Here is a 106,912-nt window from a genome sequence, read left to right as displayed (position 1 = left end):
TGCAGTCTTCTTGAGCTTTACAATGAACATCACCCCCAAAGGGGATAATCTTGGAGGAGCCGGATGCGATGACCCGCACGTCCGGATCTGTGAGAGGCCCATGCAATTGTGCATGGGCCTACTCGATATTTTTTTTTATTTGAGCCGCTATGCATAGTTGGTGTACGATCCGGGCAAACTTCTATAGTTAGTTCCTAATTCAACCAACCGAGGAGGATTACCGATGAACAACCATAAGGCGAACAATGCTGAGAATGAAATCGAGAACGAGCAACTGGAAATAGCCCGAAACGAGGACGTCGAATTCTCCGAATCGCTTGCCGACGCTGCCGATCTGGAAGCGGCCGAGCGCGCTCAAGCGGCGGAAGAACGCCAGGAGAACGCCTAATCCGCAACCTATGCGTATGCGGCAGGCCGTGAGCGGAGGTAACGACGAATGGCTGAGAAAAGCGTGCTGGCTTATTTCAAAAGCCGGGAAGATGCCGAAGGAGCGGCTGCCAAGCTGAAGTCGCTTCGCATCGAAGACATGCGGATCGACGAGGTCGGCCGGTTTGCGGGCGAAGGAGTGGACCATGTCGAAAATCCGATCAACGGCGACATACCGGGACTTGGATATTTGACGCTCGGCGGTGACTTCGACCGGAATGCGGGAATACTTGCCGCGGCCGACGTCAGTGCAAGCGGGATGAGCTCAGGCGGCGAGGACGACACGATGGGCCGCAACTATTTGCTCACAGCCGTTATGAACGAAGACGTTCACCATCAGGCGCTGAGCGTCGTCCGGGAGTCGGGCGGCCTGGCGTAATCCGATAGATGGATCGGACATACAAAAAAGAAAGGAGGCGGTCCGAGAGGGCCGTTTCCTTTCTTTTTTTGCATGGTCTCCGAACTCGTTGCGCGCAAGTCTTTCATTGATTTTGAATGAGGAGTGTGGCGTGGCGTGCGGGGATATCGCAATCGCAGTCTTAGGAGCGATTTGCACCTCTTATTTGGAGCGAAACAGGGTTTTGGGCGAAAATAAGAGCGGTTCGCAGCTGCTAATCTCCCAGAAACGGCGGGTTTGGCGGCAGAGCGGCCGAAATAAGGGTCGCAAACCGCCTCTATTTCTCCGAAAAAGCAAGAAGGCAGCTTCATAAGGGGTACAAACATCTCTTAGTGGTCATCCCCGCAGGCTCTCCTCTCCCTATCGCATCAACCGATTCAAAGCGACTGCTCCAACGAGCCTGCTTCACGGAGGATCGCCTCGCGTCTCAGGACGGAAGCCGGCATGAACGCTAGCCATCAGGCCGGCCAATGAGCCGGCCGAACAAGCGACGGCGGCAGCTTGGTGCGGGCATCTCCTCTGGCTGCGTTGAGCTGGGCTTGGGTGAGGAAAATGCTGCCGGTGAGATTGGCTCCGCTAAGATCGGCGTCCCGGAAATCGGCCCCGATCAGGTCGGCCTCTCTCAGATCCGCGCCTTTCAGGTTGGCCGCGATCAGATAAGCGCCTCTTAAATTGGCGGCGCGGAGATCGGCTCCCTTCAGGTTGGCCCCGATGAGGTCGGCACCTCTGCCTATTGCTTTTTGACGTCCATGCGCCGGTTTCCGCTTCTCGCTGCGGCGCGCTTCTTCCCGCACGAACTCGCTAGTCCGGAGCAAAAGCTCGTTTACTTTCGCCCGGTGAGCCGCCACGTCCAGCTCCAGAAGCGATTCGGGACGAAGGCGGGTGAGCCGCAGCGTCTCGTCGAGTAAGGCGCGAAGAGCTCCGTGAATCGACTGTGCAGGTTGCAGCGTCAGCGATTCCGTCAAATACCAGAGCAGCTCGTACAGCTGCTTCATAACCGGGAACACCTCGAACATCGTCTTCGCAGTGGCAGGGGCTTGCCGCCAGTCGATCCCTCCATAGGTAACCTGGGATACCATCTGCCCGGCGCCGAAGCAGTCATAAACCGTGCAGCCTTTAAACCCCAGCTTCCTTAAATCGGTATGAACGCCGCAGCGAAAATCGTCTTGCAAATTCGAGCAGGGCCGTCCAGCGTCTTTATTTACGGCAAAGTCTGCGGAAGCTGCAAAGGGAAGTGCCACACAGCACAAGCCGAAGCATTTCTCGCAATCCCCCTGCAGCTTGTCGCGACTTATGCCGGGAAGTTGTCCTGAACGTTCGTGTATCTCAGACAACGGTTATCCTCCTCTGCATCATTCAATTCTTCTATAGTAGTACCGAATGATTTCTTCGTCAATTGGGCTCTCAGTAGATAGGGTGGTGCGGGATCAGTACAGACGGCGGGGGTAGGGGGAGGTTGGCTCGGTAGAGGAGTAAATGCTCCGTCCAATCACGGAGAGCAGCTTCGAGCAAGTAGTGTTAAGCTGCATGACGGCGTTAAGTCAACCATAAAAATGATTTATTGATGGACCATTATATGGAATTATTTGATAGAATAAGGAGTCGGTGCAATCTATCGATCCTCATTTTTATTATTGACTTCAATTTGAACGTTTCAGCATGGACCAGAATGGAAATGTTACCGGTAAAGCGGGATGTGTAATGGGGGAGCCTTCTTTTGCGGATAAGCTTGTGAGGAAAGTGCGTTCACTCATTCCTTAATCGTTACGACTCCTGTTCGATCCTTACATATAGACATCTATATGCTTAATATCAGAACGCTGGGAGCCAGAAAAAAATACGAGTTGTTAGGTTAATAGAACAGCTTCCTTGTCAACTGCTGTTTTTACAATCAGATATCGCTTGTCACATTTGGATTTTGATTTATAGCAGGTGTTATTCCTTTGTACGACCACAGGCAAGCAAAATTAGACTATTCCGAACCGCCCGCCTTCCCTTATAATGGACGAGATTGGGTATCTTCATCATTCGGAGGGGAAAAACACATGCTTGTTCAACCAAACAGCAGACTGGTCATGATCGGGGACTCTATCACGGACTGCGGCCGCGCGAGACCGGTCGGGGAAGGCCGGGGCACCGAATATGGAAACGGTTACGTATCGGTCGTCAACGCGCTGCTTAGCGCCGTATATGCGGGCCGTCATATCCGGGTGATCAACGTCGGGTCGAGCGGCAACACGGTTCGCGATCTGAAGGCGCGCTGGCAGACGGACGTATTGGACTTGAAGCCGGACTGGCTGTCGATTATGATCGGGATCAACGACGTATGGCGGCAGTTCGATATGCCGAACTTCAACGAGAAGCACGTTGGGATCGAGGAGTACGAGCAGACGCTTCGCGATCTGATCGCTTCCGTTCAGCCGTCCTTGAAAGGGCTCATACTGATGACTCCGTTCTACATCGAGCCGAATCCGGAAGATGCGATGCGTGCGGCGATGGACCGGTACGGGGCGGTGGTCGCGAAGCTTGCCGCCGAGACCGGGGCTGTGTTCGTGGATACGCAGAAGGCGTTCGATGCGGTGCTGAATCACTATTATCCGGGCGCGCTTGCCTGGGACCGCGTACATCCGAATTTGACCGGACATACGGTGCTCGCTCATGCTTTCCTGAATGCGATCGGCTTTCAATGGAACGGAGACAACGCCTGAAGAGGCTGAGAACCGACGTTATAGCCTTAGCCCGCGGATACGACCCGCACTGCTTTATCTCGCGACATCACGGAACAGAAGACAAACGTTAGATCGGGGAGAGATTGAGCCATGGACAAGCGGAAGCTGACATTTCGGGAAGACGGAACGTTTACGATTGCACAATTTACGGATATTCATTGGGTCGACGGCAGTGAGGCCGATCAACGCACCAGAAGCTTGATGGAGCTCGTCATCCGGGAAGAAGCGCCCGATCTCGTCGTATTTACGGGCGATGTGATTTATTCGGGCGGCAAAGGCTGCACCGATCCGTTCCAGGCGCTGCGGGATGCAGTCGCTACGGCCGAGAACGCAAAGATTCCGTGGGCGCTCGTATTCGGCAATCACGATACGGAAGGGAACATCACACGCGAGCAGCTGGCCCCGGCTGTTGAGACATACGAGCATGCCGTCTCGGACTCGGGACCGGCAAATTTGTCGGGCTTCGGCAATTTCGTACTGGAAGTGGAAGGGCGCAGCGGACAGACGGCAGCGGCGCTGTACGGCCTGGACTCCGGGGAGTATTCACCGCTTTCCCATATCAAAGGCTATAACTGGTTCCGGCGCGATCAGATTTCCTGGTTTTTGCAGCAATCGGCCCGTCTGACGGAACAGAACAAGGGAGAGCCGCTTCCGGCGCTCGCGTTTTTCCACATCCCGCTACCCGAGTATAATCAGGTATGGGAGACGCAGACGTGTTACGGCCACAAGCAGGAGAACGTGTGCTGCCCGCCGCTGAACAGCGGGATGTTCGCGGCGTTCGTCGAAGCGGGCGACGTGATGGGGACGTTTTGCGGACATGACCATGTGAACGACTATTGGGGAGAACTGCACGGGGTCCGCTTAAGCTACGGCCGGGCGACGGGCTATAATACCTACGGACGCGAAGGGTTTCCTCGCGGGTCGCGGCTGATCCGGCTGCGCGAAGGCGAGCGGAGCTTCGAAACGTGGCTGCGGCTCGATGACGGCAGCGTCGTTCTGGAGCAGCCGGAACATGTTCCGGGAGTTGGAAAAGCAAAAATTGTGGAATAATCGGTCCATTCCGCAAAAAATGAACAGAAACAAGACGGAATTTGCGCTAAGATGGGGCTAGACGCCGGTATGCCGGCGATCGCATACAAGGAGGTTCTCCCATGCAAGCGTTACTTTCCGTTATTGACACGTTGCAAGCTGCAGGATCCGTAGTAAAAACGTACGAGCGGTCGCTCGCCGAGTATGAGGGCGTATCGCTCGTTATGATTAAACGGGACGGCCGCAAATTGTTGCTCGCTCAAGGAGCCGGAGCATTGGCCGACGCACTGGAAGGTGAAGCGGTAGCAGGGGGGGCCGATTCGGCGAAGCTGTGCCCGCTCACGCATGCCAACCGGCTGACACTGAACCGGTTTTTCCCCTACACCGCTCCTCGCGCCTTCGGCACGCAAATCTCGACGATCGGGCTCGGCGACCGGCTTGGCATCGCTTCCCCGGGACATATCGAGACGGTGCGCGGCCACGATATCCGTCCGATTCTGGCGCAGCAGAGCATCCGCGAGCTGAACTTGACCGGCCGCGATTACAAGGAAGTGCTGGACGCCGCCTGTTATGCCGCTTTCCAGGAAGGCTACAAGGACGGCTTCGGCGCCGACGGCGACCACCTGAAGGTAGAGGCCGACATAGAGCTGGCGCTCGGGCTCGGCTTCACGATGCTGACGCTGGACTGCTCGGAGCATATCGACAATACGGTGGAAGGGCAATCCGATGCCGACATTTTGGCGAGCTACGCGAAAGTTCCGGCTGACGTCCGCTCCCGTTACGAGGACGGCTATTTGAACCGCAATTTCGAGGCGGCGGGCACCGGTTTTGTCTTTAACGAGCTGACGCTTGCCAAAAATGTGCTTATCTATGCCAAAGCGATCGATTATATGGAGCATGTGTTCACCAAATACATTCAAACGGCCGGCCGGGACATCGACTTCGAAGTGTCGATCGATGAGACGCTGACGCCGACCGACCCGGGTTCGCATTTCCTGATCGCAGAGGAGCTGTACCGCCGCGGTGTGAAGCTGTTCAGCATGGCGCCCCGCTTCTGCGGAGAGTTCCAGAAAGGGATCGATTACATCGGCGACGTCGCCCGGTTCGAGGAAGAGCTGAAGATCCACGCGGCCATTGCCGACCATTTCGGCTACAAGCTGAGCATTCATTCCGGCAGCGACAAATTTACGGTATTCCCGATGATCGGCGTCCATACGAAAGGCCGGTTCCATCTGAAGACGGCCGGAACGAATTGGCTGGAAGCGATGAGGGTGATCGCCAAGACGAACCCGGGTCTGTACCGCCGCATGCATGCTTACGCATACGATCATTTCGGAGAGGCGACCGCGTATTACCACGTGAAGGCGGATTTAAACGCGATCAAGCCGCTGGACGGCGTAGCCGACGCCGACTTGCCGGATTACTTGAACGACGACGACGCTCGTCAGATGCTTCATATCACCTACGGCATATTGCTGCAGGCCAAGGACGAGAGCGGCAAGTCTCTGTTTAAAGACGAGTTTTACCGGACGATGGACGACAACGAGCCTAGCTACACGGACGCTTTGATAACGCATATCGGCAAACATGTAAAGCTGCTTGGCAAATAAGCCGAATCCGTGTACAATGAAAGCGTACGCATCATGCACACGTTAACAATGACTCGTTCATCTCATCCGTTTTTTCGGGGAAAGGAACTGCGGCATGGCTATTCAAACAAAACAAGAGCTTCGCTCGTTCGTCAAGGAAACAATTCGCACTACCCCGATTTCCGATATCCACACGCATCTGTTTACGGAAGATTTCGGCGATCTGCTGCTGTGGGGAATCGATGAGCTGCTCACGTATCATTATCTCGTGGCGGAGACGCTGCGCTTCCATCCGGATCTTCCGTACGAATCGTTCTGGGCGATGTCGAAGCGGGAGCAGGCCGATCTCGTCTGGCAGACGCTGTTTCTGGACCATTCGCCTTACAGCGAGGCGTGCCGCGGCGTTTTGACCGTGCTGAACCGTCTTGGACTCGACGTTGCGTCCAGAGATTTGGAATCGTATCGCGCCTTCTTCGCATCGAAAACGACCGGCGAATATATCGACCTGATCTTCAAACTGTCCAACGTGGCGAACGTCTGCATGACGAACGATCCGTTCGTCGATTCGGAGCGAAACGCCTGGGAGACGATCCAGGAGGTCGACCCGCGGTTCAACACGGCGCTCCGGATCGATCCGCTGCTGATGCAATGGGAAGAGAGCACGTGGGAGAAGCTGAAGGGATGGGGCTACGACGTCGAGCAGGAAGTTACGGACAAAACGGTCGAAGGCATCTGCGAGTTTCTGCGTACGTGGATCCGCAAAATGAATCCGCTGTACATGGCGGTTTCCTTGCCTCCGTCGTTCCGTTATCCGGAGCAGTCGGCCCGCGGCGATATTATCGCCAAATGCATTCTTCCGGTAGCGAAGGAGTTCGATATTCCGTTCGCAATGATGATCGGGGTCAACAAGCGGGTTAATCCGGCGCTGGGCGATGCGGGAGACAGCGTAGGCTTAAGCGATGTACGGACCGTGGAGCAGATCTGCTCGCTGCACCCGGACAACAAATTCCTGTGCACGATGCTCGCCCGCGAGAACCAGCACGGGCTGGCCGTAGCGGCCCGCAAGTTCCGCAACCTGCACGTGTTCGGCTGCTGGTGGTTCCTGAACAATCCGAGCCTGATCGAAGAGATGACGCGCATGCGCTTTGAGCTGCTCGGGACGAGCGTAACGCCGCAGCATTCCGACTGCCGGGTACTTGATCAGCTGCTGTATAAGTGGGACCATTCCCGGGAGATTATCGCGAATGTGCTCACGGACAAATACGCCGATTTGCTCGAAACCGGCTGGAAAGTGAAGAAAAAAGAAATTCGCCGTGACGTATCCGATCTGTTCGGCGGAGCGTTCTGGCGCTTCCTGGGCAAAGAAAATCCGGTGAAATGAGCCGGTACGGCGGGCGCGACGGAAGGGAGAGGTTGGCGATCCCATCCGTCTCCGCTCCGCCCGTAACGCCTAACGTCAAGCAAGCCCCTAGTCGATCATGACAGGGGGCTTGCTTTTTGCGGCTTAAAGGCAAACAGAGCGATTAAACCTGATCCGTATGCTGCTTGCGCTTCCGGATATGGTAGACGCATTTTTTGCCGCCTTTGGCCAAACATTCCGTACGGACGACATCGGCTCCAAGCAGCGATTCGAACAACCCTAGTTCGCATTTGCAAGCGTGATTGTACTTGTTCGCAATTTGCGAGATCGGACAATTGTGTTCTTTCAGAATATACTCGTCGTCACTGTGCTGTTCCCATTCGGCCATGTAGCCGTTCTCGTTCTGAATGGTAGCGAGAGCAGCGACTTTCTCGGACAACGCTTTGTTCTCCATGGCGTTCGCGTATTTCTGGAACAACGTTTCTTTCCGGCGCTCGAATAACCGTTCGACCATCCCTTCGCCGGCCTCGCTGGCGAGCTCGCCGAGCAGATCGAGCGCTACGGCATGATATTTCTTCGGGAAATAATGCTCGGCCTGAGCGGTAAGGCTGTACACGGCGGTCGGCCGGCCCATCGGCTGGCGCACGGTTCTCGGCTCGATCAAACCGTCGCGCTCGAGCGCATCGATATGACGGCGTACCGCCATGCCGGTGATTCCCAAATGTTCGGTTAAGTCTCTGGCGCTAAGCTCGCCGTTCGTTTTCAGGAGCTGAATAATAAGCTCACGGGTCGAAAGACCGTTATCCTGTTTCAATGTGACACCACCCGTTTTATTAGCCGTAGTTGATCGTCGCCGTCGAATGTTCCTCGCAATCGGAGGAGCAGTAGCCGTCATACCGTTCTTCGCATTCGTCGCAGACGATATGCTGCAGATGGCAGCTGTCGTTCGCGCAGTTGATATAGCGGTCGGCCGGCTTCTTGCAGTGATGACACGCTCCTACGACGATATCCTCATCGGTCTGGTTGATCGGCACCGAGATGCGCTCGTCGAATACGTAACATTTCCCGTCGAACAGACGACCTTGAACATCCGGATCTTTGCCGTACGTGACGATTCCGCCGTCGAGCTGGTAGACGTCTTCGAACCCTTCCTGAATGAGAAAGCCGGTCAGCTTCTCGCAGCGGATGCCGCCTGTGCAATAGGTCAGTACCGGCTTCTTCTTGAGTTCGCCCATATTCTCCCGAATCCAGTCCGGAAACTCCCGGAACGATTCGACGTCGGGACGGATCGCGTTGCGGAAATGTCCGATATCGAACTCGTAGCCGTTTCGTCCATCCAGCACGATCACGTCCTCCTGCTGCAGCTTCTCGTAAAACTGCTTCGGGGAAAGACGCTTGCCGCCGATAACGTTCGGGTCGAGAGGCTGGTCGTAGCGGAACGTGACCAGTTCCTTTTTGTAACGGACGAAAATTTTGGAGAAGGCGTGCCGGTCAGCCGGGTCGATCTTGAATACCATATCGTGGAACAACGGATTTTGGCGCATATGCTGCATATATTGCTCGGTCTGGGCGATCGTGCCGGACAACGTGCCGTTAATGCCTTCGTCGGCGATCAGGATGCGCCCTTTAATCCCGAGTGCTCGGCAGAAGTCCAGGTGCTCCTTGGCGAAAGCTTCCGCTTCCGGGATTGGCACGAATTTATAATACAACAATATTGCATATTCATGGTTGGACATGAACGTTCTCACCTTTTCTATGAAATCTGCTATGAAAGCGACTGCCAACAAGCAGTCTTCTAAATTGTATGAATTAGTTTACATAAAGTCAACATAGCCTTATACAAAGTATTTATTTCCCTTCGCTTCTTATTGACAAAAAGCGAGGAACGGATCATAATTATTATACATAATATTATAAAAATATAAATAAGACGAAAACAGGTTCACGTCGGATGATTCTATGGAAGAGGGAGCTTCGAAGGAGCTTTTGTTGCGGGCGGAGCGTATCCGGTTTCGCTAAGAACTTATACTTTGAGGCTTCACTCCTAACTAAATAAAACAGGATAACGGAGGAGGAACGACGATGATTCAAATCAGCGATCAAGCTACCGCCAAAATAGCGGAACTGATTGAGAATTCGGAAGTAAGCGGCGCATTCTTGCGGTTCGGCGTCAACGATGGAGGCTGCAGCGGATTATCGTACCAGATCCGGATCGACGACGAGATGCAGGAAGACGATCAAGTGTTGGAATGGTCTTCGTTTAAAGTGGTTGTCGACTCCGCGAGCCAGCCTTTCGTGGATGGCGTTCAAATCGGATATAAAGAAGCCGGGATGACCGGCGGTTTTACGATCGACAATCCGAATGCCAAAGCGACCTGCGGCTGCGGAGCGAGTTTCCGGACGGCCGCGTACCGGGGCCAGGCTAAGAAGTGCTAAGACCGGAGAAGAGGCCGCCTTGGGCCGATCGCAGCGGTAACTGACAAGCGGACCGATCCGCTTGCGTATGTCCAACTACGATTCGAACAGGAATGGTGAAGATGAAGCTGCTAGGTATTTCAGGGACGATAGTAGGGTCCAAAACCGCGATTGCGGTTCATCAAGTGTTGGAGGCGGTACGCCGCGACAATCCGGATATTGAAACGCAACTGCTCGATCTGAAACAGTACGACGTCCAATTTTGCGACGGTAGAGATCCTGCCGCTTATACGGGCGATACGCACAAAGTCATCGACATCGTTGCCGAGGCGGACTTTTATATTATCGGCACGCCGATCTTCCAGTCTTCCCTGACCGGCGTTCTGAAAAATCTGTTCGACCTGGTGCCGGTGAACGCTCTATACAATAAAGTGATGGGGTTTGTCGCGACAGGCGGCACGTACCAGCACTATCTCGTCGTGGAAAATCAGCTCAAGCCGATTGCCGGTTACTTCCGGGCGTTTGTCGCACCAAGCTACGTTTACTTGCATGACGACCACTTTAAACCGGACAAACAAATCGCCGACGAGGATGTGCTCAGGCGAATCGACAGGTTGGCCGAGGAAGTCGTATTCATGCAGCGCAAGCTTAAATCGTAAGCGGGTCACCAAGCTGAACTGCCGCTCCGATTAAGCGAAGCCTTCGTTGCATTCGTAAACAATCCGCAAAAACCGCCTGTAAAGGCGGTTTTTGCGGATTTATACCGGCTTGCGCTAAAAAGCCGCGAATGAATCGCGGATCGGGTCACGGACCCGGGGACTGGACGGAAAACACGATATCCTGCCCTTGGCAGTCGATCGTCAGATCGCGATTGTCCAAATACCAGATGTCGGTTTCCTCCATAAATAAAGTGATCCCGGCATTGCCCGGAGAAACCGAGATCGCCGGATAACGGGGCTCGCTCTTGGTGACGCCGAGCGAATAAGCGTCGTCACCGCCGCCGCTGTACCGGACGAATACGCGAAGCTGATCGCCTTCGCGGACGCCCCATTCCTCCTTAAAGCAATTGACGGCTGCAGAAGTTACATTCAGGCTGGTCATTATTCAACACCTCGCAAATGGATGTAGGGGATCTTGCTGTTCGGCACAAGGAGCATCGGCTGCCTTATATAGCAACAGCGGTAAAAAAGAGTCGCCTCCTTCCTACCGCCGTTCGAGGTTACTGCTTGAGGGGGACGCGAGGTCCCCATCGATTTCAAGTATAAAGGATAACGCCAACAAAGTAAACATACATATATAATTTGTATGATTTCCAAAGGCGCGGCAGTAAGCTGTTACTTGATCTTCACCCGGAACGGCTGATGGATTTTGTTATAGTGATAGTCGTAGATCCGGAACACGAACGGCTCGGGCAAATATTCGCCCATTAATTCCGAACCTGTCATCACGCAGTTCAGCTTTTGGACCGTCTCCTCGGAAGAGCTGTACCCTCCGCAACGGAGCCCATACCCGTTTGAAGGGTCGAGCCATCTTTGCTCCATGGTGTTCAGCGAATGTATGTCAATCATGTGGGGAGAGAACTTGTTATCAACGTCCTTCTGAAGCTCGAACGAAAACTCCCAGCGGTTCGGATATTTGTTCACATCGACAAGTTTGATCCGCTCGTCCGGCACTTTAAGCAGTTTTTTCTCGCGGGTATCCACGATAATCTCGCGTTTGCTCTTATCCAGCGCACGGATGGTACTGCCTACAAGGTCGAGCGATTGCGGATTGGCGAGCAAGCTTCCTTCGAAATAGATCGTATGCAATGTTTTGGGCCGGGTAACCGGATAGACGAAATATTGCCGTTCGAAGCCGCGGAGCGGCTTCAGCTCCAGGCCGTCTTGATCGACGAGTCTCAAATCCTCGATGGAGAACAGTTGCTTGCTGTTGTTCGGATCGATCGAGAGATCGAGACGAATGGCGGTAGGAAGCAAGGTCGCCCGCGTAAACGTGACGTTTTGTCCGTCCAAAGAAACCGTCTCGTTCAGCTCGAATACTTGTTTGGCGACAATTTGATCTTTGCGGATCGAGAAGCTAAGGTTCCATTCCTTATCCAGCTGCACGGTTTTCTGGTACCCGGGCTTCATCGGCACATGCATCGTTACACGTAACCGAAGTTTGTCCGGAATCGGCGCGTCTTCCTTCCAGCGAATCTCCATCGCGCCGTTCTCCCAAGGTCCGCTGAACGTGCCGCTGCTGCTGAAGATGTCGCTGCCGCTGCTCATCATAGGCTGGCCTACGGTGTACTCCTCTCCGGTAGCCGTATCCTCCGACGTGGCCTGGATGCGTACGCTGTCGTAGCCGTTCTTATCTTTAATCGAATAGTACATAACCATACGCAATTCGTCGACGATTAAATCTTCGATCCGTAATTCGATCCCGTCGTGCTCGACCGATTTGCCGATACGCTGCATATATCCCTGCTCGGCGGCGATATGGAGGCCGTCCTTCGAATCCAGCAGCTGCGTCGTCAGTTTCCCGACGAACGATGCGAAAGCGGGGGAGAAGCCAAGCGCGGCGGACAGGGCGAGAACGAGGAGCACAGCTACGGCTGCGCCGGTCGCCCGTTTTTTTCGTTTTTTGCGGGCAAGCTCCCGTTTGGCCCGGCGGATTCCTTCGCGGATGTAAGCGTCCGTATCGGGAGGGGGAGAGGCCCGCTTATAAGCGTCCTTCAAAGACAGGATGGCCGGGGCCGGTGCAAGCTCCGGATGCGCTTCCGCTTCCGCTTCTGTTTCCCCGGGGGAGTCCGCTTCAGGGTGAGCGACGCGGGCCCTTTTGCGCCGATAACTGCCAAGACCGATTATGTACTCCCAAAAACGCCGTTTAGACTTGTCCCTCAATCCGGTTCCCCGTCCTTCCGCATATAGTCTTTTAACTTGCGAAGCGCTTTGTACAGCCACGTTTTGATCGTGCCGTCGGGATATTGCATCGCTGCGGCGATCTCGTGTATCGTCAGATCCTCGAAATATTTCAGGATCACGATCTGCTTCTGCCGCGGTTCCAACACGTCCAGGGCTGATTCCAGGCTGTCCCGGACCGCCCGGATCTCGGTCCCGTCGGCGCGTTCGTCCGGTATGCCGCCGGAGCGGTATTCCGCTTGACGGCTTCGCCGCCGCCGCTCACTGGGGAATCCAGGAAAAAGTTTTAAGAGACAACACAAAGGGCCGTCCGTTTTCACGGACGACCCTGTTTTTCCCGTAGGCCGGGACTTATGGTTTACGCATTGAAGGAGATATTATGGGTCGGGACCCTACACAGCAAATGCAAATTACCGGCGACCCGCAAGAGTTTGCTCCGCGATTTGCACAAGCTGCTTCGTGATTTGTCCTCCGACCGAACCGTTTTGGCGGGACGAAGTTTCCGCACCCAAAGTTACGCCCAGCGTGCTTGCCGCTTCATACTTCATTTGGTCAATTGCGCTAGCGCTTTGAGGTACAACATAAGTATTGTTGTTTGGCATGTGTGTTCACCTCCTCTGTAGTTGGTTTTCATATTATTATAGGAAACGGCGGATGCCATACATCGCGGGAAGTGGTAATTTTATCCGGCTACATCACGCCGCGTGAAGAAGTACCAGGCCGCAGCGTGGAACATCGCGAAGTAGGCGGTCAGCATCACGATCGAGAAGCCCAGCGTCATCCCGGGAAGCGGGGCGCCGCCGTTCAGATAGGGAGTGAGATTGGTATTGGCGAACAATATATATTTGGCCCAGGCTTTCTCCCCGAACAAGAAAGTAACGGTCGTCCCCGTAAACAGCAGCACGCAGGACAGAAGCACCGACATGGAGCTGCTGCGCGCAACGGCGGAGATCATAAAGGCGAACGTGACGATCATAAGGAGATTAACCGATTTGAGCCCATACGTTTGCAGTGTATGAAGGATCATCGATTTTTCTTGGACCGCGCCGTCTATGAGGGTCAGATGCGGCAGGGCGACATGCCCGAAGCCATGATCGATCAGCCCTTGCACGAAACCGGCGGCAGCGAGTATCCCGATCAGCATCAAGGCGAATCCGACGACCGACACGTATTTGGCCATCAACAGCTTCGTTCTTCCGACGGGCCGGGTCAGCAGCATCTTGATCGTTCCCCAGGAAAACTCGCTTGCTATGCTGTCAGCCGCTACGATGACGGAGAGCAGCGTAATGATGCTGGTCAGCATCGACAGCGATTGCACCGTTCCCCAGACGGATTGTTCTTCCGGTGGCATGTCATGGTCAAGCCGGTATTGGTTCAGCGCAGCGGCGTCCAGCTTGTGCTGCCGTTCGCTACCTGTCAGCTGTCCCTCAACGAGCGTCTTCTCGATTTTGCTATTTTCCTCGCGCAGTTCGGTCCGCCAGTCGTGCTCCGAAGGAGGGAACAGCTGAGTGACATAAGTCGGGGCGAAAGCGAGCACCAGCAGCACCCCGATCAGCACCCAGTTTCGCCGTCTGGCGAAAATTTTCAAAAACTCCGCCTGCAAGATCCGGAGAAAGGTAGTCATGTTACGGCCTCCCCGTCATTTCCATAAATTTGTCTTCCAGCGACTTCGCCTGGATCGATATGCCGGATACGCGAACTCCGCCGGCGACCAGCTTGGCGTTAATATCGGCGATGCAGCCGGCGCTTGTCGTCACGAGAATGCCGAGCGGATCGCTGTCTACGACCAGCCCGTCAAACGCGAGGGCGATCACCTTCCTGGCGGCCTCCTGGCTGTCGACCTGAAACAGGATCGGGACGGCATGCTCCGGCGTGTTCTCCTCCGTCACCTGCTGGATGCCGATAAGCACTCCTTGTTGAATGACGCCTACCCGGTCACACATCAGCTCCATCTCCGACAGCAGATGGCTGGAGACGATGACGGCGATCCCTTCCTCGCGGGCGAGCGTCTTCAACTGGTCGCGGAGCTCGCGAATGCCGGCGGGATCGAGTCCGTTCGTCGGTTCGTCGAGAATGAGCACCTTCGGCTTGTGCATGAGCGCTTGCGCCACTCCGAGCCGCTGGCGCATGCCGAGCGAGTACGTTTTGACCTTGTCGTGAATCCGGTTGTCGAGTCCGACCATCGAGACGACGTCCAGGATGCGGTAGCGGTCTATGCCATTGCCGGGAACGAGCTTGGCGAAGTGAAGCAGGTTTTTGTAGCCGGACATGAACTTGTACATCTCCGGATTTTCGACGATCGCTCCGATGCTGCGGAGCGCCTTGTCCGGAGTGCGCCGCACGTCGTGCCCGTCTACCTTCATCGAGCCGTCCGAGATCGACATCAGTCCGACGAGCATCCGGATCAGCGTCGTTTTGCCGGCGCCGTTCGGGCCGAGCAGGCCGAATATTTCGCCGGGGTAGACGTCGAAGGAAACGTTGCGGACGATCGTTTTTTTGCCGATATGCTTGTATACGTTGCGAATCTCGATAACAGGCGATTGCCCGGCTGCGCCGGAATGTTCCCGTATTTGTTGCAAGGCGGTCATAGCAGCTCTCTCCAGTCTGGTATAAAGGATGACACTAGCTTACCGCGTCACTCTTTCACCCGCCTTAACCGAATGTGAAGAGAAGCTTAAGCTCGCCTTAATAGTAAAAAACCGCCGGGGCTTACGCCAAGCCCGGCGGAATAAAGCTAATTGGTATTCGGTTGAACCGGCTCGGCGGGCAGTAGGATCGTAAATACGGTCCAGCTGGGCGCTTGATGGGAAAGCGCCAACGTCCCTTGATGCTTCTCGACGATTTTTTTGGCGATGGCAAGTCCCAGTCCGGTGCCGCCCAGACTGTTGCGCGCTTCGTCGCCGCGCACGAACGGCTCGAACAGCGTCGGTTGAAGCCGCTGCGGGATACCGACGCCGTTATCCGCCACCTCGATGGCGAGGAGCGAACCTTGCCTGCGAAGAGTCAGCCGCAGCTCCGTCCCCGGCGGATTGTATTTCATCGCATTGGAGATCAGGTTGGAGAGAACGCGGGCCATCTGACGGGGGTCGATACCGGCCATCCATAGGCCGTGCGGAATGTCCACTTCCAGCTTGAACAGCTTCTCCTCCAGCTCTTCGTAAAACTCGGCGGCGATCTCGCGGAGAAATTCGGCCAGATCGGTTCGGACGAGAGTCAGCTTGAAGCCGGGCGTATCCATCGTCAGCAGCTCGAAGATCGCATCGATCAAGTTCGTCAGCCGCACCGATTTGTCGTGGATCAGCTTCAAGTATCGCTCCTTGCGTTCTTCGTCCGGCACCATCCCTTCCTGGAGCGCACGGGCGTAACCCTGGATGCTCGTAAGCGGAGTTTTCAGGTCGTGGGACAAATCGAGCAGCATATGATTTTTGCTTTGCTCCAACACCGCCTTTTCCTTCTCGGCGTCCGACAGCTTCCCGGCCAAATAATGATAAGCGTCGCGGAGCTGAGCGATTTCCGAGTGCGCTTTGGCCGCGATCTGAATCCGCGTGTCGTATTGCCCTTCGGTCAGCTGCTGCAGTCCTTCGGCAACCGCGTGCAGCGGCCGGCTGATTTTCCGGGACGTACGCCTTGCGTACAGCAAAACGAGGCCGATTTGCAGCAACAGAAAAATCGCCAGAAACAAAAGCAGATGGCGGCCGATTAACCAGTCGGTCTGCTCGGCGTTTTTGCGCAGCTCCACCGTGCCGCTTACTTCGCCCATCGGAATTTTCAGCAGCACGAGGTACGGCTTGCCGTCTTTGCCGGCGACCGGCATGGCGGTCGTATAATAGGGCAGCTCGCGCTTATTCCCGAGCAGCAGGTACAGCTCCGTATCCGTATAAACCGGGCTCCGGCCGTTGTCCGGGCCGATCGTATGCACCACACGGCCGGCTTCGTCCAATACTTCGACGGAAGCTCCGGCGGATTCCAGCTCGCCCAGAGCGATCGAGCGGTAATCGGGCTTCGCAATATCCTGAGCCGTCTGAAGCGGTACGGCGCCTTTCTCCAGCTTCATGCCGAGTGAGACGATCGTGACGCATAGCACGATAACGAAGAGCAGGGCGGTTAGCAGCACGAACTGCAAATAATTGCGCATCATCGCCGAGTAGATCCGGTTACGTTTCATGACGGGCGATCCTTTTCTCGAATTTATAGCCGATGCCTCGCACGGTGATGATATAAGCCGGATTTCGCGGATCGTCCTCCAGCTTCTCGCGGATTTTGCTGATATGGACCATAATCGTATTGTCATCGCCGAAATAAAAATCGTCCCAGATCGATTCGAACAGCTGCTTTTTCGTAAATACTTTGCCGGGATGACGCATCATCAGCTCGACCATTTTGTACTCAAGGGAAGTCAGGGGCAGGAGGGCGCCATGTTTGCTGACCGTACAGCTGGACGGATCAAGCTGCAAATCTCCGGCGGTCAGGACGGAAGGTTCGCTTTGCTCCGGAGCTTGTCCGAGCTTATAATACCGGCGCAGCTGCGCCTGGATGCGGGCCGTTACTTCCAACGGATTAAACGGCTTGGCGATGTAATCGTCCGCTCCGAGGCCGAGGCCGAGTATTTTATCGTTATCGTGGCTTTTCGCCGACAGCAGGATGACCGGGATGTTATGAGTTTTGCGTATTTCTTTCAGCGTCCGCAAGCCGTCCATATTCGGCATCATAATATCGAGCAGCAGCAAGGCAACCTCGTGTTCTCCGAGCATCCGGACCGCTTCGGCTCCATCCGAGGCTTCCAATACCCGCAGTCCGTCGGCTTCCAGATATAAAGACAACAGCTCGCGGATTTCCGCTTCGTCGTCGGCGATCAGTATGGTGCGGGACATGAATGGATCGGCTCTCCTTTGCGCTAACAGTAATCGATGATCATTATATAACATTGGCCGTCAAATGAGTAACAGAGACGGAATTCCCATCAAAAATTGAACAATTCGAGTTAAAATGATTTTTTCAATCAAAAAAATGATTGTTGTAATCATTCATATGATTTATAATTTCATTAGGATGATAAGGGAGGGTAACGAACTATGAGTTTAACTTACAGTGAAATTAAGCAGCAGTACGCTGCGCTTCAGCAAACTTATGATTATATGATGTCGAAACGTTCCGATATTGTCGCCTTCGTACGGGGGCTGCAGACGAAGTCCGTCACGTTCGTAGGCTGCGGTTCCAGCTACTGCTTGAGCGAATCCGCCGCGTTCTCCGTACGCCTTCGCGCCGGCATTCCGGCAAGCGCACTGGCGGGCGGCGACCTGATGCTGAATCCGCAGCGCTACCGCCCGTTGATGGAAGAGACGCTGATCATCGCGCCGTCCCGTTCGGGGAGCACGAGCGAAGTGGTCGAAGCTGTCAAGCTGATCCGCGAGTATAAGCATGTTCCCGTATTGGCACTGTCCTGCGTAGCCGGTTCGCCGCTGTCGCAGAAGGCGGACTTTACGCTTGAGCTGCCGTGGGCGTTCGACAATAGCGTATGCCAGACGCGGACGGTATCCAATCTGTACACCGCCAACCTGATGATTGCCGCTTTCCTCGGCGAGGACGAGAAGCTGCTGAACGACTTGGCGGTTGTAATCCGGCAGGGCGAAGCTTACATGGAGCGCGTCGAGAATGCGATCCGCCAGGCGGCCGATTTCGAATGGTCCAATGCGGTGCTGCTGGCCGACGGGGAGCTGCAAGGAATCGCTGCGGAAGGCGCGATTGCGCTGACGGAGATCGCCAAAGTGCAAGCCCATTCGTTCCACCTGCTTGACGTCAGGCACGGCCCGATGGTGACGGTAGGAGCGGACACGCTCGTCATCGCCTTGCTGACGGCTGACGGAACGGCGCATCAGGGCAAATTAATCCAGGATATTAAAGGCCGCGGCGCGACCGTGATCGCTTATGCCGATCGGGCCGGCGTGATCGATCCGGCTGCGGCGGATCTGGCTGTTGAATCCGGCGCCGAGCTGGATATCGCGGTGCAAGGCATTCCATTTATCTTTATCCCGCAAATCGTAGCGCTGGTCAAAGCAGAACGGCTGGGCATCAACCCGGACAGCCCGGATGGCCTTACCGCATGGGTTAAGCTGTAAGGAACCTGAATCCAAATAAGCAATTGCTCGCTGAACCGTCCGGATGGTTATCCAGACGGTTTTTCGCACAGGTAAAAATTACACGATTATGAGCAGGACGGTAAAGCAAAGAATACAGTCAAACCCTTTTACACTATGATATGGGAAACCACTCAGGAGGAACTTAGGGAAGATGCGAAAGCTGGTTAACCTCGTATGTATCGCCGCCGTTCTCGCTTATGGTTTAGCCGCGGATATTGCGTCCGCTGAAGCTTCCGGCAGTCAGCCGTACCATTTCGGATTCAAGAAAAGCCGGAACGGAGCGCCCGCCTCCATCGACGAGGAAGGCTTCAAACCGGTGCTCGAAACGTACGATGCCATATTCCGGAGGGACGGCACCGGCAAGACGCTGTATTTAACGTTCGATAACGGGTATGAGAACGGCCATACGCCGAAAATACTCGATGTGCTGAAGGAGAAAAAGGTGCCGGCGTTATTTTTCGTAACCGGACAATTCATCCGGGAACAGCCGCATTTGCTGAAACGAATGAGCGAAGAGGGGCATCGGATCGGAAACCATTCGTGGAGCCATCCCGATCTGACCCAAATATCGGACGAGCGGCTCGCCTCCGAGCTGAAGCAGGTGAAGGACAGCGTCGCCGAGCTCACCGGGCAGCAAGAGATGCCGTTCCTGCGGCCGCCGCGCGGCATATTCAGCGAGCGTACGCTGGCGGTCAGCCGGAAGCTCGGTTATATTAACGTGTTCTGGTCGATCGCTTATGTGGACTGGGATACGAACAAGCAGCAGGGCTGGCGGCACGCCTTCGATAAGGTGACGGGGCAGCTGCACCCGGGAGCCGTTATCTTGCTCCATTCCGTATCGAGCGATAACGCCGAGGCGATGGGGAGCATTATCGATTACGCACGCGAGCAGGGGTACGAGTTCAAGCATTTGGAAGTGATTCCGGGCGGAGTTTAAAAGCAGGGCGGGAACCAGTCGGATGACGCGGACTGGTTCCTTTTGGCGTGAATCTTCTTGTTCAAATCTTCGAACCGACGAAATAGCCTATCGAAATGAATAAGGTGCACCAGATCAACGCGCCTGCGCCTGCGAATATGAAATATTTGCCTGGCTTCATGGCGCTTACCCCGGACAAATAACAGGTCAGATGCCGGATACCGGGGATAAAATAGCCGAAGCCGACCGTCCACGGCCCGTACCGGTTAAACCACGTCTCGGCCTTCTCCAGCCTCGACGGCGTGAGCCGCAGCCACTTGCCGTACCTCCACAGCAGCGGCTTGCCGAACTTCCTTCCCAGCGTATAGCTGATCATCATCCCGCTCATCGCCCCGAGGAAGCTGACGGCGACAGACCCCGGCATACTCATAAACCCGATCGAGGCCAAATAGCCGACAAAGGTCATCAGCAGCTCGTCCGGAATCGGCAAGCCGACAATGCCAAGGGCGAGACACAGAAATAAAGCGATATATCCGTATTGCATAATCATATCTTGAACGAAGGTCATGAACAGCCACGCTCCGATTGGTTATAGACGATCAGACTTCCCGCGGTTCCGGTTCAGGAACTGCCTGGGCAGCCGGTTTTCCCATACGTGTAACTTCCAGTATATCGAGCAAAAAGACGAAGGTCGGAATGCCCACCATCAGCCCCCAGATGCCGAAGAAATGCTCCGAGAACAGCAGCACGACAAACGTGTAAAAGACGGGCAGGTGGGTTTTGGACGCCATCAGTCTCGGGTTGAGTACATAAGCCTCAATCGCATGAATGATCGTGATCGTCACGATCAGATAGATGACGTAGATAAAGCCGCCGATGCTGAAGGCGATCGCGCCGAGCGGGACGAGCGAGATAAAAACGCCCGCGACCGGTATCAGTCCCAGCACGAAGATGAGCAGGGCGAGTCCGATCAAGTTCGGGAAGCCCATAATCCATAAAGCGATAGTCGTCAACATACAGTTGATCAGCGCGATCAACAATTGAGTCTCGATCACTTTCCCGAACGTCTGCACGAATTTGCGGCCGAAAAACTCAATTTCCTTGACGAACCAGCCCAGCTTGCTCGTCCGGAATTGCGCGGTGAAGCGGATGACGTTTCCTTTGCCGAGCAGCAGAAACAAGCTTAAAATTAACGCCAGAAACAAATGAAATCCCCAATTGCCGATTTTCATCATAAAATCGAGCCCGGGCTTCAGCATGCTGGGGATGTCGAGTCCTCCGAGCAGCGAGAGCAAATAAGCGACCATCTCATTCTGCGGATTGTCGTACACTTGCTTGACCAGCTCGAACAGCTGGGTCGCCTGATGGACAAGCGCGGGAAACAGCCTTACCATAACAGTAACGAGCAATGTCACGAGCAGACTGTACAGCAGGGCGAGCACAACGGTGGCGTTGATCGGGACGACTTTGTCGATCCACCGTTTCACGTACAGGTGAAGCCGGTTCATCAGATAAGTCATCAGAAACGTAAGCAGGATCAGATTCAGCATGCTGTGGAGCCAGAACAGCAGCAGGCAGAACAGCGCCAGAACTCCGAAGCGGCGCGTATCTTTATGATTCAATATAGCCCAAATGTTCATCAGAGGCATCCTCTCGAGCGGGAATAGTCTATGGCCGTGGAAGCCATTATAGCGGACTGGTGTGTATTTCATGTGTAGGAAGTCCTAGTTTTTCTTGCTTTTCTTCCATCCATCGACACACTAAGTACACACCGATTCGGTACAGTATAGTGAGACAACTAATGCAAGAGGAGCGAGCGTAAGCATGGGGAGAAAAGTATTGCTGGTCGAGGATGAAAGTCTGATCCGCGAAATCGTCGGCGACTACTTCGAGCGGGAGCAGTGGACGGTCTATGAAGCCGAGAACGGCGTACAAGCGCTCGAAATGCTGGAGAAGCTCAGCGTCGACCTTGTCATTCTCGACCTGTTAATGCCGGAGATGGATGGCTGGACGGTGTGCAGGCAGCTGCGCGCCCGCTCGGCCGTGCCGATTATTATCGTAACCGCTAAATCCGAGGAAGACGATAAAATGCTAGGCTTCGAGCTTGGAGCCGACGACTATGTAACGAAGCCGTTTAGTCCGAAGGTGCTGGTCGCCCGCGCCAAAAGCCTGATGAAGCGGATCGAGGGTACCGTGGGCAAGGAAGATCATCTGATCAGCTTCGGCCGGATCATCATTAACAGACGCGCCCGCCGGGTCGACATGAACGGGCAGGAGATTGAGCTGTCCCCCAAGGAATACGATCTGCTGCTGTACCTGATCAAAAACGAAGGCATCGTGCTGGCCCGGGAGACGATCCTGGACCACGTATGGGGCTTCGATTACTTCGGTGATATGAGAGTCGTCGATACGCATATCAAAAAACTGCGCGGCAAGCTCGGCAGCGAAGCCCGCCATATCCGGACCGTGATTCGCTCCGGCTACAAGTTTGAGGAGGACCGATGAACAGGCGCGGGGTGGCGTTTAAGCTGTTTGCGATTACCGCACTGTTTTTTTTCCTTTTTTACGCGGTCGTGCTGATCGGACAGCTGTTCTTCTTCGACAAGTTTTACCAGTATCAGAAAACGGCCGCCCTGGAAAAAAAGCTGCAGGCGTTCGGGCAAAAATACGCGCAGGGCCGCTGGGACGACGACCGAATCTCCCGGGAGATGGCGTTGTTCATCAGCCAGAACAAAGCCCAGCTCGCGATATTAAACCCGGAGGGCAAAATCAAATACGACAATTCGTTTCGCGTCGTCATACAGGACGACAGCGGGCGGGCGGTGCGGATCTCCTTGTCGTTTCTGATCAATTCGGGTCTGAAGGAGCTGCTGCAGGCAAATCTGAGCATCGGGGACCGGATCGAGGTGCTGGGCGTCTACGATAATCCGGACACGAAAGATTTCTTCTTCCCCGCGGTGATCCAAAAAGCGGGGGCGAAGGAAATCGGCAGCATTACAAGCAGCGGGATCGCGGAACCGTTGGAACGGCTGGGCGGCGTAATTACCGATGCGCTGCTGCCGCACCCCAACCAGTGGAATTTGCGCCAGGGGCTGCTGTTCCTTGCGCTGGACGAATGGTTCCCGCTCTCTCCCGCGAAGGAAGCGGAGCTGCAGAGCGGAAAGCGGATTACCGAGGAATGGACGGAGACGATCAGCGGGACGCGCGGACTCGTCTCGATTCAGCCGGTCGTGGCCGGGGGGAAGGTCAGCGAGCTGGTCTTCGTCGTGGCGTCGCTGCAGCAGATTAGCGAAGCTTACGATGCGCTGAGACTGTTCTACCTCTATCTCGCGGTCGGCGGCATCGCCCTGATCGTCCTGCTCTCGCTGCTGTTCTCGAAGCTTGTCACGAAGCCGCTGCTGTCGCTGAACAAAATCGCGCTGCGCATGGCCAAGCTGGATTTCTCCGTGAAGTCGCAGGTGAAGGGCAGCGATGAGATCGGCAGTTTGTCGGACAGCTTGAACAGCTTGTCCGAGACGCTGGACAATACGCTCCGCGAGCTGTATGAAGCGAATGAGCGGCTGAAAACCGATATGGAACACAAGCTGCGGATGGAGCAGATGCAGAAGGAGTTTATTTCCAACGCATCCCATGAGCTGAAGACGCCGCTCAGCATCGTAAGAGGGTTTGTGGAAGGCGTCAAGGACGGCGTAAGCGAAGGCAAGCGGGAGCGGTATCTTGAAGTCATTCTGGACGAGACGGAGAAGATGGAAAATCTGGTGAAGGATATGCTGGAGCTCACCAAGCTGGAGTCGCAAAAAACGAAGCCGAAAAAGCTCCGCTATTCGCTCAGCGAACAGATGGAAGACATCGCCGACAAGCTGTCCCACCATCTGAGCGAGAAAGAGCTCCAGGTCGTAACCGTAACGTCGGATGAGCAGCCGGTCCACGCCGACCCGGTCAAGATCGAGCAGGTGCTGTTTAACCTGCTTATGAACGCGATCCGCCATGCGTCCGCAGGTACCGAAATTACCGTAAGGATCGAGAAAGACGGGGAGCGAATCCGCCTGTCCATCGAGAACGAAGGGGAGAAGCTGCCCGAGGATCAGCTGGACCGCGTCTGGGAACGGTTCTACCGGGTGGAGCGTTCGAGGAACCGGAAAACCGGAGGAACGGGGCTCGGGCTGGCCATCGTTAAGTATATCCTCGATATGCACGACAGCCGGTACGGGGTGATGAACACGGAACGGGGCGTCAGCTTTTATTTTGATTTGGAGTTGTAAGCGGCACGGGTCAGCAACTGTCGAAAGCCGCTTTTCATGGCCGTTCGGCTTTCTGCTCTGCTTCGAGCGGGGATGAAACCGTGGATGAACCGATTAAGAGCGGTTTGGACCCTTTATTCGGTGCGAATCCGCATGGATGGAGGCGTTAAGAGCGGTTTGATGCTGTTATTATCGGTGAAACGGCCACATCCCCCATCAGTGGGTTGAAATAAGGGGTGCAAACCGCCTTTATTCGTTTCGTTTTTTGGGAAAGGCCGAATTTAGAGGGTACCAAAGACTCTTATAGGTTGAGAAACCGTGCGCGTGCGCATACGTTTTGGTGTAGACGAACACAACTGCACGTAAGCAAAATGTTTTCAGGCCGCACCTAGTGTCGGGTGGATCTCTTTAAACCTCGTCAACGAGCGGCGGAGCCCGTACCCATTCCCTTCCACGCACCAACGTATGGGTTTGCACGTCAAAGGACCGTCCGGATGTTTTCCGGACGGTTTTCTTATTGCTGACGACGTCGCAGCCTTAAAAACGATCCGGCTTCTCCGGTACCGGTACTGATTCCGCGTGACGGCGATACAATGATACAAAGGACATTCCGGTGTTCGGTCTCGGAAGGAATCGGGAGGAAGGGGCAACCTGCGATGAATCGTCTGTTCAGCGGCCGGATCGCTTTGTTTTGGCAATTGTTCGCCAGCTATTTCGTATTGTTTCTCGTCCCCGTCTTCGTTGCGAGCACGGTTACATATGTCTTCGTCGTCCGTCTGATCGAGAGCGATGCGGAAGCCCGGAGCGACATGCTGATGCGGCATTATTCCGATCAGACCGACTCGGCCTTCACACTGCTGCAGACAAGCATGATCCATATGCTAAGCGCGGCCGATCTGAAAGGATTTCTGAAAGTCGCGGCCGATCCGCCGGACAACCAGCAGCGCAACGAATGGGTTCATTCGCTGATGGAGCAGCTAAACAAGCTCCGCTCCGAAGATCTCGTGACGAACGCCTACTTGTATTTCGCCGGCCACGACCTGGTCATCGATTCGAGGATGCATACTGATAAAACCTATTATTTTCAGTACCATTACAAAATAAGCCAAGCGGACAAAGCGGCGCTGTTCCCCCATCTGACAGGGAAAAAAATGATGGTTTTCACGAAGCCGTACGCGGTGATGCAAAATCCGCTTAACGACGTCGACTCGTTTCCCGGCTCCGTTATCTCCGCCGTGATGAGTTACCCGTTCAATTCCGCTAATCCGGATCTGTACCTGGTCGTTGACGTGAACCGGGATAAGCTTCGCGAGAAGATTGGAATCGGGGAGCCGTGGGTGCTGGGAACCGCGATGGTCGACCGGAGCGGGGAAGCGATCGTCCAGGCCGGCTCGATGGAGCCCGGAGCCAGAGCGAACAAGCTGTCCTCGATTCCGTCGCGGTTTACGGATGCGTGGAGTTATGTCAGCGTCATCGATCTGCAGACACTGCTGGCGCCCGCCCGGCTGATCAGCAAGCTGTGCGTGGCGTTTTTCGGTTTTTTCCTGCTGCTTGGAAGCGCGGTCTCTTACTTGTTAAGCCGGAAGCTGTATGCTCCCATCCATGAGATCAAAACCGGGCTTGTCTCGTTCCGCGATCCGCTCCATGGGTATGATTTCCGCCGGCGGGGCAACGATTTCGATGTCATCAAGCGCTACTCCGATCAGTTGATGACTGAGAACGACCAGTTGTCCCGTCTCGTAACGGGCATGGTTCCGATGGTTCAGGAGCATCTGCTGACGAGGCTGCTGCTCGGCGAATACCGGGACGGGCCGCTTGCAGCAAGCGGGACGGAGGTGCAACGGACGGTGCTGTGTATCGAGCTGCAGGCGTACTCCCGGAAGCCGGAACACGGTATGGAGGAGGAGCCGGAGCCGCCCGGCGCGTCATGGATCGGAGCGATTGCGGAGCGAATCCGCAAGTCATACCCGGGACCGGTGTGGCTGTGTCAGACGAAGCCGGATATCCTGGCGTTCGTCGTCCACCATGAGGCGGCGGAGCAGGGCAGTCCGGACGAGGCGGCGCAGAGGCTAAAGGTGATCGTGCTGCCGTACGCGAAGGTACGCCGAATTACGATCGGCATCGGCAGTACGGCCGATTCTTGGGAGCAGCTCCACCGGTCATACGGACATGCGATGGGGATGCTGGAGTACAAAGGGCTCGGTCCGGAAGTCGAGCTGTGCGGAGAGGAGCGGATGGCGCAGTGCAGGACGGGCTGGGATAGTTTGTTGTCGGCTCAAGATGTGAACCGGTTCGTCAATATGTACAAAAGCCGGGATTACGGCGGATTGCTGAAAAGCGTGTTCGACTTGCTGGATGCGGGGAAGCTCGCCCGGGCGGCCGAGGTCAAGATGTTTTGCTCGGACGTGCTGAATACATGGATTCGTTCGGCGGAGACGGACCGCGGCGATTTTCATATCGCCTTTTACTCCGGCCTGTTCGACAAGCTGAACCGTTGCGTCACCTGGGAAGAAATCCGGCTCTGTCTCCGCGACATTCACGCCGAGCTGTTCCGGCCGGCCGAGCCTTATGCGCGGTGCCGCCAGTTTGCCGAAATCGCGGCGTACATCCGGGAGCACTACAACGAAGAGTTGTCGATCGAACGGTTCGCCCGTCAGCTTAACATGTCGGCCGGCCACTTCAGCCGCACGTTCAAGGAGGAGGTCGGGGACAAATACGTGGAGTACATCGCCAAAGTCCGGCTGGAGAAAGCCAAGCAATATTTGCTGGAGACGGATATGAACATCGACGAAATCGCCGAGAAGGTCGGCTACTGGGGACGGAATTCGCTGATCCCGGTTTTTCGCAAATACGAAGGAACGACGCCTGCGAAGTACCGGGCGATCCACCAGAGATGAGACTTCCTTTTTGCGGACGTCTCTTTTTTTTCCGGCGGAGGCTGATGGCAAGCGGCTTCCCGCGCGATGCAAGAAAGGCGACAGCGGACAAATATACGCGCTTTACGGCCAGCCGGCTCCGGACCTATAGTGGGGCAAGAAAAGGAACACGGCAGGCGAATGAATTGGAACCGTTTACAGAAAGGGCGTGACGCCTGGTGACCTCGATGTCCCGCTTCTGGTTCGTGCTGAAAAAACATAAAGCGTTATATTTGTTAATGCTGCCGGGCATTTTGTATTATTTGATCTTTAAATATTTGCCGATGTACGGGGTCGTCATCGCGTTTCAGAACTTCTCGATCGGTCGGGGGGTGCTCGGCAGCAAGTTCGTGGGGATGAAGCATTTCGTCGAGTTTTTCGTAAACACGCCGGATTCCTGGAAGCTGATCCGCAATACCGTCATGCTGAACGTGTACGATCTGCTGTTCCATTTCCCGGCTCCGGTGCTGCTGGCGCTGCTGTTCCATGAACTGCGCATCCGTTGGTTCAAACGATTCGTGCAGACGATCAGCTACATGCCGCATTTTTTGTCCACCGTCGTTATTGCAGGCATACTCGTGACGTTTCTGTCGCCGTCGACGGGTGTCGTCAATCATATTCTCGTGAAATGGTTCGGCATCGAGCCGATCCTGTTTCTCGGCCTGCCGGAATGGTTTCGGACGATTTATGTAGGCTCGGAGATTTGGCAGCGGGTGGGCTGGGGCACGATTCTGTATTTGGCGGCGATTGCCGGGATCGATCCGACCTTGTACGAGGCGGCCAAAATCGACGGAGCCAACCGGTTCCAGCAAATCCGGCACATTACGTTTGTCGGGATGGTTCCCGTCATGATCATCCTGTTCGTGCTTAACCTCGGCAACTTTATGGAGACGGGATTTCAGAAAATATTGCTGCTGTATAACTCGATGACCTACGAGACGGCGGACGTGATCAATACGTTCGTCTATCGCCGGGGCATCCTGGACGCCGATTTCAGCTTCGCTACGGCGGTCGGTCTGTTCCAGTCGGCGACGGGCTTCGTTCTCGTCGTGCTGGCGAACCGGATCGCGCGGAAATACTCGGAGACGAGTCTTTGGTGAGGGGGAACCTTGCGAGTTGAACTAGACATCATCCACGAATAAGCCAAATGAAATGTAGAAAGAAATTAGCTTGAAAGCGAGTTTTGGCTAAGAGTTTTCGTCAGAAAGCTGCTTCGGAAGGATACGCTTTGAGTGTCAACAATCCGAAGGCCAATATAATCCAAGGACACTCAAAACAAGATGTCTGAAGCTTCAAGCAATTTTTTCGGAGTGAAATGACATAAAAACTAGTTCAACTTGCAAGCATTGTCGTAAGTAAAGCTTGAGGAGGAGGGTTATGAAGATCAGGGAAAGCTGGATGTCCAGACTGTTTGATATCGTGAATGTGACGGGCATGATCGTGCTTATTATCGTGATGGTGTATCCGATGGTGTACGTGTTCTCGGCTTCGATCAGCAACCATGCGATGGTCGCGAGCGGCCAGGTGCTGTTATGGCCGAAAGCGGTGACGCTGGCCGCTTACGAGCGGCTTGTATTTAACCCGGATTTGTGGATCAGCTACTGGAATACGATCCGGTACACGGTCGTCCATACGGCGCTTACGCTGGTCGCAACCTCGGCGATGGCGTACCCGCTCGGGAAAAAGTGGCTGCCCGGCCGCCGGGCGATCTTGCTGATGGCGGCGTTTACGATGCTGTTCAGCGGCGGACTCATCCCGACCTTCCTCGTCGTCCAGAAGCTGGGGCTGCTCAATTCGATCTGGGCGATCGTCCTGCCGACGCTGATCAGTACGTGGCATCTGTTCATTATGCGGACGTTTTTCGAAGCGCTGCCGGAGGAGCTGGAGGATGCGGGTACGATCGACGGCTGCGGCTCGTTCCAGGTGCTGCTGCGGATCGTGCTTCCGTTGTCGCTGCCGGTGATGGCTACGATCGGGCTGTTTACAGCGGTCGGACAATGGAACGCGTTCTTCGACGCGCTTATCTACTTGAATGACCGCAGCATGTACCCGCTTCAGATTATGCTTCGCAACATTTTGATCGCCGGCACGAACGTGCAGGGGGAAGGAGATCTCAGCCATCTGGAGACGCTCAAATACGCGATGATTATGATTGCCACGCTGCCGATTTTGTGCGTATATCCGTTTATCCAGAAATATTTCGTACAAGGCACGATGATCGGCGGCATCAAAGGGTAGGTACGGATTCCCCGAATCCGCATCTATAGATCCATTTCTACGATACGAAAGGGAGGCGGCCCCATTGAGGAGAAAAACGATCGCAGCGGCGATGGCGACAGTGATGCTGGGCGGATTGGCGTCGGCGTGCAGCGGCAAGGACGAACCCGGACCGGACGGCAAAACGCCGGAAGCCGGTACGAAGAAACCGGTTACGTTTTCTTGGCTCGTGTACGACCGGACGGAAGGCAAAGTGCGGACGGACTGGGAAATTTTCAAAGAAATCGAGGCGAAAACCGGTGTGAAGGTCGACTTTCAGGTCGTCAGCCAGGAAGGGCTGACCGAGAAGCGGCAAATTATGATCGCGACGAACTCCGTGACCGATTTCATCCAGGTAACGACCCAGGAAGGGCGCGAGAACGGGCCGGAGAAAGTGTTCTTGAACCTGAAGGATTACTTGAACATCGCGCCGAATCTGAAAAAGTTTTACGATACGTACCCCGAGGCGAAGGCGCTCGCGACCGGCGCGGACGGCGGATTGTACACGGTGCCGGTGCTCGAAGGCGATGCGGCGGGCAAAGGGTTCAACTTCATCTGGTACGCCCGCAAAGATTTGATGACCAAAAACAATCTGAAGGAACCGACAACGCTGGAGGAATTTTATCAGTTTCTGAAGGCGCTGAAGGAGAAATACCCGGATACGTATCCGCTCGTCTCCAACTCACCGATCGGCGACACCGGTCTGTACACCGTATTCGGCAGGGCGTTTACAGGCATTCAAGGCTTCTTCAACCTGAATCCGGCCAACGACCAATACGCGTTCGCCCCGTATCACAGCGGATTCAAGGATGCGATCGTGTACATGAACCGCCTGTACGCCGAGAAGCTGCTCGATCCCGAATATTCGCTGCTGACGCAAGCGCAGTGGGAGGAGCGCATTCTGAAAGGGAAGTCGCTCGTCACCTATTTCTGGAAAGCGGATCTGGAACCGCTCACCGAGAAAGCGAAAAAAGCCGGCGCTCCCGCCGACTACGAGTTTGACGCGATCCCGCAGTTCGCCGCCTCCGGCATCAAAAACTACCAGTACTCACGTTCGCTGGTCGGCGCCAGCGGCAGGGCGATCTCGGCCAAGGTGAAAGACAAGGAGAGAGCGGTCCAATTCCTCGATTACCTCGTCGGCGAAGAAGGCTCGAACTATCTGTCCCTCGGCATCGTGAACAAGACGTATACGATCGAGAACGGCAAGCCGCTATATATGAAGGAATTCGGAGCGAGCCCGTACGTGCCGCTGCGCCGCGATTACGGAGTCTGGTATGACAACATCACGCTCGATAACGCCAAGTCGCGCGACGCCTGGGAACGGGGGCTGAACGAGAAAAGCAAGGCGATCAACGCGAAGTACGAGAAATATATTATCCCGGCGCCTAAAGCGATCGTCAAAACCGAGGCCGAGCTGGAGCTGGAGAAATCGAAACTGAGCAATCTGAACAAATTTCTTGAGCAGAAAATGACCGAGTTCGTAACCGGCAAAACGCCGATCAACGATACGACGTACAACCAATTCATCGAGCAGGCGAAAAAGCTCGGAGCGGACGAATTGCTGGCGATGTACAATACCGCCTACAAGCGGACCTACGGAACGAAATAGGCTGGAGGCGAGGAGCGAATGACGGAAAGCTTCAAGGTCATCGACGTCGACGTCCACAATGAGCAGAACGATTCGGCGTTAGTCCTGTATTTGCCCGAGCCGTGGAAAAGCCGGGTGGCGGCCGGGGGGATCGGCTCCGTCGGTTCCGGCTATCATTCGCCGGTCGGCGTGCTGCGACGGGATGCGGTTCCTCCGGGAGGCGGCAAGGCGGGCTCCGACCCGGATTACATGATCAAGCAGCTGATCGAGCGTTATGACATGGAGTACGCGATTCTGACCGGAGTTATATACAATATCGCGGCAACCCACGACGCCGATTTCGCGGCGGCGATCTGCTCGGCCTACAACGACTTTCTGATCGCGGAATGGCTCGGCAAAAGCAAGACGTTTAAAGGGGCGATGGCCGTATCGACGCTGGACCCGCTGCTTGCGGCCCGGGAAATCGACCGGCTCGCCGGTCATCCGGATATCGTCGAGGTGATTATCTCCAGCGCGGCTCGCATGCCGCTCGGCCAGCGGTTTTATCACCCGATCTACGAGGCGGCGGAGCGAAACGGCCTGCCGCTCGCCCTTCACCCGGGAGCGGAAGGGGCGGGCAGTACGACGGCGCCGACGGCGGCCGGTTATCCTTCGCGGTATATCGAGTGGCATACGTGCCTGTCGCAGACGTTCATGACCCATCTGGTCAGCATGGTATGCGAAGGCGTCTTCGTCAAATATCCGAACCTGAAGGTGGTGCTGATCGAAGGCGGCATCGCCTGGCTGCCCGGACTGATGTGGCGGCTGGACAAAAACTACAAGGCGCTCCGCTCCCAGGTGCCGTGGCTGACGAAGCTGCCGAGCGAGTATATCCGCGAACACGTCTTCATCTCGACACAGCCGATCGAGGAGCCCGATAATCCGCAGCATTTGATCGATCTGTTCAATATGATCGACGCGGAGAATATCATCTTGTATGCGAGCGATTACCCGCATTGGGATTTCGACGCGCCTACGGAAATTTTGAAGCGGCTGAGTCCGGAGGCGAAGCGCAAAATCTTTTACGAGAACGCCAGGAAGCTGTATAGGCTGTAACCGGACGGGTGCAGGAAACCGGAAGCCTAAAAGGAGGGCGGAAGGGAGCATGGCGGTGCATTACGTGTTGGAGGCGGACGATCTGGAGGATGGCGGACGAACGATCGTTAGCGTCGAAGGACGGGAGATCGGCGTGTACCGGATCGGTGGGCAGTTTTATGCGGTTCATAACTATTGCCCGCACCAGGGAGCCCCTCTCTGCAAAGGAGTCGTATGCGGGACGACGCTGCCGTCGGACGTGTACAAGTACGAATACGGCCGGGGCGGAGAGATTGTCCGCTGTCCGTGGCACGGCTGGGAATTCGACATCAAGACGGGCAAATCGCTTATAAGCGGGAAGGTTCGGGCCCGGACTTATAAAGTGGAGGTGAGCGAAGGGAAAGTAGGAATTGTGATCGGTAGTTGAAGGAAGGGGTCCGAACGATCGCTTGCGCACACGAGCAGAAGGCTGCCGGACGACCCGGCAGCTTTTGCTGTACGCGGACGCGCCGGGTTTTGTCGATAAAAGCGGATCGATGCAAAAAAATAATACGAATCGCTGTCGTAAAAAGAAGGAAATGAGGGAATAAACGCCAAATAATAAGTCATACACGTATCAAGGAGCCATCAAGTTGTGTATCTCGCGCGACTGCGAAGCATTCACACAACCGGCATTGGTGGAGAGGCAAGCGGAAGGAAGGTGAGCAGCCGTTGCCAGCACGTGCAGCTCCGCTGCGCGGTCTGGAGCAAGCGCAGAACGTATAGAGGAAGCCGGCAATTTTTAATAGCTGCATCTTACAATTAGAGAGGAATGATCGTGTTGAGTACGTTTTCTAATGGTGACCAGTCGGATATTGACAAGAACAAAGGGATTGCAATTTTGGCGTACATCATTTTCTTCATCCCGCTTCTGACGGCCAAAGATTCCAAATTCGCGATGTACCATGCCAATCAGGGGCTGCTGCTGTTAATCACCGCGGTAGGCATTAACATTATCAGCACAGTCATTCCGTTTATCGGCTGGTGGATCATCGGGCCGCTCGGCAATTTGGCCGTATTTGTACTTCTTATTCTGGGCATCATCAACGCGGCGAACGGCCAGCGCAAGCCGCTTCCTTTGATCGGCGGATTCGAAATTTTGAAATAATAAAATTTGCCGAGGCAAGATGCAAGACACCCGCTTCCGGGATGGAGGCGGGTGTTTTTTGTCGATAGGGATAGTGTCTAAATTCTTCACCGGGGTATGCAGAGGAGTGGCCGGTTCCCTTGTCGAGTCAGCGGGTATCGCATGACGTTCAGCGTGAGTGACTTGGACCTTCTGTTCTGCCTCAAGCACGGAAGGAACCAAATAAGAGCGGTTTGCGAGGCTGTCGATTCAATGTGGACAACCAAGTGGAAAGGGAAAAGATTACCTTCTGGCGAGTTTTGTCTGGAATCCCCTACCTTACAATCCTTATGAAATCAAGGGATTCCGGACAACCTGTCTGAGCAGAAGAAGGTAACTTTTCACTTGGAACGGCCTGCTAACACTTCTACACAATGAATCGACAGTCTCGTTTGCAGCCGTTATTTTTTCCAAAACCCGCTTGCATAGGGAAATAAGAGCGGTTTGAAGCTGTTAAAATCGGCGAAAAGGGGGCAAGCGACGAATGGGCTGAAATAAGGGGGCAAACCGCCTCTATTGATCTCTGGTAGCCCAACATCGGATCGCAAAATAAGGGGGAACGGGCTTCATCTGGAGTGGGGTTGTTTCCCGCAAAAAAAACTCATCAATGCGCATCTGAAGCGCGGGAGGTACCCAATCCTCCCACACACCAGCGTGCAGGTTTCCACATCAAGTGATCGTCCGGGCGTCTTTACCGGACGGTTTTTCCTTTTAGGCAGCAGGTTTGGAGCGGTGTGGGCACGCCGGGAGCTGCATCCTCCGCAGAAGCAGGCTGGCCCCGGCATCAGCCTGCATCGTGATGCTTCGCGCGAAACTCCGCAGCCGACATGCCGGCGAATTTACGGAAGAGGCGGGAGAAGTAGGCGGCGTCCTCGAAGCCGAGCTTTTTGGATATTTCCTTGATCTGCATACTGGTCATCCGCAGCAGCTTTTTCGCTTCGGATATTTTTAGCCGGTTCACGTACTCGTTCAGCGAGTAGCCGGTATTCTGGTAGACGATGCGGCGAAGCGTGGAGCGTGATATATGATTGCGTTCCCAGATTTGGCGCTCGTCCCAGGTCTGGTACAGGCTGCTTGCGATATCCTCCAATATTTGCAGCGTAAATTCCGGCTTGCGGCTGGGTCTGTCGTTCGTTTTCCTGCTTTCGTTCGCCAAACAAAAATCGTAGATAAGCGACTCGAGCAGCAGCGCCGCCCGGTCGGCATTGTCGGCTAGACCGCTTTCCATATAGTCGCCGATCGTTTCGATTTTGCGAACCCATTTGCTGTCCATCCCGATCCGAAACACCGTATCCGTATCCTGCAGCAGGCTGTTCTCCAGCCATTCCTGAACGCGGCTGCCCTCGAAGTACACATAATACTCGTCCCAGTCTTCCCCGGGATCCGGCCCGTAATGAAACACATCGTCCGGGTGCTCCCAGAACAGGCAGCCTGCTTCCAGCCGCTGGACAGGTCCGTCCCCCACCTGAAACGTTCCGCGTCCCTTTACGATATAAGTCAGCGCCCAGCTTTCCGGCTTCGCCCCTCTGCGCATCAAGATTCTTCCGGGCAGATGCCCGAACTGGATCGGGGTTAATCCTTTTATTTTCAGCTTGGAGCGGTCGACCTTCAAATCGATAATGCGAATGGGCAGCGGACTGATCACATAGTCCAAGAACTTGGTCACCGGTTGCCTACCCTCCCTTTCTGATCCTTGCTATTGTTATTGATATAGAGCTTTATGCTTGATGATCATACAGTGGCCGCCAGTTCCGGGGCAGGACACCCGAAGCTTCGGAAACGCCGCTGGCAGCGAACTGTACAGAAGGGGTGGCGACTTGAGCAACGCAGCAGACGGCCTTCGCGCTCTTCCGCTTGTAATCGCGGATCCTAGAAACGAACGCCATTCGATTTTCTCCGATGTGCTGGAGCCTTATTTGAACCAAATGGGAATATCCTTTGAATTACTTGAGCAGGCCGCCGGACCGTTTACCGGAGCCGAATTGTCGCAGTGGCCCCTGATCATTCTCGCCCATCCGGGCTGCTTGTCCGGTCAAACCGAGCTGGCTTCCGCGGTCGTCCGGGCTGTCGAAGCAGGAACCGGGCTTGTCAGTTTCGGCGAACAGATCGCGCCATGGGCGCACAGCTATGCCGGAAGCGAAGCGTCGACATTCGTGGCGATCCGCGATGCGGATCATCCGATCAGCCGGCTTCACCGCCAAGGCGAAAGGCGCAGGCATTACCATCTGAATAAAGAAATCACCCCGGCGATCTCCAGCTCCGCAGCGCCGCTCGTCACGCTCGGCTCGGGACCGCTGCTCAGCGTCGTCCAAGCGGACGGTCAAGGGCGCGTTGCTGTATGGTCGACGCTGGAATGGGGAAGGCACGATGTCCTCGGTCCGCTGTACGGGTTGGACGATTTGCTGTGGCGGTCGATCGTATGGGCGGCCCGCAAGCCGTTCGTAACGCGAAGTCTGCCGCCGTTTCTGACGATGCGAATCGACGATGTATCCGGGTTCGGACAGCTCAAAGGCGGAGCTACCGGCCTGTACTGGCTCCGCGATTGCGTCGAGCTCGGCTGGAAGCCATGGGTCGGCTTGTTCCTGGACGATCTGACTCCGGATGTGCTTGACGAGCTTCGGCCGATGCTGCGTCAGAACCAAGTGACGGCATGTCCGCACGCATTCTCTTACTGGGATTTCGGTTATTTCCGCCATACCCCGAAATATCCGGATCAGGGCTATTGGTCGGAGGCGGCCGCATGCGAGCCGTATACGGAATCCGAGGTGCTCGATCGGGTCCGGCGCGTAGAGGCATGGTATGCCAAACATCCGGATATTCCGATGTCCAAAGTGTTCGTTCCGCATTATTACGAGCTGTCGGAAGGCTACATGCCCCATCTGGCGCGCTGGGGCTGCGAATTTATCTGCTCGATGAATCCGGAGAACACCCCATACCCGGGTACGATGACGTTCGGCGGACCGTATTACAAAAAAACGACGCCTCCGACACAGACTACACCGGTGTTTTATGCCGACTGGTACCCGGCCAAAGAGGAGAAGTACCGGAAATCGCTATTCGCCAGCATTACGGAAATCCGCGACGATAACGGATACGAGTGGGCGCCTAACAATAAGGTGGACGATACGATCCAGCACGGCATCAACCAAATATCCCGGGCGCTTGACGCCCAGGTGCTGGCCCAGCTGTTCACTCACGAATCCGGTTACATCCAGTATATCAAACCTGACCACTGGAAAGCGATCATGGAAGCGATAACGGATACGTTCGCTGCAAGAGGCGTCATTCATACGACGCTGGATGATGCTATGGCCTACATGCGCGATCTTCATGAGAGCCGGCTGATCGGTGCGGCTTGCGTTGACGGAGAACTTGAGGTCCGCTTCGAGGGGACGAGCGCAGGCCAGACGAAAATAGCCGTCTACGCGGACGATACGCTGGAGCCCGTATGGCGGGAGATCCGGCCGTTTAACGGGACGCACCGCGAAACGATGCCGGTCCGAAAATAATACGACTATTAAAGAAGCAACGCTCATAGAAGGAGAGGAGTATAGTTATGCAGCTTCATTTTCATGGGGATATTGCAGATTTGCAGCAAGGAATCGATATATTGGCAGGGGAGCTCGGATTCCGCAGCGGAGCGGACGGTTTGTCCGTTCATGTAAAGCGTCACGAAGGTCCGGAACTTATCGTACACAAGGACCAGGACGGGATTACCATCTCTTATACGCGCAAAATTCACTTTTTCCGGGCGGCAGGTTTGCTGGTGGAAGCGCTGCAGGACGGACGGGAGATGTTTACGATCCGCGAACGCCCCCAATTCTCGATGAACGGGCCGATGTTCGACGTGTCCCAGGGCAATTCGGTGATGAAAACCGAGACGGTCAAACGGTTTATCCGGATGATGGCTGTAATGGGGCTCGATATGTTCATGCTGTATGCGGAAGACAGCTACGACGTGAAGGAGCAGCCTTACTTCGGCTACATGAGAGGCCGGTACTCGCAGGACGAAATTCGCGAGCTGGACGATTACGCTGATATGTTCGGCATCGAGATGATTCCTTGCATACAGACGCTCAGTCATTTAAAAGACGTGCTGAAATGGAATACGTTCGCCGATATTCGCGACGATGAAGAAACGATGCTGGTCGGCGAGCCGAAAACGTACGAGTTTATCGAGCAAATGATCAAGGCGGCCGCGGCTCCCGTCCGTACGAAACGGATTCATATCGGGATGGACGAAGCGTGGAAGCTCGGTCAAGGGCATTACTTGGCCAAAAACGGCTACCGCTCGAAATTCGAAATTATGAACGAGCATCTGCACCGTGTCCTGGAGATTACCCGCCGCCTCGGCCTGGAGCCGATGATGTGGAGCGACATGTATTTCCGTGCCGGCTCCAAGACGGGCGCTTATTACGACAAAGAATGTGTTATCCCGCAATCTACGATCGACGCGATGCCGAAGGACGTACAGTTCGTCTATTGGGACTACTACCATTACGACGAAGAGTTTTATGTTGATTGGATCCAGCGCCACAAATCGTTCGGCTCCACCCCCGTATTCGCAGGCGGCATCTGGAACTGGAGAGGCTTCGTCCTCAACTACGGCGCGACCATGAAGTCGACGAACGCGGCGCTGAATGCGTGCAAGAAGGAAGGCATTACCGAGATTATCGCCACGTTGTGGGGCGACGACGGAACGGAATGCGACTGGTTTTCGGCGATTCTCGGCCTTCAGCTGTTCGCCGAGCACGGCTACGCGGACGAATTGTCCGAAGAGAAGCTGCGCAAGCGGTTTGCTTTCTGTACCGGCGGCCAGTATGACGACTTCATGGACATCCGCTGGGTGGACGAAGCGCCGGGAATCGGCAAGGACAATCTGGAGACGGCCAACCCGTCGCGCGTGTTGCTGTGGCAGCAGCCGATGATGGGGCTGTTCGACGCCAACTTGAACGGACGGGAGTTCGACAGCTATTATACCGGGCTGGAGAAAAAGTTTGCGGCGATCAAGGAACGAAGCGGCGAATACCGGCCGATCTTCGATATTCTCCAGAAGTTGTGCGCCGTACTTTCGGTGAAGGCCGAGCTCGGAGTGAACCTGACGAAAGCTTACCTCGCCGGGGACAAAGAGAAGCTTAACGATTACGCGAACGTCGTCCTGCCCGATCTGATCGGCAAAGTGCGCGAGCTGCAGGCAAGCCACCGCGACCGCTGGTTCGAGGTCAACAAGGCGTTCGGCTGGGAAGTGCTCGATTTCCGCTATGGCGGGCTGATCCTCGCGCTGGAAACCTCGGCGAAGCGGATCGCGGACTATGTATCCGGCAAAGCCGCCAAGCTGGAGGAGCTTGAAGAAACACGGCTGTTGTTCCAAGGCGTGGAAGGATTACTCGATTGTTACTGGTATCAGTTCATTCCGACGGCGAGCCGTCTTGCCCAGCCGTAAGCAGGTCGGCTGCGTTGAAGTCGGACTCATACAAGAGCGGCAGGAGGATTGTCCATGACGATCAAAGTAGGGATCGCAGGGGTACGTGGATTGAGCGCGTTGATGGGATTTCGCTCGATCCCGGATGTGGAGGTCACCGCTTTTTGCGATCTCAACGAAGATTTGCTGAACGCGACCGCCGAGAAGTACGGAATCGCGAACAAGTACCGATTATTTGAGGATATGATTCAATCCGATATCGATGCGGTCGTCATCTCCACGCCGATGCAGCACCATGTCCGCCAGTCGATCGAGGCGCTGTATGCGGGCAAGCACGTCTTGTGCGAGGTGACGGCGGGCGTGTCGATGGAGGAGCTGTGGTGGCTCATCGAGACGGTGGAGAAGAGCGGCCGCACCTATATGATGGCTGAAAACAACTGTTATTTGCCGGAAAACCGCATCATCGGCGAAATGATTCGCCGGGGGATGTTCGGCGATATCTATTACGGCGAAGGCGAATACATCCACGAGCTAAAGAAAAGAACGCTGTACCCGGATGGCACGCCGAACTGGAGATCGTTTTGGCAGTACGGCCGAAGAGGTTCCTTTTATCCGACCCACAGCATCGGTCCGTTGATGAAATGGTTCGAAGGCGACCGGATCCGTTCGGTCATCACATGCGGTACCGGCTGGCATACGGCGCCGCAATTCAGCCAGGAGGATACGGCGGTTACGCTGTGCCAGCTCGAAAGCGGCAAGCTGCTGAAGCTGCGGGTCGACTGCATCTCGGAGCGGCCGCATAACCCGGCCTATTATTCGCTGCAGGGCACGAAGGGTTGCTACGAGGCGCCGAGAGGGATGGGCGACGATCACAAGCTGTGGCTAAACCATATGGATCCGGATACGGACAGTGCGAAATGGCGGCCGCTCCATATGTATGCGGACCTGCTGCCGGAGCGGTACAAGACGGCGACAGACGAGCAGAAAAACGCCGGGCACCGGGGCTCGGACTTTTTCCTCATCCACGATTTCGTCGATGCGGTGCGTACGGGCGGACGCCCGCCTGTAGACGTATACGAAGCGTGCGAGTGGACGGCGGTCGGCCTGTTGTCGGAGCTGTCGGTCATGAACGGCGGCCGTCCTGCGGAGATGCCGAACTTCCGTAAAAATATGCCGATGTCCGAAAAAATTACGAAAATGCTGTAGTGGAATCCGATTTCCGAAGGTGCAGTTATAGTACGAGGGCAACCATAATAACGGGGATGGAGAGATATCCATGGCGCTACAAGGCAATATTCCGGTCATACCGACACCTTTTCTGAACGGGGAGGTCGAGTATGCCGCATTCGACCGGCTTCTGGCTTACACGCTGGACTCGGTTGACGGTTATGTCGCATGCGGCAGCACGGGAGAAGCTCCTGCGCTGACCGCGCAGGAACGGATCGAGATCGTCCGGTATTTGTCCGAGCGGATGCCGGCCGGCAAAGAGCTCGTGGTCGGACTCGGTCATACGAATCTGAAAGAAGCGATCGAGCTTGGCAAAGCGGCCGCCGATTGCGGAGTGCGGGCGGCGCTCGCCCCGAGTCCGTATTATTTTCCGAATTCCTTGAAGATGGTGGCGGAATATATGACCGCCCTGGCGGAAGGAACCGGTCTGGAGCTGGTGTTCTACGACAATCCGGTAACGACCAAGACGTTGTTTTCGACCGGAGATTTGCTGCAGCTGGCAGAGGACGTTCCGTCTATTACAGCGATCAAGATGACCGATCACAACTTGGGGAAAGTGCGCGAGCTGAAAGCGCATTCCGACCTGACCGTTTTCGGCGGGGACGATATCATCTGCTTCCGCTCGTTCGAGGCGGGAGTGGACGGCAGCATGATTATAGCGCCGATCATTTTTCCCGAAGCGTTCCGCGACAGCTGGAAGGCGTATCGTTCCGGAGACCGGACGGAAAGCTACCGGATCTTCTCGCGGACGCTGCTACCCTTCATCCATATGTTCGGTCCCGGCGACGAGATTCCGACGACGAAGGCGCTGTTCCGCGAGCTCGGCCTGTTCTCCAGTGCGGAGACAAGACTGCCGCTGCTTCCCGCGGACACCAAGCGGATCGGCGAGTTGATGCTCGGATACGAGGCGGGCAAAAACGGCCTATTGTCATTGGGCGTATAAACGATACCGGGAAGGAGGGCGTCCAAGTTGAAAGCATTGATCTATGAAGGTCCGAAGCAGATGCGTATCCGCGAAGTCGAGCGTCCGGAGCCCGCCGAAGACGAGGTGCTGATCCGCGTGGCGTATTCCGGCATATGCGGCTCCGAACTAAGCGGCTATTTGGGGCATAATGCGCTGCGGCAGCCTCCGCTTATATTCGGCCATGAGTTTGCCGGTACGATCGAATCGATTGGAGAGCGAGCGGTGCGCCAGACGACGCTCTCGCCAGGACAACGAGTGACGGCCAATCCGCTTGTGACGTGCGGACTATGCTCGTATTGTCTCGCGGGACGCCAGCAGCTGTGCACAAGCCGCAAGCTGCTCAGCGCCGCCCTGCCGGGAAGCAATGCGGAGTGGGTTAAGCTTCCGGCCCGTTTCGTTTATCCGCTGCCGGATTCTATATCGTTCAAACAGGGGGCTCTAGCCGAGCCGCTCGCTTGCGGCGTGCGAGCGGCGGAGCTGGCCGCTCCGCGTCCCGGCGACCGGGCGATTGTCTTCGGGCTTGGCCCGATCGGGCTGTTCGTCATTCAGGCGCTGCAAGTATACGGCGTGGAGACGATCTACGCGGTAGATTTGCACCGGGAGCGGCTGGACATGGCCGAGGAGCTCGGGGCGAAGCCGATTGATCCAAAAGCAGGCGACGTTGCCGCGGAGGTTCGCGCCGGGGGAGCGCTTGGGGTCGAGATCGCCGTCGATGCGGTAGGATCGGGAATTACGCGCCGACAATGCGCGGAGCTGACCGCTCCGGGAGGCAAGGTTGTATTTACGGGGCTGCACGAAGCGGAATCGCCCCTGCCGGTCAACGTAATGATTCGTAATGAAATAACGGGCTTCGGCTCTTTCGCATATTCGGCGGCCAATTTTGAGACGGCGCTGAGGCTGCTGGCCGAAGGAAAAGCCGGCTTTCCCGAGAATTGGCTGACGGAAGCCCCGCTTGAGGAAGGGGCGGTCTGGTATGAGAAACTGCTGGGCAACCCCGGCAAGGTGGCGAAAGTGTTATTAAGACCGTAATTGGAGGTAGAGGGGTATGGACGTTGTTCTGCAGGCAACCGGCAATTACCCGAGCACGGGCAACCGCGTCCTGCTGCTTGTAGTGAATACGGCGCTCGAAGCGGAGTATACCGTGTTCGAACGGACCTTGCTGCCTGCCGTTCACCATTTCGGCTTTCCTTATCGATTAATCGACCTGGCCCGGGAAGGAGCGGATCCGGAGCCGCTCGCGGATGCGGCGGCAATCGTGCTGGCCCATGACGGTATCGCTTCGGCTCTCGGCGAGGCTTTATGGAAAGAGATCGTTACCGCCGTGCGCAAAGGCTGCGGAGCGTTAAGCTGGGACGGGGCGATTCACAAGGCGGAAGCTGCCGTCCGGCTGTTTTTCGGCATCGAGGATATGGTTCCGGCCGAGTTTGACGATATCCGGTTCGGCGATTCGACGCATTATGTCAGCGCTTGGCAGGAAGCGGGCGCACATTACCGCTTTCTCCGCAGCGTACCGGGTACGGCGGTAACCCGTCAGACGGCTTCCTTCGAGACGATCGCCGAGGACGGGGCGGGTCGTCCGCTTGCGGCAACCGTCCGCAAAGTGTTTGTGGACGAAGGGAAGCGCTGCGCGTTTTATTTCTCGCCCCTTCTGTGGCAACGCAGCGTATTCGGCCATGCGATGGGGCTGGACGATTTGTTGTGGCGGAGTATCGTATGGGTTGCACGCAAGCCGTTTGCGGCGCTGCTGATGCCCCCGTTCGTCACATGCCGAATCGACGACGTATCCGGTTCGTATGATCATCTGGATTACGTGCGGGTGTTGAACGAGCACGGCTGGATCCCGAATCTCGGCTTGTTTCTGGAGGATCTGGACGAAGAGGATTTGAAGGCGGCGAGCCGGCTATCCCGGGAAGGGAATGCCGAGATCAGCGCCCATTCGTTCGACGAGCTGGAGCGGTGCAAGCCGGATCAGATTTACTTGAAGCATAACGGTGAAGAATACGAGCCCGAGGAGCTGGCGGAGCATTTTCAGCGTCTCGATTCGTTTTATGCCAAGTGGGACATTACTCCGTCGCGTACGGTTAACATTCACTACGACGAGCTCGGATTAAACGCTCTGCCGTATTTATACAAGCGCAATCAGCCGTTTACGATGGGGCTGATTCCGTTCGGCGTCGCCTGGTCGGCGAACAGCTACAGCTGGGAGCCTTATCCGTACGGCCATCAAGGGTTCAATTACGGACCGATGGAGCCCGACCACCGATTCTGGAACGTGGTCGCCCATCATCTCGGCGGCTACAAAACGCCGGATACGCATATGGGTGTGGGCGAGTTTCTCGGTTCGTGCACCGTGTTCGCAGGAGAGAACGGTCATAACGACGTAAGCCGGGCGGTGGACCGGGGAGCTGCGGCGCTAAAAATCGGCGTTGGCAGCCGGTTTTTCGGAACGCTGATGACGCACGAGCAGCGGATCGCCGTCATCCCGCCGGACGAATGGCTTGCGATCGTCAGCGGGATCTCCGAGCGGCTCGCCCGCTGGCCGGAGAAACCGGTATTTGAAAGCTACGACCGGATCGCGGCTTACTGCAAAGACAAACGGAGAACGCGGATCGTGTCCGCAGCGGCATCGGAATACCGTACAGAAATCCGCTTCGAGCTGGAAGGTGCGGTGGAGACGGGACTTTCCGTCGCTGTTTTTACAGACGAATCGGAAGGCTGCAGGTGCGAATGGCACGCCGTAGGGCCGTTCTCGGGCCGCCGGGAACAACTTGCTAAAATCGTTTTATAGGGAAAGAGGATGCACGATGAATTCACCTACTTACGACACGCCCTGCATCATGATCGATCTGGATAAAGTAGAGCGCAACATCCGTCATATGCAGCAAATTGCGGACGATCACGGAATCGGCCTGCGGCCCCATGCCAAAACCCACAAAATGCCCGAAGTGGCCCGCATGCAGATGGCGGCCGGGGCGATCGGCGTCACCGTCGCCAAACTCGGCGAGGCGGAGGTGCTGGCAAAAGCCGGAATCAGCGATATATTGATCGCCTATCCCGTTATCGGTGGGGATAAGATTAAGCGGCTTGCCGCGCTTCTGACTATGACGCATATTACCGTGGCGGTCGAAAGCATCGAAGGCGTCGAAGCCGTAGCCGAAGCCGGACGATTGGCCGAAGTCCCGGTCGACGTGCTGATCGAGATCGACAGCGGCTTCGGACGAGTCGGCCTGAATCCGGGAGAAGACGTCATCCGGCTGGCCGGCGTGATCGCTTCCCATCCGTGGCTTCGTCTGAAAGGGCTGCTGACGTTCGCAGGCCAGTCGTACGATGTGCCGGATCCCGAAGCGATCCGCCTGACGGCTGAGCGGGAAGTCGGCACCTCCGTCCGGATGGCGGAGCAATTGCGCGAGGCCGGATACCCGGTTACCGTCGTCAGCGTCGGCTCGACGCCTTCAAGCTCATATGCCGCGGCGATCCCCGGGGCGACCGAGCTGCGTCCCGGCACCTACGTGTTCGGCGACCTGATGCAAGTGAAGCTGGGCGCCCACGAGCTGGAGCGCTGCGCGCTAACCGTACGAGCGACCGTCATCAGCCGCCCGGCTCCGGACCGCGCCGTCATCGACGCCGGTACGAAAGTATTTTCCAGCGACGGGGAAGACTCGCCGCTTGGAACTGGACGCGGTTACGTGCCGGGACGTCCGGGCATCACGCTCGAGTGGCTGACCGAAGAGCACGGCATGTTGAAGCTGGCGCCGGAGGAGCAGGGGCTTGCGATCGGAGACATTCTCGATTTTATTCCGGTTCACTGCTGCGCCGTCGTGAACTTGACCCACCAGGTGGCCGTTACCCGAAACGGGCAGTTCGAATCGTTCTGGAACGTGAGCGCCAGAGGGAAAGTGCGTTAATGCGAGCGAAGGTAAGGGTGCATATTTTCCAATATATTTATAAAAGGAGCCAACCGATATGATCCATCATCAACCGGATAAGCTGATAAAAGGGGTTGCTTACCACGGCAACCGGATATTGCGCCACGTAGAAACCGATATGCGTGACATCGTAAACAATCACTTCAATCTGGTCGTGCACATGTTCTCCCATACCGACTGGGACCGCCACCGCCGGATTATGAAGGAAATCATTCAAATCACCGAAGGGCACGGGCTGGACGTCTGGGTCGACAACTGGGGCCTCGGCGGACCTCCGGGAGACAAATCGCATTTTCTCGCCTATTACCCGGACAGCCATCAGGTGTATTCGGACGGTTCGGTCGATCCGGTCCGCGCCTGCCTGAACAGCCCGGACTTCCGCAGGTTTACGAAGGAATGGATCGATGTGGTGCTGGATATCGGCGGCAAGAGCATATTCTGGGACGAGCCGCACCTTGCGGCCAAGTCGATGGAAAACGGCAAGCCGAAAGTATTCACGTGCGCCTGCAGCCGGTGCAAATCGTTGTTCCGGGACAAATACGGCAAAGATATGCCGGAGCAGTTCGACGAGCAGGTCGAAGAGTTCCGGATCTGGTCGGTCGTCGACTATTTCCGCGAGGTGACGGAGTACAGCAAGAAAAAGGAAATGGAAAACATCGTCTGCGTCATGCTCGGCGGTTCTTACGGCATCAACCTCGACTCGATCGAGCAGATTTGCGGACTCGATACGCTGGAGAACATCGGCTCCGATCCGTACTGGCTCGGTCAGAAAGATGTCCATCCGTACGATTTCGTGTACGAAAAAACAAAGCTCAATCTGGATGTGTGCAAAAAACACAATAAAGATCATAACATCTGGATCCAAGGGTACGCCACGCCTCCGGGACGCGAGGAAGAAATCATCTGGGCGACTGACGCCGCTTACGACGCCGGCGCACGCAAAATTCTCGTCTGGGGGTACCGGGGCTCCGAATCGAACGATTACCGCGCTACGTTCCCGGATATGGCCTGGAATGCGATCGGCGAAGGGATGAGGCGGATTACGGATCGCCATAACGACGAGATTCGCCGCAAGCGGCTGGAGCTTCTGAAGCAAAAATGATCGACAACACCGGTGCAGCCGCGCCCGCCGCAGCCGCACCGGGGAAGGAGGGTTTTATTGGACAGCGGTCAGCTAGAACAACACATCTCCCGGTGGGTCCGGGACAATCGATCCGCCGTTATCGGACTCGTATCGGATCTGATCCGGTACGATACCGTAAACAAGGTGACGGACGGGACGGAGAAGGAATGCCAGAGGCACGTCGCCGAAGTGCTGGAACACTTGGGGCTCGAAACGGCGCTGTATTCGCCGGAAGAGGCGCCGGGCTTTCGAAGCCACGAGGCCTATTTTTCGGGCAAGGATTATTCGGATCGGCCCAACGTTGCCGGCATCTGGAGAGGGAAAGGAACCGGTCGTTCGCTGCTGTTCTCGAGTCATGCGGATACGGCTGTCGTCGCCCCGGGCTGGACCGGATCGCCCTGGGAGCCGTACGAATCGGACGGCAAATTGTTCGGCCTCGGTTCGTTCGATATGAAAGGCGGGTTGGCGGCCTCGATTATGGCGGTCCGCTGTCTGATCGAGCTCGGATTTCAGCCGGACGGGGACGTCACGATCGAATCCGTGGTGGACGAGGAGTTCGGCGGAGCGAATGGAACGCTTGCCGGCCGCTTGATGGGGTACAACGCCGATGCGGCGATCATTCCGGAGCCGACGAATCTGGCAATCTGCCCGGCAACCCGCGGTGGAGCTTTGTGGCGCGTCACATTCCGGGGGAAGACGGGGCTGTCGTTCAGCGGTGAAACGCTCGTCAATCCGTTGTTCGACGCAGGCAAGTTTCTTGTCTTTTTGCAGCGGCACGAGCAGGAGCGAAGCCGGAAGTCCGGTCCCGCGCCGTGGTATGCGGCCGTATCCGAGATGCCGATCATCCCGACCCGGGCCGAGGCCGGCGATCTGCGGGCCGAGCTGTGTGACGTCGGTCCGGAACGATGCGATATCGACATCTGGGTGGAATGTTACCCTGGAGTGACGGAAGAGCAATTGCAGCAGGAACTGATCGACGGTTATACGGAGATGTTCGGCAGCGATGCGGCCATTCCCGAATTCCGCAAGGTGATCCGCTTCCTGCCGGGTTCCGAGGTCGCCCCGGATTTCCCGCTCCTCTCCGTTTTGAAGAATGAAGCGAGAAGCGTATGCGGGGCGGAGCCGCTCGTGAAGGGAGCGCCGTTCGCCTGCGACGCGTTTATGTTTAATTTGCACAGTCCGACACCGGCCGTCATAATCGGGCCTTCAGGCGCCAATGCGCACGCGGCCGACGAATATGTCGAGATCGACTCGCTGCTTCGTTTGACGGAGCTGTACGCAAGAACGATTGCCGCCTGGTGCGGAGTATCCAACACAGACGAGGAGGATGACCGATGAGAAAAGCGGTTCGCACGCAAGACGCGTCCCCCGGGGACGGCCCTTATTCGCAAGGTATCGTATCGGGAGGATTCCTTTTCGTATCCGGCCAAGGTCCGCTCGATTTGGAAGGCAGGGTCGTCGGGGAGACGATTGAGGAACAGACCGATCTTACTTTGCAAAATATAAAAGGCATTTTGGAAGCGGCAGGCTGCACGATGGACGACGTCGTCAAGGTGAACGTGATTTTGGCCGATATGAACGATTTCTCCAGATTTAACGAGATGTACCGCACCCATTTTTCGGAGCCGATGCCGGCTCGCACTTGTTTCGGAGGGGCGCTCGACGGAATTCTCGTGGAGATCGACGTTATCGCCAAAACCCGCGATTGATCGGGAAAGGAGGAGCTGCAGATGAACAGATTTGAAGGTAAAGTCGTGCTCATCACCGGAGCCGGCCGCGGAATCGGCAGAGCGATAGCGGAAAGGTTCGCGAGCGAAGGAGCGTCGCTTGCGTTGTTGTCCAACGTAGAGGCCGACTTGAACGAAGTGGCTTCGGAGCTTACGGCGAACGGTACAGCCGTCCAAAGCCTCGTGGTCGACGTATCGGACGCGGAACAGGTGGAGCAGGCGGTAAGCGCCGCAGCCGGTCGATTCGGTCGGATCGATGTGCTCGTCAACAATGCAGGCATCGCCTGGGAAGAACCGGTACTTGAGATCAAGCCGGACAACTGGAAAAAAATTATCGACGTTAACCTGAATGGCATGTTTTGGGTGGCGCAGAGTACAGCCAAACGGATGGCGGCGCAAGGCGGAGGCGTCATTCTGAATATGGCGTCCACCAACGGGCTGGTCGGCGAAGCGAACTACGCGCACTACAACGCCTCGAAGGGCGGAGTCGTCCTGCTGACGAAAACGATGGCGCTGGAGCTTGGAGTCAGCGGAATCCGCGTGAACGCCGTATGCCCGGGTTATATTCAAACCCCGATGTCGGCCGCGATCGACAGTCCGGAATTTATCGAAAACTACATTAAAACGAAAATTCCGCTCGGGCGGGTGGGCAAACCGGAAGATATATCCGGCGTGTTCGCTTTCCTTGCTTCCGACGACGCTGCTTTCATTACAGGGGAAACGATCGTCGTAGACGGAGGCCAGCTTGCATTTTGAGGCAGGAGCGCTGCCAGGATCGGCTGTCGACGATGCTCGCCGTACTGGCGGCTTAACCGGATGTGGTATGGCGGCATATAGGGAGGAATGCACGAATGGGTAACGTTTGGAAAATGGGGCTTGTCGGACTGGGTGGCTCCCGCCGTTCTGCGGCTTATATGCATCATCCGCAAATCCGGGTGACGGCGGTATGCGATACCGACAGCGGGCTGCTCGAACGCGCAGGCAACGAGCTGGGCGTCGCCGAAGCGGGACGTTTTGATTCATTTGAGCGGATGCTCGAATCCGATGTGGACATCGTCATGATCGGCACGCCGGTGCCTTTTCATGCGGCTCAGACGATTGCCGCGCTGGAAGCGGGCAAGCATGTGCTATGCGAAGTGACGGCGGCGTCGACTGTAGAGGATTGCTTCCGGATTATCGAGACGGTGAATCGTACGGGACGTACGTACATGATGGCCGAGAATACGATCTATTTCCATTTTATGCAATCGTGGAAAAAGTGGGTGCGGGAAGGATTGTTCGGTACGATTTTTCACGCCGAAGGCGAATACGTACACGAAATCCGCGACCGGATCATCGATCCGGCGACCGGTCAGGCTTACTGGCGCGACCGCAGGCCGCCGCTCCATTACTGCTCGCACTCGCTGGGACCGCTGCTGGACATGATGGACGATCGGATCGTCCGTGCGACGGGGTCGGGAACGTCCAAAACGATATTGCCCGGCGGCGGCGTCGGCTGTACCGATATGCAGGTGGCGTTGTTCGAGACGGCGCGAGGCGCTACGATCAAGCTGCTCCGCAGCTCCGTCGCTCCCCGCAAACCTGCGACGGGACATTTTGCGCTGTACGGATCGAAAGGCCAGATCGAAAACGGTCGTCTCGGTTATGGCAGCGACGGCTGGATCTACGTCGAGAATCATCCGGAATACGGGGAGACGGCACAGTCTTTGCGCTGCGAGATCAGCGATCCGAACGCGCCGGAGGAAGCGACGAAGGGCGGCCACGGAACTTCGGAGTATTACTTGATCCGCGATTTTATCGAAGCGCTGGAGAGCGGAAAGGCTCCCCGCATCGACGTCTACAAAGCGATGGAATACACGCTGCCCGGCTTAATCGCCCAGCAGGCTGTGGAGCGGGGCGGCGTATGGCTGGATGTCCCGCAGGTTCGCTGAACGGATAGCTAAAAATAATAAACCTCCGAGGCCGTTATCGAAAACGGGTTCGGAGGTTTATTCGTGCTTGCGCGACACATAACGGATGTAAAGCGGGACCGGACTAGCTGCTGCTGCTGCCGGCGGGCGCTTTCAAATAATCGAGAAATATTCGCTTCAGCAATAATAGCTGCGTTTCGGGAGGGAGGTCCGATTCGAGCATGATGATGTTTTTCTGCAAGCTTAGCTTCTTGGAGAAAATGCCCATCGTATTCGCAAGCGTGGACAACGTCTCCTGAACCGGAATATCGGGCCGAATCGAACCGTCGTGGAGGCCGTCTTCGATTATGGTGGAAAATATGGCGGATACGCGGTGATGCGCCTGATTATACAGGGCGATATCTTCGAGCGGTTCGGTGGAGAGCGCCGCGTAATTTTCAAAAGCTTCCAGCATCCGCATGCTCTCTACATATTTCGGCTCCGTAAAGGAGATGAATATATCGAACAGCTTGCCGAGCTTGTCGAGACACGTTCCGGGCATATCGGCAACGGATTGAAAGACGGCGACCTGATCTTCGATCCGCTTTGCGGCGACGGCGACGACCAGCTTTTCCTTTCTCGGAAAATAACGGAATACGGTAGCGACTCCGACGTTGTCCTCAGCAGCGATATCCTGCATCGTCGTTTTCTCCAATCCTTTGCGGATAAATACGCGTTCCGCGGCTTCCATAATGCTTAACTCCCGCTGCTTTTTGCTTTCCTGCCGTTCTTGTTCCCATCTGCTTTTGGGGTCCATACCCTTAACCGCCCCTTATGCTTGAGATATAGTCGAAGTCATGCTAGCAGACAACCTGTGCAAAGTCAATGGAAGGCTTAAAATTGTTAGATTGTAACCCGGCGGGTAGTGGTGATATAATAACTATCATAGTGATAGATACAATATCACGACTCAAGCATTGCGAGGGGAGAATCCGAAATGACACATTCGAATCAAATCGCATTGATTACAGGTGCAGGCAGCGGGATCGGCCGGGCCAGCGCGATAAAGCTCGCCGCAGGCGGGGCGAAAGTCGTACTGGTCGATTATAACGCCGAGTCCGGCGAGGAGACGCTCCGGCTGATCCGGGAGCAGGGCGGGGAAGGAATTTTCGTACAGGCCAACGTTGCGGTTAGCGAGGATGTGCAGCGTTATGTGAATACAGCAGTGGACACTTACGGTCGTATCGATGTTTTCTTTAATAATGCGGGAATTATTCAGAAGTTCTCCATGCTTAGCGATATCGAAGAATCCGAATTTGACCGTGTCATGAACGTTAATGTGAAGGGCGTTTTCCTCGGTCTGAAATATGTGCTGAAAGTGATGGAGCGCCAAGGCAGCGGCATCATCATTAATACGGCGTCTACGGCCGGGATTCGCAGCGAGCACAGCGTCGCGGCTTATTCGGCCAGCAAGCATGCGGTTGTCGGACTGACCAAATCGGCAGCGCTCGAATATGTCAAAAAAGGCATCCGCGTCAATGCAATCTGTCCGGGAGGCGTGCAAACGGCGCTGACGGCCAGCGTGCCGAAAATGCTCGAGCAGTCGGGCTACGTTCCGGAGGAAGTGTCCAACATGAGAATGGGGCGTTACGCCCAGCCGGAGGAGATGGCGGAAGCGGTCGCCTTCCTGGCGTCGGACAAGGCCAGTTATATGACCGGTTCGATCGTGACGATTGACGGCGGACTTACTTTGTAAGAACGGTTTTGGCTGTAGAAGAGGAACGTCTTGGGGGAAGGGCGCTCAGACAATCGGATCTTAGACTACACACGATACCCAGGGAGGTTATCCGGTATGGGAAGATTACAAGGAAAAGTAGCGTTGATTACAGGTGCAGGCGGCGGTATGGGGAAAGCAGATGCGCTCTTGTTCGCCAAAGAAGGGGCCAAGGTCGCCATCTCGGATATCCAGGAAGACAAAATTCAGCAAGTGGTGGCCGAGATTAATCAAAACGGCGGGGAAGCGATCGGCTTCCGGCAAGACGTATCCAAGGAGGAAGAATGGGTTCGCATCGTCGGCGAAACCGTCCAGCAGTTCGGCAAAATCGATATTCTGGTTAATAACGCCGGCATTTCCGGGGCGACTCCGCTGCTCGACATGACGGTGGAAGAGTGGAACCGGATTATGAATATCAATTTGACGGGAACGTTTCTGGGGCAAAAACACGTCATTCCTCATATGATTCAAAACGGCGGCGGTTCAATCATTAACATCTCCTCGATCGCGGGCTTAACCGGAGGAAGCGGAGCCGGAGCTTATACGGCGAGCAAAGGGGCGGTCCGTCTGCTGACGAAGGCGACTGCGATCGATTACGCCAAGTTTAATATCCGGGCTAACTCGATTCACCCCGGTTATATCGCTACGCCGATGACTGTGGACTTGATGGCCGATGAGAAAATGAGGCAATGGTTCCAGGCCCAGACTCCGCTGCCCCGTCTCGGAGCTCCGGAAGATATTGCGGCGGGTGCGCTGTTCCTCGCTTCGGACGAGTCTTCGTATATTACCGGCATCGAGCTTCCGATCGACGGCGGTTATTCCGCACAATAAGGACCGGCAGCAAGCGGTACTTCGGACAAGGTGCGGGTACGAAATCGTACTAAAGCGGAGAAGGGGGGAAGAAAGCCCCGGACCCAAATAGGAGCGGTTTGTACACGGTTTGTACCTGTTATTTGTCCAATAGCCGCTCGGATGGGGGAAGCGGTTTGGATCTGCTAAAAACGGGGAAAAGGGTATACCTGCCCTTAGTGGGCTGAAATTAGGGGTACAAACGAGGCTGTCGATTCATTGAGTAGAAGGGATAGCAGGCCGTTCCAAGTGAAAAGTTACCTTCTTCTGCTCAAACAGGTTGTCCGGAATCCCTTGATTTTATAAGGATAGTAAGGTAGGGGATTCCAGACAAAACTCGCCAGAAGGTAATCTTTTCCCTTTCCACTTGGTTGTCCACGTTGAATCGACAGCCTCACAAACCGCCTCTATACGTCGCTATCGTCCCCAAATGCCGAAAATAGGGAGGGTGCCAAAAACCCTTATTATGTTAGTATACTCAGGTTCGATGACTAACGAATCGTATCGTGCTTATGGCTGAAAAACGACGTTATTTCAGACGTAACGAATCCAGGGATCGTTATCGAACCGAAAGTAGAAAAAAACAATCCGATTTGCGGAAATAACCATACATGAGTTCGTTACACATTCAAACGTCCGCATTCGGCTCTGATAACGAGTGTCGGGTTCGTTAGCCATACCACCCCATGAAGACAACACGACTGAGGGCGAGCGGCTGGAGCGAGCGAAGGTACCTATTCGCTTCCCACATACAGACGTGTGGGCTTGCACGTCAAAAGACCGTCCGGACACTTATACCGGACGGTTTTTCCTAATAGCAAAGCGGAACGTGCAGCGAATCCCCCCAGTTCCTCAAAGGACCGGCTGTACCGGATATCCGGCGGGTTCCTCTTCGGCTTCGCGGCTTGCAGGCGTTTCGGGAGATCGTCCGGCCGTTTCCGGCTGAATCGCTGCGATGTCCTCGACCATCTCCACCAAATCGCCTTTAGCCAAAAATTCGGTAGAGAGCCATGCGTCCATCTGAGCAGGACTGAGCAGCATCGGCACCGGTCCGTCCTGGCCGGCGGATCTCGCCGGGACGGACAAGATCGTACACGTCCGGAGCTCCTCGCCGTACGGATTTTTGTACAGGTCGTATACGCCGGCGATGGCCAGCAGGCGTCCCTTATGGAGCAGGCGGTGCTCCTGCTTGCGGCCGCGTTGTCCGGGGGTCACGCTGTAATAGGAGCTGCAAGGAATGATGCAGCGTTGTCTTTTCAGCATGTAATCGAACGATTTATTCGTCAGAACGGAACGGGTATCGGCCTGAACGGACGCTTTGGCCCAATAAGGCATCAACCCCCAGCGGCATTCGTCCAGCAAACGTTCGGACTGCTTTCCGAATATCGCGGCAACAAGCCCGGTGGGCGCGATCTCGCTATTTCGTTCATGGAAGGCGAGCACCTGTGTAACGTTGAACCGGTCGGTTAATTCGTGCACATCCGTTTGCAGGACGAGGCGGTAGCTCATCGGGAAAGTCTCCTTATCGGCGCGATTGTCAAGTATTACTATGCACCGATATTTCCAAATCTATCCCGAACATTCATGAACCGAGAACCGGCCCCTATGCTGCCGGATTCGGCCGGATATCATCGCCCGGGCGGTCCGGCAGCGGCCCTCTTTCTTCGGACGATGCGGCCGGAGTGGCGGAGGGCGACAAGCTCCGGCGTTTTTCGCTAAGCCTTAGCCTAGCAGTCCGAACCGGATCGTCGACAGCGGAATCCACAAGCTGACGGCAAGCAGCATCCAGCGGATGACCGTTTCTCCGGTAGATCCGGTATCGATCGCCAGCCATTTCGGCAGGAGACGGATTTTGCCTTTGATCGGCCAAAACAGCTGGACCCCGTTATCGTTCAGCAAATCGATCAGCGGATGGGAAGCGTAGGCGGCCAGAAATACGAGATAATACAAATCGGGCAAGGGGGCCGCGACGAACGACAAGGCAGCGATACATAAGATCGAATGGGTCAGCGTCCGGTGCTTCACGTTAATCAGCTTAAGCAGCGCCGACAGCGGGAACAGCACCTTGGCCATCGTCGAGCCCTGCTTATCCACGTCGGCCAAAGTTCCGGCCAAGCAGCCGAGCAGCACAGCCCCCGCAGCCTCCCAGGACAAAAACGGCACGTCCCGGTAGACGAGTACGATTTCAGCAGCGACGAGTCCGGCGGCGCTGTGCGTTTTTTGCAGCAAAACAATTCTCCTCTCCGACTTTTCCTCCAGACAAAGACGGCTGTCCGGAAACGAACGATATAGGTTTCGAAACATTCATACGTTAACGGTACGCAGATGTTTCTTTTTTCGACATCTTTTTTTGCGTTTCTTTGCCGAATCTCTCCGGCTCTCATGAATAAACTTCCAGAGCGGGTCGCCATACTAACAGGGATATGGAGCTTTTTCGATCTTGTTCGTCTATCATCCGCAGAACGGAGGTGTCCGGATGTTCCGGTTTCCCTGGCAAAAGCCGAAACGGCGTCAAAGTAAATATGCGGCCCCGTATGGGCAAACCCGTCCCCAAGAGCCGAACCGGTCTCCGGTTACGAAACGGATCGAGCATACGATCGGTTATTTGGAGCAGCGTCTCGGGCAAAGTGACGACTTCGTGATTCGCACGTTCCATGTGATGGGGGATACGCCCGCCGTTATTTGTTATTTTACTCATCTGACCGACGGAGCTCACAAGGAAGTACTGAAGTCGCTCATGACGATCGGCAACCGGCAGGAGACGGCCAAGCTTCGCGGCGACAAGCTGACCCGGCAACTGATGAACGACTTCTTGTTCGCCAGCGACGGCTTTACAGTTAAAGACCGCGAAGCGGTGTCGGAAGAGCTGCTTGGCGGAAGTACGATCGTTCATGTGGAAGGCTCGGATGAAATCTGCGTATTCGGTACTCGCAATATCGAGAAGCGCGCGATCGACCAGCCCGAGACGGAGCAGGTCATCCGCGGTCCGAGGGAAGGCTTCATCGAGCCGATCTCGACCAATCTGTCGCTGATCCGCTACCGGCTTCAATCGCCCGATCTGCGGATCAAGACGCTGAAGCTGGGCAAGCGAACCCGCTCTACCGTGGCGGTATGTTACATGGACGGCATAACGAACCGAAAGCTGCTGGATGAAGTGATGCACCGGCTGTCGCTGATCGACATAGACGGGATTTTGGATTCCGGGTATTTGGAGCAATTGATCGAAGACAACCACTATTCGCCGTTTCCCCAAGTGCAGTTGACGGAACGTCCCGACAAGGCGGTGGCGAATTTGTTGGAGGGGCGCGTCATCCTGATCGTCGACGGATCGCCGATGGCGTTGATCGTGCCGACCGTGTTCACCCAATTTTACCAGACGAGCGAAGACTATGCGGAACGGTTTCTGCTGGTCAGCTTCATCCGGCTTGCCCGGCTGCTTGCGCTGCTGTTCTCACTTGTTTTTCCTTCCTTGTACGTGGCGATTATTTCGTTTAACCCGGAGCTTATCCCGACGGAGTTCGCCGTTGCCGTCGCAGGCGGAAGGGCGGGCGTTCCTTTCCCGGCCGTCGTCGAAGTGCTGATTATGGAAATATCGATGGAAGTGCTTCGCGAAGCGACGATCCGGCTGCCCCAGCAGGTAGGGGGCGCACTGTCGATCGTAGGCGTGCTCGTCGTCGGCCAAGCCGCGGTAGCAGCCGGCTTCGTCAGCCCGATCACTGTCGTCGTCATCGCCTTAACGACGATCGGTTCTTTCGCCACGCCGGCTTACAATGCCGCGCTTGCCTTAAGGCTGTTAAGATTCCCGATCATTATCGCTTCCGGCATGTTCGGGCTGTATGGCGTCATGGTCGGGCTGATCTTTATCGCCAATCATATGTTGTCGCTGAAATCGTTCGGCGTGCCGTACCTTAGCCCGATCGTCCCGGGCGACTATGAAGGGATGAAGGATTCCTTGTTCCGGGCTCCGCTCTGGTGGATGAAGCGGCGTCCCGCCATGCTGCAGCCGGGCGATGATACAAGACTGTCGGAGAAACGGATGCACGAGCTGGAACATTCGAAGCATAATGTGCTCGATCCGCTTCCCGTACGAAACGAATCGGGGGAAGGTCATGAAGGACAATCCGCGTCAAATCACGGAAATACAAGCGGCGATCATCGTTATTAGCACGATCATCGGGGTCGGGGTGCTGCCGCTTCCGTTGTTCGCCTCGCGGGCCGGCGGAACGGGCGGTCCGATGGTGACGGCTGCTGCAGTTGTGACGGCTCTGGTCAGCTTGCTGCTGATTACGAAGCTCGGTCAGCGATTTCCGAAACAGACCATCGTACAATACAGCGAAGAGCTGATCGGCAAGTGGCCCGCCCGGCTCGGGACCGTGTGCATTATCGTTTTTTTCGGCGTGCTGACGGCGATGACCGCCCGCGAATTCGGCGAAGTGGTCATTACGTCTGTCCTCAAGAAGACGCCGCTGGATGTGACGGTCATCGTCATGCTGCTGCTCGCTGCGTTGTCGACCCGCAACAGTCTGGCCACGTTCGCGTACATCCACCAGTTTTACTTTCCGCTCATTTTGTTTCCGGCGATGGTCATCATCGCGCTATCGCTCAAAAACGCCAACCTGCTGTACCTGCAGCCGGTGTGGGGGGAAAGTACGGCAGGGATGCTCCATGGGATTTTGATCATCGCGGCGCTGTTTCAAGGCTCGTTCGTAATGACGCTTGTTATTCCGGCGATGCGCTCACCGGGCAAGGCGATGCGGGCTTCCGTCTGGGGAATCGCGATTTCGGGCGGTTTGTACTTGCTGATCGTGATCGCCACCTTGGCCGTCTTCGGCCCGGAGGAGACGAATAAGCTGCTGTGGCCTACGCTGGAGCTGGCCAAGGTGACTTCGCTTCCCGCCAATATTTTGGAAAGGCTTGACGCCGCATTTCTGGCGATCTGGGTGACGGCCGTGTTCACGACCTTGCTGTCCGCCCATTACTTTACGATTCATGCGCTCAGCCAGCTGTTCCGCCTGAACGATCACAAGCTGTTCTCGATGATGCTGCTGCCGTATGTGTTCGTGATGGCCATGTATCCGAAAAATGTGCTCCAAATGTACGAGATTATCAGCATGGTCGGACGGATCGGACTCGTACTGACTTTCGTCTACCCGCTTTTTCTGCTGCTCGTGGCGATTTTTCGCAAAAAAGGAGGTGGCAAAACCGATGACCGCAACCGGACGACGGATCGAAAAGGAGCCGAACCAACCCCGTCCGTTACTTCCCAGCCGGTTAAGTAGATTTGCTCTTCGCACAGCCGCGGCCTGGATCGTCTGTTCTCTGCTCAGCGGCTGCTGGGACAGGCTGGAGATCGAGGAGCGGGCGATGGTGCTCGGAATCGGCATCGATACCGAAGCGCACGAGATAAGCGGCCAAGACGAGAATATTACGCATGTCGGAGAAGCATTTCCGAAGCCGAAGACGGACCCGATCCGGTTAACCGCGCAAATCGCCGTTCCCGGCCGGATTCCGCTCGGACCGAGCGACGCCGGCGGCGGGTCGCAGCCCGGACAGAAGCCGATCTGGGTGCTTGAAGTGGTCGGGCATACGATGGACGATGCGATTATGAATTTGCAGCAGAAGATGGCGGACCGGCTGTTCTGGGGACATCTACGGGTGATCGTCATCTCCAAGGAGCTGGCGAAGCAGGGGCTCACCAATATTAACGAGTATTTGCGCCGCAATACGGAGGTCCGGCGGACGACGTGGATCGTCATATCGGAAGGGAAAGCAAGCGATCTGATGGGACTGACTCCGCAATTGGAACGGCTGCCGCCGCTTTACTTGCTGAACACGATGGAGCATGCCGTGCAGATGGGCAAACTGCCAAACATCTTCGCAGGCCGGTTCTGGTCTGCCGGTTCCTCGAAGGGGACGGACCCCTTTCTGCCGTATATCAAGCTGCTTGAGGCGGAAAATATCGAGATTGCGGGGCTCGCCTATTTCCGCACGGATAAACTGGTCGGAACGACCGAACCTCTGGAGATCGCGGGATTTATGGGGATTAAGGGATTATCCCCTGGAGGTTACGGTGTAGTCGTGCATATTCCGGATTCGGAAACGACGGTCATGTATCAGGCGACTCACCGGAAATCGCGGACGAAGGTCGAGATCCGCGAAGGCAAGCCGGTAATGAAATTGAGAATCCACACCGAAGGGAACTTATCCGAGAAGTCGAGCGAGCAGGTCCAACTGGATGCCCACATTATCGAGCAGATCGAACGTCAGATTAATGAGAACGGGGTGAAGGAGTACCGGAATCTGATTCGCAAAACACAGCAGCGGGGGTCCGATATATTCGGCTTCGGGGAGTATGTCAGAGCGAAAAGACCCGGTTACTGGGCCAGGGAGGTCCGCACGAAGGAGCGGTGGGAGGAGCTATACCGGACGCTGGAGATCGAGCTGGAAGTGAGCAACAGCATACGCAGGGTCGGCAGTAAGACGACTTGACGGCTTGATGACTCGATACCTTGCGGTTTTGCCGGTTTGGCTGTTGACGATTTGTTGGCATGGCGTTGACAGCTTGACAGCTTGACAGCGTGAGGGCTTGATGGCGTAAACGCGAAGGAGGGCGGCTCATGTTTGGCGGGAACACGTACATCGGATATTTGCATTACATCGTCATATTGTTTATCGCGAGCGGTGTCTTTATCTTGTACATGGACGCAACGGTCTATAAAGACGGGAAGATGATGAGGGAACGCAAAGCCGCTCTCATTTCCGCTTGGCTGAACTTGACGCTTGGTGTAGTCGTATTGCTGGGAAGCTGGGTGTACACGAAATTTCTCTGGTGATTGGCGCGTCGTAATTGTATCGAAGAAGTCTGCGGACGGTGCGCAGGCTTTTTTCGTTATGGTTTGCAGGGCAGCAAATGTCAGTTTGCTGGAGTTCCAAGCTTCCAAGCTTCCAAGCGCCGCTTCGACAAAGCGGAAAACGGATTTCAAAAACCCGCAAGCTGCGCTTGACCGGGTCATTCGTCGCAGTCGTAGATAAGAAGATTGGTTTAGAGGCGCTTCTTAAACGGACATAATGGCCGCAGACCGTTTTCGTGGCCGTTCGGCCTTGTGTGCTGGCTTATGCGCGAGAGGAGCGTTGGACAACGACAGCCGACGGGTGACCCCCAAACCCCGCACACCCGAAGTCGCGCGCGATGAGGGAAGGCATAAGAGTGGTTTGTAACTTCTATTTGATCCGAAAACTTGCTTGGACACGAAATAAGAGCGGTTTGGGACCGCTAAAAACGGCGATAACGGTGCATACCCGATCTGATGGTAGATATAAGAGGTACAAATCGCCTTTATTGGTTTCGGTTTTTCGAAAAGACCGAAAATAGAGGGTACGAAGGAGGCTGTCGATTCATTGTGTAGAAGTGATAGCAGGCCGTTCCAAGTGAAAAGTTACCTTCTTCTGCTCAAACAGGTTGTCCGGAATCCCTTGATTGAATAAGGATTGTAAGGTAGGGGATTCCAGACAAAACTCGCCAGAAGGTAATCTTTTCCCTTTCCACTTGGTTATCCACAATGAATCGACTCCCTCACGAAAGACGCTTATTTTGTTTAGAGCCCGCACGCATACGTGGTGATGAAGGCGAACCTGTAGCGAAATGGGAACTTATGTTAAATTATTCTCTGTAAAGGGATAGGAATAAAATGAATTATAAGCTATAATCGAGGAGGTGCCGTTAGTTTTTTGGCGAATATAGTTGCGGCGGAACGAATTAATGGTACTATATCTAGTAGAGTTTTTTGTACTTATCGATTGTTGGGGTTGGAGCAGACCCCGCCTACCAATTCACAAAACGAAGGAGCCAGACGATGGAGAAAACATTAATCTTTGGACACAAAAATCCGGATACGGACTCGATTTGTTCCGCTATCGCTTACGCTGCGCTGAAAACCGAACTGGGGCAGGCCGTAGAGGCTGTCCGGCTCGGAGATGTCAACGGAGAGACGCAATTCGCTCTCGACAAATTCAAAGCGGAAGCGCCCCGTCTTGTCGGGACAGTAGCGAACGAGACGAAAACCGTCATTTTGGTTGACCATAACGAGCGCCAGCAAAGCGCCAGCGATATCGAACAAGTCCGTGTAGCCGAAGTGATCGACCATCACCGGATTGCGAATTTCGAGACGAGCGGCCCGCTGTATTACCGTGCCGAGCCTGTCGGCTGCACAGCGACGATCCTGAACAAATTGTATAAGGAAAACGGCGTTTCGATTCGTCCGGAAATTGCCGGCCTGATGCTGTCGGCGATTATCTCCGACTCGCTGCTGTTCAAATCGCCGACCTGCACGCAGGAAGACGTCGCGGCAGCGCGGGAGCTTGCCGCTATCGCCGGGGTGGACGCTGACAGCTACGGTCTCGAGATGCTGAAAGCCGGAGCGGACCTGGGCGACAAAACGATCGCCGAGCTCGTATCCCTCGATGCGAAAGAGTTCCAAATGGGCACGTACAAAGTCGAGATCGCGCAAGTTAACGCTGTGGACGTTAACGACGTGTTGTCCCGTCAGGCCGAGCTGGAAACGGCTCTTGAAGCGATCATCGCTTCGAAAGGGCTCGATTTGTTCCTGTTCGTCGTTACGGACATTCTCAATAATGATTCGGTAGGCGTTGCGCTTGGCCGCGCCGCGCACGCGGTTGAGAAAGCCTACAACGTGACGCTCGCGGACAACAAAGCGGAGCTGAGAGGCGTCGTATCGCGCAAATCGCAAATTGTACCGGTTCTGACCGACGTATTCAACAAACTGTAATCGGTTCTGTTAACCGGTTTCGGAACTCCCGTTCGGCTTTCCAACATGCCGGACCCGGTCTTCGTCCCGCCCTCCGGCGGGATTGAAGGCTTTTTTGTTCTCCATTCCATTGCAAGTGAATATCGTGTGAAGATGGTGCGGAACCGCTTTTTCGGCGAATCGGATGCCTCTATAATGAAGGAAGCCGAGGGATACGTCTCCGAATACGAAAGGACGGTACATGGGATGAGCGGGAAAACGAACGATTCACTCAACTGGAGACGGAAATTGACGAACGGGGAGCCGGTAACCGTTGTTGCGCTTGGAGACAGCTGGACGTACGGAAGTGTGGCCGACGGCTGGTACGAAGCCCGGGAGTCCGGCATGAATACGGACCTAATCCATGGATCGTGGGTGATGCAGCTTCGCAGACGGCTGCAGCAGCTTAATCCGCAGGCCGTCGTCGTGAATTCCGGCAAGGGCGGCTGGACGGCTCCGCAAGCACTGGAGGCGTTTGATGCGCTGGTCACCGCCCACCAACCGGATCTGCTTCTGCTGAACTACGGCATTAATGACTGGAAACGTCCGATCCCTCTGGAGCGGTACAGAGCCGATATGGAGCGCATTCTCGATAAAGCCGGTGAGCTGGGCAGCGCCTCTGTTTTGTGGACGAGCGGTCCGGTATCCGCGTTATCGGGCGAGACGTACGGCTGGCACAGTCCGATGAAGGACGACGGGTTCCCGGAGCCGTTCGCCCGGTTCAACGATACGCTGCGCGAACTCGCGGCGGAGCGCGGGCTTCCGCTGGCCGATGCGGAGCGCTGGATCGAAGCGGAATGGCGGGAGGGAACCGATATTTCGAGCTGGTTTTATGACTCGATTCATTTTTTGCAGATCGGCCACGACCGGATTTTCGCCTGCATTTGCGAAACGCTGGACATTTGAGTCGGAGAGAAAGCTTCGTTGATTGCCCTTTGGGCGATGGACGAGGCTTTTCTTTTTGGCGGATGCAGGAACGTTAGCGTGGAAGTTCGGCCTTGTGCATCCGCCGGTTTGCGAGCAATATGGACAGCCGGTGTATGAACGGGGACTCTTGACGGGAGATGTGCAGGGCCAGGAGCAGGAGTAGGAGTAGGAGTAGGAGTAGGAGTAGGAGTAGGAGTAAGAGCTGGAGCCGGAGCCGATGTCGGTTATGAGTGGTTTGTACCCTATTGGTCCGAAAACCCGCTTGGGCACGGAACAGGAGCGGTTTGGAGCTGTTAAAATCGGAGAAAAGGGTGCAGACACGACTAACAGGTTGAAATAAGGGGTGCAAACCGCTTCTATGCCTCTCCGTCTTCCCGATATGCTGAATATAAAGGGTGCCAGCATCTCTTATTTCTTTGCAGGCCGGCGCGTATCCGTATACGTTTGGGAGAAGAAGCGGAACGCTCTCGATTTACAGGTAAGCTGCTGTTTACCCGGGGGATGTGCGATGCGGCAAAGGTGTTGAACAAAACAAAACTTTTCCCACAAAAAATTTCCGTTTTGTTTTGAAAATAAGTATATTCAAAAATAAACAAAGATGATATAGTGAAAACAAGCATAAACAAAAACAAAACAAACGCAAGGTGGAGGAGAACGATGGTACAAAGCTTGTGGGACAACACGAAAGCATCGCAGCTGCAAGAAGGGCTTGATCAGCTCGTCTACCGGTCGAATCTGATCGGGGCCGACCGTCGTGTATGCAATTGGGGAGGCGGCAATACGTCGAGCAAGACGACGGTGCGTGATTTTCGCGGCCGCGAGGTGGAAGTGATGTATGTAAAGGGCAGCGGCTCCGACCTCGCGACGATGAAGGCCGGCAATTTCACGGGGCTGCGGATGGACGACATCCGTCCGTTGTTCGAGCGGCCGGAGATGTCCGACGAGGAGATGGTCGGTTATTTGGCGCACTGCATGATCGACGCCAAACATCCGCGCGCTTCGATCGAGACGCTGCTGCACGCGTTCCTGCCGTTTAAGCATGTGGACCACACGCATCCGGATGCGATTATCAGCTTGTGCTGCGCGGATAACGGCAAGCAGGCGGCACGCGAAATATACGGCGACCGGTTCGTCTGGGTGCCGTATGTACGTCCGGGCTTTACGCTCTCTAAGATGATCGCCGAAGGCGTACTAGGCAATCCGAAGGCGGAGCTCGTGCTGATGGAGAAACACGGTCTCGTCACTTGGGGCGATACGGCGGAAGCCTGCTACGAGAAAACGATCGCGATCATCAACGAAGCCGAGCGTTATATCGAAGCGCGCGTCGACGAGGCGAAGCTGTTCGGAGGAGTGAAACACGAGGCGCTGCCGGCCGATGTGCGCCGCGATATCGCTGCGCAAGTGATGCCGGCTGTCCGTGGAGCGGTCAGCGATACGAAAAAAATGATCCTCTCTTTCGACGACGGCGAGGATGTGCTGCAATTTGCGGGAAGCCGCGATTGCGCGGAGCTGTCCCAGGTCGGCGCCGCATGCCCGGACCATCTCGTTCATACGAAGGTCGTGCCGCTTCTCATCGACTGGACGCCGGACCCGTCCGACGTCGAAGGCTTGAAGGCCAAACTTGCAGCAGGCATCGCCGCCTACAAGGAGTTATACGCCGCTTATTTCGAGCGCAATAAGAACGAAGGGGACGTTATGTTCGAGGCGGCTCCCCGCGTCATCCTGATTCCAGGCGTCGGCATGATCAACACCGGCAAAAGCTGGGCGATGTCGCAAATCAGCGGAGCGCTGTACCACCGCGCGATCGCGGTGATGAGAGGAGCGACGGCGCTCGGACGTTTCGTCAGTTTGAGCGAGAACGAGTCGTACAACGTGGAGTATTGGCCGCTCGAGCTGTATAAGCTGACGCTGGCTCCGCCGGAAGCCGAATTTTCCCGCAAGGTCGCGTTTATTACGGGCGGAGCCGGGGGGATCGGCAGCGAAACGGCACGCCGCCTCGTAGCGGAAGGGGCGCATGTCATCCTGGCCGACCTGAATCTGGAGGGAGCGCAGAAAGTAGCTTCCGAAATTAACGAAAAATACGGCGACAACCGGGCCCTTGCGGTTAAAATGGACGTAACGGACGAAGAGGCCGTAGCGGCGGCTTATACTGAAACCGCTCTGGCTTACGGCGGCGTGGACATCATCGTCAACAACGCGGGGCTGGCGACCTCCAGTCCGTTCGACGAGACGACGCTGAAGGAATGGAACTTGAACATCAACGTGCTCGGCACGGGATATTTCCTCGTCGCCCGCGAAGCGTTCAAGCTGATGAAAACGCAGGGACAGGGCGGCAACATGGTGTTTATCGCCTCGAAAAATGCGGTGTATGCCGGCAAAAACGCCTCCGCCTACAGCGCCGCCAAAGCGCTGGAAGCCCATCTCGCCCGCTGCATCGCAGCCGAAGGCGGAGAGTACGGCATCCGCGTCAATACGATATTGCCGGACGCGATCCTGCAAGGCTCGGCGATCTGGAACTCGAACTGGCGCAACGAGCGCGCGGCCGCTTACGGCATCGATCCGGATCAGCTTGAGGAGTATTACCGGAAACGGACGACGTTGCTGGTGAACATTTTCCCGAAAGATATTGCGGAAGGAATCGCCTTCTTCGCTTCGTCCCGATCGGACAAAACGACGGGCTGCATGCTGACGATCGACGGCGGTGTGCCGGCGGCATTTACTCGATAAACGCGGAGGGATCACGATGAACCATAAGGCGGCTGGAGCTTTGCACTGGATCATCCCGGACGGCTACATTCCGGAGAAAAGCTCGGGAGACTTGACGAGCCATGAGTCGATTTGTGTGCTGAACTGCTCGTCCGACGATGCGCAGCTTGCGATAACGATCTATTTCGAGGACCGGGACCCGATGGAGGATCTGTTCGCTATCGTGCCGGGCAGACGTACGAAACATATCCGCACGAGCTTGCTCGAAAAAAACGGCGCTTCGATTCCCGTAGGCATTCCGTATGCGATCGAAGTGCGCAGCGACATTCCGGTTATCGTGCAATACAGCAGACTTGATGCCACCCAGGCGGAGAATGCGCTTATGTCAGTCATGGCGTATCCGCTCTGACGAACGAGTATGGAAGCGAACCCGCTACGAGACTAAATGGGTTATCCGGAAGGAGTACAATCGATATGGAACCTACCATTCAATCCAGCTACGAAGAAGCCAAGAAACTGTATGCGCAGCATGGAATCGACGTCGACCGGGCGCTGGAGCGGCTGGCGCAAATTAAAATCTCGATGCATTGCTGGCAAGGGGACGACGTGCGCGGCTTTCTGAACCGCGACCAGGATCTGACCGGCGGCATCTCGGTAACCGGCAACTATCCGGGAGCGGCCCGGACGCCGGAGGAACTGCGCGCCGATCTGGAGAAGGCGTTCAGCCTTATTCCCGGCAAGCATAAAGTAAACCTTCATTCGATCTATGCGGATACGAACGAGAAAGTCGAGCTGGACCGGATCGAGCCGAAGCATTTTGAATCGTGGGTCCATTGGGCGAAGGAGCACGGGCTCGGTCTTGACTTTAATCCGACTTGCTTCTCGCACGAGAAGTCGCAGGACGGTTTTACGCTCAGCCATCCGGACCCGGCCATCCGGCAGTTCTGGATCGACCACTGCAAGGCGTCGCGGAAGATCGGGGCGTACTTCGGGGAACAGCTGGGCCAGACGTGCGTAACGAACGTGTGGATTCCCGACGGATTCAAGGACATTCCGGCAGACCGGCTCGGTCCGAGACAGCGGCTCAAAAGCGCATTGGATGAAGTGTTCGCAGAGGAACTCGACCCGGCTCACAACCTGGACGCCGTCGAGAGCAAGCTGTTCGGTATCGGCTCGGAAGCGTATGTCGTCGGCTCTCATGAATTTTATATGGGCTACGGGCTGCAAAACAACAAGCTGATTTGTCTGGATGCCGGTCATTTTCATCCGACTGAAGTGATCTCGAACAAGTTGTCGTCCTTGTCTTTGTTCGCGGACGGAATTCTCCTGCACGTAAGCCGCCCGATGCGCTGGGACAGCGATCATGTCGTCATTCTCGACGACGAGCTGCTCGATATCGCGAAGGAACTGGTCTACGGCGATTTGCTGGGCAAAACGCATATCGGGCTCGACTTCTTCGACGGCAGCATCAACCGGGTCGCGGCTTGGGTCATCGGCACGCGCAATACGATCAAAGCGCTGCTCCGCGCCATGCTGACTCCGGCGGAAGCGCTGAAGCAGGCCGAGCTGGATGGCGATTATACGACGCGTCTGGCATTGACGGAGGAGTTCAAATCGTATCCGTTCGGAGCGGTCTGGGATTACTACTGCGCCAAATCGGGCGTTCCGGTTCGCGAGCAGTGGCTGGCCGAAGTAAAATCATACGAGCGGGACGTACTGCTGAAGCGCGGCGAATAAGAAATTCGGGTTGGGTGATATCAATTGACGAGCATACTCGCGTATGACCTCGGCGCGAGCAGCGGGAGAGCGCTGCTGGGCCGGTTAAACAGCCGCACCATCGAAACGGAAGAGCTGCACCGGTTCCCGAACGACCCGGTGCAAGTGCGGGGACGACTGCACTGGGACATTCTGCGTCTGCTGCATGAGACGAAGCAGGCGCTGCTCAAGGCCAAGCACCGCGGCGTAACGCTTCAGAGTCTGGCGATCGACTCGTGGGCCGTCGACTTCGGGCTGATCGGCCGAAGCGGCGAGCTGCTGGGCAATCCGTACCATTACAGGGATACGCATACGGACGGCGTGATGGAGAACCTCTCCGCGCGACTGACGCCGCCGTATATTTTCGGTCGCACCGGCATTCAGTTTCTACCGTTTAATACGATCTACCAGCTGGCTGCGATGAAACGGGACGATTCGCCGCTTCTGCGGGAGGCGGACCGCTTTCTGATGATCCCGGATCTGCTGCGCTATTTTCTTACCGGAGACATATACAACGAATTTTCCAATGCGACGACTACGCAATTGTACAATCCGCTGCGGGGAGATTGGGATGCGGACTTGCTGGCGGCGATCGGGATTCCGGCGTCCTGGTTCGGTCCGGTGCTGCAGCCGGGAGCGAGTGCGGGCGAGCTGCTTCCTTCCGTATGCGGGGAGCTCGGCATCGCTTCCGTCCCCGTTATTGCCGTGGCGGAACACGACACGGGATCGGCCGTGGCGGCCGTTCCGGCGACAGACCGCTCCTTCGCTTACTTGAGCTGCGGCACCTGGTCGCTGATGGGAACCGAGACGGACCGTCCGGTGATCAGCGAGCTGGCGCAACAGCTGAACTTTACGAACGAGGGCGGCGTAGGCGGCACGTACCGGCTGCTGAAGAACATTATGGGCTTGTGGATTTTGCAGGAGACGAAGAGAGAGTGGGAGCGCGGCGGGACGACGCTATCGTATCCGCAACTGATCGGACTGGCCGAACAGGCGCCCGCGTTCGCCGCCTGGATCGATCCGGACGATGCGCGCTTCCTCGCTCCCGGCGATATGACTCCGCGCATCCGGGACTACTGCCGGGAGACCGGACAGCGGGCGCCCGAGCAGCCCGGCGAAGTCGTTCGTTGTATTTTGGAAAGTTTGGCGTTAAAATACCGCTATGTGCTGGAGTTAACCGAGCGGTTGTCCGGGAATGCATTCAGCGGGCTGCATATGGTAGGCGGCGGCATCCAGAACAAGCTGCTGTGCCAGTGGTCGGCAAGCGCGATCGGCAAGCCCGTCTGGGCGGGACCTGCCGAGGGCAGCGCGATCGGCAACTTGGCCGTCCAATGGATCGCTCATGGAGCGTTCGCGGACATCTGGGAAGCGCGGCGGGTCATCCGCGAGTCGTTTCCCGTGGAGGTATACGAGCCGAATAACGGGGAAGCCTGGGAAGACGCGTACGGACGATTCCGTACCGCTGCCGGCCTGGCGGAATAACGACACGGAAAGAGGGAACGCATGCTGGTCGCGGAACGATACGAGAAAATCGTACAACTGGTCAATGAGAGAGGCAGCATTCGAGTGTCGGAGCTGAGCGAATTGTGCGAGGTGACGGAGGAGACGATCCGGCGCGATCTGGACCGGCTGGAGCAGTCGGGACGGCTGCGCCGCTCCCACGGCGGAGCGGTGAGCGTCAGGGACCAGCAGCAGCCGGAGATCCCTTACGCCGAACGCGAGATTACGCAGGCGGAGGAGAAGAAGCGGATCGCCCGGGAAGCGGTCAAGCGGATCGCGCCGAACGGACGCATTCTTCTCGACGCAAGCACGACGGCCTGGTATATGGCGGCGAATCTGCCGGACCTTCCGTTGACCGTGCTGACGAATTCGATTAAAGTCGCGATGGAGCTGGCTGGAAAAGAGAAGATCGAGGTCATTTCCACCGGTGGCATTCTCGCCGCCCGTTCGCTGTCGTACGTAGGTCCGCTGGCCGAGCGTTCGCTTGATGCGTATCATGTCGATCTCGCCTTTTTGTCCTGCAAGGGCGTCCACCTGGAGCGGGGCATCAGTGAATCGAACGAGCTGCAGGGCCGCATCAAGCAGAAGATGATCGGGATCGCGGAACGTGTCGTGTTGCTGGCCGATTCGAGCAAGTTCGGCGTTCAGGCGTTTACGCATGTCGCCCCTCTGCACAAAGTGCACGAAATCGTTACCGATTCGGAGCTGGACCGAGTGACAACCGAGCAGTTGCAAAGCTTGGGAATCACGGTTACCGACGTATAACGAACGCACCGGATGTGCAAGTTTTACCTTTATTATATGGAGCCGGAGCCGTTCCCGCTTTGGGGTGCGGCTCTTTTTTCGGTGCAGCCCGCAACGGGGGGACACGTGCTCAGCGAACCGCAGCTTTCCTTCTACAAGTTTTCTGTGCCATAATGTCAATAAAGCGCAGAAAGCGGTGAGCCTATGACTTATGAAGAAGTAATGGACAACTTGAAGGAGCTCGGAACGGAGCAGACCAAGCGGACGTTTCTCCGTCATGGAGCGCACGAGCCTTTATTCGGCGTTAAGGTCGGGGATCTGAAAAAGCTGGTGAAGCACGTGAAAAAAAACCGCGAGCTGGCGCTGGCGCTGTACGATTCCGGCAATTACGACGCGATGTACTTGGCCGGGCTGTCGATCAATCCGAAATCGATGACCGCAGACGAGCTTCGGCTGTGGGCGGACCAAGCGAGCTGGCACGGTCCGGCCGAATATACAGTGGCCGGCGTAGCGGCCGAGAGCGCGCATGCGCTCGAGCTGGCGAAGGAATGGATCGCCTCCGAAGAGGAGTTGAAAGCGGTCTGCGGATGGAGCACGTATGCGAATTATATATCTATCACACCGGACGATCAGCTGGATATCGAACACATTCGCGGTCTGCTGCGCGTCGTTCGCGATACGATTCATCAGGAGCGCAACTGGGTGCGGTATACGATGAACGGGTTCGTTATTGCGGTAGGCTCCTATATCCCCGAGCTGCAGCAGGAAGCGCTGGACTCCGCCCGGGCGATCGGCAAAGTCCATGTGGATGTCGGCCAGACGGCTTGCAAAGTTCCGCTTGCGGAGGAATATATTCATAAAGTCGAATTGGCCGGCAAATTGGGCATGAAACGGAAATCCTGCATCTGCTAGCGGGTATTGCTCAGGCCGGCAGGGTCAGCACAGCGGAAGTTTAAGCAACCAACTAAAGAGCTGTTCCTGGCGAGCGGGCTGGGGGCAGCTCTTTTGCCGTACCGACGTGTCCCGACAGTTGTAACAGCGCTCGATCCAGCCGGGATTACGCTCGCGGCCGGGGAAGTGAGTAGTGAAAAAAGGATTGACACCCGGCCGTTTGTTCCGCATAATACGAAACATAGTTATATAGAAAGTATGCAATGTAAAGAAATTATGAAGAGCGGCATTCGAGGAATGGGAAAGAAGGGAAGACGGATGGAAGAGATCTCACCCGCACGGCTGAAGCAAGCCGATAAGCTGCTTCGCGTGCTCGTATTTACTTTAATTATTTCCGTTATGAACGCTTCGATGTTTAACGTCGCGCTGCCGGTTATCGGCCGGGAATTCGACCTGACGCCGTCGCAGGCAAGCTGGATGCTGACCGGTTATATGATCGTGTATGCGATCGGCTCCGTCACGTTCGGCAAGCTGGCCGACAAGTACCGGCTTAAAGATTTGCTGACCTACGGGATTTGCGCGTTCGCGTTCGGCTCCGTGATCGGGCTGGCCGCGACGGATTATTGGATGGTCATCGCCGGAAGGTTATTTCAGGCGGCGGGAGGTTCGGTTATTCCGGCGGCGGCGATGATCGTGCCGGTCCGGTATTTTCCGCAGGAGCGGAGAGGCCGCGCGCTCGGGATGACGGCGGTGGGGCTCGCTCTCGGCGCCGCGCTTGGTCCGATCGTATCCGGCATCGTGTCCGGACTGGTCAATTGGCGGTATTTGTTCGCCTTATCCGTACTGGCCATATTCGTGCTTCCTTATTATCGTAAATATTTGGACGACGAACGCGGGGCGGCGCGCAAGATCGATCTCATCGGAGGGGTAGCATTGGCCGCGACGGTTGCGACCCTATTGCTTGCGATCACAACGGGAAGCTTGCTGCTGTGCGGTTTGGGGCTGGTGCTTTTCGTCCTGTTTATCGTGCGCATCCGGTCCGCCGAGGAGCCGTTCGTTCAGCCGGCCATCTTCCGCAACCGCTCCTTTACGCTCGGGCTCGTCATCGCCTTTCTGATGACGGGACTTAACTTCGCCATCCCGTTCCTGGCTCCGCAATTGCTTGCGAACGTCAACCATCTGTCCCCTCTTGCCGTAGGATTCGTCATGTTTCCGGCGGCGATCTGCACCGCTTTGCTGGGCCGTCAAGGGGGCAAGCTGGCCGATCTGAAGGGCAACCGGTATCTGTATACGATTGCGGCATCGCTTATCTTATTCAGCTTCTTGACGTTATCGTCGGTCGTCGGCTATTCGCCGCTGATCGTTGCATTTTTCCTGATCTTCGGCAACGTCGGACAGTCGTTCATGCAGATTGCCATGTCCAATACGATATCGCGCACGCTTACGCCCGAGCAGACCGGAGTCGGGATGGGACTGTTCGCCATGCTGAACTTCATCGCGGCAGCTTCGGCGACGGCTCTGATCGGAAAAACGCTCGACTCGGGAACGTCGGCGCTGCGGCTGAACCCGCTCCCGCCTGTAGAAGCGGCGCTGTACAGCAACATTTTCGTCTTTCTCTCGGTTATGGTGATCGTCGTAACCGCAGTATATTTCGTGCAGTTCGGGCAAGCGGGCGCTGCGGCCGCTCTGCGGGCAAGACGCTGATAGCGTATGTCCGGCTTCAGATCGGTCCGGCGATACGATACGGAGACGGGAACACGTGTTCCCGTCTTTTTTGTGCACCTGTTACACGTCCGGCCTTCCTGCTATAATGATACATAGCTTGAAATTCCACATATTTGTCGGACGATTGTCGCTTGACGGCCGGGATCGTTTTATGCCAGCAACCTGCTTGAGGAGTTGGACAACTATGGAAATATCGATGCAAAACGTATATTCGCTGCTCTCCTTGCTCAACTTGCTGCTTGCCGCGACGGTCATCTTTCTGGAAAGACGGAACGTCGGCGTAACGTGGGCTTGGCTGATGGTTTTGTTTTTTTTGCCCGGTATCGGATTTTTGCTTTATTTGTTTCTCGGACAAAACTTAAGCCGCCGCAAAATTTACAAGATCAAAGCCGAGCAGCGCGAGTTCGTGAACGATCTCGTCGAGCGGCAGAAGCGGGACATCCGGCAAATCCGGTTTCACGACCCTGCGATGATCCATTTTCAGGATATGATCTACTTGAACTTGGCGAGCGGCCAGTCGATTTATACGCAGGATAACGATATTGAGATTTTTACCGAGGGCAGGAGCAAGTTCAATTCGCTGCTGGCCGATATATCGAAGGCGAAGCATCACATTCATCTGATGTATTATATCGTCAAAAACGACAAGCTGGGCCGATCGCTTATCCAGGCGCTTGCGCGCAAGGCGAGGGAAGGGGTCGAGGTGCGGTTTCTGTACGATCATATCGGCAGCCCGGGGCTGTCCAAACGGTTTTTCCGGCCGCTTACCGAGGCGGGAGGCAGGACCGCGGCGTTTTTCCCTCCCAAAATCCCGTACTTGAACTTTCGGCTCAATTACCGCAACCACCGGAAGCTGGCGATTATCGACGGCTCGTGTGGGTATATCGGCGGATTAAACGTAGGAGACGAATATCTCGGGCTGGACAAACGGTTTGGCGACTGGCGGGATACGCACTTGAAAGTGCGCGGGGGAGGCTTGTTCCAGATGCAGATGCAGTTTCTGCTCGATTGGAACTTGTCGTCGGAAGCGAAGGTAGCTGAAGTGACTCCCTATTTCCCGTCGGCTCGGCATCCGGGCAAAGTCGGCATGCAGGTTGTCTCCAGCGGCCCGAACAACGACCTGGAGCAAATCAAAAAAGCGTATATCAAGATGATTCATGCCGCCAAGCAAAGCGTATGGATTCAGACGCCCTACTTCGTTCCCGACGAGAGCCTGATGACTTCGCTGAAGATGGCCGCCTTGTCCGGCGTGGACGTCCGGCTCATGCTTCCCGGCAAACCGGATCATAAGCTGGTCTACTGGGCGTCCACCTCGTATTTGGGGGAACTGCTGTCGGTCGGAGTCAAATGTTATTTGTACGACAAAGGGTTTCTGCACGCGAAAACCATCGTTGTCGACGGAAGGGTCGCCTCGGTCGGAACGGCCAATATCGATCTGCGCAGCTTCAAGCTGAACTTCGAGGTCAACGCCTTTCTGTACGACACCGCGACCGCTACGGCGCTGCAGGATATTTTCCTGGAGGATCAGCGCAACAGCACGGAGCTGACCGAGAAGAAGTATCTGGAACGCCCGCTGTTCAAACGGTTTCTCGAATCGTGCGCCAGGCTGCTTTCCCCGCTTCTGTAACAACAGCAAACAAGAGACTGCCGCCGGCGCGTGTCCGGACTGCGGTCTCTTGTTCGTAGTGCGCCGTATCGCGTCTCGCCGCTATTCATACGGGCAGCGCACGGGCGGTTATTAATCGAGGTCGACAAGACCCCGCTGCAAATAGTGTTCCATCGCTTTCGCGAGATCGTAGATCGTATGCGACGAGTCGATATTTTCGTAAGCGTGCTCGCATTCGTTCCGGTACGCCATCTCTTCTTCGTAATGGGACAAGTATCCATCGATCCGCTCCTGCGAATCTCCGCGATCCTTCAGGCGGTTTAAGATCGTCTCGCGGCTTGCGTAGATGAAAAACCGCTTCACTTTATCCCCGTACACTTCTTTCAGGATTTCCGCACCGTACCGGTTCAGCACGAGATAGATGCATCCGAACTGCTGCAGGCCGGCTTCTACATCGGCGCTTCTCAGGCCGTAATGGACGCCGTCGATTTCGACCGTTTCGATGAATTCGTCGTTGCGCCGGGAGGCTTCGAACTGTTCTCTGGTAATGAAGTGGTAGTCGCGGCCGTCCGCCTCGTTCGCTCTGGGCTGACGGGTCGTGCAGGAGATGACTTGCTTCATCTGGATTGTCGTCCCGGCCATCTCGGCGATCGTTTTGCGCCCTGCTCCGGTCGGACCCGTAAAGACGAAGATGATTTCTTTGTCCTTCAGTTTGTACATGCGCTACCTCCTCGAGAATTAATATAAACGGTGCTATATACATTATTCGCCATTTGCACCGAAAATCCTGTGTTTGTTCCGAAAAAACGCGAATTCCAAGCCGGACGGGCCATTTCTAACGGTAAGGGGGTGATGCAGGGAAGCCGGGAGGCAAGGGAGCGGACGCGGTTTCGTCGCCGGGCATTTAAAGCAAATGTCCGATCAAAGTCAGCGCCCTCGCCGTCTGGTTCTCGAAGCCGCCTGGCGCCGCTTCATCGAGCACCGGCTCGAAGCCGGCCCACCGGTACAGCCGGATCGCCTTATGGCTCCATGTCTGGGTCGGTATATACATCGTACAGTCGCCCTCCAGCTCGATCATCCGATGGACGCCTTGCGCGACGATCGCTCGGCCGAGGCCGAGCCCCTGGTAGCGCGGCATGACCGCAACCCAATGCATAAACGGATAGCGGCGGTTCCCCGTATAGTTCCACCAGGCGGTAAACGTAGCGACCTTGTTGCCCGCTTCATTCCGGATGAACAACGTCCGCCGGCTTACTTCGGTCGCGTAAGGGACATAGTTTTCGCGAAAATATTGCGTCGCTTCCTCCGCGTGTTCGAACTCGGCTACGGACGCCTCGATGATGCCCCACGCGAGCTCATCCCCGTCCCGGTAATACTCGAAGGAATATCCTGCCGGCAATCCGGCTGCCGGAACGGGCGTGCCCGGCTGCCGTTTCATAATGACGCGCGCATAAGGCATGCTTTTGTCCAGCATAGCGATCCCCCTCTGTTACCGAGAACTGTTACTACCGGTCTCTCCACTTATTGAGGCGGGCGACAATCGCTTTGGAGCGGAATACCAGCAGCCCGCCCAGAAGCAGCTTCGTAACCAGCTTCGCTGCTGTGAATCCGATCTCGTACCGGACCTTTGGATTGTCCATAACCGGGTCGATCCCGATCAGGGCCGTATTATGCAGAATGGCGAACAGCTCCGGTATGGAGACGGCGACGAGAATCGTACCGGCCACCATCAGGGCGAGCTCGAAAAAGCGCGAATGCCGGTTGTCGTCAGGCTCGGCCGCGTCCCGAAGAGTAAAGTGCCCTACGAGCTTCTCGGTGCGGAACCAGAAGAAAAGGCTTGCCAGCAAAAACAGGACGGACGGTCCGACAGAGAGCAGCAGCAGCCCGCTCGTCCCCGGTCCACCCGCGATGGCGGGGCTGGAAACGTACGCATAGCCGAACAGGTTCGACGCCCACGATAAAGCCTGAATGAACAAATAGACGGACAACAGTCTTAGCGCCAGAAATCCGATAGTTCTGCCGGTCATTCGGTCAGCCTCCTCTTCGTTCCTTCATCTCGAAAAATTCGCATAGCGTCCTGGGATGATAAGCCAGCTCGCTTACACCGGCCTGAGTGACGACGGTATCGTCGTCGAACCGGATCACGATACCGCCGGAGTCGATCATATGATCGTCCTGAAAGACGCGGATGGCGACCTCACCCTCCATCGCTTCCTGGAAGTCCCGGTCGGTCGTTAATCGGCGGTTGCGGGCCATTTTGTCAGCTCCTTTCCAAGCGGATTTGCACGTATCCATATTGTACCAGATGCGGCCGCCGGGGCAAACCGCTGACCGGATGCGCCGCTGCCTTAAGGCCGGGGCGGCTCTGGCGGATTTTACTCGCTCTGCCGGAATGGTGTACAATGGATGGAATGGAAGGGCACGACCCTATAGGAGGAATACGATGCGCTGGCAGGAAATATCGATACATACGCGCGAGGAAGTCGGAGAACTGATTGCAAGCGGATTTCACGAGTTGGGGGCCGGAGGAGTCACGATCGAGGAATCCGGTACGCTGAACAAGGAGCGGGATACGTCGTACGGCCAATTGTACGATACGCCGCTTAACGATATTCCCGAAGGAGAAGCGGTTATCCAGGCGTATTTCGCCGAGCCGGAAAATATCGATGAACTGATCGCGCAAATCAGCGAGCATGTCCGGTTCGTGCGGGACGAACTCGGATATGACGTGGGCAAGGCGGAGATTACGACCCGGGAGGTCGACGAGGAAGACTGGGCGCACGGCTGGAAGCAGTATTACAAGCCTATGCGCATTTCGAACCGGTTGACGATCAAGCCGACCTGGGAAACGTATGAGAAAGAAAGCGATGATGAGATTATTTTGGAGCTCGATCCGGGTATGGCCTTCGGTACCGGAACACATCCGACCACCTCGCTGTGCCTGCGGCTGCTGGAAGAGTACGTAACGCCGGATGCCGAGCTGATCGACGTAGGGACGGGCTCCGGCGTGCTGGCGATCGCGGCGGCGAAGCTGGGCGCACGTCGGGTGCTGGCGCTCGACCTCGATCCGGTCGCGGTGAAGAACGCTTCGGAGAATGTGGAGCTGAACGGGCTATCCGGACAAATCGACGTGATGGAAAGCGATCTGCTCGGCATTCTCCGCAGCGCTGAGGCGGCTTCGAGCGGGGGCGAAGGAGCGGCGGCTCCGGCGTTCGGCGTCCGGCTTCCGGTTCAGCTCGTCGTAGCGAATATATTGGCCGAAATCATCTTGCTGTTCACCAAAGACGTATACGACGTACTGGGCAGCGGCGGAACCTACCTGACATCGGGGATCTACAAAGATAAGGAACATGCCGTCTCCGCAGGGCTGACCGAAGCCGGATTCGAGATCGAACGAGTCGAGCGCGACCAGGACTGGGTAGCGATCGTAGCGAAGAAACGGTAGGTGACGGACGACGATGGAAGGGTTGAACAGTTTTTTACGGTATCCGCTCGAAGAGCTGCCGTTCGTTTTTTTGGTCCTTGTGATTGCTTTTACATTCCATGAATTTGCCCACGCGTACTCGGCTTACAAATTCGGCGATCCGACGGCGAAGCAGCTCGGCCGGGTTACGCTGAATCCCCGCGTCCATCTGGACGTGATCGGTACGATCCTGATCTTCATCGCCGGCTTCGGATGGGCCAAGCCCGTTCCGGTCAACCGGGCGAACTTCAAAAACCCGCGGCTGATGGGGATCATCGTCTCGGCTGTCGGACCTTTGAGCAACCTGATTCTGGCCTTCGTCGGCCTGCTGCTCTATCATATTCTGGCCGGAACGGGCGTGCTCAACAGCGCCTCGGTCGGAGTGATCCGGGCGATCGATCTGTTCCTCAGGCTGCTGATCGAGCTGAACATCGTGCTGTTCATCTTTAACCTGATTCCGCTGCCGCCGCTGGACGGCTACCGGATCGTCGAGGATTTGGCGCCGACGCATATCCGGGTCAAAATGGCGCAAAATGAACAATGGGGCATTTTCGTATTTTTGCTGCTTATTTTCATTACGCCGCTGAGAAGGGTGACAATCGATCCGTTGTTTGCCTTGGGCGGGGATCTGATCTACTCGATGAGCAAGTTTATCGCGATCTTCATCTAACCTCGGACGGCGCAGACCTATCGGCTGCGCCGTCTCTTTGAATCGTCCGCAGTAGAAATTCGACAAAAAACATTGTATGATGGAAGATGGTTTCATCTTGCGATCCGATTCGCAGGAAGCGAGGCAACTACAGCGTAAAGAATGGTTGGGTGTTATGCAGCGTTATTTCATTCCGCCGGAGCAGTTGACGGAATCCGAAGCGATCGTGACCGGTGACGACGCTCATCATATCGCGAACGTAATGCGCGCCCGCACGGGCGACACGATTATTATCAGTAACGGCGACAACCGGGAAGTGCTGGCGAAGCTCGGACACATCTCGAAGGACCGCGTCGTGGCGGTCGTAGTCGAGCCGCTGCCGATGCTGGCCGAGCCGGCGATCCGCGTGACGATCGCCCAGAGCCTGCCCAAAGGCGACAAGCTGGAAACCGTTATTCAAAAAGGAACGGAGATCGGCGCGGTCCGGTTCCTGCCCTTCGTATCGGAGCGGACGGTCGTCCAGTACGATGCGAAGAAGGAGTCGAAGCGGCTGGAGCGCTGGCACAAAATCGCCAAGGAAGCGGCCGAGCAGGCGCACCGCAACCGGATTCCGGCGGTCGAGCCGCCGTGCTCCTGGAAGCAGCTGCTGCAAGCGGCCCGCGAGGCGGACAAGGCATTTTTTTGTTACGAAAAAGAAGAAGGCACGATGCTGAAGCAGGCGGCTTTGCAGGCGATTGCCGGGCGGGGCGGGGCGGCCGGCATGAACGTGATGCTGATCGTCGGTCCCGAAGGCGGCTTCACCGAACGCGAGGCCGCGGAGGCCGAAGCGGCGGGGTGTGTCTGCGTCAAGCTCGGCAGACGGATTTTAAGAACGGAAACGGCCGGCATGGTAGGACTGACTTGTTTGTTATACGAAGCCGGAGAGATGGGAGGCTGACGAAATGTCGACAGTCGCGTTTTATACGCTTGGCTGCAAAGTTAATTTTTACGATACCGAAGCGATCTGGCAGCTGTTCAAAAACGAAGGCTACGAGCAGGTCGATTTCGAACAAACCGCAGACGTTTATGTCATCAATACGTGTACGGTGACGAATACGGGGGACAAGAAAAGCAGGCAGATTATCCGCCGCGCCGTCCGCCGCAACCCGGACGCGATCGTGGCCGTGACGGGCTGTTATGCCCAGACGTCTCCGGCGGAAATTTTGGCGATCCCTGGTGTCGATCTCGTTATCGGCACGCAGAGCAGGGATCAGATTCTTCCGCTCGTGAAGCAGTACCGGGAGGAGCGCCAGCCGATCAATGCGGTCCGCAACATTATGAAAACCCGCGAGTTCGAGGAGTTAGACGTTCCGGATTTTGCCGACCGGACACGCGCTTTCCTGAAAATTCAGGAAGGCTGCAACAATTTCTGCACATTCTGCATCATTCCGTGGTCGCGAGGCCTGATGCGCAGCCGGAAGCCCGACAGCGTCATCAAGCAGGCGCATATGCTTGTAGAAGCCGGATACAAGGAGATCGTGCTGACCGGTATTCATACCGGGGGCTACGGCGAAGATATTCAAGATTACGATTTGGCCGACCTGCTTCGCGACCTGGATCGGGTCGAAGGGCTGAAGCGGATTCGCATCAGTTCGATTGAAGCGAGCCAAATTACCGATAAAGTCATCGAAGTGCTGAAGTCTTCCGATAAAATGTGCCGTCATCTGCACGTGCCGCTTCAAGCCGGCGATGACACCGTACTTGCGCGGATGCGCCGGAAGTATACGACGGCAGAGTTCGGAGAGAAGATCGAGAAGCTGCACCGGGCGCTGCCGGGCGTCGCCATCACCACCGATATCATCGTCGGCTTCCCGGGCGAGACGGAGGAGATGTTCCGCCGCGGCTACGAATTTATGGAGCGGATGCAATTCGCCGAAATGCACGTGTTCCCTTATTCGAAACGGACCGGGACGCCTGCGGCCCGGATGGAGGATCAGATCGACGAAGAAGTGAAAAACGAGCGCGTGCACGAGCTGATCGATCTGTCGGAGAGGATGCAGCTCGCTTACGCGGAGAAGTTCGTCGGACATACGCTCGAGGTTATTCCGGAGCGAACGTACAAAGGAGCGCCGGACAGCGGGATGATGATGGGGTATTCCGATAATTACATCAATCTGGTGTTCCCGGGTACGGAAGCGATGATCGGTCAAGTGTGCAAGGTGAAGCTGACCGAAGCGGGAGTTAACGAGAGCAAGGGCGAGCTGATCAGCGTCGCCGCTCCGGAGATTAGGAAGGCGGCCGTTAACGGCTGATTGCCAGGAAGATGGGAATGTCCAAGGATTTCGTGATCCGGTTGTATGTCGGAAAACGGAATCCTTCTTGTTATCGTGCAACGATTGTGACCATAATCCGAAAGGTGAGGTGATCCGGATGAAGGAAATATCGGCTGGCGGAGTCGTATACCGCTTACTGCCGGACGGCAGGACGGAAGTGCAGATGATTCAGGACCGGTACGGGAAAAAAACGCTGCCCAAGGGCAAAATGGAGCCGGGCGAGACGATCGAACAGACCGCGCTCCGCGAGATTCTGGAGGAAACGGGTATCGAAGGGAAGATCGTCGCGAGCTTGGAACAGGTCAAGTATCAGTATAACCACGCCGTGCACGGGACGATTGACAAAGAGGTTCACTATTATCTGGTCGAGGCGACCGGCGGCGATTTGCAAGCCCAGATCGAGGAAATCCGCGGCGTGGAATGGCTGGACCCTCTTGAAGCGTGGTCGCGGCAGCGGGAGCAAGGTTACGCCAACAACGACTCGGTACTGAAAAAGGCGCTCGACGCCCTGCGAATCGAGGTGGAATGATGAGCGGAACCGGCTCTTTCGATATAACGAAGCTGCCAGCGTACATCGACCATACGCTGCTGAAAGCGGATGCGACGGTCGCGGCGATCGGCAAGCTGTGCGACGAGGCGAAGCAGTACGGGTTTTACAGTGTGTGCGTAAACGGCATGTGGGTTCCGGCAGCAAGCAAGGCGCTGGCAGGAAGCGGCGTCCGCGTAAGCGCGGTGGTCGGATTTCCGCTTGGAGCGGGCTTAACCGGCGTGAAAGCGTACGAGGCGGCGAGGGCGGCGGAGCACGGGGCGGCCGACATCGATATGGTTATGGCCGTAGGAGCGCTGCTTGCGGGCGATGAAGATTACGTCAGGGAGGACATCCGGGCGGTAGTGGAGGCGGTGCGCGGCCAAGCGATCGTGAAGGTTATACTCGAAACCGGCTATTTAAACGAAGACCAGAAACGTACCGCCTGCCGGCTGGCGGAAGAGGCGGGCGCCCATTTCGTGAAGACGTCGACCGGCTTCGGTCCGGGCGGGGCTACGGTCGAAGACGTGGCGCTGATGAGGGCCGCCGTCTCGCCGAACGTTCAGGTGAAGGCGTCCGGCGGAGTGCGGGATTTGGCGGCGGCGCTCTCCATGATCCGGGCGGGTGCGACCCGGCTTGGCACAAGCTCCGGCGTCGTGATTATGAACGGAGCGGCGGGGTCTTCCGGATATTGAGACGGAATCTGGGAATGCGGCGTTTCCGGTTACTGCTTCGGACCGGCGGCGGCGCGCAGGGCAGGCAAATAACATAGAGGCAGCGCCAAAATCGAGCAGACGATATTAAAAATCGTCTGGGCGTGCGCAATCTGGCTGGACGGATTGGCGCCGAGCAGTACGGACGCGTAATGGAGCAGCGGGAGCAGGGGCAGGAACAGCAGCGCTCCTCCCACATTAAGCGCAATATGCGACCAGGCGACGAATTGGCCGTTCCGGCTGCCTCCGATCGCGGCGAGCAGAGCGGTGGCGCACGTGCCGACGTTCGCTCCCAGCACGATGGCGATGCCCAGCTCCACCGGAATGGCGTCGACGGCGGCCAATCCCATCGTCATGGCGATCGTGGCCGCGCTGCTGTGGATAATGGCGGTCAGGACGGCTCCCGCCGCGACTCCCCACAGGATGCTGCGCTGCGCATGTTCGACGAACCAGCCGAACAGCCCCCGGGACTGGAGCGCCGGAACGATCGACTGCATCACTTCGACTCCGAGCATGACCGAGGCGAAGCCGCTGACGGCCAGCGACAAGGAGCGGATATGGTGCAGTGTCCGCTGAAGCCGGTACGACCGGGCGTAAAACGTAGAGGGCAGCGTTCCGAACCAGACCGAGCCGGAGACGAGCAGCAGCGGGAACGCGAGCTTGGTCAGATTTAAACCGATCAGTTCGGTGGTGATGCAGGTGCCGATATTCGTGCCGAGGATGATCCCGAGCGTCTTCGGAAACGTCATAATGCCGGCGTTGACCAGACCGATCGTAATGACCGTAATCGCGCTGCTGCTTTGCAGAATGGCGGTCACACCGGTACCGATCAGCATCCCGCGAAGCGGCGTGCGTGTAAAGCGTTCGATCAGACCGGTCAAGTACGAGCCGGCCCATTGATGAAGCGCGAGCTCCATCACCTTCATCCCGGTCAGAAAGATGCCCAGCCCGACCAACAAGGGGAGTACGATTTGCGCAGTCATGGGATCTCCTTTGCTTGCAAAACTATGAAATGGACCTTATCGTTACTTCATCTATATGCCGGCGGCCGGACGGGCATGACAAGCTGTATTCGTGCAAGCAGAAAGTCCGGGACTACCCCGGCGCAACCCCAAATCGATAGCTGGCTGGAGGAGTATTATGGCAACGGTCATACTGGACCGCAAGAGGAAAAAAAGACTGGAGCAAGGCCATCCCTGGATTTACGCCAATGAGATCGAAAGCATCCAGGGCGAATACGAGCCGGGCGATCTGGTCTCGGTTACGAATCATACGGGCCAATATTTGGGCTGCGGGTACATCAACCCCAAATCGCAGATCGCGGTTCGGATCGTCTCGTACACGCCGCTGGAAGAGATGGACCGGACCTTTTTCGCGCAAAGATTCGCACAATGTCTGGAGCATCGCCGCAGGTTCGTTGCAGGGGCGGACTCGTACCGGCTCGTCTACGGCGAAGCCGACTTTTTGCCCGGACTGGTCGTGGACCGGTTTGAAGACGTGCTCGTCGTACAAGTTTTGTCGCTCGGGATGGAGCGGCGCAAAAGCGTCATCGTGGAGACGCTCGCCGAGATGCTGAAGCCGCGCGGGATCTATGAGCGCAGCGATGTGCCGGTACGGGAGCTGGAAGGACTGGAGCAGACGAAAGGGCCGCTCTATGGCGATTGTCCCCGTTATGTGGAGATCGTCGAGAACGGACTGCGCATGGAGGTCGACATCGAGCAGGGGCAGAAAACCGGCTACTTTTTCGATCAGCGGGAAAACCGCGCGGCGATCGGCAAGCTGATGACCGGCTGGGGAACCCGAAGCGGAATCCGGCTTGTAGAGGAGGGCGCCCTGGAAGAGGGAGTATCCGCAGACTCAAGCGGCACCGGGGACGGGGGGAGCAAGCTCGTTCCTGTAAATGCGAACGGCAAGCGGGTGACGTTTCCGTACTGGGACGGGGCGACTGTGCTGGAATGTTTCTCCCACACCGGCAGCTTTACGCTGAACGCTTGCCGATTCGGGGCCAAGAAGGTGACGTGCCTCGATATATCCGAGCATGCGATCGAGACGGCCAAGCGCAACGTGGAGCTGAACGGCTTCGGCGAACGGGTCGAGTTCGTCGTTGCGGACGCCTTCGATTATTTGCGCTCCCAGGTAAAAGGGCTTGATGAGCGGAAAACGCGTGCAGCGGCCGGACAAGCGAAGGTGGATACGTCGAAGCCGGTCGGCGCGGAAGGGCGGACGTGGGACGTCGTCATTCTCGATCCCCCGGCTTTCGCCAAGACGAAAGGCGCCGTAGAGGGCGCCTGCCGGGGCTACAAAGATATTAATCTGCATGCGATGAAACTCGTCAACGAAGGCGGATACCTCGTCACCGCCAGCTGCTCGTACCACGTTCGCCCGGATCTGTTCCTGGAGACGATATTGGCTGCTGCAGCTGATGCCCGCAAAGTGCTCCGGCTGGTCGAGTACCGCGGCGCAGGCAACGATCATCCGCGCATTCTCGGCGTCGACGAAGGCGATTACTTGAAGTTTGCGATCTTTGAAGTTCATTCGCGGTAAAGCGGAAGTAAGACGGCAGGATTGTGCAGGAGCTGCCGATTGGAGCGGACTGGCGGCTGCTCCCGGAGTGAGGCGTGACTCACTTCGGGGCAGCCGCATTTTAGTTGCTGCCGCGTTGTCTCCGGTTCGACTCCTGCTTGAGATGATGGCGGATTCCTTTGCCCGCCAGCGGCTCGTCCGCGAATCTCGGGATGATGTGGAGGTGGGCGTGCGGCACCGTCTGGCCGCCTGCGGCGCAGCAGTTCCAGCCGACGTTGTATCCGTCCGGGGCGCACTCAGCGCCGATCCGCTCTTTCGTCTGTTGGAGCAGATCGCGCATATCTTCCCATTCCTCTGCGGTCAAATCGAACACCGTTTCACGATGGGCTTTCGGTACGATCATATAAGATCCTTCGAGCACCGGATCGAAGCTGCGGATTAACACGTTATACGCGGTAACGGTTACCGCTTCTTTCAGGACGGCCGGCCAGCAGAAAGGACAATCTCGCATTGCGGTTCCTCCTCTTCGCCCGCTGTTAGCGGGGAGCGTGAATATAACAGCTATTGTAGCAAGCCGGAGCCGGCTGTGACAACGGATAAATCGGTTTTAGCCAATAGGCTCTCGCGCCGGAGGCGATGGACATCCCCGCACCTATGCAGTAATGTAATAGGGAGAGCATTTTACGGCAGAGGAGTCCGATTCGTTTGAAATTCAGACCATGTATCGATATTCATCAAGGCAAGGTGAAGCAAATCGTCGGCGAGACGCTCAGTGCGAACAACGAGGGCGTCGTAGAAAACTTCGTATCCGACCGGGAGCCGGGCTACTATGCGGAGCTGTTCCGGAATGACGGATTGACCGGAGGACACGTCATTATGCTGGGCGGAGGCAACGCTGCCGCCGCCGAGCAGGCGCTCGCGGGTTACCCCGGCGGCTTGCAGATCGGCGGAGGCATTACGGCGGATAGCGCTCCCGGCTGGCTGGAGAAGGGGGCGTCGCATGTGATTGTCACGTCTTACGTGTTCCAGGACGGCCGGCTGCAGCAGGACAATCTGGACCGGATCGTGTCCGCCGTGAGCAAGGAGAAGCTTGTGATCGATCTGAGCTGCAAGGAACGGGACGGCAAATGGTTCGTCGTGACGAACGGCTGGACGACGTTCAGCGACTTCGAGCTGAATGAAGCGAATATCCGCAGCCTCGAAGGGTACTGCGACGAATTTCTGATTCATGCCGTCGATGTCGAAGGCAAACGCGGCGGCGTGCTGACGCAGCTGGTCGAGAAGCTGGCCGGCTGGGTGACCATCCCGACCACGTACGCGGGCGGCGCCCGTTCGCTGGACGATCTGGAGCTGTTTCACCGGCTGACGGAAGGCAAGCTCGATATTACGGTAGGCAGCGCGCTTGATATATTCGGGGGACAGCTGCCGTATCGCGATGTAGTCGCTTATTTTGAGTCGCTCCGGTAACGGCGGGCAATCGAATACGGGGCGAGCCTGGGGGTGACGGTGGATGAGCCGTCGCTTGCTGAATAACTCACACCAGAACATATAAGTTTTCAGCGAAGAATCGGTAAGAGTGGTTTGTGAGACTGTCGATCCATGGTGGACAACCAAGTGGAAAGGGAAAAGATTACCTCCTGTCGAGTTTTGTCAGGAATCCCCTACCTTACCATCCTTATTCAATCAAGGGATTCCGGACAACCTCTTTGAGCAGAAGAAGGTAACTTTTCACTTGGAACGGGCTGCTATCACTTCTACATAATGAATCGACAGCCTCGTTTGCACCCTCTATTTTGTCCGAAAGCCCGACTGTGCACGAAATAGGAGCGGTTTGGAGCTGCGCGCGCCTAGCCAAGCTAGGCACAACTAGCTGATGAAAGTTCTATTGGCATTTCGTGTCGCGTAAAGACCCATGAGGGCATATCGAGGACTACTCAGGTTCGATGACTAACGAATCGGATCGTGCTTATCGCTGAAAAACGAAGTTATTCCTGACTTAACGAACCCGTGGATCGTTATCGAACCGAAAGTGGAAAAAAACGATACTGATTTGCAGGAATAACGATTAAAGGGTTCTTTACAAATTCACACGTCCGCATTCGGCTTTGATAACGGTTGCTGGTTTCGTTAGCGCTACCACCGCAAAAAGACAGCACTACCGGCGGCTGGAGCGAAGGTACCCATTTCCTTCCACGCGAAGGCGTATGGTTTGCACGTCAAAGGATCGTCAGGGCGATTTCCCCTGACGGTTTTTCTATTCGCAGGCGCAAACAATTAAACCGAAAAAATCAGCTTACCAGTTTATTCACATTCATGTATAATGATTAAACCGAATTCATAAACCAAACATATGTTCCTTTGTGAGAAAGGTTCGAGGTGATTTCGTGAATTTTATCGTTAAGCTTCAATGGTTTTTCAGGCAGCAATGGTCGAAGTACGTCTGGACCGTCATTCTGATGACGATCGTCAACGTCCTTAACGTCATCCCACCGAAGATGATCGGAAACGTGATCGACAGCATCCGCCTGGATCAGCTGAGCGCGCCCCAGCTTACGAAGACGGTGGCGTTTTTGTTCGCCCTCGGTATTTTTCTGTACATCTTAAACTTTATATGGGTGTACTCGCTGTTCGGCAACTCGTTTCTGCTGGAGAAGATGCTGCGCTCCAGGCTGTTCGGGCATTTGACCCGGATGGCGCCCTCGTTTTTCCATCGTAACCGGACCGGCGACCTGATGGCGCTCGCTACCAACGACGTGCCCGCGATCAGCCAGACTGCCGGCTACGGTGTTCTGACGCTCGTCAGTACCGTATCGGGGACGACCGTCGTCCTCGTCACGATGGTGACGCTGATTGATTACAAGCTGATGCTGGCGGCGCTTCTGCCGCTTCCGTTTCTGGCATTTGCGATCAGCGTGCTCGGCAAGCAGATGCGCAAACGGTTTTTGGCGGCGCAAGCGGCTTTCGGCAAAATGAACGACCACGCCCTGGAATCCATATCCGGCATGAGAGTGCTGCGCTCCTACGTTCAGGAGACGAAAGATATGGAAGCGTTCGGCGGCGTGACGCAAGATGTGATGGACAAAAACAGAAGGGTCGCTTTCGTCGGCGCCTTGTTCCAACCGGTCGTCCAGACGATCGTCGGCATCAGTTACGCGATCGGGATCGGCTACGGCTCGTATCTCGTCTTTCACAGCGAGCTTACGCTCGGTCAGCTCGTCTCCTTTAACATTTATCTCGGCATGCTGATCTGGCCGATGATCTCGTTCGGCGAGTTTATCAATGTGCTTCAGCGGGGAAGCGCTTCGGCCGACCGGGTCGATGCGGCGCTGCGTCAGCAGACGGACGTGCCCGAGGCCGGCGAGCCTGTAAATGTGGAGGAGCCGCTCGTCATCGAGTTCGACCGGCTTACGTTCCGTTATCCGGGAGCGTCCGCAGACAGCCTATCCGATATATCCGTCCGGCTGAACCGCGGCGAGACGCTGGGGGTCGTAGGCCGAACGGGCAGCGGCAAAAGCACCTTGCTCAAACAGTTGCTGCGGCAATATCCGATCCCGGAGAACCGGCTGCGCATATCCGGCGTTCCGATCGAGAACATCTCCCATGAACGGGTAAAAAGCTGGATCGGCTACGTCCCGCAAGAACATCTGCTGCTGTCCAAGTCGATCCGGGACAATATCATGTTCGGATTCCCCGAAGCCGGGGATAACCGTCTGCATCAGGCGATCGAGGCGGCCTGCTTCACCGGTGACATCGAACAGATGAAGGAAGGGCTTGATACGGTGATCGGCGAGTACGGAGTCATGCTGTCGGGCGGACAGAAGCAGAGAGTCGGCATCGCACGGGCTATCGTGACCGATCCGGAAATCTTGCTGCTCGACGACGCGCTGTCGGCGGTCGATGCCCGCACAGAGAGCCGGATCTTACAGAACATCCGGTCCGAACGGTCCGGCAAAACGACGATTATCGCCACGCACCGGTTGTCCGCCGTCAGCCATGCGCACCGCATCATCGTGCTGGAGGAAGGACGGATCGCGGAGCAAGGCACGCATGAGCAATTGATGGAGCTCGGCGGCTGGTACCGCCGGCAATACGACATACAGCAGATGGAATCGAATCTGATGAACGAATTGGAGAAGGGGTGAACCGGTGGACCACGATAACGTTACCCGATCGAGTGTAACCCGGAGACTGTTCCGTTACGCGATGTTCAGCCGCACGAAAATTATAATCGCCCTCGTGCTGCTCTGCGGCGCGGTGGGGACGCAGCTGGCCGGTCCTTATATCGCCAAAGTGATCATCGACGGCCATCTGCTGTCGATCTCGCGCCCGTGGCTTGTGACGGTGCCAGCCGCTGTGCCGGAGGGAGTCCGTTCTGTCGCGATCGGGGACCAAGCCTATATCCGGCAAGACTGGGCCGAAGGCGTACCGGAGGCGTCCGGCTGGAGTGCGGCGACAATCCGCCAGGAGGGCGCGAGCTTCATGCTGGAGACGGCGGAGTCCGCCGCGCCGGTCCGCCTTACGAAGGAAGATGTTATCCAATTGTACAGCTACGAGTTCGTGCCGGTACTGAGGCTGATCGGATTATATGTCGGACTGCTGGCGCTCTCGGGGTTGCTGACGTTCGTCCAGTCTTATATGCTGCAGACGGCCGCTCTGTCGATTATCCGCAAAATGCGCATGGACGTCATGAACCATATTCACCGGATATCGGTCCGTTATTTTGACAATACGCCGGTCGGGCAAGTCGTATCCCGCATCGCCAACGATACGGAAGCGATCCGCGACTTGTTTATGAGCTTTATGGCAACGTTTGTCGTCAGCGGAGTGAACCTGATCGGGATCTATATCGCGATCTTCCTGCTGGACGTGCGGCTGGCCCTGTTGTGCCTGGTGCTGATCCCGTTTTTCATCGTCGTGATGACGATTCATCTGAAATACTCGAAAGTGTACGTGGCCGCGATGCGGGCGAGGCTGAGCGACATGAACGCGATGCTGAACGAGTCGATCAACGTGATGCCGATGATCCAGGCGTTCCGCCGGGAGAAGGCAAGAACCGGCGAATTCGAAACGCTGAACGAGGACCGTTACGTCAATCAGCGCAAGCAGATGCGGCTGTTCTCGTTATCGTCGCGCAATATCGTCGGACTGACGGGAAGCTTGATGACGGCGGGCGTCATCTGGTATTTCGGGGGAAAGTCGTTGCACACGGCGATCTCGTTCGGCGTATTTTATGCTTTTATCGATTATTTGGGCCGGATATTTCAGCCGATTATCGGCATCTTCGATCAATTGACCAATGCGCAGCGGGCATTCGTTTCGGCCGAACGGGTATTTTCGCTGCTGGACCGCGAAGGCGAGAAGCTCGACGCGGAAGCCGCGCCGCCGCGTCCGGAAGGCAACGTCAAATTCGACAACGTCTGGTTCGCCTACAATCAGGAAGATTACGTGCTTCGCAGCATCTCGCTGGAAGCCCGCAAAGGCGAGACGGTCGCGCTCGTCGGCCATACGGGATCAGGCAAAAGCTCAATCATGAATTTGCTGCTCGGCTTCTACGAGCCTAGCCAAGGGACGATTACGATCGACGGCGAGGATATTACCGGGATATCGAAGCAGGCGCTGCGCAAACATATGGGCATCGTGCTCCAGGACCCGTTTTTGTTTACCGGCGACATCAAGTTTAACGTGGGGCTGTATAACGAGCACATCGACCGGGAGAAGGTGAAGCAAGCGCTGCGCGACGTCGGGGCGGCCGAGTTCGTGGAGCAGCTGCCGAGCGGCTGTGACGAACCTGTCGTCGAGCGGGGCAATACGCTGTCCGCCGGCCAGCGCCAGTTGATCTCGTTTGCCAGGGCGCTTGCGCACGATCCGGCTATTCTGATTCTGGACGAAGCGACGGCGAGCATCGACAGCGAAACCGAAGGCATTATCCAGAACGCGCTTAAAGTATTGTGCGAAGGGCGGACGACGTTTGTGATCGCTCACAGATTGTCCACGATCCGGGAGGCGGACCGCATCTGCGTCCTTCATCACGGGGAAATCGTCGAGTCGGGCAATCACGAGGAGCTGATGGCGCAGCAGGGCCGCTATTATAAAATGTATCAGCTGCAAAAAGGGGAAGGCTCGCCGCCTCCTGCCGCAACAGGCGAACATTCCCCGGCGATCCGCAGCCGTTAAACGGCGAATCGGCACGAAAAAAATAAAGCGGATCGGAAAACTAGTCTATTTTTGGGGCTCGGCCGTGTTATAATAGTCGTATTACGAATAGACGTACATTCGGCCGGGAGACTACCACTATGAAAACGACGATTTACGATATTGCCAAAGCAGCAGGCGTTTCGATCGCAACCGTCTCCAAAGTCATCAACGGTACCGGAAGAATCAGTACCGATACGAGAGAACGGATTACGGAAATTATGCAGGAGCTGGATTATCAGCCGAGCGTTGTCGCTTCTGCGCTTACCGGGAAAAGCACGTTTACGATCGGTCTGCTCATCCCCGATCTCGCCAACCCGTTCTTCGCGGAAATCGCGAGAAGCGTAGAGGATCGCGGCCACGAGCTCGGCTTTAATCTGGTCATGTGCAGCACGGACAACAATTCGAAGAAGGAAGCCGGTTACATCACGCTTCTGAGACAGAAACGGGTAGACGGCATTATTATCGCGACAGGTACGAGCGTCAAAGGCTTGCTAAGCGGCTTGGCCGACTATAATATCCCGCTGGCCCTGATCTCCAGAGACATCCCGTCGATCGAAGCAGACAGCGTCAGAGCGGACGATGATACCGGCGCTTATCAGGCCGTCGCTCACTTGACCGGTCTCGGTCACCGGCATATCGCCCTGATCGCCGAAGACATGGAGCTGATGACGACCAGGGAACGGGTGAGCGGGTATCGCCGCGCCTTGGAGGATGCGGGTATCACTTATACGGACGAGCTCGTCACGATCAGCAATTCCTCCGTCGAAGCCGGCAAGCAGCGTGCGCTGGAGCTGATGGGCTCGGATCATCCGCCAACCGCGATCGTCGCTTTTAACGATTTGCTGGCGGTCGGCGTCGTTCAGGCGGCCAAGGAGCTTCGCTTGTCCATTCCATGGGACTTGTCGGTAATTAGCTTCGACAACACCGTACTTGCCGGCATCGTCGATCCTCCGCTGACGTCGGTCGCGGTGCCGATTCAGCAGATGGGGCGGCAAATTATGGACATGCTGATCGAACGGGTGCGCGGGGAGAAGGGCGATAAGCAGCGTATCGTCTTAAAACCGGAGCTGATCATTCGTCAGTCGACCACATTTCCGAGCAAAGTGTAAGTGATGGGCAGAGGCACTACGTATTCTAATCAAGGCAGCCGGGTGATGCGACGGTTGCTTTTTCGTTTTTGCCGGCCTTGCATAACGGCGGCCAAACTGCTTAAACGAACGTACATAACGAGCGGAACCGAAGGATATACTGTACCTAATACGCTCACTTTGATGAGTACAATAGCTGCCGGGAAGCGGAGTCGGCGAAAGGAAGCCTCGTCTTTACAGATCTGAGGCTGTATACGCGATAAAAAGTAAGGTTTGCCGCACAAAAGGGCGCATTTTAACAAAATGGGCTTTTTTTCGTTGTGATTTCATAACTACTTTCTCTTGACTCGGACAAAACGTTTGTTGTAAGCTAGCTAATAGTTTACTGCTAAACTATTTACTAATAAACGATAGGAGGTGCGAAATGCCGGAAACGAACAGCCATCTGTTGGAGCTCCCTAACCTGTTTCGTACATTAGTGAAAAAAATGAGTCACGAATGGTATCGGAATATGGGCGACACCTTCTCGATGACTCAGTTTCGGACGCTTTATATGCTTAATGAGCGGGGGCCGCAAAAAGCGGCCGAACTGGCGGACTTATTATGCGTCACCTCCGGGGCGATCACGGGACTAGCCGATAAATTAATCGAAAAAGGACTTGTGGGGAGAGAGCGCAGCGAAGACGACCGGCGAGTCGTGTACTTACGCATTACCGATCCGGGCAAGCAAGTGCTTGAGGAACTGCGGGAGAAACAAAAAGAGACGATTGCCCGGTTGTTCGAAGGATTGCCGGAAGAAGACATCCTTCATCTGACACGGATATTCACAACCCTGCTCGAACGAGTAGAACCTATGGACAAAAAGGAGTAGAGAACATTGGAGCATTTATCGCACAAACGTAAAGTTACGATCATGATGGCGATTGTAGCCGCTATGTTTTTCGCCGCCATTAACCAGACGATCGTAAGTACGGCGATGCCCCGGATTATTGCCATTCTTGGCGGTATGGACTATTATACGTGGGTCATTACGATCTACATGCTGACTTCCACGATTTCAACCGTACTTGTCGGGAAGCTGTCCGATATTTACGGGCGCAAGCCGTTTATTTTGGCAGGTATCGTATTTTTTATCATCGGTGCATTTTTAACCGGTTTTTCCAAAGATATTTTTCAATTGATTACGTACCGGGGCATTCAGGGCATCGGCGCCGGCATTATTATGGCTTCCGCCTTTACCGCGGTCGGCGACTTGTTCGCTCCCAGAGAACGGGGCAAATGGACGGGCGTGATGATGGCCGTGTTCGGCTTCTCCAGCGTCATTGGCCCTACGCTCGGCGGATGGATCGTCGACCATATGGACTGGGAATGGGTATTCTGGATCTTCCTGCCGCTTGGAGTCGTCGCTTTCGTGATGATTATGATGCTGTTCCCGAAAGTGGAACGGAGACAGGCCGAATCGATCGATTACATGGGCTCGTTGTTTTTGACGCTGACGATCGTTCCGCTGCTGCTCGGATTTTCGTGGGCCGGTACGAAATATGCGTGGGGTTCGCCGCAAATCATCGGTTTGTTCGCCGCAGCAGTTGTGGCCTTGCTGATCTTTATGTTTATCGAAACACGGGTAAAAAGCCCGGTTATGCCGCTGTCCTTGTTCCGCAACGGCATCGTGACGGTTTCGAACGTGATCGGATTTTTGATGAACGCCGGTATGATGGGCGCGCTGATCTATTTGCCGTTTTTCGTGCAAGGGGTGGAAGGCGTATCTCCGACGTATTCCGGTTATGTCACGATGCCGATGTCGATCAGTATGGTCATCTTGAGCTCGCTCGTCGGCCGGTGGATTACGAAGTCGGGCAAATACAAGCGGTTCGCCCTGATCGGGATGCCGATCATGGTCGCAGGTATGGTCATTATGGCGTTTATGGACAACATTCCGCTGGCGGTGCTCAGCATGATCGTGTTCGGAGTCGGTCTCGGCCTCGGGATGCCGGTTTTCTCGCTTACCGTGCAAAATGCCGTCAGACCGGAACAGCTTGGCGTGGCCACCGCCTCTTCGCAGTTGTTCCGCAACCTGGGCGGAACGATCGGGATCGCGGTTATGGGTACGATCATGGCGACCAGTCTGCAAAACAGTCTGAAGTCGGCGGCGGCATCGGGCGGCGGCATCGATATGTCGAAGCTCGATCCGAAGGTGGCAGAGCAGCTGTCCGCGTTCCACAACCCGGAAATGCTGCTTGATCAGCCGAGGCTGGCGCAGCTTCAAGAGACGCTGCCGGCTGACGTGCAGCCGATCTTTACGAAGATGATCGACATGCTGCGCGACGCGCTCGCCTCTTCCCTGACGACCGTGTTTTTGTCCGGTGCGGCGCTGCTTGTAGTGGCTTCCCTGCTCGTCTTCCTGCTGAAGGAAATTCCGCTGCGCACGTCCAACCGGATGCCGGAACAGACTTCCGGAGACGGGGAGAAGCAGCCGGACGGGACGCCCGTCGTTGCCAAGTAAGGAAAAGAAGTTGAAGTCCCGCGAGTCCGGAATGTACCGGGTCCGCATAAAAAACCTCCAATCCGCTCTTATGGGCGGGCTGGAGGTTTTTCGTCTTTCGGCTAGGATGTCCGGCTGGCAGCTTGTTTACGCGGCCGGTTTCTGGAACTCCCGATTGTAGTCGGGATGGACCGGTTTATTCAAATAGTCGGCGTCGATATAGTCGGCGGCATACTTTTTGCCGAACAATAAATCGTATTGCAGCATCCGGTAACGGTCCAATTCCTCCTGCACGTAATCGGGAGGCAAGTTGTACAAGTTCTGTTCGGTATCCACGACCAGATTGCGCAGCAGTCCCGGAATCTCACTGTACACGTCCCAGTTGACCGCGAAAGGAGCGGGCTTCTCCAGGCCGAGCGTATCCATCACGTAGGAGCCGAGAAACGAGGCGCTGATAGCCGGTACGTTGTCGGCCGGCAATTCGAAGTTCGCCCACATGACGAACGGCACGCTGCGCATATGTTTCAATTCCTCCAGCGTCCAGTTCTCCGAACGATCGGTGCGGATGAGTCCTCCCTGGTTGTATACGTCGTAGCTGTATCCGAGCATCGGAAGATGATCTCCGTACATGACAATGACGGTCGGTTCACCGGATTGCTCGAAATGGTCGATCAACTGCTGCAGGCTCTGATCCGCATCGCGGGCGCCGATTGCGTATGTCTGAAGAATATCGAGCGCTTCGTCGGTCAGATCCCCTTCAATGTCCATCGCCGCGTCCCCGTAACGTTTATCGTCGTAAGGTCCGTGATTTTGCATCGTCACGGCATAGATGAACATCGGCCGTTCCGATTCGTCCACCTGTTTGATAATTTGCCGGGATACTTCGGCATCGGCTATGAACGGTCCTTTGAGCTCCGGCTCGGCGAAGCTTTCGCTGCTCATGAAGCTTTCGAATCCCAGTTGCCGGTAGGCGTTCTCGCGGTCCCAGAACCAGCCTTCGTAGGAGTGCACCGCCAAACTTTTATAGCCGAGATGCTCGAAATAACTGGCAAGGCTGGGCACCGGCTTTTTGACATATTGCTGATACGGCACCGAGCCGCTCGGCAGAAAGCTCATCGACTGGCCTGTCAGCACCTCGAATTCGACGTTGCTTGTACCGCCTCCGAACTGCGGGGACAGCATGTAGCCGGCAACCGATTCGGCCTGAAGCTTGCGGACGGTAGGGATCGGATCGTCGTGAAAAAAAACGTCGGGCAGCAGCGTAGGGTCCCAGAACGCCTCATTCATAATGAAAATGACGTTCGGTTTTACGGTATCCGCGCCGGCATCGGTTGCAACGGTAGGGGCCGCCGAGGCGGAGGCGGTCCGCTTCTCGGTAATCGCATGGGCGATATCGGCCATGGCCTGTTCGCCGTAACCCGGCGGCTTGGCGACGATCGAATGTTTGACGTTCATCGTGAAGGCAAGCGTCAGTCCGTTGTGCCCGTAATTTTGCTGCTGGTTCCATAAAATTTCGCTTGCGCCCGCCTTGTACTGCATGTTTTCGGCCCAGGAGGCATTGATGCCAAACGCATACAAGGCGATGACCGACAAACTGCCTAGCGCGATCCGCGGCAGCCAAGGCAGCGCCAGCCTCGGTACGCCCAGCCGCAGGGCGAACAGCAGCACGACGACGCCCAGCACAATCCCGATCCGGAGCATCGCCGCTTGCCCGGTTATTAGCGGGGCAATATTCAGACCTTCTTTGTTAAGCAATATATCCCAGGGAAAAAAAGGCTCTCCGATCAATTTTGTTTTGAAAAAGCTGATCAGCGACATCAGGCCGAACAACAAGGCGGCGATGGCGACGGACGGTACGAGCGAGCCGATCACGCAGTAAACGAGTGTCAACGCGCACAAGTAAAGCAGGGCGTTCAGCCAGAACAGCGACGGCTGATTCAGCGCCCAGTCCCATGTTTCTTCGAAGCTGCCGCGCTGGATCGTTTCTGCTCCCAGCACAAGCAAAATGGGGATCACCGCTAATAGGGCCGTAATGGGGATGGCTTGTTTGAGGCCGAATTTCCTCGTAACGGAGGATATAGTGCGATTTTTACTTAGATTGAGCATTTTTACCACTTCTCCCTTCCTACTCCGGGTTGTTGCTCTTTTTCTCTGTTTTTATCTATGGTTTTATTTACGTATTGTAAAGGAAGTTCCTTAAGAAAAGATTAAGCGCGGCCGCCCGGTCCGTTCCTCTCGCCGGAATCCTTAGAGGAATAGATGGTAATCGATCGCTGCGGACAGCAGGACGGATCTATGCTACAATAAAACAATATAAGAACATTTGTTTTCGTTTAGGAGGCCGGTATGTCAATCCGTTACATATTAGGTCGGTCCGGCAGCGGGAAGACGAACCTCTGTCTGGACGAGATCAGAAGCCAGTTGAAGGCGGAGCCGGAAGGGCCGCCGCTCGTGCTGCTCGTCCCCGATCAGGCTACGTTTCAAGCCGAGCATGCGCTCGTCTCGACCCCCGGTCTGGCGGGAACGATCCGGGCTCAGGTGTTGAGCTTCCGCCGCCTGGCGTTCCGCGTGATGCAGGAGGCCGGGGGGGCGGCGCGCGTTCAGATCGACGACAGCGGCAAGAAGATGCTGCTATATGAGCTGCTGCACAAACACGCGGACGAACTGAGACAATTTGGGAATATGTCCGACCAGTCGGGATTTATCGACAATTTATACCGGATGTACAGCGAGTTTCGGCGGTATTGCATCTCGCCCGCCAGGTTTGAATCGTATGTGCAGACCGCAGAGCGCAGGGAGGAACCGGGCGTCAGCGAGCTGCCGGCAGCCAAGCTTCACGATATGCTGCTGCTGTACAAACGGTTCGAGGAGCGGCTGTCCGGCCAATATATGGATTCCGAGCATCTGTTGACGAAAACGGCGGAGATGCTGTCCGAATCCGAGTATGCGCGCGGAGCCCGGATCTGGATCGACGGGTTTTACGGCTTTATCCCGCAGGAGATGCAGGTCGTCGGCGAATGGATGCGCTGCGCCCCGCAAGTGACCGTAAGCCTGTGCATCGACCGCGATTACAGTTTTTCCGATTCGCTTGACGAGCTCGACCTGTTTCATCCGACGGCGCGCACGCTTGTCAGGCTGAAGGAGCTGGCGGCCGGGCTGAACGTGCCCGAGGAACCGCCGGTGCTGCTGCAGCATCGAGGCCGTCCGCACCGATTCGGGCGCAGTCCGATGCTGTCCCATCTGGAACGGAACTTCGAATACCGGAGCGGCAAGCCTTATCAGGGCAGCGGAGAAGCCGGGAGGCACGAGATCGTTCTGGCGGCGGCCGTGAACCGGCGGGCCGAGGCGGAAGGGACGGCGAGAGAAATCGTGCGTCTTGTCCGGGACGAAGGCTGCAGATGGCGCGATATCGCGGTAATGGTGCGCAATATGGAAAGCTACGACGACTTGCTGGAGGTCACGTTCCGGGATTTCGGCATTCCGTACTTTCTCGACCGCAAGCGTTCCGTGCTTCATCATCCGGTCGCCGAGCTCGTCCGGTCCGCCCTGGAAGTCGCTTTGGGGCGCTGGCATAACGATGCGGTGTTCCGCTGCGTGAAGACCGATCTGCTATTTCCGCTCCAGGCCGATACAGACGGGGCGGATGCGGCGAAGGAGCGGGACCGGCTTCGCGACGCGATGTGCCGGCTGGAAAACTACGTGCTGGCGGCAGGCATTCAGGGATACCGCTGGACGGAGCCGCGCAAGTGGACCTATCGGGTCGGTTCCACGCTTGACGATGTTCAGCAGGAGAATGCCGCGTCGGACGAGGCGTTTCTGGACGAGATGGACCGGATGCGGAGCATCGTGGTCGGGCCGTTGTCCGCGCTCGAGAAAGCGTTGAAGGACGCCGATACGGTCCGGGATATGACTGCGGCGCTCTACCGGTTTCTCGAGTCGGCGGACGTGCCGGCCAAGCTGGAGCGGTGGAGCCTGGACAGCATGGAAGCAGGCAAGCCGGAGCAGGCGCGGGAGCATACCCAAGTATGGGGCAGCGTCGTCGATCTGCTCGACCAGATCGTAGAGATGCTGGGGGACGAGTCGTTATCGCTGGAGCGGTTTGCCGGAATTGTGGAGTCCGGGCTCGAGAGCGTTCGATTCGGACTTGTACCGCCTTCTCTCGATCAGGTGCTGGTCGGTACGATGGACCGGACGCGATCCGGTTCCGTCCGCCACTGCTTCGTGCTCGGCGCAAACGACGGCGTTATTCCGGCCCGCCCGCAGGAGAACGGCGTATTGACCGAGCCCGAGCGGGATCGGCTGATCGCAGCCGGCCTGGAGCTGGTCGAGGGCAGCCGGAGGAAGCTGCTGGACGAGTCTTTTTTGATCTATATGGCGCTGACGGCCGCCTCGGATTCGCTGACGGTTTGTTACCCGCTAGCCGATGAGGAAGGAAAGTCGCTGATCCCTTCGGAGATCGTCAAGCGGTTGAAGACGATGTTTCCGTCCGTGAAAGAGCGGCTGCTCCTGATCGATCCGCCTTCCGGACCGGATGCTGCGGAGACGGGCGGCGATCCGTACGAATACGCGGTGCATCCCGACAGGGCGCTGTCCCATCTGGCCGTACAGCTGCGCCACTGGATCAAAGGCGCGCCAATCTCGGACGTCTGGTGGGACGTCTACAACTGGTACTGCACGCGGCCGGAATGGCGGGACAAGCTGTACCGGACGTTAAAATCGCTTATTTACACGAACCGGGAAGAGCCGCTTCCCGAGTCTGTGAGCCGCGAGTTGTACGGCGAGATGCTGCGTGCCAGCGTATCGCGGATGGAGCGTTACGTCGCCTGCCCGTTCTCGCAATTTGCTTCGCACGGCCTGCGTCTGTCCGAACGGCGCGTTTACAGGCTGGACGCCCCGGATATCGGCCAGCTGTTCCACGCCGCATTAAGCCGGGTTGCGGCAGAGCTGCAGGGGGAAGGCGAAGACTGGGGGGCTCTGACCGCCGAACAATGCTACGAACGCGCATCCAAAGCGGTGGACGAGCTGGCTCCCCGTCTGCAAGGGGAAATTTTGCTGAGCTCGAAGCGGTACGGCTATATTGCCAGAAAGCTGAAGCGGATCGTCGGCCGGGCCTCGATCGTACTGGGTATCCATGCCCGGCGCGGCCTGTTCGTGCCGATCGGGCTGGAAGTCGGCTTCGGGCCGGGCGAGCCGCTGCCGCCGCTCGAATTTACGCTGGATAACGGCTGCCGGATGGAGATCGTCGGGCGGATCGACCGCGTAGACCGGGCCGACAGCGAGAAGGGCGTCTTGCTGCGCGTCATCGACTACAAATCGAGCTCGACGTCGCTGCGGCTGGCCGAAGTTTTTTACGGAATGTCGCTTCAGATGCTGACTTATCTCGACGTGGTCATTACGCATGCGGAGCGCTGGGTGGGCGTAAGCTCGATCCCGGCGGGGGTCTTGTATTTTCATGTACATAATCCGCTGCTCGTACGAAAAAATGCGCTGAACGCGGAGGAAGCGGAAGAGCAAATGCTCAAGCGCTTCAAGATGAAAGGGCTCGTCCTCGAGGATGCCGAGGCGGTCCGGCTGATGGACGATTCGTTCCGCGAGCGGAACGGACATTCGCAGCTTATTCCGGTAGCTCTCAAGGCGGACGGAGGATTTTACAAAAGCTCCTCGGTCGTATCGGAGCCGCAGTGGGACCGGCTGCGCCATTATGTTCGGGGAATGATTACGAGTATCGGCACCGAGATTACGAACGGGAACGTCGATATCCGGCCGTTCCGGATGGGGACCAAATTCGCCTGCGCATTTTGCCCTTACAAGCCGGTATGCCAATTCGAGCCGCTTTTCGAAGGGAACGAATACAAAAAGCTGAACCGGATCGAGAAGGAAGCGGTATGGCAGGCGATCGACCAGGCGGTGAATGAATCATGACCGGGGCGGAAGGAGAACGGAAAGAGGGAAGGGAAGTACCAGGCATGACACTGGAACGGGAAAAAGACGGTATGTATGCGGCAAGACCGGCCAAGCCGGAAGGAAGCAGCTGGACGGACGAGCAGTGGGAGGCGATCCGGCTGCGAGGATCGGATATTTTGGTCGCTGCGGCCGCCGGGTCAGGCAAAACGGCGGTTCTGGTCGAGCGAATCATCCGGCGGATCACCGATGAGCACGATCCGGTCGACGTCGACCGGCTTCTCGTCGCAACGTTTACGAATGCGGCTGCAGGCGAGATGCGGCAGCGGATTCGGGAAGCGATCGAGGAGCGGCTGCTGGAGCAGCCGGGCTCCGAACATCTGCGCAGGCAGATTGCGCTCATACACCGGGCCTCGATCACGACGCTTCATTCGTTTTGTCTGGAGGTGATCCGCCGCCATCATCAGCTGATCCGGCTCGATCCGTCTTTCCGGATTGCCAACGAGACGGAAGCCGAGCTGATGCGGCAAGATCTTTTGAGCGAGCTTCTGGAAGAACATTATGGCAATAGCGGGGAAGACAGCGCGTTCTGGCAGCTGGCGGACGCCTATGGCGGCGAGCGGGGCGACGACGCTTTGTTCCGGCTCGTGCAGCAGCTCTATGACTTCTCGCGCAGTCATCCGTGGCCGGATCATTGGCTGCTCGAGACCGCTTCGCGGTTTGAGCCGGGGAATGACCGGGAGGTGAGTGGAGACGGAGGGACGGATCGATGGCGCGTTACGCTGATAGAGGGCGTGAAGCTGGAGCTGCAAGGGATGGCCGGCATGCTGGAAGAGGCGATCCGGCTGTGCGGCCGTCCCGGCGGTCCGGCTCCTTATGCGGCGAATCTCCGGGACGATCACATCCAGATCGCGGCAGCTCTGCAGGCGGCGGACGTTTCCTGGGAGGCGCTGTATGAGGCGTTCCGCGAGAGCGGGTTCGGCAAGCTGAACGCCTGCCGCGCAAGCGATGTGGACAAACAGCTACAGGAGCAGGTAAAGCAGCTGCGGGACCGTGTCAAAAAGCAGTTTGCCGACATCCGCGAGGAGCTGTTCGAACGGTCGCCGGAACAGTACGAGTCCGAGATGGCGAGGATGGCTCCGGTCGTCCGGATGCTGGCCGAAATCGTCATCGAATTCGGGCGGAGGTATCAACTGAAGAAGGTCGAGAAGGGGCTGGTCGATTTCGCCGACCTGGAGCACTACTGCCTGGCTATCCTTCGCAGTCCGGATTCGACTGCGGACCGGCTTCTTCCGTCGGAAGCGGCGATGCAATACCGGGAGCAATTTGCGGAAATCCTGCTTGACGAATATCAGGACACCAACTCGGTGCAGGAGGCGATCGTTAGTCTCGTCTCCCGCCCCGCCCCGGGCAACCGGTTCATGGTTGGGGACGTGAAACAGAGTATCTACCGATTCCGTCTTGCCGAGCCCGGCCTGTTTATGGATAAGTACAAATCGTTTGAACCGTCCGGCAACGACCATCCGTCCGGCGGACGCAAAATCGATCTGGCCCGCAACTTCCGCAGCCGGCAGCAGATCGTCGACGGCGTCAACTTTGTGTTTAAACAGATTATGACGGAGCGAGTCGGGGAACTGGAGTACGATGAGGCGGCCCAGCTCGTTTGCGGCGCGTTTTATCCGGACAGTCCCGAAAATTTGAATGTTGAACTGGCGCTGATCGACAGAGGCAATACGGCCGGGGAAGAGGACGAGTCTGCTCTGCCGTCCGAAGCCGAGGACGATGAGGAATTCGCCGGCATGCCGGAAACCCATCCGCTACTGTTAACTCCCGAGCAGGAGGAGCAGCAGACGGAGACGGCCCAGCTGGAGGCGCGGTTTATCGCGTCACAGATCCGCCGGATGACCGGGATGGACGGGGATGCTCCGTTTCAGGTGTACGACCGGGGGGCAGGCGGCTTGCGGCCGATCCAATTCCGGGATGTCGTCATCCTTCTGAGGGCGACGTCAAGCTGGGCTCCTGTCTTTATGGAAGAGCTGAGAGCGGCGGCGATTCCGGCATATGCCGATCTGAATACCGGCTACTTCACAGCGACCGAAGTGGAAACGATGCTGTCGCTGCTGCAAATCGTCGACAATCCGTATCAGGATATTCCGCTGGCGGCGGTCCTGCGTTCGCCGATGTTCGGCCTGACCGCCGCCGAGCTCGCGCTCATTCGTATTCACGGCCGGCATTTGCCGTTTTACGAGGCGGTGCTGGCCTATCTATCCGATTCCGATCCGAGCGGCGGGACGACAGAGCGGTTGAACGGCTCCGGTCCTCTCCCGGCGGCGGATGCCGGGCAGCAAGAGATGCAGTCCGAAGCAGTGGACGAGCGGAAGGTCCTCTCCAAGCTGCTGTCGTTCCAAGCGATGCTTGGCCGCTGGCGGGACGAAGCGAGACAAGGCTCGCTCGCCCAGCTGATCTGGAACATGTACCGGGAGACCGGCTATTACGATTTCGTCGGCGGCATGCCGGGTGGCTTGCAGCGGCAGGCGAACCTGCGGGCGCTGTACGACCGGGCGCGGCAGTACGAAGCTACTTCGTTCCGGGGGCTGTTCCGTTTTCTCCGTTTCGTGGAACGGATGCGGGACAGCGGGACGGATCTTGGAGCCGCGCGTGCGCTCGGCGAACAGGAAGACGTCGTGAGAATCATGTCGATTCATAAAAGCAAGGGTCTGGAGTTTCCGGTCGTGTTCGTCGCCGGACTCGGCAAGATGTTTAACCAAACCGATCTGAACGGTACGTTTCTGCTGCACAAGGAGCTTGGCTTCGGACCTTTGTTCGTCGATCCCGAGCTGCGCGTCGCCTGCCCTACGCTTCCGATGCTGGCGATCCGCAGGCGCATGAAGATGGAGATGACCGCCGAGGAGCTGCGCGTGCTGTACGTCGCTTTAACCCGTCCGAAGGAAAAGCTGATTTTGGTCGGAACCGTCAAATCGGGGGACAAGACGGTCCAGAAGTGGAGCCGGATGCGGGAGGAGACGTTGTGGCAGCTGCCCGCCCACGAAACGGCCAAAGCCCGCACCTATCTCGATTGGCTCGGACCGGCGCTGATTCGTCACCCGGCGGCGCATATTTTGCGGGTACGGGGCGGCGGCGAACAAGCCGAGCCGTATATACTGCCACCGGTGATGACGGACGAGCCGTCCCGCTGGAGCGTCGGCATCCTGCCTTCAGTCGGTTTTGCTCAGGCGGCTGCGGCCGTTGAAGTGAAATTTGCCGATGAGCGGATGGAGTCGCTGGCCCAGCTCGAGCCGGTCGGAGACGGCAGTGCACACGGCACTGACGGCGTTGACGGAGCGGAAGATCCGATAAGCCGGCGTTTCGACTGGACGTACGAATACGGGCAAGCGTCGGGGATGTTTTCGAAAACGTCGGTGTCCGAGCTGAAACGGCAGGCGGAACGCGCTTTTGCCAAGGAGGAAGACGCATCGGTGGAATGGTCCGAACTTCCGGTCCCGGGTATTGCCGGTCAGGCCGATTCCGCCGTTATAAGGAAATCCGATCTTCACAGTCTGACGCGGCGGCCGAGGTTTTTGAGCGAACAAACGATGACCGCTGCGGAGCGGGGCACTTTATTTCATTCCGTCATGCAGCACCTTCCATTGGATGGCGAAGTAGGACCCGCTGACGTGGAGCGGACGCTGGACCGGATGATCTCGCGCGAGCTGCTGCTGCCCGAACAGCGGAAAGCGATCGATCCGGAAGTGATCGTGTCGTTTTTCAAGGGCGAGCTGGGCCAAAGGCTGCTTTGCGCCGATAAAGTGTACCGCGAAGTCCCTTTCAGCTACGGGCTGGCCGCCGAGCAAGCTTATCCGGGTGCGGACGAGTCGGTGCGCGGGGAGACGGTGGTGATGCAAGGGGTGATCGATTGCGTCTTTGAGGAGAGCGGCGAACTGGTGCTGCTGGATTACAAGACGGATTCGGTGCGCGGCGTCTCTTTGGAACAGCTGAAGGAGCGGTATACGGTCCAACTGAGCTTGTATGCCGAGGCGATCGAGCGGATCTGGCACAAGAAGGTGAAGGAAAAGGTGCTGTTTTTCTTCGACGGTCCTTATACGCTGCAGTTGGATGCTTCTAACCGCAAGGGAGAGAGCTAGTATGAAAAGGGAGCCGGGAAACCGGCTCTAAGCTATACCATGCTCTAACGGACATGGTGGAGGCTATTTCGCTAAAAAACAGGGTTTTAAAATGTAACGGTCACCGCAGCGCTTATTTACTCCGAACTACCTCCAAAAGTGATACTTCTCATCAAATAGTTGCATCTATGTCCGTTAGAAAATAAAATGGATCGAAATTCACCGCAATAACGGCCGCTGTGTCCGTTAGAGTTTTTGTTCTTATAGTGAGTGTTCAATAATTCCGGTTTTAGCACCGAAGATAACGGTCCCGATCCGGGTCCGGTGGCCGGAGAGAGCAACTCCGCTCATACGTCCGGCTGGTTTGCATACGCAGGAGTTCAGCCTGCTTCCATTATGGTTTTCTTGATTTCGATCATCCACTCCGTAAACCGGTCTTGTTCCTCGAAATGGGGGAAATGAGCCGACTGCTCGAACCAAACGAACTGCTTGGAAGGCGCGCGCAGGTTCTCGTAGTAACTGTAGGCCACTTCCGAGGGGGTCATATAGTCATGTCTCCCCATGGCGATGAACACAGGTACTTGTAACTCCGAAGCGGTCTCGAGCAGATTCGTATGCTCGGTTTGCGCCAAGATCGTCTTGGCCGAAAAGGAGTTGCCGAAGGCTAGACGAATCCCGTCCCACCCGTTGTATTCCGGCGACAGAAAGATCCCTTTCAGCAGATCGCTTCCGGAGCGGATCAGCCTTTCCGAGCCTCCGAACTCGGCCACCCATTTGCGCTGGAGCGTCGTATCCTTGCGAGGATTCCGATAAGGAGGGGCTCCGATCGATTCGAGCTCGCTTATTGCTTTCCGGTTGTTCCGCCGATAAGCTTCACTCAGCACGAATTCATAGGATTTTTTCTCGCCCTGCAGTTGGTCGGCTACTTGCCCGATCCCGATGTAAGCATAATAGAGGTCCGGATACTTTTGCACTGTCCATGTTCCTAACAAGCTCCCCCAGGAATGGCCCGCCAAAAAGATTTTGGACTGACCAAACCGTTGCTGCAGCAGCCGGGTCAGTTCATGGGTATCCTCGATCAGCCGGCTTACTTGCATATCGTCCGCGGTCAAATCGAAGTGGTACGATTGTCCGGAACCTCGCTGATCCCAATTCACTACGACAAAAAAACGCTCCAGCTCCTGCTGGTATTTGCGGGCGAAAGCGATTTGCGGATATCCCGGTCCCCCGTGCAGAAAAAGCAGGACCGGCTTGCTTCGATCGGCGCCGCGGATCAAGATCGATTGCTTAACTCCCCCCAGGACTACTTGCTCAATCTCGGCGATGCTGTCCGGAAGAATGCGGCCTTCGGCGTCTTTGATCGGGGGAGTGCGGGGAGGAGAGAACAGCACGATCACAAGCAGCACAAGCGATAGGACTACGGTGGTGAGCCGCATTTTGTTTCGTTTCATCATCCTTACCTTCCTTTGGTAACAAGAATCCCCGGCAGCGGTAGGTTGCGGCTCCGGGGATTCGGATTATGTGTTAGTAATAAGGGCTAAGTTTCGTGAGAGAGCATCAAATCTTTATCGGTCGTATTCAATCGGACCCATTCCTCGAAAATATCCGGCGGCATCGGTTTGCCGAACAAATAACCTTGCGCCTCGTCGCAGTGGTGCTGCCGCAAAAATATGTACTGTTCTTCCGTTTCGACCCCTTCGGCGGTTACTTTCAGCTTCAGCGTCTTGGCGAGTACGATAATGGCGTTCACGATCGCGGCGTGATCGGGATCTTCATGAATACCGCTTATAAACGAACGGTCGACCTTCAGCACGTCGATCGGGAACTTCTTCAAATAGCTGAGCGAGGAGTAGCCTGTTCCGAAATCGTCGATCGATATTTTGACGCCCATTTCCTTCAGTTCCCGCATCATCAAAATATTGCGGTTGACGTTTTGCATCGCTGCACTTTCGGTAATCTCCAGCTCCAAATATTGCGGGCGCAAACCGGCCTGCCGCAGGATGCGGGCGATCACCGCAGGCAAATTTTGCTGGCGGAACTGATGCGGCGACAGATTGACGCTGACGGACAGCTCGGGCAGCCCTTCGTTTTGCCACTTTTTGATCTGGTTGCACGCTTTGCGCAGCACTTGCTCGCCAAGCTGAACGATCAGGCCGGTTTCCTCGGCCAGCGGGATAAATTCAGCCGGAGGCACGATGCCGAGGCTCGGATGTTTCCAGCGGACCAGCGCCTCCACGCAGACGACCCGCTCCGACTTCGTATGAATGCGGGGCTGGTAATAAACGAGCAGCTCGTCCTTCTCCAGCGCCTTGCGCAGCATGGCCTCCATGGCGAACCTCTCGAGCTGGGCCTCCGTCTTCTCCGGAGCCATGTAGTACTGGAAATTGTTGCGGCCCTGCTGCTTGGCCCGGTACATGGCGACCTCGGCGTTTTTCATCAAATTCTCCGACGTTGATCCATGGTTGGGGTAGAGGGCGACGCCGATGCTCGTCGTGGCGTATATTTCGTGCGGTCCGAGAAAGATGGCTTCCTGCAAACATTGAAAAATCAGGTTGCACACTTGCGTGGACTCGTCAGATTTGGAAATGTTCGGGACGAGCAGGGCGAATTCGTCGCCTCCCATACGGGCGAGCGTGACATCTTTGGAGATCGCCGTGCGGATTCGTTGTGCAACCGTTTGCAGGAGAGAGTCCCCCGTCTCGTGACCCATCGTATCGTTCACATGCTTGAAGCCGTCAAGATCGAGGAAAATGACGGCAAGGCCTCGCTGCCTCAAGCTTTTTTTGTTCAGATAGGCGGTCAGTCGCTCCTTGAACATCTCCCGGTTGGGCAGTTCGGTCAGCGAGTCGTAGTAAGCCATCCGCACCAGATTGTCGGAGGTCCGCCCGACCAGCCAAATCAGCACAACCATACCCATCAGGCCCATGACGGTGTCGAGAGCAAAAAACGATCGGCCCTGCACGGTCGTAAAGAGGACAATTTCGCCGATGCCCAGTGCGCATATGACGACCGCCGTCCGTTTGCCGAGCTCGGATGCGTACAAAGGCAGCAAAAACAGCAGCAGCCAGGTAGGATTGGCATCCGGCGGCCACTTGGGCAGTATATAAACCATCGTAACGATGGCCATGTCGAAAAAAACGATTGCCGCGAGCCCGGGCATCCGCAGCAGCTGGCTCAAGTCGCCGACGCTGTACGCCCGATGAATGAGAAATGCGGTGTAAATAAGCGACAAAGCCGCGAGCGCTAAAAAAATAAATTGCTTATGGCTGACGAACAGAAGCAGCAATACCGCGGGGAAGATGGAATGTCCGATGGCAAACACGTTGGCGTTTTTTTGGTTCATGCTACTTGCTGCACCCCTCGCGATGATTGGATGAATCGGAGCCTGTATCTCGTGCGCGAATCGCGCGCGGGTTCGGCGGTGTCGAATCCTACTCAGTATACCTTATTTCCTTGCCAGATTCTATGAAAAATCGTCTGATCTTGTCGATTCAACGGGAAAATTGTTGGTTCGAAGCAACATGTGTTGTTTTGATAATTGTCACAATGTTCCCACAATTATACCGATCGCCGGTTTTGTATGTGGAATATAATGGATTTATAGATGTAAAGAAGCTTAACCTATGCGCCGATGAAAGGATGATCGTATGCGTTTCTGGTTCCGCCGATCCAGTCCCCGATCCGATCCGAAGAGCGTTCCCGATAAGGAGGCTGGGCGATCAAACGCCCCGTCTCAAAGCGATGCCTTGCCTCCATCTACGGACTTAGAGATCCCGGCTGGCTCCGAATGGATGTATGCAGCCTCGGACCGAGCCGACTCCGCAGAGCGGGATAGGCCTCCCCCGGCACCCGCCGCGCGGAAACGAAAGGCGAATCACTGGATGGATGAAGCAATAGAGGAATGCGCACTAAACGGGGGCCTCGATCATTTGAAGGGGAATGGGGAACCGATCCCGATTCCGGACGGGGATGTGCTGAGCTCCGTCCTGAAACAGGCGAACGTGCTTCCTCCGTGGCTTGAGCTGCAGCACGAAATCCGCAACGATCTTCGGGCGTACGTGAGCTCCGGCCGGGTTAACCCGCCTGCACCTTCCGAATCGGCGGACCTGGATGCGATCAACCGGAAAATTTCCCGCTACAATATGAATGCTCGTCCCGACGCCGATCCTGCAGAAGGGCCGGGTAAAACCGGATACGGCCGAGGAGCAGCTCAAGCTGTGGGAGTGACGGGGGAAGCCCCCCC

At 56.3% G+C, this 106,912-nt stretch carries 90 protein-coding genes; 64 read left to right on the top strand and 26 right to left on the bottom strand.

Annotation, left to right across the window (positions count from 1 at the left end; translation table 11 throughout):
* The first annotated feature begins 223 nt into the window (after window positions 1-223).
* Together AC3Y2E_RS22200 and AC3Y2E_RS22195 are read left to right on the top strand one after the other, a co-directional pair.
* A complete protein-coding gene (locus tag AC3Y2E_RS22200; protein ID WP_332074228.1) occupies window positions 224-388 on the top strand; it encodes a YfhD family protein in 165 nt (54 codons plus the stop codon).
* A 48-nt stretch (window positions 389-436) separates the two neighbouring features.
* Entirely contained in the window at window positions 437-805 is a 369-nt protein-coding gene (locus AC3Y2E_RS22195; protein ID WP_332074229.1) for a hypothetical protein, read from the top strand.
* 476 nt (window positions 806-1,281) lie between these two features.
* Here the strand turns inward: AC3Y2E_RS22195 and AC3Y2E_RS22190 are convergent, their stop codons facing one another.
* Complete coding sequence (locus tag AC3Y2E_RS22190; protein WP_379214217.1) at window positions 1,282-2,157, bottom strand: pentapeptide repeat-containing protein; 876 nt, start codon at window positions 2,155-2,157, stop codon at window positions 1,282-1,284.
* Between the two features lie 711 nt (window positions 2,158-2,868).
* Between AC3Y2E_RS22190 and AC3Y2E_RS22185 the strand changes: the two genes are divergently transcribed.
* The 4 genes from AC3Y2E_RS22185 to AC3Y2E_RS22170 all read left to right on the top strand — a co-directional run bounded on the left by AC3Y2E_RS22185 (window position 2,869) and on the right by AC3Y2E_RS22170 (window position 7,551).
* Window positions 2,869-3,531, top strand: a complete 663-nt coding sequence (locus AC3Y2E_RS22185) for an SGNH/GDSL hydrolase family protein (protein ID WP_379214215.1) — start codon at window positions 2,869-2,871, stop codon at window positions 3,529-3,531.
* Between the two features lie 111 nt (window positions 3,532-3,642).
* Window positions 3,643-4,602 (top strand): metallophosphoesterase family protein, encoded by a 960-nt coding sequence (locus AC3Y2E_RS22180; RefSeq protein ID WP_379214213.1) that lies wholly within the window; start codon window positions 3,643-3,645, stop codon window positions 4,600-4,602.
* Window positions 4,603-4,703: 101 nt separating this feature from the next.
* Window positions 4,704-6,191, top strand: coding sequence for a tagaturonate epimerase family protein (locus tag AC3Y2E_RS22175; protein ID WP_379214211.1), 1,488 nt, complete (start codon window positions 4,704-4,706; stop codon window positions 6,189-6,191).
* A 94-nt stretch (window positions 6,192-6,285) separates the two neighbouring features.
* Complete coding sequence (locus tag AC3Y2E_RS22170) at window positions 6,286-7,551, top strand: glucuronate isomerase (RefSeq protein WP_379214209.1); 1,266 nt, start codon at window positions 6,286-6,288, stop codon at window positions 7,549-7,551.
* Between the two features lie 142 nt (window positions 7,552-7,693).
* Here the strand turns inward: AC3Y2E_RS22170 and AC3Y2E_RS22165 are convergent, their stop codons facing one another.
* A complete protein-coding gene (locus AC3Y2E_RS22165; RefSeq protein WP_379214207.1) occupies window positions 7,694-8,344 on the bottom strand; it encodes a helix-turn-helix transcriptional regulator in 651 nt (216 codons plus the stop codon).
* A 19-nt stretch (window positions 8,345-8,363) separates the two neighbouring features.
* Complete coding sequence (gene trhO, locus AC3Y2E_RS22160) at window positions 8,364-9,266, bottom strand: oxygen-dependent tRNA uridine(34) hydroxylase TrhO (protein WP_379214205.1); 903 nt, start codon at window positions 9,264-9,266, stop codon at window positions 8,364-8,366.
* Window positions 9,267-9,612: 346 nt separating this feature from the next.
* On the opposite strand from trhO, the gene AC3Y2E_RS22155 reads away from it, so the two are divergent.
* Window positions 9,613-9,966 carry a HesB/IscA family protein gene (locus tag AC3Y2E_RS22155; protein ID WP_379214203.1) on the top strand — a complete coding sequence of 118 codons (354 nt, stop codon included), beginning with the start codon at window positions 9,613-9,615 and terminating at the stop codon, window positions 9,964-9,966.
* 101 nt (window positions 9,967-10,067) lie between these two features.
* On the top strand, window positions 10,068-10,604 hold the full coding sequence (locus AC3Y2E_RS22150; RefSeq protein WP_379214201.1) for an NADPH-dependent FMN reductase: 537 nt from the start codon (window positions 10,068-10,070) through the stop codon (window positions 10,602-10,604).
* A 145-nt stretch (window positions 10,605-10,749) separates the two neighbouring features.
* Here the strand turns inward: AC3Y2E_RS22150 and AC3Y2E_RS22145 are convergent, their stop codons facing one another.
* The 8 genes from AC3Y2E_RS22145 to AC3Y2E_RS22110 form a co-directional block, all read right to left on the bottom strand.
* Window positions 10,750-11,046, bottom strand: a complete 297-nt coding sequence (locus AC3Y2E_RS22145; RefSeq protein WP_379214199.1) for a HesB/YadR/YfhF family protein — start codon at window positions 11,044-11,046, stop codon at window positions 10,750-10,752.
* Between the two features lie 233 nt (window positions 11,047-11,279).
* Window positions 11,280-12,827 carry a DUF4179 domain-containing protein gene (locus AC3Y2E_RS22140; RefSeq protein WP_379214197.1) on the bottom strand — a complete coding sequence of 516 codons (1,548 nt, stop codon included), beginning with the start codon at window positions 12,825-12,827 and terminating at the stop codon, window positions 11,280-11,282.
* The gene (locus AC3Y2E_RS22135; RefSeq protein ID WP_379214195.1) at window positions 12,824-13,165 is read right to left on the bottom strand and encodes an RNA polymerase sigma factor; all 342 of its coding nucleotides are present in this window, start codon (window positions 13,163-13,165) and stop codon (window positions 12,824-12,826) included. Before AC3Y2E_RS22135 ends, AC3Y2E_RS22140 begins: the two co-directional genes overlap by 4 nt.
* 90 nt (window positions 13,166-13,255) lie before the next feature.
* Window positions 13,256-13,447, bottom strand: a complete 192-nt coding sequence (locus AC3Y2E_RS22130) for an alpha/beta-type small acid-soluble spore protein (RefSeq protein WP_190929540.1) — start codon at window positions 13,445-13,447, stop codon at window positions 13,256-13,258.
* An 80-nt stretch (window positions 13,448-13,527) separates the two neighbouring features.
* Entirely contained in the window at window positions 13,528-14,469 is a 942-nt protein-coding gene (locus AC3Y2E_RS22125; protein WP_379214192.1) for an ABC transporter permease, read from the bottom strand.
* Between the two features lies 1 nt (window position 14,470).
* The gene (locus AC3Y2E_RS22120) at window positions 14,471-15,433 is read right to left on the bottom strand and encodes an ABC transporter ATP-binding protein (RefSeq protein WP_379214190.1); all 963 of its coding nucleotides are present in this window, start codon (window positions 15,431-15,433) and stop codon (window positions 14,471-14,473) included.
* A 146-nt stretch (window positions 15,434-15,579) separates the two neighbouring features.
* A complete protein-coding gene (locus AC3Y2E_RS22115; protein WP_379214188.1) occupies window positions 15,580-17,010 on the bottom strand; it encodes a sensor histidine kinase in 1,431 nt (476 codons plus the stop codon).
* Window positions 17,000-17,716, bottom strand: a complete 717-nt coding sequence (locus AC3Y2E_RS22110) for a response regulator transcription factor (RefSeq protein WP_379214185.1) — start codon at window positions 17,714-17,716, stop codon at window positions 17,000-17,002. The genes AC3Y2E_RS22115 and AC3Y2E_RS22110 overlap by 11 nt, the downstream gene beginning before the upstream one ends.
* A 201-nt stretch (window positions 17,717-17,917) precedes the next feature.
* On the opposite strand from AC3Y2E_RS22110, the gene AC3Y2E_RS22105 reads away from it, so the two are divergent.
* Both AC3Y2E_RS22105 and pdaA read left to right on the top strand, forming a co-directional pair.
* Window positions 17,918-18,961 carry an SIS domain-containing protein gene (locus AC3Y2E_RS22105; protein WP_190929545.1) on the top strand — a complete coding sequence of 348 codons (1,044 nt, stop codon included), beginning with the start codon at window positions 17,918-17,920 and terminating at the stop codon, window positions 18,959-18,961.
* 172 nt (window positions 18,962-19,133) lie between these two features.
* A complete protein-coding gene (pdaA, locus tag AC3Y2E_RS22100) occupies window positions 19,134-19,919 on the top strand; it encodes a delta-lactam-biosynthetic de-N-acetylase (RefSeq protein ID WP_190929546.1) in 786 nt (261 codons plus the stop codon).
* Window positions 19,920-19,980: 61 nt separating this feature from the next.
* Here the strand turns inward: pdaA and AC3Y2E_RS22095 are convergent, their stop codons facing one another.
* Both AC3Y2E_RS22095 and AC3Y2E_RS22090 read right to left on the bottom strand, forming a co-directional pair.
* The gene (locus tag AC3Y2E_RS22095; protein ID WP_379214182.1) at window positions 19,981-20,466 is read right to left on the bottom strand and encodes a DedA family protein; all 486 of its coding nucleotides are present in this window, start codon (window positions 20,464-20,466) and stop codon (window positions 19,981-19,983) included.
* A 31-nt stretch (window positions 20,467-20,497) separates the two neighbouring features.
* A complete protein-coding gene (locus AC3Y2E_RS22090) occupies window positions 20,498-21,538 on the bottom strand; it encodes an AI-2E family transporter (protein ID WP_332074250.1) in 1,041 nt (346 codons plus the stop codon).
* Window positions 21,539-21,722: 184 nt separating this feature from the next.
* Here AC3Y2E_RS22090 and AC3Y2E_RS22085 point away from each other — a divergent pair, with 184 nt between their 5' ends.
* From AC3Y2E_RS22085 to AC3Y2E_RS22045, 9 genes are all read left to right on the top strand, one after another.
* A complete protein-coding gene (locus AC3Y2E_RS22085; RefSeq protein WP_332074251.1) occupies window positions 21,723-22,403 on the top strand; it encodes a response regulator transcription factor in 681 nt (226 codons plus the stop codon).
* Window positions 22,400-24,160: a sensor histidine kinase gene (locus AC3Y2E_RS22080; protein ID WP_379214179.1), complete on the top strand. Its 1,761-nt coding sequence runs from the start codon at window positions 22,400-22,402 to the stop codon at window positions 24,158-24,160. Before AC3Y2E_RS22085 ends, AC3Y2E_RS22080 begins: the two co-directional genes overlap by 4 nt.
* Before the next feature lie 635 nt (window positions 24,161-24,795).
* Window positions 24,796-27,036 (top strand): helix-turn-helix domain-containing protein, encoded by a 2,241-nt coding sequence (locus AC3Y2E_RS22075; RefSeq protein ID WP_379214177.1) that lies wholly within the window; start codon window positions 24,796-24,798, stop codon window positions 27,034-27,036.
* 206 nt (window positions 27,037-27,242) lie between these two features.
* Window positions 27,243-28,154, top strand: coding sequence for an ABC transporter permease (locus AC3Y2E_RS22070; protein WP_379214229.1), 912 nt, complete (start codon window positions 27,243-27,245; stop codon window positions 28,152-28,154).
* A 277-nt stretch (window positions 28,155-28,431) separates the two neighbouring features.
* Complete coding sequence (locus AC3Y2E_RS22065) at window positions 28,432-29,292, top strand: carbohydrate ABC transporter permease (RefSeq protein WP_379214175.1); 861 nt, start codon at window positions 28,432-28,434, stop codon at window positions 29,290-29,292.
* 91 nt (window positions 29,293-29,383) lie between these two features.
* Window positions 29,384-30,919: an extracellular solute-binding protein gene (locus AC3Y2E_RS22060; protein ID WP_379214227.1), complete on the top strand. Its 1,536-nt coding sequence runs from the start codon at window positions 29,384-29,386 to the stop codon at window positions 30,917-30,919.
* A gap of 18 nt (window positions 30,920-30,937) precedes the next feature.
* Window positions 30,938-31,993: an amidohydrolase family protein gene (locus tag AC3Y2E_RS22055; protein WP_379214173.1), complete on the top strand. Its 1,056-nt coding sequence runs from the start codon at window positions 30,938-30,940 to the stop codon at window positions 31,991-31,993.
* A gap of 49 nt (window positions 31,994-32,042) precedes the next feature.
* A complete protein-coding gene (locus tag AC3Y2E_RS22050) occupies window positions 32,043-32,399 on the top strand; it encodes a Rieske (2Fe-2S) protein (protein WP_379214171.1) in 357 nt (118 codons plus the stop codon).
* A 390-nt stretch (window positions 32,400-32,789) separates the two neighbouring features.
* Window positions 32,790-33,119 carry a DUF4870 domain-containing protein gene (locus AC3Y2E_RS22045; RefSeq protein ID WP_317891232.1) on the top strand — a complete coding sequence of 110 codons (330 nt, stop codon included), beginning with the start codon at window positions 32,790-32,792 and terminating at the stop codon, window positions 33,117-33,119.
* Between the two features lie 802 nt (window positions 33,120-33,921).
* On the opposite strand, the gene AC3Y2E_RS22040 is transcribed toward AC3Y2E_RS22045, so the two are convergent.
* On the bottom strand, window positions 33,922-34,803 hold the full coding sequence (locus tag AC3Y2E_RS22040; RefSeq protein WP_190929557.1) for an AraC family transcriptional regulator: 882 nt from the start codon (window positions 34,801-34,803) through the stop codon (window positions 33,922-33,924).
* A gap of 151 nt (window positions 34,804-34,954) precedes the next feature.
* Between AC3Y2E_RS22040 and AC3Y2E_RS22035 the strand changes: the two genes are divergently transcribed.
* The 12 genes from AC3Y2E_RS22035 (at window position 34,955) to AC3Y2E_RS21980 (ending at window position 49,457) form a co-directional block, all read left to right on the top strand.
* The gene (locus AC3Y2E_RS22035; protein ID WP_379214168.1) at window positions 34,955-36,646 is read left to right on the top strand and encodes a hypothetical protein; all 1,692 of its coding nucleotides are present in this window, start codon (window positions 34,955-34,957) and stop codon (window positions 36,644-36,646) included.
* Window positions 36,647-36,693: 47 nt separating this feature from the next.
* The gene (locus AC3Y2E_RS22030; RefSeq protein WP_379214166.1) at window positions 36,694-38,580 is read left to right on the top strand and encodes a beta-N-acetylhexosaminidase; all 1,887 of its coding nucleotides are present in this window, start codon (window positions 36,694-36,696) and stop codon (window positions 38,578-38,580) included.
* A 54-nt stretch (window positions 38,581-38,634) separates the two neighbouring features.
* Window positions 38,635-39,765, top strand: a complete 1,131-nt coding sequence (locus AC3Y2E_RS22025; protein WP_379214164.1) for a Gfo/Idh/MocA family protein — start codon at window positions 38,635-38,637, stop codon at window positions 39,763-39,765.
* Window positions 39,766-39,835: 70 nt separating this feature from the next.
* Entirely contained in the window at window positions 39,836-40,729 is an 894-nt protein-coding gene (locus tag AC3Y2E_RS22020; RefSeq protein ID WP_379214162.1) for a dihydrodipicolinate synthase family protein, read from the top strand.
* 27 nt (window positions 40,730-40,756) lie between these two features.
* A complete protein-coding gene (locus tag AC3Y2E_RS22015; RefSeq protein ID WP_379214160.1) occupies window positions 40,757-41,779 on the top strand; it encodes a zinc-dependent alcohol dehydrogenase in 1,023 nt (340 codons plus the stop codon).
* A 16-nt stretch (window positions 41,780-41,795) separates the two neighbouring features.
* Window positions 41,796-43,538, top strand: a complete 1,743-nt coding sequence (locus tag AC3Y2E_RS22010) for a hypothetical protein (RefSeq protein WP_379214158.1) — start codon at window positions 41,796-41,798, stop codon at window positions 43,536-43,538.
* Between the two features lie 16 nt (window positions 43,539-43,554).
* The gene (locus tag AC3Y2E_RS22005) at window positions 43,555-44,655 is read left to right on the top strand and encodes an alanine racemase (RefSeq protein WP_379214156.1); all 1,101 of its coding nucleotides are present in this window, start codon (window positions 43,555-43,557) and stop codon (window positions 44,653-44,655) included.
* 58 nt (window positions 44,656-44,713) lie between these two features.
* Window positions 44,714-45,778 carry a hypothetical protein gene (locus AC3Y2E_RS22000; protein WP_379214154.1) on the top strand — a complete coding sequence of 355 codons (1,065 nt, stop codon included), beginning with the start codon at window positions 44,714-44,716 and terminating at the stop codon, window positions 45,776-45,778.
* Between the two features lie 57 nt (window positions 45,779-45,835).
* On the top strand, window positions 45,836-47,137 hold the full coding sequence (locus AC3Y2E_RS21995; protein ID WP_379214152.1) for a M20 family metallopeptidase: 1,302 nt from the start codon (window positions 45,836-45,838) through the stop codon (window positions 47,135-47,137).
* The gene (locus AC3Y2E_RS21990) at window positions 47,134-47,508 is read left to right on the top strand and encodes a RidA family protein (protein WP_379214150.1); all 375 of its coding nucleotides are present in this window, start codon (window positions 47,134-47,136) and stop codon (window positions 47,506-47,508) included. Before AC3Y2E_RS21995 ends, AC3Y2E_RS21990 begins: the two co-directional genes overlap by 4 nt.
* Window positions 47,509-47,529: 21 nt before the next feature.
* Entirely contained in the window at window positions 47,530-48,282 is a 753-nt protein-coding gene (locus tag AC3Y2E_RS21985) for an SDR family NAD(P)-dependent oxidoreductase (RefSeq protein WP_379214148.1), read from the top strand.
* Between the two features lie 95 nt (window positions 48,283-48,377).
* A complete protein-coding gene (locus AC3Y2E_RS21980) occupies window positions 48,378-49,457 on the top strand; it encodes a Gfo/Idh/MocA family protein (protein ID WP_379214146.1) in 1,080 nt (359 codons plus the stop codon).
* Window positions 49,458-49,560: 103 nt separating this feature from the next.
* Here AC3Y2E_RS21980 and AC3Y2E_RS21975 read toward each other — a convergent pair whose 3' ends face one another.
* Window positions 49,561-50,232, bottom strand: coding sequence for a TetR/AcrR family transcriptional regulator (locus tag AC3Y2E_RS21975; protein ID WP_379214143.1), 672 nt, complete (start codon window positions 50,230-50,232; stop codon window positions 49,561-49,563).
* Window positions 50,233-50,412: 180 nt separating this feature from the next.
* On the opposite strand from AC3Y2E_RS21975, the gene AC3Y2E_RS21970 reads away from it, so the two are divergent.
* Both AC3Y2E_RS21970 and AC3Y2E_RS21965 read left to right on the top strand, forming a co-directional pair.
* The gene (locus AC3Y2E_RS21970) at window positions 50,413-51,171 is read left to right on the top strand and encodes an SDR family NAD(P)-dependent oxidoreductase (RefSeq protein ID WP_379214140.1); all 759 of its coding nucleotides are present in this window, start codon (window positions 50,413-50,415) and stop codon (window positions 51,169-51,171) included.
* A gap of 96 nt (window positions 51,172-51,267) precedes the next feature.
* Window positions 51,268-52,020, top strand: a complete 753-nt coding sequence (locus AC3Y2E_RS21965; protein ID WP_379214138.1) for an SDR family NAD(P)-dependent oxidoreductase — start codon at window positions 51,268-51,270, stop codon at window positions 52,018-52,020.
* 870 nt (window positions 52,021-52,890) lie between these two features.
* Here the strand turns inward: AC3Y2E_RS21965 and AC3Y2E_RS21960 are convergent.
* Window positions 52,891-53,547, bottom strand: coding sequence for an SOS response-associated peptidase family protein (locus tag AC3Y2E_RS21960; RefSeq protein WP_379214136.1), 657 nt, complete (start codon window positions 53,545-53,547; stop codon window positions 52,891-52,893).
* 213 nt (window positions 53,548-53,760) lie between these two features.
* A complete protein-coding gene (locus tag AC3Y2E_RS21955) occupies window positions 53,761-54,267 on the bottom strand; it encodes a metal-dependent hydrolase (RefSeq protein ID WP_190929574.1) in 507 nt (168 codons plus the stop codon).
* A 247-nt stretch (window positions 54,268-54,514) separates the two neighbouring features.
* On the opposite strand from AC3Y2E_RS21955, the gene AC3Y2E_RS21950 reads away from it, so the two are divergent.
* From AC3Y2E_RS21950 to cls, 15 genes are all read left to right on the top strand, one after another.
* Window positions 54,515-56,203, top strand: a complete 1,689-nt coding sequence (locus tag AC3Y2E_RS21950; protein ID WP_379214133.1) for a spore germination protein — start codon at window positions 54,515-54,517, stop codon at window positions 56,201-56,203.
* Window positions 56,148-57,317, top strand: a complete 1,170-nt coding sequence (locus AC3Y2E_RS21945; protein WP_379214131.1) for a GerAB/ArcD/ProY family transporter — start codon at window positions 56,148-56,150, stop codon at window positions 57,315-57,317. The genes AC3Y2E_RS21950 and AC3Y2E_RS21945 overlap by 56 nt, the downstream gene beginning before the upstream one ends.
* Window positions 57,244-58,527 (top strand): Ger(x)C family spore germination protein, encoded by a 1,284-nt coding sequence (locus tag AC3Y2E_RS21940; protein WP_379214129.1) that lies wholly within the window; start codon window positions 57,244-57,246, stop codon window positions 58,525-58,527. Before AC3Y2E_RS21945 ends, AC3Y2E_RS21940 begins: the two co-directional genes overlap by 74 nt.
* A 128-nt stretch (window positions 58,528-58,655) precedes the next feature.
* Window positions 58,656-58,871, top strand: a complete 216-nt coding sequence (locus tag AC3Y2E_RS21935) for a CLC_0170 family protein (protein ID WP_190929578.1) — start codon at window positions 58,656-58,658, stop codon at window positions 58,869-58,871.
* A gap of 1,020 nt (window positions 58,872-59,891) precedes the next feature.
* A complete protein-coding gene (locus tag AC3Y2E_RS21930; RefSeq protein WP_190929579.1) occupies window positions 59,892-60,824 on the top strand; it encodes a manganese-dependent inorganic pyrophosphatase in 933 nt (310 codons plus the stop codon).
* Between the two features lie 174 nt (window positions 60,825-60,998).
* Window positions 60,999-61,748 (top strand): SGNH/GDSL hydrolase family protein, encoded by a 750-nt coding sequence (locus AC3Y2E_RS21925; protein ID WP_379214126.1) that lies wholly within the window; start codon window positions 60,999-61,001, stop codon window positions 61,746-61,748.
* A 55-nt stretch (window positions 61,749-61,803) separates the two neighbouring features.
* Complete coding sequence (locus AC3Y2E_RS21920) at window positions 61,804-61,932, top strand: hypothetical protein (protein ID WP_379214124.1); 129 nt, start codon at window positions 61,804-61,806, stop codon at window positions 61,930-61,932.
* A 494-nt stretch (window positions 61,933-62,426) separates the two neighbouring features.
* Window positions 62,427-64,496 carry a bifunctional aldolase/short-chain dehydrogenase gene (locus AC3Y2E_RS21915; protein ID WP_379214122.1) on the top strand — a complete coding sequence of 690 codons (2,070 nt, stop codon included), beginning with the start codon at window positions 62,427-62,429 and terminating at the stop codon, window positions 64,494-64,496.
* A 16-nt stretch (window positions 64,497-64,512) separates the two neighbouring features.
* Window positions 64,513-64,884, top strand: a complete 372-nt coding sequence (locus tag AC3Y2E_RS21910; RefSeq protein WP_379214120.1) for a sensory rhodopsin transducer — start codon at window positions 64,513-64,515, stop codon at window positions 64,882-64,884.
* A gap of 65 nt (window positions 64,885-64,949) precedes the next feature.
* Window positions 64,950-66,212, top strand: coding sequence for an L-rhamnose isomerase (gene rhaA / locus AC3Y2E_RS21905; RefSeq protein WP_379214118.1), 1,263 nt, complete (start codon window positions 64,950-64,952; stop codon window positions 66,210-66,212).
* 24 nt (window positions 66,213-66,236) lie between these two features.
* Window positions 66,237-67,712, top strand: coding sequence for a rhamnulokinase (locus AC3Y2E_RS21900; RefSeq protein WP_379214115.1), 1,476 nt, complete (start codon window positions 66,237-66,239; stop codon window positions 67,710-67,712).
* A gap of 21 nt (window positions 67,713-67,733) precedes the next feature.
* Window positions 67,734-68,495 carry a DeoR/GlpR family DNA-binding transcription regulator gene (locus AC3Y2E_RS21895; RefSeq protein WP_379214113.1) on the top strand — a complete coding sequence of 254 codons (762 nt, stop codon included), beginning with the start codon at window positions 67,734-67,736 and terminating at the stop codon, window positions 68,493-68,495.
* Between the two features lie 183 nt (window positions 68,496-68,678).
* The gene (locus AC3Y2E_RS21890; protein WP_379214111.1) at window positions 68,679-69,386 is read left to right on the top strand and encodes a DNA alkylation repair protein; all 708 of its coding nucleotides are present in this window, start codon (window positions 68,679-68,681) and stop codon (window positions 69,384-69,386) included.
* Window positions 69,387-69,683: 297 nt separating this feature from the next.
* Window positions 69,684-71,069 (top strand): MFS transporter, encoded by a 1,386-nt coding sequence (locus AC3Y2E_RS21885; RefSeq protein WP_379214109.1) that lies wholly within the window; start codon window positions 69,684-69,686, stop codon window positions 71,067-71,069.
* A gap of 205 nt (window positions 71,070-71,274) precedes the next feature.
* A complete protein-coding gene (gene cls, locus AC3Y2E_RS21880) occupies window positions 71,275-72,717 on the top strand; it encodes a cardiolipin synthase (protein WP_190929588.1) in 1,443 nt (480 codons plus the stop codon).
* A gap of 111 nt (window positions 72,718-72,828) precedes the next feature.
* Here cls and AC3Y2E_RS21875 read toward each other — a convergent pair whose 3' ends face one another.
* The 4 genes from AC3Y2E_RS21875 to AC3Y2E_RS21860 form a co-directional block, all read right to left on the bottom strand.
* Entirely contained in the window at window positions 72,829-73,416 is a 588-nt protein-coding gene (locus tag AC3Y2E_RS21875) for a guanylate kinase (RefSeq protein ID WP_332074290.1), read from the bottom strand.
* Window positions 73,417-73,600: 184 nt separating this feature from the next.
* Window positions 73,601-74,170 (bottom strand): GNAT family N-acetyltransferase, encoded by a 570-nt coding sequence (locus AC3Y2E_RS21870; RefSeq protein ID WP_379214105.1) that lies wholly within the window; start codon window positions 74,168-74,170, stop codon window positions 73,601-73,603.
* Between the two features lie 31 nt (window positions 74,171-74,201).
* Window positions 74,202-74,723, bottom strand: coding sequence for a hypothetical protein (locus AC3Y2E_RS21865; protein WP_379214103.1), 522 nt, complete (start codon window positions 74,721-74,723; stop codon window positions 74,202-74,204).
* Between the two features lie 4 nt (window positions 74,724-74,727).
* On the bottom strand, window positions 74,728-74,952 hold the full coding sequence (locus AC3Y2E_RS21860; RefSeq protein WP_379214102.1) for a hypothetical protein: 225 nt from the start codon (window positions 74,950-74,952) through the stop codon (window positions 74,728-74,730).
* 187 nt (window positions 74,953-75,139) lie between these two features.
* On the opposite strand from AC3Y2E_RS21860, the gene prmA reads away from it, so the two are divergent.
* From prmA to deoC, 6 genes are all read left to right on the top strand, one after another.
* Complete coding sequence (gene prmA / locus AC3Y2E_RS21855; RefSeq protein ID WP_379214101.1) at window positions 75,140-76,141, top strand: 50S ribosomal protein L11 methyltransferase; 1,002 nt, start codon at window positions 75,140-75,142, stop codon at window positions 76,139-76,141.
* Window positions 76,142-76,154: 13 nt separating this feature from the next.
* Window positions 76,155-76,829: a site-2 protease family protein gene (locus AC3Y2E_RS21850; protein WP_190929594.1), complete on the top strand. Its 675-nt coding sequence runs from the start codon at window positions 76,155-76,157 to the stop codon at window positions 76,827-76,829.
* A 154-nt stretch (window positions 76,830-76,983) separates the two neighbouring features.
* On the top strand, window positions 76,984-77,745 hold the full coding sequence (locus tag AC3Y2E_RS21845; RefSeq protein WP_379214225.1) for a 16S rRNA (uracil(1498)-N(3))-methyltransferase: 762 nt from the start codon (window positions 76,984-76,986) through the stop codon (window positions 77,743-77,745).
* A gap of 4 nt (window positions 77,746-77,749) precedes the next feature.
* Complete coding sequence (mtaB, locus tag AC3Y2E_RS21840) at window positions 77,750-79,099, top strand: tRNA (N(6)-L-threonylcarbamoyladenosine(37)-C(2))-methylthiotransferase MtaB (RefSeq protein WP_379214098.1); 1,350 nt, start codon at window positions 77,750-77,752, stop codon at window positions 79,097-79,099.
* A gap of 118 nt (window positions 79,100-79,217) precedes the next feature.
* Window positions 79,218-79,649: an NUDIX hydrolase gene (locus tag AC3Y2E_RS21835; RefSeq protein WP_190929597.1), complete on the top strand. Its 432-nt coding sequence runs from the start codon at window positions 79,218-79,220 to the stop codon at window positions 79,647-79,649.
* Complete coding sequence (deoC, locus tag AC3Y2E_RS21830; RefSeq protein ID WP_379214095.1) at window positions 79,649-80,341, top strand: deoxyribose-phosphate aldolase; 693 nt, start codon at window positions 79,649-79,651, stop codon at window positions 80,339-80,341. Before AC3Y2E_RS21835 ends, deoC begins: the two co-directional genes overlap by 1 nt.
* A gap of 29 nt (window positions 80,342-80,370) precedes the next feature.
* Here the strand turns inward: deoC and AC3Y2E_RS21825 are convergent, their stop codons facing one another.
* Window positions 80,371-81,342 (bottom strand): Na/Pi cotransporter family protein, encoded by a 972-nt coding sequence (locus tag AC3Y2E_RS21825; protein WP_379214093.1) that lies wholly within the window; start codon window positions 81,340-81,342, stop codon window positions 80,371-80,373.
* Window positions 81,343-81,499: 157 nt separating this feature from the next.
* Here AC3Y2E_RS21825 and AC3Y2E_RS21820 point away from each other — a divergent pair, with 157 nt between their 5' ends.
* Window positions 81,500-82,903: a class I SAM-dependent rRNA methyltransferase gene (locus AC3Y2E_RS21820; RefSeq protein WP_379214090.1), complete on the top strand. Its 1,404-nt coding sequence runs from the start codon at window positions 81,500-81,502 to the stop codon at window positions 82,901-82,903.
* 100 nt (window positions 82,904-83,003) lie between these two features.
* Here the strand turns inward: AC3Y2E_RS21820 and AC3Y2E_RS21815 are convergent, their stop codons facing one another.
* Window positions 83,004-83,393, bottom strand: a complete 390-nt coding sequence (locus AC3Y2E_RS21815) for an HIT family protein (RefSeq protein ID WP_379214088.1) — start codon at window positions 83,391-83,393, stop codon at window positions 83,004-83,006.
* A gap of 194 nt (window positions 83,394-83,587) precedes the next feature.
* On the opposite strand from AC3Y2E_RS21815, the gene hisA reads away from it, so the two are divergent.
* The 6 genes from hisA (at window position 83,588) to AC3Y2E_RS21785 (ending at window position 92,668) form a co-directional block, all read left to right on the top strand.
* Window positions 83,588-84,349: a phosphoribosylformimino-5-aminoimidazole carboxamide ribotide isomerase gene (hisA, locus tag AC3Y2E_RS21810; protein WP_379214086.1), complete on the top strand. Its 762-nt coding sequence runs from the start codon at window positions 83,588-83,590 to the stop codon at window positions 84,347-84,349.
* Window positions 84,350-85,266: 917 nt separating this feature from the next.
* Window positions 85,267-87,024 (top strand): ABC transporter ATP-binding protein, encoded by a 1,758-nt coding sequence (locus AC3Y2E_RS21805; protein WP_379214083.1) that lies wholly within the window; start codon window positions 85,267-85,269, stop codon window positions 87,022-87,024.
* Between the two features lie 61 nt (window positions 87,025-87,085).
* Window positions 87,086-89,056 (top strand): ABC transporter ATP-binding protein, encoded by a 1,971-nt coding sequence (locus tag AC3Y2E_RS21800; protein WP_379214222.1) that lies wholly within the window; start codon window positions 87,086-87,088, stop codon window positions 89,054-89,056.
* Window positions 89,057-89,175: 119 nt separating this feature from the next.
* The gene (locus AC3Y2E_RS21795) at window positions 89,176-90,186 is read left to right on the top strand and encodes a LacI family DNA-binding transcriptional regulator (protein WP_379214081.1); all 1,011 of its coding nucleotides are present in this window, start codon (window positions 89,176-89,178) and stop codon (window positions 90,184-90,186) included.
* Between the two features lie 403 nt (window positions 90,187-90,589).
* A complete protein-coding gene (locus tag AC3Y2E_RS21790) occupies window positions 90,590-91,036 on the top strand; it encodes a MarR family winged helix-turn-helix transcriptional regulator (protein WP_379214079.1) in 447 nt (148 codons plus the stop codon).
* A gap of 6 nt (window positions 91,037-91,042) precedes the next feature.
* Window positions 91,043-92,668, top strand: a complete 1,626-nt coding sequence (locus AC3Y2E_RS21785; RefSeq protein WP_379214076.1) for an MDR family MFS transporter — start codon at window positions 91,043-91,045, stop codon at window positions 92,666-92,668.
* Between the two features lie 126 nt (window positions 92,669-92,794).
* Here AC3Y2E_RS21785 and AC3Y2E_RS21780 read toward each other — a convergent pair whose 3' ends face one another.
* Window positions 92,795-94,645: an LTA synthase family protein gene (locus AC3Y2E_RS21780; RefSeq protein ID WP_379214220.1), complete on the bottom strand. Its 1,851-nt coding sequence runs from the start codon at window positions 94,643-94,645 to the stop codon at window positions 92,795-92,797.
* Between the two features lie 348 nt (window positions 94,646-94,993).
* Here AC3Y2E_RS21780 and addB point away from each other — a divergent pair, with 348 nt between their 5' ends.
* Together addB and addA are read left to right on the top strand one after the other, a co-directional pair.
* Window positions 94,994-98,569: a helicase-exonuclease AddAB subunit AddB gene (gene addB, locus AC3Y2E_RS21775; protein ID WP_379214074.1), complete on the top strand. Its 3,576-nt coding sequence runs from the start codon at window positions 94,994-94,996 to the stop codon at window positions 98,567-98,569.
* Window positions 98,570-98,613: 44 nt separating this feature from the next.
* Window positions 98,614-102,690 carry a helicase-exonuclease AddAB subunit AddA gene (gene addA / locus AC3Y2E_RS21770; protein WP_379214072.1) on the top strand — a complete coding sequence of 1,359 codons (4,077 nt, stop codon included), beginning with the start codon at window positions 98,614-98,616 and terminating at the stop codon, window positions 102,688-102,690.
* Window positions 102,691-103,049: 359 nt separating this feature from the next.
* Here addA and AC3Y2E_RS21765 read toward each other — a convergent pair whose 3' ends face one another.
* Complete coding sequence (locus AC3Y2E_RS21765) at window positions 103,050-104,123, bottom strand: alpha/beta fold hydrolase (protein WP_379214070.1); 1,074 nt, start codon at window positions 104,121-104,123, stop codon at window positions 103,050-103,052.
* Between the two features lie 83 nt (window positions 104,124-104,206).
* The gene (locus tag AC3Y2E_RS21760; protein WP_379214068.1) at window positions 104,207-106,012 is read right to left on the bottom strand and encodes a putative bifunctional diguanylate cyclase/phosphodiesterase; all 1,806 of its coding nucleotides are present in this window, start codon (window positions 106,010-106,012) and stop codon (window positions 104,207-104,209) included.
* A 538-nt stretch (window positions 106,013-106,550) separates the two neighbouring features.
* Between AC3Y2E_RS21760 and AC3Y2E_RS21755 the strand changes: the two genes are divergently transcribed.
* On the top strand, window positions 106,551-106,912 hold a 362-nt coding region (locus tag AC3Y2E_RS21755; protein WP_379214066.1), incomplete at its 3' end, for a DnaJ family domain-containing protein.

It is taken from the genome of Paenibacillus sp. MAH-35, assembly GCF_058135425.1.
This window is presented reverse-complemented; position numbering and strand designations above follow the sequence as displayed.

Coding starts and splice junctions, on each gene's coding strand:
- addB (WP_379214074.1), top strand. CDS start 94,994: ATGTCAATCCGTTACATATTAGGTCGGTCCGGCAGCGGGAAGACGAAC.
- AC3Y2E_RS22200 (WP_332074228.1), top strand. CDS start 224: ATGAACAACCATAAGGCGAACAATGCTGAGAATGAAATCGAGAACGAG.
- AC3Y2E_RS21895 (WP_379214113.1), top strand. CDS start 67,734: ATGCTGGTCGCGGAACGATACGAGAAAATCGTACAACTGGTCAATGAG.
- AC3Y2E_RS22005 (WP_379214156.1), top strand. CDS start 43,555: ATGAATTCACCTACTTACGACACGCCCTGCATCATGATCGATCTGGAT.
- AC3Y2E_RS21865 (WP_379214103.1), bottom strand. CDS start 74,723: ATGACCGGCAGAACTATCGGATTTCTGGCGCTAAGACTGTTGTCCGTC.
- AC3Y2E_RS21835 (WP_190929597.1), top strand. CDS start 79,218: ATGAAGGAAATATCGGCTGGCGGAGTCGTATACCGCTTACTGCCGGAC.
- AC3Y2E_RS21850 (WP_190929594.1), top strand. CDS start 76,155: ATGGAAGGGTTGAACAGTTTTTTACGGTATCCGCTCGAAGAGCTGCCG.
- AC3Y2E_RS22060 (WP_379214227.1), top strand. CDS start 29,384: ATGGCGACAGTGATGCTGGGCGGATTGGCGTCGGCGTGCAGCGGCAAG.
- AC3Y2E_RS22145 (WP_379214199.1), bottom strand. CDS start 11,046: ATGACCAGCCTGAATGTAACTTCTGCAGCCGTCAATTGCTTTAAGGAG.
- AC3Y2E_RS22030 (WP_379214166.1), top strand. CDS start 36,694: ATGCAGCTTCATTTTCATGGGGATATTGCAGATTTGCAGCAAGGAATC.
- AC3Y2E_RS22105 (WP_190929545.1), top strand. CDS start 17,918: ATGAGTTTAACTTACAGTGAAATTAAGCAGCAGTACGCTGCGCTTCAG.
- AC3Y2E_RS21860 (WP_379214102.1), bottom strand. CDS start 74,952: ATGGCCCGCAACCGCCGATTAACGACCGACCGGGACTTCCAGGAAGCG.
- AC3Y2E_RS21925 (WP_379214126.1), top strand. CDS start 60,999: ATGAAGGAAGCCGAGGGATACGTCTCCGAATACGAAAGGACGGTACAT.
- trhO (WP_379214205.1), bottom strand. CDS start 9,266: ATGTCCAACCATGAATATGCAATATTGTTGTATTATAAATTCGTGCCA.
- AC3Y2E_RS22090 (WP_332074250.1), bottom strand. CDS start 21,538: ATGAACATTTGGGCTATATTGAATCATAAAGATACGCGCCGCTTCGGA.
- AC3Y2E_RS21970 (WP_379214140.1), top strand. CDS start 50,413: ATGACACATTCGAATCAAATCGCATTGATTACAGGTGCAGGCAGCGGG.
- AC3Y2E_RS21915 (WP_379214122.1), top strand. CDS start 62,427: ATGGTACAAAGCTTGTGGGACAACACGAAAGCATCGCAGCTGCAAGAA.
- AC3Y2E_RS22095 (WP_379214182.1), bottom strand. CDS start 20,466: ATGACCTTCGTTCAAGATATGATTATGCAATACGGATATATCGCTTTA.
- AC3Y2E_RS22125 (WP_379214192.1), bottom strand. CDS start 14,469: ATGACTACCTTTCTCCGGATCTTGCAGGCGGAGTTTTTGAAAATTTTC.
- AC3Y2E_RS22175 (WP_379214211.1), top strand. CDS start 4,704: ATGCAAGCGTTACTTTCCGTTATTGACACGTTGCAAGCTGCAGGATCC.
- AC3Y2E_RS21980 (WP_379214146.1), top strand. CDS start 48,378: ATGGGTAACGTTTGGAAAATGGGGCTTGTCGGACTGGGTGGCTCCCGC.
- AC3Y2E_RS22010 (WP_379214158.1), top strand. CDS start 41,796: ATGGACGTTGTTCTGCAGGCAACCGGCAATTACCCGAGCACGGGCAAC.
- AC3Y2E_RS22065 (WP_379214175.1), top strand. CDS start 28,432: ATGAAGATCAGGGAAAGCTGGATGTCCAGACTGTTTGATATCGTGAAT.
- AC3Y2E_RS22185 (WP_379214215.1), top strand. CDS start 2,869: ATGCTTGTTCAACCAAACAGCAGACTGGTCATGATCGGGGACTCTATC.
- AC3Y2E_RS22080 (WP_379214179.1), top strand. CDS start 22,400: ATGAACAGGCGCGGGGTGGCGTTTAAGCTGTTTGCGATTACCGCACTG.
- prmA (WP_379214101.1), top strand. CDS start 75,140: ATGCGCTGGCAGGAAATATCGATACATACGCGCGAGGAAGTCGGAGAA.
- AC3Y2E_RS21890 (WP_379214111.1), top strand. CDS start 68,679: ATGACTTATGAAGAAGTAATGGACAACTTGAAGGAGCTCGGAACGGAG.
- AC3Y2E_RS22070 (WP_379214229.1), top strand. CDS start 27,243: ATGTCCCGCTTCTGGTTCGTGCTGAAAAAACATAAAGCGTTATATTTG.
- AC3Y2E_RS21765 (WP_379214070.1), bottom strand. CDS start 104,123: ATGATGAAACGAAACAAAATGCGGCTCACCACCGTAGTCCTATCGCTT.
- AC3Y2E_RS21945 (WP_379214131.1), top strand. CDS start 56,148: ATGAAGGACAATCCGCGTCAAATCACGGAAATACAAGCGGCGATCATC.
- AC3Y2E_RS21845 (WP_379214225.1), top strand. CDS start 76,984: ATGCAGCGTTATTTCATTCCGCCGGAGCAGTTGACGGAATCCGAAGCG.
- AC3Y2E_RS22150 (WP_379214201.1), top strand. CDS start 10,068: ATGAAGCTGCTAGGTATTTCAGGGACGATAGTAGGGTCCAAAACCGCG.
- AC3Y2E_RS22000 (WP_379214154.1), top strand. CDS start 44,714: ATGATCCATCATCAACCGGATAAGCTGATAAAAGGGGTTGCTTACCAC.
- AC3Y2E_RS22130 (WP_190929540.1), bottom strand. CDS start 13,447: ATGCCAAACAACAATACTTATGTTGTACCTCAAAGCGCTAGCGCAATT.
- AC3Y2E_RS21965 (WP_379214138.1), top strand. CDS start 51,268: ATGGGAAGATTACAAGGAAAAGTAGCGTTGATTACAGGTGCAGGCGGC.
- AC3Y2E_RS22120 (WP_379214190.1), bottom strand. CDS start 15,433: ATGACCGCCTTGCAACAAATACGGGAACATTCCGGCGCAGCCGGGCAA.
- AC3Y2E_RS21815 (WP_379214088.1), bottom strand. CDS start 83,393: ATGCGAGATTGTCCTTTCTGCTGGCCGGCCGTCCTGAAAGAAGCGGTA.
- AC3Y2E_RS21975 (WP_379214143.1), bottom strand. CDS start 50,232: ATGGACCCCAAAAGCAGATGGGAACAAGAACGGCAGGAAAGCAAAAAG.
- AC3Y2E_RS21795 (WP_379214081.1), top strand. CDS start 89,176: ATGAAAACGACGATTTACGATATTGCCAAAGCAGCAGGCGTTTCGATC.
- AC3Y2E_RS21825 (WP_379214093.1), bottom strand. CDS start 81,342: ATGACTGCGCAAATCGTACTCCCCTTGTTGGTCGGGCTGGGCATCTTT.
- AC3Y2E_RS21985 (WP_379214148.1), top strand. CDS start 47,530: ATGAACAGATTTGAAGGTAAAGTCGTGCTCATCACCGGAGCCGGCCGC.
- AC3Y2E_RS21870 (WP_379214105.1), bottom strand. CDS start 74,170: ATGCTGGACAAAAGCATGCCTTATGCGCGCGTCATTATGAAACGGCAG.
- AC3Y2E_RS21760 (WP_379214068.1), bottom strand. CDS start 106,012: ATGAACCAAAAAAACGCCAACGTGTTTGCCATCGGACATTCCATCTTC.
- AC3Y2E_RS21935 (WP_190929578.1), top strand. CDS start 58,656: ATGTTTGGCGGGAACACGTACATCGGATATTTGCATTACATCGTCATA.
- AC3Y2E_RS22195 (WP_332074229.1), top strand. CDS start 437: ATGGCTGAGAAAAGCGTGCTGGCTTATTTCAAAAGCCGGGAAGATGCC.
- AC3Y2E_RS22110 (WP_379214185.1), bottom strand. CDS start 17,716: ATGTCCCGCACCATACTGATCGCCGACGACGAAGCGGAAATCCGCGAG.
- AC3Y2E_RS21885 (WP_379214109.1), top strand. CDS start 69,684: ATGGAAGAGATCTCACCCGCACGGCTGAAGCAAGCCGATAAGCTGCTT.
- AC3Y2E_RS21940 (WP_379214129.1), top strand. CDS start 57,244: ATGACCGCAACCGGACGACGGATCGAAAAGGAGCCGAACCAACCCCGT.
- AC3Y2E_RS21990 (WP_379214150.1), top strand. CDS start 47,134: ATGAGAAAAGCGGTTCGCACGCAAGACGCGTCCCCCGGGGACGGCCCT.
- AC3Y2E_RS21960 (WP_379214136.1), bottom strand. CDS start 53,547: ATGAGCTACCGCCTCGTCCTGCAAACGGATGTGCACGAATTAACCGAC.
- AC3Y2E_RS21930 (WP_190929579.1), top strand. CDS start 59,892: ATGGAGAAAACATTAATCTTTGGACACAAAAATCCGGATACGGACTCG.
- AC3Y2E_RS22115 (WP_379214188.1), bottom strand. CDS start 17,010: ATGAAACGTAACCGGATCTACTCGGCGATGATGCGCAATTATTTGCAG.
- AC3Y2E_RS22075 (WP_379214177.1), top strand. CDS start 24,796: ATGAATCGTCTGTTCAGCGGCCGGATCGCTTTGTTTTGGCAATTGTTC.
- AC3Y2E_RS21950 (WP_379214133.1), top strand. CDS start 54,515: ATGTTCCGGTTTCCCTGGCAAAAGCCGAAACGGCGTCAAAGTAAATAT.
- AC3Y2E_RS22170 (WP_379214209.1), top strand. CDS start 6,286: ATGGCTATTCAAACAAAACAAGAGCTTCGCTCGTTCGTCAAGGAAACA.
- AC3Y2E_RS22180 (WP_379214213.1), top strand. CDS start 3,643: ATGGACAAGCGGAAGCTGACATTTCGGGAAGACGGAACGTTTACGATT.
- AC3Y2E_RS21820 (WP_379214090.1), top strand. CDS start 81,500: ATGGCAACGGTCATACTGGACCGCAAGAGGAAAAAAAGACTGGAGCAA.
- AC3Y2E_RS22050 (WP_379214171.1), top strand. CDS start 32,043: ATGGCGGTGCATTACGTGTTGGAGGCGGACGATCTGGAGGATGGCGGA.
- AC3Y2E_RS22055 (WP_379214173.1), top strand. CDS start 30,938: ATGACGGAAAGCTTCAAGGTCATCGACGTCGACGTCCACAATGAGCAG.
- AC3Y2E_RS21875 (WP_332074290.1), bottom strand. CDS start 73,416: ATGTACAAACTGAAGGACAAAGAAATCATCTTCGTCTTTACGGGTCCG.
- cls (WP_190929588.1), top strand. CDS start 71,275: ATGGAAATATCGATGCAAAACGTATATTCGCTGCTCTCCTTGCTCAAC.
- AC3Y2E_RS22020 (WP_379214162.1), top strand. CDS start 39,836: ATGGCGCTACAAGGCAATATTCCGGTCATACCGACACCTTTTCTGAAC.
- rhaA (WP_379214118.1), top strand. CDS start 64,950: ATGGAACCTACCATTCAATCCAGCTACGAAGAAGCCAAGAAACTGTAT.
- AC3Y2E_RS21800 (WP_379214222.1), top strand. CDS start 87,086: ATGTTCAGCCGCACGAAAATTATAATCGCCCTCGTGCTGCTCTGCGGC.
- AC3Y2E_RS22025 (WP_379214164.1), top strand. CDS start 38,635: ATGACGATCAAAGTAGGGATCGCAGGGGTACGTGGATTGAGCGCGTTG.
- addA (WP_379214072.1), top strand. CDS start 98,614: ATGACACTGGAACGGGAAAAAGACGGTATGTATGCGGCAAGACCGGCC.
- AC3Y2E_RS22085 (WP_332074251.1), top strand. CDS start 21,723: ATGGGGAGAAAAGTATTGCTGGTCGAGGATGAAAGTCTGATCCGCGAA.
- pdaA (WP_190929546.1), top strand. CDS start 19,134: ATGCGAAAGCTGGTTAACCTCGTATGTATCGCCGCCGTTCTCGCTTAT.
- AC3Y2E_RS21910 (WP_379214120.1), top strand. CDS start 64,513: ATGAACCATAAGGCGGCTGGAGCTTTGCACTGGATCATCCCGGACGGC.
- AC3Y2E_RS22155 (WP_379214203.1), top strand. CDS start 9,613: ATGATTCAAATCAGCGATCAAGCTACCGCCAAAATAGCGGAACTGATT.
- deoC (WP_379214095.1), top strand. CDS start 79,649: ATGAGCGGAACCGGCTCTTTCGATATAACGAAGCTGCCAGCGTACATC.
- AC3Y2E_RS21790 (WP_379214079.1), top strand. CDS start 90,590: ATGCCGGAAACGAACAGCCATCTGTTGGAGCTCCCTAACCTGTTTCGT.
- mtaB (WP_379214098.1), top strand. CDS start 77,750: ATGTCGACAGTCGCGTTTTATACGCTTGGCTGCAAAGTTAATTTTTAC.